General features: G+C 42.1%; 93 protein-coding genes, 1 tRNA gene and 1 pseudogene (1 of these 95 running past the window's edge). 58 read left to right on the top strand and 37 right to left on the bottom strand.

Features of this window, described 5'->3' with window-relative positions:
- Nucleotides 1–2,142, bottom strand: the 5' portion of a protein-coding gene (rapA, locus tag AC2SLT_RS01410; protein WP_486545558.1) for an RNA polymerase-associated protein RapA. Its footprint begins 741 nt before the window's first position; the window shows 2,142 of its 2,883 coding nt (coding positions 1–2,142); it begins with the start codon at nt 2,140–2,142; its stop codon lies beyond the left edge, outside the window.
- Between the two features lie 610 nt (nt 2,143–2,752).
- On the opposite strand from rapA, the gene AC2SLT_RS01405 reads away from it, so the two are divergent.
- The 4 genes from AC2SLT_RS01405 (at nt 2,753) to AC2SLT_RS01390 (ending at nt 7,989) form a co-directional block, all read left to right on the top strand.
- Nucleotides 2,753–3,724, top strand: a complete 972-nt coding sequence (locus AC2SLT_RS01405; protein WP_486545556.1) for an NAD(P)-dependent oxidoreductase — start codon at nt 2,753–2,755, stop codon at nt 3,722–3,724.
- 87 nt (nt 3,725–3,811) lie between these two features.
- The gene (locus AC2SLT_RS01400; protein ID WP_486545554.1) at nt 3,812–4,759 is read left to right on the top strand and encodes a D-2-hydroxyacid dehydrogenase; all 948 of its coding nucleotides are present in this window, start codon (nt 3,812–3,814) and stop codon (nt 4,757–4,759) included.
- Nucleotides 4,760–5,260: 501 nt separating this feature from the next.
- The gene (locus AC2SLT_RS01395) at nt 5,261–6,340 is read left to right on the top strand and encodes a DUF4297 domain-containing protein (protein WP_486545552.1); all 1,080 of its coding nucleotides are present in this window, start codon (nt 5,261–5,263) and stop codon (nt 6,338–6,340) included.
- Nucleotides 6,337–7,989, top strand: a complete 1,653-nt coding sequence (locus AC2SLT_RS01390; protein ID WP_486545550.1) for a hypothetical protein — start codon at nt 6,337–6,339, stop codon at nt 7,987–7,989. Before AC2SLT_RS01395 ends, AC2SLT_RS01390 begins: the two co-directional genes overlap by 4 nt.
- Before the next feature lie 752 nt (nt 7,990–8,741).
- On the opposite strand, the gene AC2SLT_RS01385 is transcribed toward AC2SLT_RS01390, so the two are convergent.
- The gene (locus tag AC2SLT_RS01385) at nt 8,742–9,635 is read right to left on the bottom strand and encodes an EamA/RhaT family transporter (protein ID WP_486545549.1); all 894 of its coding nucleotides are present in this window, start codon (nt 9,633–9,635) and stop codon (nt 8,742–8,744) included.
- 248 nt (nt 9,636–9,883) lie between these two features.
- Between AC2SLT_RS01385 and AC2SLT_RS01380 the strand changes: the two genes are divergently transcribed.
- From AC2SLT_RS01380 to AC2SLT_RS01355, 6 genes are all read left to right on the top strand, one after another.
- Nucleotides 9,884–10,975 carry a fructosamine kinase family protein gene (locus tag AC2SLT_RS01380; protein ID WP_486545547.1) on the top strand — a complete coding sequence of 364 codons (1,092 nt, stop codon included), beginning with the start codon at nt 9,884–9,886 and terminating at the stop codon, nt 10,973–10,975.
- Nucleotides 10,976–10,980: 5 nt separating this feature from the next.
- On the top strand, nt 10,981–12,957 hold the full coding sequence (locus AC2SLT_RS01375) for an ABC transporter ATP-binding protein (RefSeq protein WP_486545545.1): 1,977 nt from the start codon (nt 10,981–10,983) through the stop codon (nt 12,955–12,957).
- Nucleotides 12,958–13,233: 276 nt separating this feature from the next.
- On the top strand, nt 13,234–13,602 hold the full coding sequence (locus AC2SLT_RS01370; RefSeq protein WP_486545544.1) for a type II toxin-antitoxin system RelB/DinJ family antitoxin: 369 nt from the start codon (nt 13,234–13,236) through the stop codon (nt 13,600–13,602).
- The gene (locus tag AC2SLT_RS01365; protein ID WP_486545542.1) at nt 13,602–13,874 is read left to right on the top strand and encodes a type II toxin-antitoxin system YafQ family toxin; all 273 of its coding nucleotides are present in this window, start codon (nt 13,602–13,604) and stop codon (nt 13,872–13,874) included. The genes AC2SLT_RS01370 and AC2SLT_RS01365 overlap by 1 nt, the downstream gene beginning before the upstream one ends.
- Nucleotides 13,875–13,958: 84 nt before the next feature.
- Nucleotides 13,959–14,882 (top strand): alpha/beta fold hydrolase, encoded by a 924-nt coding sequence (locus AC2SLT_RS01360; protein WP_486545541.1) that lies wholly within the window; start codon nt 13,959–13,961, stop codon nt 14,880–14,882.
- Nucleotides 14,883–14,924: 42 nt separating this feature from the next.
- Nucleotides 14,925–15,611: an alpha-ketoglutarate-dependent dioxygenase AlkB family protein gene (locus AC2SLT_RS01355; RefSeq protein WP_486545539.1), complete on the top strand. Its 687-nt coding sequence runs from the start codon at nt 14,925–14,927 to the stop codon at nt 15,609–15,611.
- 574 nt (nt 15,612–16,185) lie between these two features.
- Here the strand turns inward: AC2SLT_RS01355 and AC2SLT_RS01350 are convergent.
- The 3 genes from AC2SLT_RS01350 to hisA all read right to left on the bottom strand — a co-directional run bounded on the left by AC2SLT_RS01350 (nt 16,186) and on the right by hisA (nt 20,372).
- Nucleotides 16,186–17,193: an NADP-dependent oxidoreductase gene (locus AC2SLT_RS01350; protein ID WP_486545537.1), complete on the bottom strand. Its 1,008-nt coding sequence runs from the start codon at nt 17,191–17,193 to the stop codon at nt 16,186–16,188.
- Nucleotides 17,194–17,515: 322 nt separating this feature from the next.
- Nucleotides 17,516–19,231 (bottom strand): mechanosensitive ion channel domain-containing protein, encoded by a 1,716-nt coding sequence (locus AC2SLT_RS01345; RefSeq protein WP_486545536.1) that lies wholly within the window; start codon nt 19,229–19,231, stop codon nt 17,516–17,518.
- Nucleotides 19,232–19,571: 340 nt separating this feature from the next.
- The gene (gene hisA, locus AC2SLT_RS01340) at nt 19,572–20,372 is read right to left on the bottom strand and encodes a 1-(5-phosphoribosyl)-5-[(5-phosphoribosylamino)methylideneamino]imidazole-4-carboxamide isomerase (RefSeq protein WP_486545534.1); all 801 of its coding nucleotides are present in this window, start codon (nt 20,370–20,372) and stop codon (nt 19,572–19,574) included.
- A 491-nt stretch (nt 20,373–20,863) separates the two neighbouring features.
- Here hisA and AC2SLT_RS01335 point away from each other — a divergent pair, with 491 nt between their 5' ends.
- From AC2SLT_RS01335 to nhaD, 9 genes are all read left to right on the top strand, one after another.
- The gene (locus AC2SLT_RS01335) at nt 20,864–22,228 is read left to right on the top strand and encodes a Na(+)-translocating NADH-quinone reductase subunit A (protein WP_486545533.1); all 1,365 of its coding nucleotides are present in this window, start codon (nt 20,864–20,866) and stop codon (nt 22,226–22,228) included.
- 5 nt (nt 22,229–22,233) lie between these two features.
- A complete protein-coding gene (locus AC2SLT_RS01330) occupies nt 22,234–23,466 on the top strand; it encodes an NADH:ubiquinone reductase (Na(+)-transporting) subunit B (RefSeq protein ID WP_486545531.1) in 1,233 nt (410 codons plus the stop codon).
- Complete coding sequence (locus AC2SLT_RS01325) at nt 23,450–24,352, top strand: Na(+)-translocating NADH-quinone reductase subunit C (RefSeq protein WP_486545529.1); 903 nt, start codon at nt 23,450–23,452, stop codon at nt 24,350–24,352. The genes AC2SLT_RS01330 and AC2SLT_RS01325 overlap by 17 nt, the downstream gene beginning before the upstream one ends.
- Nucleotide 24,353: 1 nt before the next feature.
- Complete coding sequence (locus tag AC2SLT_RS01320; RefSeq protein ID WP_486545527.1) at nt 24,354–25,028, top strand: NADH:ubiquinone reductase (Na(+)-transporting) subunit D; 675 nt, start codon at nt 24,354–24,356, stop codon at nt 25,026–25,028.
- On the top strand, nt 25,028–25,636 hold the full coding sequence (gene nqrE, locus AC2SLT_RS01315; protein ID WP_486545526.1) for an NADH:ubiquinone reductase (Na(+)-transporting) subunit E: 609 nt from the start codon (nt 25,028–25,030) through the stop codon (nt 25,634–25,636). The genes AC2SLT_RS01320 and nqrE overlap by 1 nt, the downstream gene beginning before the upstream one ends.
- A 107-nt stretch (nt 25,637–25,743) precedes the next feature.
- Nucleotides 25,744–26,991, top strand: a complete 1,248-nt coding sequence (gene nqrF, locus AC2SLT_RS01310) for an NADH:ubiquinone reductase (Na(+)-transporting) subunit F (RefSeq protein WP_486545524.1) — start codon at nt 25,744–25,746, stop codon at nt 26,989–26,991.
- Between the two features lie 272 nt (nt 26,992–27,263).
- Entirely contained in the window at nt 27,264–28,070 is an 807-nt protein-coding gene (locus AC2SLT_RS01305) for an SDR family NAD(P)-dependent oxidoreductase (RefSeq protein ID WP_486545523.1), read from the top strand.
- A gap of 122 nt (nt 28,071–28,192) precedes the next feature.
- Entirely contained in the window at nt 28,193–29,446 is a 1,254-nt protein-coding gene (locus tag AC2SLT_RS01300; RefSeq protein ID WP_486545521.1) for an FAD:protein FMN transferase, read from the top strand.
- Nucleotides 29,447–29,566: 120 nt separating this feature from the next.
- The gene (gene nhaD, locus AC2SLT_RS01295) at nt 29,567–31,096 is read left to right on the top strand and encodes a sodium:proton antiporter NhaD (RefSeq protein WP_486545519.1); all 1,530 of its coding nucleotides are present in this window, start codon (nt 29,567–29,569) and stop codon (nt 31,094–31,096) included.
- Between the two features lie 113 nt (nt 31,097–31,209).
- Here nhaD and AC2SLT_RS01290 read toward each other — a convergent pair whose 3' ends face one another.
- Genes AC2SLT_RS01290 through AC2SLT_RS01280 form a run of 3 tightly spaced genes read right to left on the bottom strand, consistent with a single transcriptional unit; the run spans nt 31,210 to nt 32,845 of the window.
- Nucleotides 31,210–31,593 carry an EamA family transporter gene (locus tag AC2SLT_RS01290; protein WP_486545518.1) on the bottom strand — a complete coding sequence of 128 codons (384 nt, stop codon included), beginning with the start codon at nt 31,591–31,593 and terminating at the stop codon, nt 31,210–31,212.
- 8 nt (nt 31,594–31,601) lie between these two features.
- Nucleotides 31,602–32,225, bottom strand: a complete 624-nt coding sequence (thrH, locus tag AC2SLT_RS01285; RefSeq protein WP_486545516.1) for a bifunctional phosphoserine phosphatase/homoserine phosphotransferase ThrH — start codon at nt 32,223–32,225, stop codon at nt 31,602–31,604.
- A gap of 11 nt (nt 32,226–32,236) precedes the next feature.
- The gene (locus AC2SLT_RS01280) at nt 32,237–32,845 is read right to left on the bottom strand and encodes a LysE family translocator (protein WP_486545515.1); all 609 of its coding nucleotides are present in this window, start codon (nt 32,843–32,845) and stop codon (nt 32,237–32,239) included.
- A gap of 130 nt (nt 32,846–32,975) precedes the next feature.
- Here AC2SLT_RS01280 and AC2SLT_RS01275 point away from each other — a divergent pair, with 130 nt between their 5' ends.
- The 5 genes from AC2SLT_RS01275 (at nt 32,976) to AC2SLT_RS01255 (ending at nt 38,351) form a co-directional block, all read left to right on the top strand.
- On the top strand, nt 32,976–33,860 hold the full coding sequence (locus tag AC2SLT_RS01275; RefSeq protein ID WP_486545514.1) for a LysR family transcriptional regulator: 885 nt from the start codon (nt 32,976–32,978) through the stop codon (nt 33,858–33,860).
- Between the two features lie 223 nt (nt 33,861–34,083).
- Complete coding sequence (nqrM, locus tag AC2SLT_RS01270; protein ID WP_486545513.1) at nt 34,084–34,332, top strand: (Na+)-NQR maturation NqrM; 249 nt, start codon at nt 34,084–34,086, stop codon at nt 34,330–34,332.
- A 782-nt stretch (nt 34,333–35,114) separates the two neighbouring features.
- Nucleotides 35,115–36,401 (top strand): MFS transporter, encoded by a 1,287-nt coding sequence (locus AC2SLT_RS01265; RefSeq protein WP_486545512.1) that lies wholly within the window; start codon nt 35,115–35,117, stop codon nt 36,399–36,401.
- A gap of 92 nt (nt 36,402–36,493) precedes the next feature.
- Nucleotides 36,494–37,804 carry a valine--pyruvate transaminase gene (locus AC2SLT_RS01260; protein ID WP_486545511.1) on the top strand — a complete coding sequence of 437 codons (1,311 nt, stop codon included), beginning with the start codon at nt 36,494–36,496 and terminating at the stop codon, nt 37,802–37,804.
- Nucleotides 37,785–38,351: a GNAT family N-acetyltransferase gene (locus tag AC2SLT_RS01255; RefSeq protein WP_486545510.1), complete on the top strand. Its 567-nt coding sequence runs from the start codon at nt 37,785–37,787 to the stop codon at nt 38,349–38,351. The genes AC2SLT_RS01260 and AC2SLT_RS01255 overlap by 20 nt, the downstream gene beginning before the upstream one ends.
- Here AC2SLT_RS01255 and AC2SLT_RS01250 read toward each other — a convergent pair.
- Together AC2SLT_RS01250 and AC2SLT_RS01245 are read right to left on the bottom strand one after the other, a co-directional pair.
- The gene (locus AC2SLT_RS01250) at nt 38,348–39,676 is read right to left on the bottom strand and encodes a type VI immunity family protein (protein WP_486545509.1); all 1,329 of its coding nucleotides are present in this window, start codon (nt 39,674–39,676) and stop codon (nt 38,348–38,350) included. The two genes, AC2SLT_RS01255 and AC2SLT_RS01250, sit on opposite strands and share 4 nt — an antisense overlap.
- A gap of 262 nt (nt 39,677–39,938) precedes the next feature.
- The gene (locus AC2SLT_RS01245) at nt 39,939–41,189 is read right to left on the bottom strand and encodes a hypothetical protein (RefSeq protein WP_486545507.1); all 1,251 of its coding nucleotides are present in this window, start codon (nt 41,187–41,189) and stop codon (nt 39,939–39,941) included.
- A 187-nt stretch (nt 41,190–41,376) separates the two neighbouring features.
- Here AC2SLT_RS01245 and AC2SLT_RS01240 point away from each other — a divergent pair, with 187 nt between their 5' ends.
- The 3 genes from AC2SLT_RS01240 to AC2SLT_RS01230 all read left to right on the top strand — a co-directional run bounded on the left by AC2SLT_RS01240 (nt 41,377) and on the right by AC2SLT_RS01230 (nt 43,566).
- A complete protein-coding gene (locus AC2SLT_RS01240) occupies nt 41,377–42,216 on the top strand; it encodes an arylesterase (RefSeq protein ID WP_486545505.1) in 840 nt (279 codons plus the stop codon).
- Entirely contained in the window at nt 42,213–42,929 is a 717-nt protein-coding gene (locus tag AC2SLT_RS01235) for an ABC transporter ATP-binding protein (RefSeq protein ID WP_486545504.1), read from the top strand. The genes AC2SLT_RS01240 and AC2SLT_RS01235 overlap by 4 nt, the downstream gene beginning before the upstream one ends.
- A gap of 268 nt (nt 42,930–43,197) precedes the next feature.
- Nucleotides 43,198–43,566, top strand: a complete 369-nt coding sequence (locus tag AC2SLT_RS01230) for an endonuclease domain-containing protein (protein WP_486545503.1) — start codon at nt 43,198–43,200, stop codon at nt 43,564–43,566.
- 219 nt (nt 43,567–43,785) lie between these two features.
- Here the strand turns inward: AC2SLT_RS01230 and AC2SLT_RS01225 are convergent, their stop codons facing one another.
- Nucleotides 43,786–44,223, bottom strand: coding sequence for a hypothetical protein (locus AC2SLT_RS01225; protein WP_486545502.1), 438 nt, complete (start codon nt 44,221–44,223; stop codon nt 43,786–43,788).
- 437 nt (nt 44,224–44,660) lie between these two features.
- Here AC2SLT_RS01225 and AC2SLT_RS01220 point away from each other — a divergent pair, with 437 nt between their 5' ends.
- Nucleotides 44,661–47,360 (top strand): ABC transporter permease, encoded by a 2,700-nt coding sequence (locus AC2SLT_RS01220; RefSeq protein ID WP_486545500.1) that lies wholly within the window; start codon nt 44,661–44,663, stop codon nt 47,358–47,360.
- Nucleotides 47,361–47,635: 275 nt separating this feature from the next.
- On the opposite strand, the gene AC2SLT_RS01215 is transcribed toward AC2SLT_RS01220, so the two are convergent.
- The 5 genes and pseudogenes from AC2SLT_RS01215 to AC2SLT_RS01195 form a co-directional block, all read right to left on the bottom strand.
- Nucleotides 47,636–48,583 carry a hypothetical protein gene (locus AC2SLT_RS01215; protein WP_486545499.1) on the bottom strand — a complete coding sequence of 316 codons (948 nt, stop codon included), beginning with the start codon at nt 48,581–48,583 and terminating at the stop codon, nt 47,636–47,638.
- A 23-nt stretch (nt 48,584–48,606) separates the two neighbouring features.
- Nucleotides 48,607–50,037: a P-loop ATPase, Sll1717 family gene (locus tag AC2SLT_RS01210; RefSeq protein WP_486545498.1), complete on the bottom strand. Its 1,431-nt coding sequence runs from the start codon at nt 50,035–50,037 to the stop codon at nt 48,607–48,609.
- Between the two features lie 380 nt (nt 50,038–50,417).
- On the bottom strand, nt 50,418–51,032 hold the full coding sequence (locus tag AC2SLT_RS01205; RefSeq protein ID WP_486545497.1) for a glutathione S-transferase family protein: 615 nt from the start codon (nt 51,030–51,032) through the stop codon (nt 50,418–50,420).
- Nucleotides 51,033–51,269: 237 nt separating this feature from the next.
- Complete coding sequence (locus AC2SLT_RS01200) at nt 51,270–52,403, bottom strand: hypothetical protein (protein ID WP_486545495.1); 1,134 nt, start codon at nt 52,401–52,403, stop codon at nt 51,270–51,272.
- Nucleotides 52,404–52,747: 344 nt separating this feature from the next.
- Nucleotides 52,748–53,407: pseudogene (locus AC2SLT_RS01195) on the bottom strand (lysozyme inhibitor LprI family protein); the annotation flags it as partial.
- Between the two features lie 406 nt (nt 53,408–53,813).
- Between AC2SLT_RS01195 and AC2SLT_RS01190 the strand changes: the two are divergent.
- Nucleotides 53,814–55,133 (top strand): hypothetical protein, encoded by a 1,320-nt coding sequence (locus tag AC2SLT_RS01190; RefSeq protein WP_486545493.1) that lies wholly within the window; start codon nt 53,814–53,816, stop codon nt 55,131–55,133.
- Nucleotides 55,134–55,810: 677 nt separating this feature from the next.
- On the opposite strand, the gene AC2SLT_RS01185 is transcribed toward AC2SLT_RS01190, so the two are convergent.
- The gene (locus AC2SLT_RS01185) at nt 55,811–56,584 is read right to left on the bottom strand and encodes a lysozyme inhibitor LprI family protein (RefSeq protein WP_486545492.1); all 774 of its coding nucleotides are present in this window, start codon (nt 56,582–56,584) and stop codon (nt 55,811–55,813) included.
- A gap of 274 nt (nt 56,585–56,858) precedes the next feature.
- On the opposite strand from AC2SLT_RS01185, the gene AC2SLT_RS01180 reads away from it, so the two are divergent.
- Nucleotides 56,859–57,059, top strand: a complete 201-nt coding sequence (locus AC2SLT_RS01180; RefSeq protein ID WP_486545490.1) for a hypothetical protein — start codon at nt 56,859–56,861, stop codon at nt 57,057–57,059.
- Nucleotides 57,060–57,328: 269 nt separating this feature from the next.
- On the opposite strand, the gene AC2SLT_RS01175 is transcribed toward AC2SLT_RS01180, so the two are convergent.
- From AC2SLT_RS01175 to AC2SLT_RS01165, 3 genes are all read right to left on the bottom strand, one after another.
- Complete coding sequence (locus tag AC2SLT_RS01175; protein WP_486545488.1) at nt 57,329–58,384, bottom strand: TRAP transporter substrate-binding protein; 1,056 nt, start codon at nt 58,382–58,384, stop codon at nt 57,329–57,331.
- A gap of 244 nt (nt 58,385–58,628) precedes the next feature.
- Nucleotides 58,629–60,392 (bottom strand): arylsulfatase, encoded by a 1,764-nt coding sequence (locus AC2SLT_RS01170; RefSeq protein ID WP_486545487.1) that lies wholly within the window; start codon nt 60,390–60,392, stop codon nt 58,629–58,631.
- Between the two features lie 111 nt (nt 60,393–60,503).
- The gene (locus AC2SLT_RS01165; protein WP_486545485.1) at nt 60,504–61,763 is read right to left on the bottom strand and encodes an MFS transporter; all 1,260 of its coding nucleotides are present in this window, start codon (nt 61,761–61,763) and stop codon (nt 60,504–60,506) included.
- 301 nt (nt 61,764–62,064) lie between these two features.
- Here AC2SLT_RS01165 and AC2SLT_RS01160 point away from each other — a divergent pair, with 301 nt between their 5' ends.
- The 8 genes from AC2SLT_RS01160 (at nt 62,065) to AC2SLT_RS01125 (ending at nt 69,637) form a co-directional block, all read left to right on the top strand.
- Entirely contained in the window at nt 62,065–62,586 is a 522-nt protein-coding gene (locus tag AC2SLT_RS01160; protein WP_486545483.1) for a cupin domain-containing protein, read from the top strand.
- Nucleotides 62,587–62,736: 150 nt separating this feature from the next.
- Entirely contained in the window at nt 62,737–63,732 is a 996-nt protein-coding gene (locus AC2SLT_RS01155; protein ID WP_486545481.1) for a hydroxyquinol 1,2-dioxygenase, read from the top strand.
- 246 nt (nt 63,733–63,978) lie between these two features.
- A complete protein-coding gene (locus tag AC2SLT_RS01150; RefSeq protein ID WP_486545479.1) occupies nt 63,979–65,445 on the top strand; it encodes an aldehyde dehydrogenase family protein in 1,467 nt (488 codons plus the stop codon).
- Nucleotides 65,446–65,486: 41 nt separating this feature from the next.
- The gene (locus AC2SLT_RS01145) at nt 65,487–66,554 is read left to right on the top strand and encodes a maleylacetate reductase (RefSeq protein WP_486545478.1); all 1,068 of its coding nucleotides are present in this window, start codon (nt 65,487–65,489) and stop codon (nt 66,552–66,554) included.
- A 225-nt stretch (nt 66,555–66,779) separates the two neighbouring features.
- The gene (locus AC2SLT_RS01140) at nt 66,780–67,748 is read left to right on the top strand and encodes a dioxygenase family protein (RefSeq protein WP_486545477.1); all 969 of its coding nucleotides are present in this window, start codon (nt 66,780–66,782) and stop codon (nt 67,746–67,748) included.
- 2 nt (nt 67,749–67,750) lie between these two features.
- Nucleotides 67,751–68,089: a Rieske (2Fe-2S) protein gene (locus AC2SLT_RS01135; protein WP_486545475.1), complete on the top strand. Its 339-nt coding sequence runs from the start codon at nt 67,751–67,753 to the stop codon at nt 68,087–68,089.
- 148 nt (nt 68,090–68,237) lie between these two features.
- On the top strand, nt 68,238–68,897 hold the full coding sequence (locus AC2SLT_RS01130) for a 3-oxoacid CoA-transferase subunit A (protein WP_486545474.1): 660 nt from the start codon (nt 68,238–68,240) through the stop codon (nt 68,895–68,897).
- 56 nt (nt 68,898–68,953) lie between these two features.
- On the top strand, nt 68,954–69,637 hold the full coding sequence (locus AC2SLT_RS01125) for a 3-oxoacid CoA-transferase subunit B (protein WP_486545472.1): 684 nt from the start codon (nt 68,954–68,956) through the stop codon (nt 69,635–69,637).
- 136 nt (nt 69,638–69,773) lie between these two features.
- On the opposite strand, the gene AC2SLT_RS01120 is transcribed toward AC2SLT_RS01125, so the two are convergent.
- From AC2SLT_RS01120 to AC2SLT_RS01110, 3 genes are all read right to left on the bottom strand, one after another.
- Nucleotides 69,774–70,724, bottom strand: coding sequence for a LysR family transcriptional regulator (locus AC2SLT_RS01120; protein ID WP_486545470.1), 951 nt, complete (start codon nt 70,722–70,724; stop codon nt 69,774–69,776).
- Nucleotides 70,725–71,044: 320 nt separating this feature from the next.
- The gene (locus AC2SLT_RS01115) at nt 71,045–71,425 is read right to left on the bottom strand and encodes a hypothetical protein (RefSeq protein WP_486545468.1); all 381 of its coding nucleotides are present in this window, start codon (nt 71,423–71,425) and stop codon (nt 71,045–71,047) included.
- Between the two features lie 217 nt (nt 71,426–71,642).
- Complete coding sequence (locus tag AC2SLT_RS01110; RefSeq protein WP_486545467.1) at nt 71,643–73,304, bottom strand: GMC oxidoreductase; 1,662 nt, start codon at nt 73,302–73,304, stop codon at nt 71,643–71,645.
- A gap of 459 nt (nt 73,305–73,763) precedes the next feature.
- On the opposite strand from AC2SLT_RS01110, the gene AC2SLT_RS01105 reads away from it, so the two are divergent.
- Together AC2SLT_RS01105 and AC2SLT_RS01100 are read left to right on the top strand one after the other, a co-directional pair.
- Nucleotides 73,764–74,702 (top strand): alpha/beta fold hydrolase, encoded by a 939-nt coding sequence (locus AC2SLT_RS01105; protein WP_486545466.1) that lies wholly within the window; start codon nt 73,764–73,766, stop codon nt 74,700–74,702.
- Nucleotides 74,703–75,220: 518 nt separating this feature from the next.
- Nucleotides 75,221–76,291 (top strand): Cj0069 family protein, encoded by a 1,071-nt coding sequence (locus tag AC2SLT_RS01100; RefSeq protein WP_486545464.1) that lies wholly within the window; start codon nt 75,221–75,223, stop codon nt 76,289–76,291.
- Nucleotides 76,292–76,419: 128 nt separating this feature from the next.
- Here AC2SLT_RS01100 and AC2SLT_RS01095 read toward each other — a convergent pair whose 3' ends face one another.
- Nucleotides 76,420–77,517: a DNA polymerase beta superfamily protein gene (locus AC2SLT_RS01095; protein ID WP_486545462.1), complete on the bottom strand. Its 1,098-nt coding sequence runs from the start codon at nt 77,515–77,517 to the stop codon at nt 76,420–76,422.
- 112 nt (nt 77,518–77,629) lie between these two features.
- Entirely contained in the window at nt 77,630–78,415 is a 786-nt protein-coding gene (locus AC2SLT_RS01090; RefSeq protein ID WP_486545461.1) for a nucleotidyltransferase domain-containing protein, read from the bottom strand.
- 776 nt (nt 78,416–79,191) lie between these two features.
- Here AC2SLT_RS01090 and AC2SLT_RS01085 point away from each other — a divergent pair.
- From AC2SLT_RS01085 to acnA, 3 genes are all read left to right on the top strand, one after another.
- Complete coding sequence (locus AC2SLT_RS01085; protein ID WP_486545459.1) at nt 79,192–81,066, top strand: amidohydrolase; 1,875 nt, start codon at nt 79,192–79,194, stop codon at nt 81,064–81,066.
- Between the two features lie 180 nt (nt 81,067–81,246).
- Nucleotides 81,247–81,639, top strand: a complete 393-nt coding sequence (locus AC2SLT_RS01080; RefSeq protein ID WP_486545458.1) for a DUF1622 domain-containing protein — start codon at nt 81,247–81,249, stop codon at nt 81,637–81,639.
- Between the two features lie 399 nt (nt 81,640–82,038).
- Nucleotides 82,039–84,879: an aconitate hydratase AcnA gene (gene acnA / locus AC2SLT_RS01075; RefSeq protein ID WP_486545456.1), complete on the top strand. Its 2,841-nt coding sequence runs from the start codon at nt 82,039–82,041 to the stop codon at nt 84,877–84,879.
- 280 nt (nt 84,880–85,159) lie between these two features.
- On the opposite strand, the gene AC2SLT_RS01070 is transcribed toward acnA, so the two are convergent.
- The 4 genes from AC2SLT_RS01070 to hisB form a co-directional block, all read right to left on the bottom strand.
- Nucleotides 85,160–85,573 (bottom strand): PACE efflux transporter, encoded by a 414-nt coding sequence (locus tag AC2SLT_RS01070; protein WP_486545454.1) that lies wholly within the window; start codon nt 85,571–85,573, stop codon nt 85,160–85,162.
- Nucleotides 85,574–85,735: 162 nt separating this feature from the next.
- Complete coding sequence (locus AC2SLT_RS01065) at nt 85,736–86,077, bottom strand: hypothetical protein (protein WP_486545453.1); 342 nt, start codon at nt 86,075–86,077, stop codon at nt 85,736–85,738.
- A 1,064-nt stretch (nt 86,078–87,141) separates the two neighbouring features.
- On the bottom strand, nt 87,142–87,777 hold the full coding sequence (gene hisH / locus AC2SLT_RS01060; protein ID WP_486545451.1) for an imidazole glycerol phosphate synthase subunit HisH: 636 nt from the start codon (nt 87,775–87,777) through the stop codon (nt 87,142–87,144).
- 1 nt (nt 87,778) lies between these two features.
- Nucleotides 87,779–88,405 carry an imidazoleglycerol-phosphate dehydratase HisB gene (gene hisB / locus AC2SLT_RS01055; protein ID WP_486545450.1) on the bottom strand — a complete coding sequence of 209 codons (627 nt, stop codon included), beginning with the start codon at nt 88,403–88,405 and terminating at the stop codon, nt 87,779–87,781.
- A gap of 309 nt (nt 88,406–88,714) precedes the next feature.
- On the opposite strand from hisB, the gene AC2SLT_RS01050 reads away from it, so the two are divergent.
- Together AC2SLT_RS01050 and AC2SLT_RS01045 are read left to right on the top strand one after the other, a co-directional pair.
- Nucleotides 88,715–89,149 (top strand): hypothetical protein, encoded by a 435-nt coding sequence (locus tag AC2SLT_RS01050; RefSeq protein ID WP_486545449.1) that lies wholly within the window; start codon nt 88,715–88,717, stop codon nt 89,147–89,149.
- A 186-nt stretch (nt 89,150–89,335) separates the two neighbouring features.
- Nucleotides 89,336–89,411 (top strand) — tRNA-Phe (locus AC2SLT_RS01045).
- Nucleotides 89,412–89,501: 90 nt separating this feature from the next.
- On the opposite strand, the gene AC2SLT_RS01040 is transcribed toward AC2SLT_RS01045, so the two are convergent.
- On the bottom strand, nt 89,502–90,356 hold the full coding sequence (locus tag AC2SLT_RS01040; RefSeq protein ID WP_486545448.1) for a KilA-N domain-containing protein: 855 nt from the start codon (nt 90,354–90,356) through the stop codon (nt 89,502–89,504).
- Nucleotides 90,357–90,664: 308 nt separating this feature from the next.
- Here AC2SLT_RS01040 and AC2SLT_RS01035 point away from each other — a divergent pair, with 308 nt between their 5' ends.
- The 3 genes from AC2SLT_RS01035 to AC2SLT_RS01025 all read left to right on the top strand — a co-directional run bounded on the left by AC2SLT_RS01035 (nt 90,665) and on the right by AC2SLT_RS01025 (nt 92,663).
- A complete protein-coding gene (locus tag AC2SLT_RS01035; protein ID WP_486545446.1) occupies nt 90,665–91,165 on the top strand; it encodes a DUF4385 domain-containing protein in 501 nt (166 codons plus the stop codon).
- Between the two features lie 138 nt (nt 91,166–91,303).
- A complete protein-coding gene (locus AC2SLT_RS01030; RefSeq protein ID WP_486545445.1) occupies nt 91,304–91,996 on the top strand; it encodes a phosphoglycolate phosphatase in 693 nt (230 codons plus the stop codon).
- Nucleotides 91,997–92,054: 58 nt separating this feature from the next.
- Entirely contained in the window at nt 92,055–92,663 is a 609-nt protein-coding gene (locus AC2SLT_RS01025) for a class I SAM-dependent methyltransferase (RefSeq protein WP_486545444.1), read from the top strand.
- A 242-nt stretch (nt 92,664–92,905) separates the two neighbouring features.
- Here the strand turns inward: AC2SLT_RS01025 and AC2SLT_RS01020 are convergent, their stop codons facing one another.
- Together AC2SLT_RS01020 and AC2SLT_RS01015 are read right to left on the bottom strand one after the other, a co-directional pair.
- The gene (locus AC2SLT_RS01020; protein WP_486545657.1) at nt 92,906–94,117 is read right to left on the bottom strand and encodes an LptF/LptG family permease; all 1,212 of its coding nucleotides are present in this window, start codon (nt 94,115–94,117) and stop codon (nt 92,906–92,908) included.
- 92 nt (nt 94,118–94,209) lie between these two features.
- Nucleotides 94,210–95,742 (bottom strand): LptF/LptG family permease, encoded by a 1,533-nt coding sequence (locus tag AC2SLT_RS01015; protein ID WP_486545442.1) that lies wholly within the window; start codon nt 95,740–95,742, stop codon nt 94,210–94,212.
- Nucleotides 95,743–96,383: 641 nt separating this feature from the next.
- Here AC2SLT_RS01015 and AC2SLT_RS01010 point away from each other — a divergent pair.
- The 3 genes from AC2SLT_RS01010 (at nt 96,384) to sstT (ending at nt 100,506) form a co-directional block, all read left to right on the top strand.
- The gene (locus tag AC2SLT_RS01010) at nt 96,384–98,051 is read left to right on the top strand and encodes a leucyl aminopeptidase (protein WP_486545441.1); all 1,668 of its coding nucleotides are present in this window, start codon (nt 96,384–96,386) and stop codon (nt 98,049–98,051) included.
- Nucleotides 98,052–98,063: 12 nt separating this feature from the next.
- Nucleotides 98,064–98,663, top strand: a complete 600-nt coding sequence (locus AC2SLT_RS01005; protein WP_486545440.1) for a DNA polymerase III subunit chi — start codon at nt 98,064–98,066, stop codon at nt 98,661–98,663.
- A gap of 622 nt (nt 98,664–99,285) precedes the next feature.
- Complete coding sequence (gene sstT / locus AC2SLT_RS01000) at nt 99,286–100,506, top strand: serine/threonine transporter SstT (protein WP_486545438.1); 1,221 nt, start codon at nt 99,286–99,288, stop codon at nt 100,504–100,506.
- A gap of 118 nt (nt 100,507–100,624) precedes the next feature.
- Here the strand turns inward: sstT and AC2SLT_RS00995 are convergent, their stop codons facing one another.
- The 3 genes from AC2SLT_RS00995 to AC2SLT_RS00985 form a co-directional block, all read right to left on the bottom strand.
- Complete coding sequence (locus AC2SLT_RS00995) at nt 100,625–100,954, bottom strand: chaperone modulator CbpM (protein ID WP_486545436.1); 330 nt, start codon at nt 100,952–100,954, stop codon at nt 100,625–100,627.
- A 155-nt stretch (nt 100,955–101,109) separates the two neighbouring features.
- Entirely contained in the window at nt 101,110–102,114 is a 1,005-nt protein-coding gene (locus AC2SLT_RS00990; protein WP_486545435.1) for a DnaJ C-terminal domain-containing protein, read from the bottom strand.
- A 281-nt stretch (nt 102,115–102,395) separates the two neighbouring features.
- Entirely contained in the window at nt 102,396–104,390 is a 1,995-nt protein-coding gene (locus AC2SLT_RS00985) for an ABC-F family ATP-binding cassette domain-containing protein (RefSeq protein ID WP_486545433.1), read from the bottom strand.
- 475 nt (nt 104,391–104,865) lie between these two features.
- Between AC2SLT_RS00985 and erpA the strand changes: the two genes are divergently transcribed.
- The 6 genes from erpA (at nt 104,866) to def (ending at nt 111,287) form a co-directional block, all read left to right on the top strand.
- Nucleotides 104,866–105,195 carry an iron-sulfur cluster insertion protein ErpA gene (erpA, locus tag AC2SLT_RS00980; RefSeq protein ID WP_486545431.1) on the top strand — a complete coding sequence of 110 codons (330 nt, stop codon included), beginning with the start codon at nt 104,866–104,868 and terminating at the stop codon, nt 105,193–105,195.
- A 267-nt stretch (nt 105,196–105,462) separates the two neighbouring features.
- The gene (gshA, locus tag AC2SLT_RS00975) at nt 105,463–107,040 is read left to right on the top strand and encodes a glutamate--cysteine ligase (protein WP_486545429.1); all 1,578 of its coding nucleotides are present in this window, start codon (nt 105,463–105,465) and stop codon (nt 107,038–107,040) included.
- An 84-nt stretch (nt 107,041–107,124) separates the two neighbouring features.
- On the top strand, nt 107,125–107,655 hold the full coding sequence (locus AC2SLT_RS00970) for a disulfide bond formation protein B (protein ID WP_486545428.1): 531 nt from the start codon (nt 107,125–107,127) through the stop codon (nt 107,653–107,655).
- A gap of 76 nt (nt 107,656–107,731) precedes the next feature.
- Entirely contained in the window at nt 107,732–109,225 is a 1,494-nt protein-coding gene (mpl, locus tag AC2SLT_RS00965) for a UDP-N-acetylmuramate:L-alanyl-gamma-D-glutamyl-meso-diaminopimelate ligase (RefSeq protein ID WP_486545427.1), read from the top strand.
- A gap of 822 nt (nt 109,226–110,047) precedes the next feature.
- A complete protein-coding gene (locus AC2SLT_RS00960; protein WP_486545425.1) occupies nt 110,048–110,299 on the top strand; it encodes a GlsB/YeaQ/YmgE family stress response membrane protein in 252 nt (83 codons plus the stop codon).
- 457 nt (nt 110,300–110,756) lie between these two features.
- A complete protein-coding gene (def, locus tag AC2SLT_RS00955; protein WP_486545424.1) occupies nt 110,757–111,287 on the top strand; it encodes a peptide deformylase in 531 nt (176 codons plus the stop codon).
- Nucleotides 111,288–111,332: 45 nt separating this feature from the next.
- Here def and dapB read toward each other — a convergent pair whose 3' ends face one another.
- Nucleotides 111,333–112,163 (bottom strand): 4-hydroxy-tetrahydrodipicolinate reductase, encoded by an 831-nt coding sequence (gene dapB / locus AC2SLT_RS00950; protein WP_486545422.1) that lies wholly within the window; start codon nt 112,161–112,163, stop codon nt 111,333–111,335.
- Between the two features lie 342 nt (nt 112,164–112,505).
- On the bottom strand, nt 112,506–113,636 hold the full coding sequence (gene dnaJ, locus AC2SLT_RS00945) for a molecular chaperone DnaJ (protein WP_486545421.1): 1,131 nt from the start codon (nt 113,634–113,636) through the stop codon (nt 112,506–112,508).
- 379 nt (nt 113,637–114,015) lie between these two features.
- On the opposite strand from dnaJ, the gene AC2SLT_RS00940 reads away from it, so the two are divergent.
- Entirely contained in the window at nt 114,016–114,675 is a 660-nt protein-coding gene (locus AC2SLT_RS00940) for a DUF2939 domain-containing protein (protein ID WP_486545420.1), read from the top strand.
- The last annotated feature ends 668 nt before the right edge of the window (nt 114,676–115,343 follow it).

Below are 115,343 nucleotides of genomic sequence, written 5' to 3'. Positions count from 1 at the left end.
CACCGATGCGAAGAAACGATCTAGGAACGATGGCAATAGATTGTTGGCGTCAAAGTCGCTCATCGCATCGGCAATACGCGCAGCAACACGGGGACGACAGGAGTTGTATTCAAGTAGACGATCTCGACCAGACTGTAGCTCTGCTTCTAACTGCTGACGCAACGTACGGGCATCATCAATCAGTTCTGCCAAGGCTTGACGGTTTTTATCATTACTCTCACCCTCAAGCAGCGGCTTTAAGTCGATAATGAACTGTTCTTGGACGACTTGAGCGGTTGGCGAGATATGATTAAAGATATCGAGCGCCCCGTCATACCACTGGTACATACGCTCTTGGGCGGTACCTTGAACATAGGGTACATGTAGGGTTATCTTTTGGTTTTGACCGATACGATCAAGGCGCCCAATACGCTGCTCTAAAGTGTCTGGATTAGCCGGTAAATCCCACAATACGAGATGACTGGCGAACTGGAAGTTGCGACCTTCGGAGCCAATCTCAGAACACAGCAATATCTGTGCGCCAAGCTCATCGGCAAAAAAGGCAGCCGCTTGGTCACGCTCAAGCAAGGTCATTTGTTCGGTAAAGATGGCGGTTTTGATACCGGCATGCAGACGCAGCACCGCATCTAAGCTTTCAACGGTTGCGCCACTACGGGCAATGAGTAGCACCTTTTCGTGCTTAAGATCCTCTTTTAGTAACTCAACCAACCAAGGGACGCGGGGATCATCTTCTAGCCAGCCACCATCGGGTTGGTTTTCCTCTCCCCACAGCTGCTCACGCAACTTGCCACAGGTTTGATAGTTGCCTATCCAAGCGTCAGGGCAAGGCAGAGGGTGCGGGCGACTGGCTCGACCATGAAACCCCTGAACACTGTCACGCGTATTGCGGAACAGCACCCGACCTGTACCATGACGGTCTAATAATTGATTGAGTGCGTAAGTGCGAAGCTTATCGTCTTCATTGATATTGGCAAGCTCATCCGCATCTTGCAAACCAAGCAGATGAGTCAGCGCACTGATTTGGCTCTCGGTCAGCGGCTTTTCATCCATCAGTATCTCTGCAACGGCGGCCGTATCTGAAAACGCCTCTTGACCTGCTATAAAGTCCTCTAAGTCATCGAAGCGGTCTGAATCAAGCAAACGCAGTCTTGCAAAGTGACTCTCGACACCAAGCTGCTCTGGTGTCGCAGTGAGCAATAACACCCCAGGCGTTTGATGCGCAAAGTCGGCAACCAGCTCATATTTGTCATTACCGCCCTGCTCTGGATCCCAGTGCAAATGATGTGCCTCATCGACCACCAACAAATCAAATCCTGCCTCCATCGCTTGATCGTACAAATCGTGATGGTCGAGCAATAGATCTAAACTAGCAATGATGCACTGCTCTGTGGTGAAGACATTTTGATCAGGATTGTGCTCTTTAATCGCTGCGGTACGTACTAGGTCAAACAGGGCAAAATTTAGGTTAAAGCGGCGGCGCATCTCAATCATCCACTGATACTGCAAGCTATCAGGCACCAATATCAGCACACGCTGTGCCTTACCCGTAAGCAACTGCTGATGGATAATCAGACCTGCTTCAATGGTCTTACCCAGACCGACCTCATCGGCAAGCAAAACTCTCGGTGCGATACGCTTACCCACTTCATGAGCGATATATAGCTGATGCGGAATAATATCGACACGGGCGCCCATGAGCCCCTTCAGAGGATGTGCGGCGAGTGCCGACTGCATACGCAATATGTCTTGGCGTAGCTCGTACCAGTCGCCGCGCTCTACTCGCCCTGCCAGCAACCGCTCAAGTGGCTTAGCCAAGGTAATGTTAGCCGCTAAACGCGTTTCCATAATACCGCGCGGATGCCCTTCAACATGATACTTGAGTACGCCCATTACCTCGTCAATACCTTGCACGATATGGGTATTGCCATCCTGATCAGTGATTTCATCCCCTACTTTGAACGCGACCCGAGAGAGCGGGGCTGAGTTTTTGGCGTAGACCCGCGTCTCCTCGCTCTGGGCAAATAAAATATGCACACAGCGGTCATCAACATCAATAACAACGCCTAAGCCTAGTTCGGCTTCGGTGTCAGAAAGATAACGTTGACCTACGGCGAATTCGGGAATTAAAGCAGCTATTGTCATAAATCAGTCAGTTCTATTAGTAAAATATGGATTGTGTCACGTTTTTGCTAAGCATTAAATTAATCGTCAGTCAGTCATCTAATTGACATTCTCTACTCATTCTCTATTCATTTTCATTTGCCTTTTTTAATAGGCTTTATCTGACGAGTCCATTCATTTGAGACTAAGCTATTTAAGACGTGATGATATCAGATGCCTATTATAGAGGATTATAGTGACTATCTGCCTAGCTTTATGAGGTCAAAGTTATTAATTTCTATAGTTAAAGTCAGCAAAATTGCGCTATTTATTAGTTATGCTGATTTGAATCCTATAGTAAACCCTATAACTCTATGATTTTTAGGCTTTTAAATTTTAACCCCATCTCGCCTAATATCAAGAGTTAATGCGTTAATTACCCCATTAATTTGTAGCGATAGCTTTCAAATTCTTATTGTTTCAACCTCTTTTTTGTTGTTTGCCCCATTAATCAAAAACAATACAAAAGTTATAAGCGTTATGTCATCACCCTTATTAGCTTTTAGTTACAATCTATACTATTAGGATTTAGCGAAAATAATATCACGATAAATAAAATCACGATAAATAAAACAATAATAAGGAGCAGGTTATGACATCAAATACAACAAAAGACAAAACCGTCCTATTGGATGAAAAAAGATTTTCAAAAGGCTTAGAACTCACGCCACCAGAGAAAGTAGGCGAGTACATTACCTATTACGAGACGCCGCAAGATAATCAGGTTATTATCGAGCGCTGTCAGGATGCCGAGATTGTCATTGTTGGAACATTAAGAATAGAGCGTGAAGTGATTGAAGCGCTGCCTAACTTAAAGCTATTGCAAGTCACCTCTGTCGGTACCAATCAAATCGATATGAAAGCGTGTAAAGACAATGGCGTCGAAGTGTACAATGCGCCAGGTTTTGCGACTCAAAGTGTGGCAGAGCATGGGTTTATGCTTATGCTAAATGCCATGCGAGCAGGTATCCATTATCATAATGCAGTGCTCGATGGCACATGGCAAAAGTCGCGTCAAGTGTCTTATCTCGATGAAGAGCTGATTGATATCCATAACTTAACCATCGGCATCATCGGCGTCGGCTCAATTGGCAAACGTATGGGCGAGCTTGCCAATTCGTTTGGCATGACGGTGCTGTGGGCAGAGCACAAAGGCAAAGCGCCTCGCGATGACTCTTATACTGACTTTGACTCTGTGCTTGCCGCCTCTGATGTGCTCAGCCTACATGCGCCGCTCACAGAGGACACCAAACACCTTATTAATGCTGAAGCCATTGCAAAAATGGATAAAAAGCCTCTCATCGTCAATGTTGCCCGTGGTCAAATTGTCGACAGCACCGCCTTAGCTGAGGCCATTAAGAACGATAAAATCTTAGGCTATGCCACCGATGTATTTGAAAAAGAGCCTGCGAAAGCAGACGACCCCATCGTACAACTGGCAAAAGACAATCACCCCCGTGTTATTCTCAGTCCTCACCACGGTGCCGGTAGTAAAGCGGCGCAAAGAAAGCTGTGGAACATCGTGTGTGAGCAAATAAACGAGTTTATTAAAGAGCAGTCCTAAAACCTGTATTCATCGTTAAAGTTCATGACAACTCAAGGTCCGTCGAACCCTCTATATCATAAGTTATAAATTATAAAAGGTTATATTATGAAAGCCGTATTTTTAGATAAAGGTACTTTTTTAGATTCAGTCGACTTATCAGCACCTGATGGCGTTACCGATTATGTCACTTTTGACGACACTGAGCAGGACGATGACTTGATCATTGAGCGCTGTCAAGATGCCGACATTATCCTTGCAAACAAGGTTAAGATTGGTCGTGAGGTTATCGCTGCCCTCCCCAATCTTAAGCTCATTCAACTGACTGCGACTGGCATGAATAATGTCGATAAAGACGCATGCGAAGAGCATAATATCGAGCTTTACAACGTCGCTGGCTATGCGGTCAAAAGTGTGCCCGAACATACCTTTATGCTGATGCTTGGGGCACTGCGGGCGGTGGTTCATTATCATCAAAAGGTCATCGACGGCAGCTGGGAGGAATCGGGTAGCTTTAGCTTAATGGATGTGCCGCTGATTGACTTAGAGGACAAAACGTTAGGCATTATCGGTGTCGGTACTATCGGCGAGCGAGTGAGTCATATTGCCAAAGCCTTTGGTATGAAAGTTCTTTGGGCGGAGCATCAAGGCAAAGCGCCACGTAATGATGACTATACTGACTTTGACACGGTACTCAAAACCTCCGATGTCATTAGTCTGCATTGCCCATTAACTGAGGAAACCAAACATCTCATCAATAGCGACACCTTAGCGAAAATGGATAAGCACCCGTTAATCGTGAACGTCGCTCGTGGTGGTGTGGTCGACTCGCAAGCCATGTTTGATGCTGTACAAAACGAGCAGGTCATCGGCTATGCCACAGATGTATTCGAGCAAGAGCCTACCACTAAGGACGACCCTCTTCTCAAGCTTGCCAAGGATAAACATCCTCGAGTGATATTCAGTCCGCACAATGCTTGGGGCAGCACTGCTGCTCAAGAGAAGCTGTGGGAGATATTAAGTGAGCAGGTCAGTGAGTTTATTGAGAAGCAGTAAGTGTTCAGCTTTTTTACGGTTCTTTAAATCCTCTTTTTGAAGAGGATTTTTTTGTTTGAGGGGTTATGCGGGGTGACGGTAGTCAATTTTTAATAGGTTAGTTCGGTGTTAGTCCCTCGGCTTAGGGCGGTATCTTGCTTTACCAATTATATAATGACAAACACGTCACCGCAAAATACATCAACATTCTAATTTTTAAATTTAAGCTAAATAAACTAATTAAAATAATGATATTATACTGATTAACCTACAACGCTTCTATCAAAGAGATTGGCAAAATAAAATTAAAATAAGCCTAAGTGATTACGCAGAGTTGGAGGATTATTTTTTAGCTGACAAAGCTGAAGTGCCACATTAATTCTGCTAATTAAATGCACTGATAGTGAGATTTATCAAATGGTATAAGTTATATGTAACAGATGATGATTAGATTGTGATAATAAATTAAAATATTTACTTGTAATTAATCAAACTCTCAGTACCCTAAGAATAATGGAATATATGAATTTAGCCGAAGCTTTAACAAGTATTCAACAAGTAGAAAGCGGTGGAGAGATTGCACAGCGTGGTTTTAACTATCAAACTTGCTGGGCATTATCGGAGATGCTTGAGTATGAAATGAAGGGTGAAGAATATGTATTCATTTTTGAGTATCACGACGATGTGCTTATATTAGATGATGAAAACAATCCTCAAAAAATTACTTTTGCTCAAATAAAAACTAAAGAGACACACTGGACACCTAGCGAAATATACAAAAGCACTTCTAAGAAACCCATCTCAATAATCGGAAAGTTGTATTTACATTATAAAAACTTTCATAATTATTCTCCTAAACTTCTATTTGTTACTAATGCTTCATTTAGCTTTTATCCTAGAGGAGGAGCTAAAACTTATTTTAATGCTTCAGCTATAGATCCAAAACATCAGAACAAGTTTAGTAGTAAGATATCGAGTCAAATTCAATTAAATAATGTAGATTTATCTGTTCTAGACTTTGTTCAATCCTCTTTGAGTTTAGAAGACCATATGACGCATTTGAAGGGTAAGTTATCTGATTTTCTGACTAAAAGATATGGGGAAGATTTCAATTCTACTACTCATAATTTATCAATACTACTTGAGTCAGAATGTCGAAAAAAATCCAGTTATAACTCTGGTAGTATAAAAGATTTTAAAGACTTGGTAGGACGCAAAGGACTATCTTCTAGAGAGTTTAAGAAAATCCTTGACTCTATAAATTCTAAAGCGCTAAAACCTACCTGGAATGAAGCGAAAAGTCTATTTGATAGATTAAATAAGTCTACAATAGAGCTCATACGACTAAAGGCAATATTTTTACAAATTAGCATTGAATTAACGAAGAAGAATAAAAAAGTTTTTAGTATGTATTATGAACAAGCTAAATCATTTTATATAAAGTCTGAAGTTGAAAAGGACTTGCTTTCGTTTACATTTAAATTGATTCAAATGATTGATAAAGAATATCCTGACTGTGCAGTTGCTCTTACTATAGAAAAGAAAGAGTGTATTATAGTTTATTCCATAATTGAAAAGCTAATAGAAGAAGGTTCAGTGTGAAAAAAATTTATTTTAAAAGCGCACACCTATTGTCATTACGTGATAAAAGAGCATTTTTCCATGAGTTTTCGCCTAATGTAAATATAATTTCAGGTGCTAATGATACGGGCAAATCTAGTTTAATTAAAATACTGTATTATACGCTTGGTGCTGATATAACTTTAGATAAAAAATGGAAGGATGATGACTTTATATCTAAGGTAGTCATTCATGTGAACTCTCGTGACTATGCGTTTATAAGGCATGAAAAGCGAATTTCTATCTTTGATTTGAATGATGGACAAAAACTATTAGTTACATCTGAATCTCGTTCAGATATTTCTAGAGTAGTTAGAGATATTTTTGAATTTAATCTTAAATTAGTTTTAAAAAGTACAGGACAGATGTCTCAAGCTCTACCAGTTGCTTTATATTTACCTTTCTACATTGACCAAGATAGCGGATGGAGTAATGTATTAGGCTCTTTCAATAGTTTAGGTATGTATGATAAATGGCAGAATAATATTCTGTATTTTCATACTGGGGTTAAACCTAAAGAATATTACGAAATCCAGAGCAATATTAAGGTTTTGCAGATTAAAATAGAGAAGCTTAAAGCAACCTTAACAGCCGTAGAATCGGCGAAAAAGAAGTTTAATGATTCATTTGGTAGGGTCTTATTCGACGTTGATATTGAATACTATGAAAGTATGCTGAATAGTTTTTTGAAAAAGTGTCAGAAGTTACATCTAAAAGAAACAAAATTCAGGCTTGAACTGATTGAATTACTATCTAAACGAGATAAAATTATAGCAGAAATTAATGAAGCTTTGAGTCAAATGGAAGATAATGATGATGAATCATTGCCGGAAATAGCTGATTATATAGATAGATATGAAATAATAGAACATAGGGAGGAATTACTTAAGTTAATACCTAGTTTATATGAAACTAAGAATTCTTACGATTTAAAAATAGATAATATAAAAAAAGAGCTTAAAGGTGCTCAAGCATTGAGTTTAGAACTTGAAAATATGCTACGGGAAGTTAAAGCTGAATTAACTTTACAAGATGTTATCAGGTCGCAAGCTAGTAAAGAGGTTGAATCTACTTTTGAATTACAAATAAAGGAATTAAAAACAGAAATTGGTACGCTAGTTTTGGAAATAGAAGAGCTAGAAAAGAAAGCACTAGAATTAACTAATAAAAAGCGTACGAAAGAAATTAATGATATATTTAAACAGCATTTAAAGTACTCGTGCAGTGAACTTGATATATTTAACCCTAAGATTGATAGTATTACACGATATAGTGCTATCACTAATAGCGAAACAGGTAGTCGTAAACCTAGAGCGGTATTAGCCTATCACTATGCACTTTTGAAAACTATTGAAATGAAATCTACCATACCTATGCTTCCAGTAGTAATCGACTCACCGAAACAACAGGATGTAGATACAGACATATCCAAGAAAATTTTTGATTTATGCTTGAATGGCTTGTCTGACCAAAACCAATTGATAATTGGTTCTGTTACAATAGATAGTGATAGTAAAAATTTCAGAAATATTAATTTAAAAACTAAAAATAGTTTGTTATGTCAAGACTTCTATGAAATAGTTTATCAGCAGATAATGCCTTTATATAAAAATGCAAGTATTAATGCATAGTGCCTATAGAGACTTACCTTAAGCATAGGCTACATTTTAAAAAGCAAGTTCTTTCTAAACATTAGGCACATAATCTGTCAAGTCTGGCTGGTTATGTAAACTTAATAAATTATAGACTTAATCACCTATTCCCAGTATTTCTTCAGCTTTTTTTATTCTTATGAACATCTTCTGCGAAATTAAAAATTAAGACTTACATAAAGTCTCTGCAGGAAAGGCTTATATCAGTTTTTTTCGAAAGTCTTTATGCGTAACGACTTACAGATTACATTTATTATCAATATCGTTAATTTTATCTAAGATAGGAATAAGATTGGTACAAACAACACTACTAACAGATATGATGGATTTAACATTGACATACAAACAATAGCCATCCCGCTAAAACCTAACATATTTATTTTATTAAGAGCTTTTTTAAAAAGGATGTTGTAAAGGTTTTCTTAGTTTTTATTAGCAGTAGCGACATGATTTATAGAAGTGGCAAGATGATTAGTCAGCCCGATGTTTCAAGCCTTATTGCTCAATTCTCTCTGCCCTAACAAGGCTCCTTAGCCCCGATAGCAGCGGATATACTGCTTGGGTTAGCACGTTGTGGGCGCTTGGCATTGGGTGGCTCGCGAAGCAAGAGACACTCAATGGCTTAGCGCACCGCCTTGCTAAGACGAGCAGATAGTAGCGGATAGCGGGATTGGCTATTGATTATTTACTGGGTTTATGGTGAGAAGAGCTAGATGGCTACAAACCTCCCCCTACCCCCAAAACAACACCAGCACACAGACCATCGCCAACACAATACCTAGCATATTGAGCTTACTCAACGTCTCTTTAAACGCAACCACCCCGACTAAAGTTGCCACCGCAATCACTCCGACATTCATACCGGTAAATACCACACTTGGCGAATCAGCTAACATTTGATGGGCTTTGATATAGGCGTAAATATTGCCCATATTGAGCGCCCCTAATAGCAAACCTGAGGCCAATGCCTTGCCACTCCATTGGGTTTTATTAACCAGCAAATAGATAAATAGCAACCCGCCTGCCATGCCAAATGCCAAAAATAAGGTCAAGGGAAAAGCGGCGCCTTGTTTTGCCACTTGCTTAAACAGGATGTCAATTACCCCATAGCCAAGCCACACACTAATTAACCAGATGCCTACTGGTAACGGGGAAGGTTTGGTTTTGGTGTGTTTGGCAATGACGTTTGGCGCGACAATCTTGTTAGTTTCAGGCGTTGGTTGGCGATAGACCAAGGCAATTAAAGCCAGAAAGCCGATAGCAATCCCTATGGTGCGCTGTGTGGTCAGTACCTCGTTAAATAACACAAACGCCGCCACGATCGGGATAATTAGCGACAGACGTTGGGCGGCATCGGTGGCAATAATGCCAACACTTTCAATCGCTCGACCTAAAATAACAAACACTAACGGCAATAAGACGCCCAACAGTAGTATGATAAGCCAAGCACTGCCTAAGTCTGAAATTGTGCTGACGTCTGGCTTTAATAACACCCACGTCAGCAAAAAGGCGACGGGGTAGCCTGCAACAATAGTCTGGCGGATATCAATGTGGTTCTGACGTAAGACTTTGAGTAGCACCGATACGGCGACGCTACACAGTACTGCGATAATAAGATAGCTCATAGAGTATCGTCCGTTTGTTAGGAACTGCGGTTTTAGACAGCGGTTATAGATAGTACCGCAAAATATGCAACCGCATATTAGGGGCTGTATGTTATAGGATATCCGGTGGTTTCCAAAATGAATTAGGCATTTTTTAGAGCACACGTTTTAGAGCATACGTTATAAGCGCCTGTATATGGTGGCTTTTGTATGACCTTTTACGCCCTAACCACCTTAGCCCAAATCTTAACCCTATCATTAGCTAAATTATGACGTTTCATTCTTTTGACTACCCAAATTCCATTCCCGATTATCTGGCGACGACGCCACGCTTTGATGGTTTGCTTAAAGCGATCAATGCAATAAGCGGTCTATCTATTGGCTCGCTTGATGACTTAATAAGCCAGCCTGTTTCAGGGGGTGATATCAATCAGACAAGTTTACTAGCCCTCAATGACACCAAACAAGGTCAAGTGCAACTGTTTTTAAAACAAAACAGCCTTGATAAATATCCCCTGCTACTGTCTGAGAGCATAGGGCTGGCCGCACTACAACAGGCGGGAGTAAGGACTTGTGAGCCGCTTGCTGTGGGACGCGATACCGATATCGGCTGTGGATTTTTGCTACTATCGGTGATTCACTCCACTCATGGCTCAAAGTCTGCAACAGGCTATGAGGACTTGGCAGAGCAACTGGCGACGTTACATCAGGCGCTACCACCCCAACCTAATATAACAAGTAACATAGAAGACGTATCCGTCCCTGAGAAGTTTTTGACGCATAAAAACCAGACTCAGTGGGTTGCTGGCTGGTTTGAAGACAACTATATTGGCAGTAGCCCGCAAAGCAACACCTGGACAGCCGACTGGCATGAGTTCTTTGCCTCTCAAAGGTTGGGACCCCAAACCAAAATGGCTTATGATCAGGGGTATTTAAACCGCCAAACGCTACAACGAATTGAACGCCTTCAGCACAAGCTTGATCACTATCTCCCGAGTTATTCGCAATTGGATAGTCAGGGTAATCCAAGACCCAGTTTGTTACACGGCGACTTATGGTCGGGCAATGCTATGATCGGCAATACCTCTATTACCCCTAAGGGCAGCCATGAAACGCTGGGCTATTTGATTGATCCCGCAGTCTATGTCGGTCACCCTGAGACGGATCTGGCGATGACCCATTTATTTGGTGGCTTTACCCCTGAGTTTTATGAGGTCTATTTGTCACACTGCCCGGTTACAGATGGGTTTACAGAGCGCATGGATGTGTATAATCTTTATCACTATTTGAATCATTTAAATTTATTTGGCACCGGCTATTTGACTCCGGTGCAGCGTATTGCACAGCGCTTTGGTGGATAACCGTTATGAATAAGCTTTTCAATTTCTTTGAAACTCGACTTACCGCCTTTCCTGAGAATAAAATCCCCCTACCCAAAGAAGGCTTGGTAAAGTTTTTGTGGGCGTGTACTTATGGCCTGCGCAAGTGGCTAGTGCTATTTATGATATTCACTGCTGGTATCGGGGTGTATGAGGCATTGCTATATGCGTGGATTGGCGATCTTGTCGATTGGATGGGGATTTACACACCCTCAACGCTGTGGGCTGAGAAAAGCGGCACGTTGAAAATTATGTTTGCGGTGCTGATACTCAGTCCTTTCTGGGTAGCATTGGCCTCATTGGTACACTTTCAGGTCATCCAAGGGGTATTCCCGATGCAGATGCGCTGGCGGTTTCATAAGCGTATGCTGGGTCAGTCGATGGAATTTTATCAAAATGAATTCTCAGGCCGCGTATCTGCCAAGGTAATGCAAACGGCGCTTGCGGTTCGGGATACGGTGATTACCGTTGTCGATATGATGACCTATGTGCTGGTATTCTTTGTGACCAGTGGCATTATTTTATTCAAGCTCGACAGTTTATTATTGATACCCTTTGCCATTTGGCTGGTGATGTTTGGCCTGACACTGTGGTACTTTTTACCGAAGCTTAGACAGACGGCCAGCACTCAGGCCAATGCGCGTGCCTTAATGACAGGGCGTATTACTGACGCGTATGCCAATATCATGACGGTGAAGCTATTTAGCCATTCACGGCGCGAATTGAGCTATGCCAAGACTGCGATGAAGCAGTTTTTACAAACGGTTCATGGTCAGATGCGCTGGGTAACTGGACTTGAATTTGTCAACCATCTAGTGAGTGTCTCCTTAATTGGTAGTACGGCTGCGATTGGGCTGTATTTATGGCAACGTGGTGATGTTGGGGTCGGCGCGCTTGCGATGGCGACAGCAATGGCGCTGCGCCTGAACAGTATGACCCACTGGATTATGTGGCAGATGGCGAGTCTATTTGAGAGTATCGGTACCGTGCAAGATGGTATCCGCACCTTATCGGCACCACAAAAAGTGGTGGATGCCCCGAATGCCAAGCAAATGGTCGTCACCCACGGTCATATTGCGTTTAAAAATGTTGACTTCGGTTATGAGGGCAAGGGTAAAGCAGTAACCGGTCTAAAAGTTGCTACTGCCGACGATGCACCTGAGGAAGCGCCAGAGGATGCGCTAAACACAGACACCTCAAACAATACCTCGCTCAATCCCTCATCCAATCCGTCATCCAACCCTAATTATGTCAAACTGTTAGATAACTTTAATTTAGACATCAAACCGGGTGAGAAGATTGGGCTGGTTGGACGCTCAGGCGCTGGTAAATCGACCTTGGTCAATCTGCTGTTGCGATTTTACGATGTCGACTCCGGTAAGATCACGATTGACGGTCAAGCCATCGATGAAGTGACTCAAGAGAGCCTACGTCAGCAAATTGGCATGGTGACGCAAGACACCTCATTGTTACATCGCACCGTACGCGAAAACATCGCTTATGGTCGACCCACCGCCACCGATGAAGAGATTATCGCGGCTTGTAAAGAGGCGCAAGCGTGGGACTTTATTCAAGAGCTACATGATGCGAAGGGTAACAAAGGGCTTGATACTCAAGTTGGGGAACGTGGGGTTAAGCTCTCTGGCGGTCAGCGCCAGCGTATTGCCATTGCTCGGGTGATGCTAAAAAACGCGCCGATTCTGTTACTTGATGAGGCCACCAGTGCGCTCGACTCTGAGGTGGAACACGCCATTACTGAGAGCTTAAATAGCATGATGACTGGCAAGACCGTTATCGCTATTGCGCATCGTCTCTCAACGATTGCCGCACTTGATCGATTAGTGGTGATGGATAAAGGGCGTATTATTGAGCAAGGCTCGCATGATGAACTGATAGAAAAACAAGGCGTGTATGCAGGACTGTGGCAACGTCAAAGTGGCGGCTTCTTGGGCGATGATGAATAAGAAGAGCAACCGCAAAAAGCATGGCCTCAGTATCGGTGCCCATTAAACACTCACAAATCAGCGAGTCAAAGGCTTATGCTTTTTAAACACTCAGCTCGGTGCTCGTCCCTCGCACAACAACAGTTCACGTCTCGTTTTTCAATAAAGCTGTCTGTGATTTAGTCTATGTTGGGGACTATATTATTTAGGTCACTCTCACATTTATTTAAACCTATTAATGTAGTACAATGTACTACTATGTATAACATAAGAATACTCTTATAAGAGGCTGACACCATGAAATCGATGACGATAAGCACTCGTATTGACGAACCCACCAAAATTGCCTTTTCTCAAGTTTGTGAAGAAGTTGGGTTAAGCCCTTCTCAAGCAATACAACTATTCGCTAAAGCTGTGGTAAATTATGGCGGTATCCCTTTTGAGATAAAAGCACCAAAACCTAATGCCACCAGCATCAAGGCTATGCAGGCTTTTGATAACTCTGTTGTTGATGACTCAGATGCCAATCAAGCTTTAGAATCCGCTGAAGACTTCCCTCAGTTTCTAAAAAATCTAGAGATAGATCTTCAAACTCTTGAGACACAAGACAGTAAATCATTTGATAATCCCACTAAAGCCGAAGTTACCAAAAAAAGCAATGCTTAATGTATCCTATTGTTTATGAGAACCAATTTAAAAAAGACTTCAGAAAGCTTGTTAAACGCAACTTATTAGATGTTATTGAAACAGGCAATGTAATCGGCCAACTTCAACGCGCAGAAGTATTAGCGCCAAAATATGTTGATCATGCTTTAGTTGGAAACTTCAAGGGCTTTAGAGACTGTCATATTCGTCCAGACTTAGTTCTAATTTATCGCATTCACAATCAACAGTTGCAATTAGCTCGAATTGGTAGTCATGCGGAGTTGTTTATCTAATAACCTGTATTCACAACCTTTAATTAGCTCTTTTAGCATAACCTTAGCTTGTGAATACAGATGCGAAACTATAGAGAAAATCATATGCAAATCCCTGAATTCGCCATAACTCTATCTGGTAAACAAGCCCGTTATTATGACCTTTCAGACCTTAATGGTTTTAACGACCTTAATGACCTCAATAAGGCGCAAACTAACAAGACAAAGACCAAACCTGTTATCCACTTTTATGGCGGCAATGGCTTTCCCGTTGGCGTTTATGAACCATTGCTCACTGAGCTTAGTCAGCCATTTGATGTAATCAGCTTAGCGATGCGAGGCTATTGGTTTGACTTACCAGCAGATAAGATACTAACCCGTGAGCAGGATGCAGATCACCTCATTGAGTTTTTAGAAAAAACACAAGATAAACCGGTGATCGGTATCGGTCACTCACAAGGCGCCACAGCGACCGCGATGGCAGCAGCCAAACGTCCTGATTTATTCTCTGCGCTGTATTTGATTGATCCAGTGACGTTTACCAAAGCTCAATATCTGATTTACAGCCGCCTTCCGCGCAAGATATTATTAACTCAAGAACCCTTTAAGAGTACTCAGGTTAAACAGGCAGATTGGGAAAGTATAGACCACTACTATCAATATTTACGTCAGCATCGTGCGTTTAAGCGCATCAGTGATGAGCATCTGATGATATTTACCCAAAACAGTTTGGTTGCAAAAGAACAAGATGGTTTTACCTTACTGTTTCAACCCAAGTACGAACTCGCCAGCTACTTTGGCACGCCTTATATCACCCCTGCTCTCAAACAATTGAATAAGCAAAACACCCCTTATCACCTCATACTGGCAAAGCCCTCGGTATTTAATAGTGATAAAGTACGTCAAAGCTGGAAACATATCGTACCTGATGACCACATCACTATTTTGCCAGAGTATGGCCATTTACTGCCGATGGAAGCACCTGAAACCTGCACAAAGATTATTGTTGACCTGCAAACGACCCGCTAAACATCACGTTAACCCACTGAACAACACATGAAATAGGTAAATATGCCTGATTTATTTGCTCCCGCTCCGATCGATAACCTATTGCCATACGACGGTATCGTCAATGATCTCGGTTTCGTGATTGAAAACCCTACTGAGTTATATCAGCAGCTGCTTGATGAATTGCCGTGGCAGTCTGATAAGGTAACCTTATTTGGTAAAACCCATATCACCACCCGCAAGATTGTGTGGATGGGCGGCAACCACTCATCAAACAGTGCTGAAACAAATGTCGATTCAAATAAAGAGACAAATGACGCGTTGGCGTATGCTTACTCCGGTCATACTCGAGCGATTCATCCTTGGCATGATAGGGTGTTCCACGTGAAACAATTGGTTGAACACAAGCTTGCAGACATAGGAGTCGATGTCAGCTTTAATACTTGTCTATTGAATTACTACCCGACGGGTATGGATGGTATGGGCTATCATGCGGATGATGAGTCTGTGCTTGGACCACAACCGATTATCGCATCCTTATCTCTTGGTGCAACGCGTAAATTTGTACTCAAACATCAAGTCAAGAAGACGAACGTTGAGATGAACCTTGAATCTGGACAACTCATCGTCATGCGCGGTGTCACCCAGCAGTTCTGGAAGCATACTGTTACTAAAACTAAAGCGGTGCATGAAGGGCGAATTAGTTTAACCTTTCGACAGATGCTAACGGCAAACAACAATGTCGGTTAAAGCATTACCTTATCAAACGTCTTAACTGAATTTGAGCTGAATATTATAGTTATAGTATGCGAAATGCGTAGCGTGTGGTGTCGCGCAGCAAAACCCACGATTAGGTCTTTATTTCAATTGAGGTTGGACTCTATAATAGCTAAAAGTTAAATTAATAACGCCAATCTCAACTTAAAATATAAGCTGTATCTTTTGCAAGATTTAGCTCCCTTCCTTTTTTAAAGGAAGGGTTGGGGATGGATTTTCGGGAAAATCCCCCTAAATCCCCCTTTGAAAAAGGGGGACTTTGACCACTACACTTTCCACGCTTTTCAGTATCTTTCAAAAGGTAAACTAAAAGTACTATGGATAATTCAGTTATTAATATTGCAAGCTATTAGGGTATTAATACGACTGTTGTCCTATAGTCAAGGCTGGAACCGTGAGCGCGGTTTAGCCCTGACAGTAGCGGGTATCCTTGTTAAAGCACAGGGTTGCAGGCGCTTGGTTAGAGGCAGTCTCGTGATGCAGGAATGACGCTAGCCTTAGTGCCTGCCCCAGTGCAAGCCAAGATATGAGCGGATGGCAGGATAAGCTACACCTCAAGCACTATCTTGCCAAAGCTATCCCCTTTCTCAATCTCGCGGTGTGCTTGCTCAGCTTGCGCTAACGGATACGTGTTTTGAAAGTGCAGCTTAATTTCGCCAGAGGCAATCAGAGCCAGCACGTCGCTTAAGTCCTCGCCATTGGGATTGGCTTTGAATCCTTTGACCTCGATGTTTTTATCTGAGCCCGCTTGTTGTAATTTATCGACCCAGATTGAGGGCAATACTACCACCCGTCCTTGCTCTTTTAGCACCGACAATGCGCGCACGCCTGCCTCATTGCCCACTAAGTCCATTAGCAAATCAGCCTGTAACGATGGGAAGTCGTCCTCTTTGGTATAGTCAATCCAGCCAGCCAGTTTATTCGTGTCGATAAGGCTTTCCAGCTTTTTGTACTTCTCAGGGGAGCAAATAACCGTCAGCTTGATACCTTGTTCGTCAACTTTTTGCATCAGCATTTGCACCATGAGATGCCCAACACCGCCGGCGGGCGCATTCATGACCACATGATCGCCAGACTTAATGTCGGCCGTGTCAAAGGCAAACTTGATAGACTGATAAGCGGTCAACCCTACGCAAGGCAACGCACCCGCCGTTTTTAAGTCTACACTGTCAGGCACCTTAGCCAATAAATCGGCATCGATCGCATTGTACTGGGCATAACATCCCCCGCTAAAGCTGAGCGAGGCGACCTTGTCCCCTGCTTGAAAGCCATCGACGTTGCTCGCCACGACTTCTCCTGCCATATCAAAGCCTAAAATAGCGGGCTTGCCGTTGGCAAATTCGTTATTCTTGATATTATCCGCACCCCAGCCGAGTCCTTGACGGGTTTTGTAATCGACTGGATTGACACTGGCATAGGCGATTTTCACTAGCACTTGCTTATCGCCCAGCTTAGGAACGTCGACGTCGGTTTGATAGTGTAATACCTCAGGCTCACCAAATTCTGTCAGGGTTACGGCAGATTGACTCTCTGGCAGTTGATTATCTTGTGACATAACGCTCTCCCTATTGGCGGTTTATTTATCGTTGTCGCTTGGTTTAATAGACCTCTTTCGAAACTAAATTGAAAGCCCTATATTTAGAACTGATGCATATTTAGGACTAATGCATAAATGATTTTTAGCGACTGGTAATTATTTATATACGCTGGCTGTACAGTAGTTCCAGAGGCGCAATAAATAACTCCCAGTCGCTTGTCACTTGCTAAATATCGTGTTTTAAGTAAGTCCTAATACTGTTGTCGCTTACATTAAAATAGGGGTTTCGAAAGATGTCTCATATTTATAAGATTTAAGCCTCTTTAAAATTTGAGGATATTTATTCTTGAGGGCTGCTGTTGCTTAACAAGTCCTTGTCACCCGACGCGTTGTTAATTTCTTCTTCCACTTTTTGCATCAACTTAGGATCGGGACGGGCATCAAGTACATCCACCGCATCCCGATCGCCGAGCACATGCTTGGCACGCTGCTTGGCGCGTTGCTTCTCCGCACTGTCAGGCTTATTAGAGGTTTTGTCAGTTAAGATGTCCGTGTCAGCTGTGTCTCTTGGAGCAACATTGACCCCAACCGTGGACTGTGATGAGCCGGTGTCTACCAGCTGAGCGTTCGCCTTTTTTATAGCATTCTCAACGCCACCATCAAATCGTAACTTGTAGATAGGTTCGGGCAGGCTAAATCCGGTGTCCTCTAAGGCGTGCTTGGCTTCACGAATGGCAATACTACGCGCCTTAAATAAATCGGTGTCGGATTGATTGACCCACACCTGAAACTCTAACACGATATTTGAGTCGCCCACTTCATCGATAATCGCCACCGCTTTGGGGTCTTTGAGAATGAAATCCAGTTTATTGATGGCGTCCAATCCAACCTTGATGGCGGCAATGGGATCGTCATTGGCATCAACGCCAAGCTTAAAGTCAAAGCGGCGCTCTGGGTTTTTGGTGTAGTTTAAAATAGTCGCTTTGAAAACTTCAGAGTTTGGGATGCGTAACTGGTTACCGTCTTGGGTCATTAAGATAGTTGCACGACTGGTAAGTCTGACCACAATACCGCTTTTATCGTTTATCTGCACCACGTCACGGGCTTGAAAGGGCTGGCGTACACTAAGCATCAATGAAGCAATATAGTTCTCAATCGTATCTTTTACTGCAAAACCGACGGCAATACCGACCACACCCGCACCGCCGAGTAAGGTACCAATAATGGCCTCCGCTCCCAAAAGACTTAGCGCCACAATTAAGCCAAGGATAATAAACACCACCTTGACTGATTGAGACATCAGCTCCGCAACAAAAGGGTTTGGGGTGATGCGTAACCATAGCTTATCCCGTCTTGACAGCCAAGATCCGAACCAGACCACGGCGGCAAACACCACTATCGCTACCAACAATAAGGGCAAGGCTTGAATAAAGGCCTGTGTTTGCTGCTTAAGACTGGTAATCAAGGGAGTAACATTGTCTTGTACATCCAAAGTTCGACTGATTCGGTCTTCAACCGCAACCACATCGCTCACTCGGTTGGCAAGATTAATAGCTTGCTGTGCTTTTTTTTCGTTCGGCGCCTCGCCTGTCAAGCTGACCACGCCTTGATTAACACTGACAATAATAGACTTTAAACCCTCAATCTCTGAGTAAATTCCACTGATGCGCTTTTTGATATCCGCATCGTTGACCTGATTGGCACTGGTCTCAATAACGGTGTCTTTTTCGGTAATATTGCCTGCTGCCGGGGCATTGTTTGTTGCTTGATTGGTTGCCGCTTGATTAGGCTGAGAATCTGCTGGCGTGCTTTTAGTAGTGCCTTCTGCTTCTGCGGAGGGGTTCGTTGGATCAGAGTCTTTGGGCGCCGTATTGACCGATTCATCAGTGCCGGCCGTTTGACCATTATTGATGATCGCCTTGCCAGCCGCCACCATATCTTCCGTCAGTGCTTGAGCGGGCAGACTAATTCCAAACATCACGCACCACGCCAATAAGACTTGCTTAAGCCAAGCGCTTTTGCGGCGATGTTGCTGATGGTTCACTGAGTCTGCCATGATCAATCCTATTGGTTTGTTTGTCTTAATTGGTTAGCCTACGCCAATCTCAACTTAAAATATAAGCTGTACCTTTTGCAAGGTTTAGCACCCTTCCTTTTTCAAAGGAAGGGTTGGGGATGGATTTCGGGAAAAATCCCCCTAAATCCCCCTTTGAGAAAGAGGGACTTGGCACCCTTTTAAATATTTTTCAATAGTGGAGCTAAAAGTACTGTTGATAATATTGCAAGCTATTAAGTTGAGAATGAGGTGTTAGCCTCTAGATTATTCAATATCTAATACGCTTACTCAAAGTATGCGATGATTCATTAGCCGATGACTTATTGGGTTATTAAAACGATTACTTATCAAGATAAGCCTGCGCTTCTCTTAAATCAAGAGTCCCCTCGTAGATAGCACGACCAGTAATGATACCTTCGAGGCAGTCGCCATAAGGCTTTAATAGCTCAATGTCTTTCATATTCGTCACGCCACCTGAAGCAATCACAGGAATACCACCTTCACGAGCCAGCGTCACCGTCTGCTCAACATTGACGCCCTGCATCATACCGTCTCGGGCAATATCGGTATAAACGATTGAAGACACCCCTGCATCGGCAAAGCGCTTAGCAAGATCTACCGCTTTCACATCGGTCACATTAGCCCAGCCGTGCGTCGCGACCATACCGTCTTTGGCATCAATACCGACGATAATATGACCAGCAAACTCGCGGCAGGCCTCTTCGACAAACTCAGGGTTTTCAACCGCCTTAGTGCCGATAATAATATAAGTCAGTCCTGCCGTCAGATAATGCTCGATGGTCTGTAAGCTACGCACCCCGCCGCCAAGCTGGACAGGTAATGTAGGATGAGCCGTCGCAATTTGGGTCACGACCTGTTTATGAACAGGCTCACCATCAAATGCACCGTTTAAATCGACTAAATGCAGACGGCGAGCGCCCTCTTCCACCCAGCGTGTGGCTACTGCCACTGGATCATCAGAAAACACTGTGTCATCTTCCATACGACCTTGTTTTAATCGCACACATTTACCATCCTTTAAATCAATCGCTGGGATAAGCAATGGCGCAGCATGTACGCTTTGTGGGTCGCTTTGAGGGTTTGATGGGTTCGCTGAGTTGGGTGAAGATGGTGTCGTCATTGGTAAAGCCCTGATAATATAATGGTTGTCAAAAACGCGATGAGGGTAGCAAGAAGTGTCGTTAATTTAATAGATGTCATTTTTCATTTGCTGGTCTTTTTTTATTTGCTGTTATGGTGCTAGCAGTATAATAAGGATAAACCGAGTTATTATCCACAATTATGCAATCAAAACCCTAAAGTTATGAAACATACTGGCAATTTTAGGGTAAATTAACGTATAATCCTAGGATATATTGTATATGTATTTTGGTAGCCAGTCGCCACTGTCTTCTATGTTAAGAGATTAGCACAGGCCTATAGGCGCGCAAGTTATTGTCTTTATTTTGCCTATATTTTGCGTGTTATTAGCTCTGTTGTGCGTTTTCTGTCGTACTGCTGCTACACTCTCTTTTATTCAGCACGTTCATATCACGGCCTCTTCGCCGTTCCTGATTTGAGCAAACCCGACGGGACGTCTGGCCTTTCTTCGCTTATGGAATAAGTTCGCTTATGATAACCATTAAAAAGGGGCTTGATTTGCCTATTGCTGGTGAACCCAGCAGTGAAATCACCCAGCATTCGCCAAAGCATGTTGCGCTTATCGGTTATGACTATGTCGGTATGAAACCTACGATGAACGTTAAGGTAGGAGATACTGTTGTTAAGGGTCAACCCGTTTTTGAAGATAAAAAAAGAGTTGGCGTTATTTACACGGCTCCTGCATCTGGCAAGGTCGTGGCCGTAAATCGTGGCGAGCGTCGTGTCTTTGAGAGCTTGGTCGTTGAAGTAGATCCTACTGTTGGCCCAGAAGCTAACGAGGTCACTTTTAATAAGTACAGCTCAAACGAACTGGTAGGTCTTGATTCAGAAGCAGTTGAAGCTCAGCTCGTCAAATCGGGTGAATGGACTGCTTTTCGTACGCGTCCCTATAGTCGTACACCAGAGATTGGATCGCGTCCGCAAGCCATATTCGTCACTGCCATGGATACTAATCCACTTGCCTATGACCCTATGGTAATCATTCAGCAAGAGGAGCAAGCCTTTAATGATGGTTTAGCGGTATTATCGACACTGTCGCCGAAGACATACGTCTGCCACCATGGCGATGCAAATATTCCTAAATCCACTAATACTGCCGCTGGCAATGTTACTGAATATCATGCTTTTACAGGCAAACATCCCGCAGGCTTAGCAGGGACTCATATTCACTTTTTGCATCCTGTTAGCCGTGAAGTAACGGTGTGGACTATTGGCTTTCAAGATGTGATCGCCATTGGTAAGTTATTTACATCCGGTCATATTTATACCCGTCGTCTTATTAGCTTAGCAGGTCCTGCGGCGAAAAATCCGCGTCTTATATTGACCGATCGGGGTGCTGACTTGACTGAGCTTACCAATGGTGAGCTCAACGGTAACGATGTGCGGGTCATTACAGGCTCTGTATTCTCGGGTCGTAAAACCATTGCTACAACAGCCTACCTTGGTCGCTTCCACAATCAAGTGAGCGTCTTAGCTGAGGGGCATGAGCGTCCAGCGTTCCACTTCTTAAGTTTGGGTTTTAACCGCTTCTCAAAGCTGCCTATCTATATATCGCAGTTCTTTAAAACTAAAAAATACAATTTCACTACCACATCTAACGGCTCACCTCGTGCCATGGTGCCTATTGGTGTCTTTGAAGAGGTCATGCCACAAGACTATCTACCGACTCAGTTATTGCGTGCCCTTATTGTTGAAGATATTATTTCAGCAGTCGATCTTGGTGCCTTAGAGCTTGATGAAGAAGATTTGGCATTGTGTACCTTTGTGTCCCCCGGTAAATACGAGTTTGGTGACATCTTGCGTGATAACTTAACGCGCATCGAGCAGGAGGGCTAACGCTGATGAAATTTTTACATAATATGTTTGACCGCTTAGAGCCTAGCTTTACCAAAGGCGGTAAATTTGAAAAATACTATGCTGTCTTTGAGATGTTCGATACGTTCCTACGTCAGCCAGACAGTACCACACATTCAGCAGCGCACGTGCGTGATGGTATCGACTTAAAGCGCATCATGATTTTGGTTTGGCTTTGTACCTTTCCTGCGATGTTTTGGGGTATGTACAACGTCGGTCATCAAGCACTGATGGCCATTCAACAATTGGGCCTTCAGCCTGAAGGCTGGCGCACTGCCATTACCGCTATGGCAGGCTATGACCCAAATAGTATTTGGGCAGCCTTTGTCTATGGAGCCATGCAGTTCTTACCTATTTATATTGTGACTTTCGCGGTGGGTATTGCGTGGGAAATCCTATTTGCTGTCGTGCGCGGACATGAAGTTAACGAAGGATTTTTCGTTACTTCTGTGCTTTTTGCCTTATGTTTGCCACCTGATATTCCGTTATGGCAAGTGGCGCTCGGTATCAGCTTCGGTGTGGTAGTCGCCAAAGAAGTATTCGGTGGTACGGGTAAAAACTTCCTGAACCCTGCCTTATCTGGTCGTGCCTTTTTATACTTTGCCTACCCCGCTTATATGTCAGGCGACACCGTTTGGACAGCAGTGGATGGCTTCTCAGGTGCAACACCACTTGGTTTAGCGGCTATTGGCGTCACCCCAGAAAAGTTTACCGATGTGTATGGCAACGCCATTACGTGGATGGATGCCTTCTTAGGTAACATGCAAGGCAGTATCGGTGAAGTCTCTACTTTGGCTATCTTAATCGGTATGGTGATCTTAATTTGGACACGCATTGCCTCTTGGCGCATCATCGCAGGCTGTGTGATCGGTTTGATTTTCACCACATTGGTGTTTAATGCGATTGGATCAGATGATAATCTGATGATGAACCTACCTTGGTATTGGCATCTAGTATTGGGTGGCTTTGCCTTTGGTGCGGTGTTTATGGCGACCGACCCTGTCTCAGCGGCGCATACTAATAAAGGACGCTGGGCTTACGGTCTGTTAATTGGTTTTATGACGGTTGTGATCCGTGTGATCAATCCTGCATTCCCAGAAGGTATTATGCTCGCCATCTTATTTGCTAACTTGTTTGCTCCCTTATTTGACTATTTTGTCACTCAAGCAAACATCAAACGTCAAACGGCTCGGAGGTTGCGTCATGTCCCAGCAGACTAAAAAAAGCTCAAACTCTAACATGACCACCATTATGGTGGCGTTGGTCTTGTGTTTGGTATGCTCGGTATTAGTATCCGCAGTTGCCGTGGGCTTAAAGTCAGCTCAAGTTGACAACCAATTACTCGATCGTAATAAAAACATCTTAGTGGCCGCCGGTCTATTTGACCCAGAAACTGAAACCAATGAAGATGTTGAGCAAAAGTTCAAAGATTTCGAGGTCAAGCTGGTTGATTTGAAAACGGGCGAATACGCGACTGACGATCAGCTATCAGAAGCGGGCATCTCAGATATCAATGACTATGATGCCAATCAAGCTGCTAAGAACAAAGCCTTAAGTCAAGATTTAGGCAATGAAGACCCAGCGGGCATCGGCAGTGTGCCAAACTTTGCGAAAGTTTATGTCAAAAATGACGCCAATGGCAATCCTGAGCTCGTTGTATTACCCGTACATGGCTATGGTCTATGGGGCACAATCTACGGTTTCTTAACCTTAGAGAGTGACCTAAATACTGTAAAAGGTATCAGTTGGTATGATCACAAAGAAACACCGGGCCTAGGCGCACGCATTGAAGAGAAAAAATGGCGTGACCAATGGGAAGGTGTCAATGCTTATGACGATCAAGGTAACGTCTCAATCGGTGTGGGTAAAGGCAAACCCATTGATGGTATCAGTGGCGCAACCCTGACCAGTCGCGGCGTAAATAATCTTGTTCAGTTTTGGCTAAGCGATCGTGGATACAAACCCTATTTAGATCATTTACGTAGTGGCAAAGCAGACAGCCAAACGCAAGCTAGCAAAGCGAGTGGTGCTAAGGGGCAAAAGTCCTTAACCGCTCAAACAACTCATTTGGCTAACAGTAAAGCCACTGCGGGCGAGGAGGCATAACATGGCTACAGATACCAAAAAAATCTTAACCACGCCGATCTTTGATAATAACCCAATTGCCCTGCAAATCTTGGGTATCTGTTCGGCATTAGCGGTCACTACGAGCGTTAAAAATGCATTGGTTATGTGTATTGCATTAACGTTAGTGACTGCATTTTCAAGCTTTTTTATCTCAACAATTCGGGATCGTATTCCGTCAAGCATTCGTATTATCGTACAGATGACGATCATCGCCTCTTTGGTTATTATCGTTGACCAAATTCTAAAAGCGGTGGCTTACGACGTGAGTAAGTCCCTATCCGTATTCGTTGGTCTGATTATTACCAACTGTATCGTGATGGGACGTGCCGAGGCGTTTGCTATGAGTAACCCGCCTATTCCAAGCTTCTTAGATGGTATTGGTAATGGTCTTGGTTACTCAGCGGTATTGCTATTCGTCGCTTGTATTCGTGAGCTGCTTGGTAGTGGTAGTATCTTAGGCATCACCCTATTGAGTCCTGTCACTGATGGTGGCTGGTATGTGCCAAATGGTCTATTGTTGCTGCCTCCTTCTGCGTTCTTTATTATCGGTTTGTTTATTGCGATTATCCGCACTTGGAAACCAGAACAAGTTGAAGAGCCAGAGTTTGTGATGAAGCCTCAATCTAAAGGTATGGTTCATGGAGGAGGACACTAATGGGACATTATCTTAGTCTATTTATAACGTCAGTATTTATTGAAAATATGGCGCTTGCCTATTTCTTGGGCATGTGTACCTTCTTGGCCGTCTCTAAAAAGGTCTCTACCGCTATAGGTCTTGGCATTGCCGTTATTGCGGTGATGACCATAACAGTACCTTTGAATAACTTGTTATATCAGTTTATTTTAAAAAATGGCGCTCTTGCGTGGGCTGGCTTCCCTGATATGGACCTAAGCTTTTTAGGGCTATTAAGTTATATTGCCCTTATTGCGGCAACCGTCCAGATTCTTGAAATGTTTTTGGATAAGTTTGTGCCATCGCTATACAATGCGCTGGGCGTGTTCTTACCCCTTATTACGGTGAACTGCGCTATTCTAGGTGGCGTCTTATTTATGGTAGAGCGTGACTATAATTTCACTGAGTCATTAACGTATGGTGTGGGTGCCGGTTTTGGTTGGGCTCTTGCCATTGCGCTTTTGGCAGGTATTCGTGAGAAGCTTAAGTATTCAGATGTCCCTGCCCCACTACGTGGTCTTGGTATCACCTTTATTACTGTCGGATTGATGTCGCTTGGGTTTATGTCATTCGGTGGTATGTCAATATAGCCGACCTACCCTATTTAGTTGACTTATATTGACGACTAAACAAGATTGTAAACATAGATAATAAAGAGACAACAAGCGATTTTAATATTTAAATAAGGACAAGTATCATGGGTTTGTTTGATACATTTGGTACCGCCATTGGCGGCGTCGCCATGTTTACCGTGATTATCATGAGCTTGGTCGCCATTATTTTGGTTGCCCGCTCACGATTGGTCAGTTCAGGGGATGTCACTATCCATATTAATGACAATCCTGACAACGACATTGTCACCCCGGCTGGTGGTAAATTACTACAGACGCTTGCAAGCGAGGGGATCTTCTTATCTTCAGCGTGTGGCGGTGGTGGTACATGTGGTCAGTGCCGTTGTAAAGTCATTGAAGGTGGTGGCTCTATTCTACCTACTGAAGAAGGTCACTTCACCCAAGGTGAAATTCGCGATAATATGCGTCTTGCCTGTCAGGTTGCTGTCAAGCAAGACATGGAGATCGAAGTTGATCCTGAGTTCTTTGATGTACAGAAGTGGGAATGTGAGGTGGTGTCAAACCATAACGTTGCGACTTTCATTAAAGAGCTGGTGTTAAAAATACCGGAAGGCGAAGACGTTAAATTCCGTGCCGGTGGTTATGTCCAGTTAGAGGCACCACCGCACGAAGTCCACTACAAAGACTTTGATATTGATGACGAATACAAAGAGGACTGGGAAAAATTCGACATGTACAGATATGTGTCGAAGGTCGATGAAGAAGTCATTCGTGCCTATTCTATGGCTAACTACCCTGATGAAAAAGGTATTATTAAATTTAATATCCGTATCGCCAGTCCACCACCTCGTGGTCCTGAAGGTATACCGCCAGGCAAAATGTCTTCTTGGGTATTTAGCTTAAAACCCGGTGATAAAGTGACTGTGTCTGGTCCTTATGGTGAATTCTTTGCCAAAGATACTAAAGCGGAAATGGTATTTGTGGGTGGCGGTGCCGGTATGGCTCCGATGCGCTCACACATCTTTGATCAGCTTAAGCGCTTACACTCAGACCGCAAGATTAGCTTTTGGTATGGCGCGCGCTCTGTTCGTGAAATGTTCTATGTTGAAGATTATGATATGCTGCAAGAGCAATTTGATAACTTTGAATGGCATGTGGCGTTGTCTGATCCGCTTCCTGATGACAACTGGGATGGCTATACTGGCTTCATTCACAATGTATTATACGAAGAGTATCTGAAAGACCATCCAAATCCAGAAGATTGCGAATACTATATGTGTGGGCCACCGGTCATGAATGCCGCCGTTATCAATATGCTTCATGAGCTCGGTGTTGAAGATGAAAACATCCTACTTGATGACTTTGGTGGTTAAAAGCAGGGTGGCTAAAAGCAGGGTGGTTAATTGAGTTGGGTTTAATTGCTCTCATTTAATAAGTTAATTTATGCTAAATTAAGAGTCTCAGACGAGGCTCTTTTTTTTGGCTAATCATTTTAGTCCCCCTTCCCTACCCTCATTTATAGTCAGCGAGATACTAAACGGTTACGGTGTTAACCTCGCTAAGCCTACACTTATTGTACTTGCGCTCGGTTGCCTTGTCACCAGTTTAGACTTCTCTGACTTAAGATAAATAAGAAAGGATGCTTATGAAAACTAAAATCAATATTAAAGATATCACGGTATGGATTACCGGTGCTTCAAGCGGCCTTGGTGAATCGTTAAGTATAGAGTTTGCTCGTCGCGGGGCGACAGTGATTTTAAGTGGCCGCAATACCGAAAAGCTTGAGCTTGTTAAAAGCCGTTGCAAAAAGCCCAACAAACACTTTATCATTCCTTTCGATGTAACAGATGCTGAGCAAAGCAAAGAGGCGTATGCTTCAGTAATAGACAAAGCCGGTCATATTGATTGGCTCATTAACAATGCAGGCGTCAGCCAACGCTCTTTAATCATGGAGACCGTAGAGGAGGTTGAGCGACAACTGATGGAAATTAACTACTTTGCTCAGACTCGCCTGACTCGGTTGGTATTGCCGGACATGATCCAGCAAGGTGGTGGTAAAATAGTCATGGTCTCAAGCGTGGCAGGCTTATTGGGTACGCAGTATCGCGGTGCTTATGGCGCGGCCAAAGCAGCTATTCATATGTGGGCAAACAGTTTACGGGCTGAACTAACGACCCACAATATTAAAGTTGCTACCGTCTTTCCAGGCTTTATACAAACCAATGTCTCGATCAATGCCTTAACCGGTGATGGCAGTACGCAAGGCACGATGGATGAGGCGACTGGCAAAGGGCTCACTGCGGCCACATTTGCCACACGAGTGGTCAACGCTTTACAGAAGGATGAGACTTACATTATTGCGGCTGGTCAAAAAGAAAAAATAGCGACACTACTTAATCGCCTCTCACCGCCGAAACTGTATCAAATCATACGCCAAGTAAAGGTTAAGTAAAGTAAATAAAAGTCTCTGTTTAAACGTATGACGCTTTATGCTTATCCATTGTCAGTCATGATCAAATTTTGATCTAAATTCCATTCATTTTTTTAATCTTCTTTAATCTTGAAGTTGTGCTTATGGCTATCCCTACTCCCTCATCCTTATCTATCCGTTATAAATCCATTTGCGATAAATCCATCCGAGATAAACCTAACTTTTATAAAAAGCCAGTGCCTAATACATCCGTTTGTGGTTTACAATCACCCTTGTTGACTGGATTTTCTGGCCTCTCAGGACTGCTAATACTCACCTCTGCTATAACACTGACTGCTTGTCAGCAGTCACCTTCTTATGACTATATCGAAGGTGAGACCATGGGCACCAGCTATCATATTAGCTACCAGTTGCCTAAAGGTGTGGATAAAGCGCAGGTGAAACAAGCTATCGATGCTGAATTAAAAAGCATTAATGACAGCATGTCGACTTACCAACCAGACTCAACCATTTCTAAATTCAATAAATTAGGGGCAAGTCAATCGATACAAGTTGACCCTCATTTTATTAAAGTATTGCAAGACTCAAAACAGGTGTATGCGCAGTCTGGCGGTGCTTTTGATCCTACGGTTATGCCTTTAGTCACCTTATGGGGCTTTGGAAATGTGATGACCATAGACAGATTGCAAAATCCACCAGATGACACTCATATTCAGGCAGCAAAGGCGCTCATTGACTTCGATAGTATTCAGCTATCAGGTAACTCGTTAAGCAAAACCAAAGAAGGGGTCGAACTGGACTTTTCAGCGGTTGCTAAAGGCTATGGGGTCGATGCCATTACCCATGTGCTGCATGATAATTATAAAATCAACAATTATATGGTTGAGATTGGCGGTGAAGTGGCAACTTCTGGTGTCAATCAAAACGCTCAGCCGTGGCAGATTGCCATTGATGCCCCCATCCTCGATAGCAGTGTTAGCAATAGACTGACGCTTGCCGTTATCCGTCAGCCCAAATCTTCAAATAGGCTTAATCTGGCGACTTCTGGCAACTATCGTAACTCAGTTGTATTTGATAATAAACGCTATAGTCATACTATTGACCCCACCACAGGACAGCCCATCGCAGGCGGTGCGCCTTCTGTCTCTGTGGCTGCAGACTCGGTGTCGATTGCTGACGCTTGGGCTACTGCTTTGACAGCCATGACTTATGAAAAGGCCTTAGATACGGCGATCAAAAACAACATAGCTGCGCTATTTATCATTCCTAAAGATGGCAAAATTCATGATGAAGTGCCCTCTACAGAGGAGCTCGCCCGCAGTAAAGCCGATCCTTTAGTCTATTGGCAAATGGTTGAAACGCCTGCCATGCATATGTTACGCTCAGAGTCTAAATGATATAACAACTTGAACTCTATATAAATTTTAAACAGTTCTCTTACCTACTGTTTAAAATATAAAGATTGCTATAGAATGGGGTATTTTTCGTAACAGTGTGTATCCACACTAAGGGAAGTAATGGTTTACTCATTAATGGCAATCATCTTTGTATTAGGTTATATCGCAATTGCCCTAGAGCATAATCTTCATATTGATAAAGCAGCGTCAGCCTTACTGACGGCAATTATAATTTGGACCCTACTGGTGTTTGGTGCCGATACATTACTGGCAGAGCACTTACTCTCAGGTCAGTTGGCACCGTCTCACAGTGTAGGAGTGACGCAGCTTATTAATACTGAGCTACGACATCACCTTGCTGAAATTGCGGAGATATTATTCTTCTTGATGGGCGCCATGGTGATCGTGGAGCTCATTGATGCACATGATGGATTTTATGCCATTACCAGCCGCATTAAAACCACCAGTGCGGTCAAGCTATTATGGACCATTGGTATCCTTACTTTCTTTTTCTCAGCACTGTTAGACAACCTGACCACCACCATTGTCATGGTCTCGTTACTGCGTAAACTCGTCGCTGATAAAGAAACGCGATGGTGGTATGTGGGTATGGTTGTCCTCTGTGCTAATGCCGGCGGCGCTTGGTCTCCTATTGGCGATGTCACTACCACTATGCTGTGGATTGGCAACCAAGTAACCGCTAATAAAATTATAGTCGACTTGATCCTACCGAGTTTGATAGCCGCTATTATTCCGATGATCATATTGAGCGTCATTTTTAAAGGCAAGCAGATAGCTCGTCCCAAACCTGCGAAACCTATTGTTCAAGCTTCTAGCAGCAACTACCTTGGTGACGAGGTAGCTACAGCAAATACTCATGCAGCGCCTGCTGTCATAATGGAAGCCCCATCCTTAAAGGATTCGGAAACTATAACCGCACAGCCTACTGACCTAACTGCCATTGCACAACAAGCCATCACGAGTAAGATGCGTATCAGTGTTCTTGCATTGGGTTTGTCCGCACTTGCCTTTGTGCCTATTTTTAAAACCGTCACCCATTTGCCGCCGTATATGGGTATTTTATTTGGCGTGGGCGTGCTTTGGATCTTTACCGAAGTAATGCACCGTCATCACGATTGGTACGTTAAGCAACATATGACAGTGGTTGGCGTACTGAGACGAGTTGATATGCCAAGTATTTTGTTCTTCTTAGGTATCCTATTGGCGGTAGCAGGGCTGGCGACAGCTGGACACTTAACGGATGTGGCACTGTGGCTCGATAATACTTTTGGTAACTTATATGTCATTAACGTATTTATTGGATTGTTGTCATCGCTAGTAGATAACGTACCATTAGTGGCAGGTGCAATGAAAATGTATCCCTTGTTAACCGAAGCCTCTTTAGCAAGTATGAGTGGTGATGAATTGGCTCGGCAAAGCTTGTTCCTACAAGATGGGGCGTTTTGGCATTTCTTAGCCTACTGCGCAGGCACTGGGGGTAGCTGTTTAATTATTGGTTCAGCTGCGGGTGTGGCGGCGATGGGTATGGAAAAAGTTCCTTTTATGTGGTACTTAAAACGTATCAGCGGCTTAGCGGTGGTGGGGTACTTAGCAGGTGCAGCGGCTTATATCGCTATTCACGCTATCTAGCACAAGCTCGTTATTAACATAAGTAGGTGTGGGCATGAGCGACTCAACAATTGGCTTTAATCAATTTTGTTAACCTTATATCTAGCGACCATAAATTGAGCAAGTAGTATGCCTCAAATCATTATTGTAGCGCCTATTACTTGAACAAAAGATAGACTCTCACTTAATAATAATGCTGCGAAAGCAGCCGTAAAGATAACCTCTAACGTTGCAATTTGACTGACGGCAGCGGATGCTAGATAGCGCTGCGCATTAATACCTGCTAAATAGGCGAACACTGTAGATACTACCGACAGCCAAATGAATAGCACCCATAAAGGTATAAAAGTGTTACCAATCATAGCAACATCATGCATCACGGCTTGCCAAGGAAAACTGGCCAAAGGGCTGACAATATTAAGGGCAACGGCACCAATAGATGACCCTAGGGCTATCAATACAAGAGCGTTATGGTTTATTAGGCCACGTTCTGACTTTAATACTCTTAAGTCAGGCACTTGACTGGTCATTCCTTAAATAGTTTTGTGTGGAGTGACTCAAGAACTTCTTGATAGCTGTTTACGATAATAAATGGAGGTAGAGCCTTGTTTAAAACCTCTTTAGAAGGTGAAAATAAGTAACCGTGTGAGACTGCTTTTAACATAGTAAAATCATTAAACGCATCACCCAAAGCCATACTATTCTCCAAGGACAAAGGATAGTTTTCTATAACCTCATGCTTACCATTTTTACGACTATATATTACTTTCTTAATATAACCTTCATCATCAACCTGTAAACGATGACAATGCACGGTGTTCATTGGTACTTCTAGCTGCTGCAAGAGCCCTTGTATTAGTTCATGAAAGCAATCTGACACGATCTGAACGTCAAAGCCTTGCACTCTTAACGCTTTTAGAAATTCTGCTGCGCCTTCAATGGGATGAATTTGCCCAATAATACTTTGTAAGTTTGATAGAGTGATCTGATACTTTTCCAGAATATCTATGCGATAGTGCATCAGCTTTTCATAATCCTCAACGTCTCTTGTGGTTATATTAAACTCAGATATATTCAAGCGCTTAGCCAAAAACGGCCATATTTCTGGGACTAAAACGCCTTCCATATCGATAAAAGCGACTTTGTTCATTTTGACTCTCTTTAATTTAAGTTTGCACAAAGTAATAAGGTACCTAATAGACCTAATATAAAACCAATCACCCGATTAATTGTGATTTGTCGCTTTAACATATTTTCTCTTAACGTACGCTGAGAGAACAATAACGCCACTAATCCAAACCATATAAAGTGAGCCAGTGACATAAACAAACCGTAACCTATTAAAATGAACGGTGGTGTATTAGCGCTGACAATTTGCGTATAGGTGCTGATCACAAATAGTGTAGTCTTAGGATTTAAAGCATTCGTAAAAAAGCCATGTCGAAATGACTGCATGGAAGTAATTCGAGCATTAGAATTTACCTCCTCTAATGGCTTCTGTGTAAATGTTTTATACCCAATATAAATGAGATAAAACGCACCAAGATATTTGATAATGGTTAAGAAATTAGGCGCAAGCTTCATGACAACCGCAACCGCTATCAAGGTATAGGCAACGTGTACTAACACGCCTAATGCTATGCCTATAGAGGTTAATACTCCAATGGAGCGCCCATATAAGTAGCTATTTTTGGTAACAATAGCGAAATCAGCACCAGGGCTGATAACAGCAAGAATGGTAATCGTAATAACTGCTAGAAATTCTGTCATTTATTTAGCCATGTAAAGAAAAAACCAACTCAATTTTTTGGTTTCAATAATATTAATTTAAGTGCATTCTCCTATATTCGTTGGTAAACTAAAATTGAGTTATTACCATGGTTATCTATGAGTATTTGGCATGATAGAAAAAATATCGTTGAATTCCTTAAAGTTTTTTTATTATGTCGCTGAACATGGGAGCGTGACCTTAGCCTCTGAAAAATTGTTTGTGACACAAAGCGCGGTAAGCAAACAGATTAAAAATTTAGAGGACTCTTTAGGGCTTGTCTTATTCGATCGGGTGAACAAAAAGCTTATACTTACATCAGATGGCAGCTCACTTTTTGCCTGTTGCCAGCAAGTGTTTGCAAAACTAGACGATTGCCTCGTTGATTTAAAGACACAGCAGTATAAGAAAAAACAATTGGTACTCTCCTGTGAACCAACCATCTCAATGAAATGGTTGATACCTCGGTTAGCTGAATTTAATTCATTAAACTATGGCTTTGAAATTGTATTGCTTACAGGAGGCGGGGCAGTAGACTTTAAAGAGAAGTCCATCGATATCGCTTTAAGAAGAAATGATTTTGAATGGGATAATGGTATTTTCAGTGAAAAGATTATTGAAGAATACATAGTCGCTGTTCGCAATACTAGAACTGAACAGACAAATAAACTTTTACTGACATCTTCTCGACCAAAGTTATGGCAGCACATCAATAAATCTAAATTGCTAAGTAGCAAAATCTTATCATATGAACATATGGTGTTAGAACATTTCTACCTATGTATTGAAGGATGTTTAGCGGGTTTAGGAACCGCTATCGTTTCAATATTTATGGTAGAAAAAGAGATATCAAGTCAATCTTTAGAATTAGTCCATCCCCCCGTAGCAGATAGCTCTTCCTATCATCTATTATCCTACGATCCCTTCTATGAAGACGAAAGAAAGGTGATATTCAAAAATTGGTTGAAGGCCGCGATGTTGCGCAGCAAGCAACAGTTTATGGAAAAATTAACATAAGCTTAGGCGCTGTTATATGTTCTTTATTCTTAAAGTTATGAAGTGTTTCAGATAAGTTTTCGTCTATTTGAGTATGGTAGAATAGTTCTTAAAGCTAAAGGGTCACTTAATAACTGGCCTATATGCTCAATTTATGGGTATCTCTTATTGGCTTGGTCGACTGTGCTGATTATTAAACAGCTACCCCTTTATGAGCGACCCGTCGCAACCGTGTGAGGTTCATATGTTGTCTCAATTACTTCCTATGCTTGGCATTACCTTTGCCGTATTCGTGCTGTTCTTTTTGATGATGGGCATTGGTTATATGGTAAAAAAAGAACCTCTGCGAGGGTCTTGTGGCCGAGTGGCCAATCTAATGGGGGATGAAACGTGCCAATTTTGTGGTGATGATCCCAATAAATGTGAACAGATTAACGATGAAAAAGCTTTTGATAGCAAAAAAGCCAGTCAACTGGGTAAGTCGATTACCTAAGACGCTCAATATAGTTTAATAAGCTTAATTAAACAGTCCACTTAGTATATCCCACAGCAGACAACGCAACCCTATTGAATTAAATCTGCTTGTGCTAAATTCGGCAATATCTGTAGTCGTTGTGAGCTTAATGTTGTCACAGTTTAACAATGAATGGTTTGACCATATTATTCATATTATCCTATAGTCGAAACCAACTAGAAGAGGTACAAGGCAACCGATTGCAAGTAGTTCTCTAGTAGTCTTAGCGAGCTTAACACCGTAACTCTTTAATCTGACTATATCGTGTCAGATTAGGTGATTTACTATGTCCTTGATTCCCTCTAATCATTCTAAAATCAGGTTAGCTCAAGCATTGATGCGACACCAGCAGCATTATCAATCAATAGGAAGCTAAACTATAAGACGTTAATCAATAAGACATCAAGCAATCGAGCAATTAGACGCCAACATCACATACTATATTTTGGTGGTGCTCATTGCCATCGTTTTGCTTTCTGCAAATATGCGATCGCCACTGGTAGCACTAGGGTCGATTGCGCCCGTGATACAAGAGTCTTTAAATATTAGTGAGTGGCATATTGGTTGGCTTGTTAGCACAAGCGGATAGTCATGATTTGGTGCATAGGATTTAAACCCTTATCTGTCCGTTATTGCGTCATTAACTGATGAAGTTGGCTAAAAGATAAAGGTTGGCTCATTATAGATGAACAGCTGTAGTACACTGTAAAGAGCGCGATTCTCAACGCGAAGCCGTTAATTAGTGTGTTAAGTGAGTCATTATGTCTGAAACACCCACTCATACCGCCGCAAATATTGGCGCTTCCAAACAAAGCAGCGCTCATCAAGATAGCTCGGATAAAGTAAGTAGCTCGCGATCTGTCTTTTGGCTGGTTCTTATAGCCATTATGCTCATGGCCAGTAACATGCGATCCCCTATCGTTGCCTTAGGATCTATTGCCCCCGTAGTAAAAGACGCTTTAGACCTCAATGCCACCCATATAGGATGGCTTGGCGCTATACCGATGCTCATGTTTGCACTCGGTGCTTTAATAGCGCCTAATATTGGCAAACGACTTGGCATTGAAAATACGCTTATTGGGGTGGTTTTTTTTATTACCCTAGGTATTATCATGCGCTCTTGGTGGGTGAGCTGGACTGGCTTTTTCACAGGCACCCTTATTCTTACATTAGCGATCGGCTTTGCTAACACCCTAGTCGCGCCTGTCATTAAACAGCGAACTCCTAGCAATATAGCTTTGGTGACTAGCATATTTAGTTTGACGATGTCGGTGATGGCTGGTGTGGTATCAGGCTTGGTGTATCCCTTGACCGAAAAAGTCGGTTGGCAATGGGCGCTCGGCGGCTGGTCTGCGCTGGGTATGGCGGCGCTTGTGGCATGGATAGTTTTGCGACTCAAGCTTGGCTCCTCACACAAGATACCCGTTGCCACTTTAACCACTGATGAGGCCACCCAAGAAGCGGTCTCAATATGGAAAGCGCCGCTTGCTTGGCAATTGGCTCTGTTTATGGGGCTACAGTCGCTACTATTTTATACCGTCGCTGCCTTTTTGCCTTCTATTTGGATGAGTAAAGGCCTTACTGAGGTTGAAGGTGGCAACATGGGCTCAATTTTTCAGTTTATGGCGCCTATCGCAATTATGGTGATGACATGGCTTATTCGCCGCGGCATTCAGATACAAACAGTGGCCCTGACTGCCTCTTCATTAAATGTCATTGGCTTAGTGGGTATTTGTTATTTATCTTCTTCATTCTCTTGGCTATGGTCGTCGATTATGGGACTAGGCTGTGCTAGTATCTTCACGTTATGTATTATGCTATTTTCACTGCGTACCTATAGTCCAAATCAAGCCAGTAAACTATCAGGCATGGTACAGACGGTTGCTTATCTAGTGGCTTTCGCAGGGCCGTTTGGCGCAGGTTGGCTACTTGAACAGACACGAAGCTGGGAAGTTCCCTTGTTATTTATATTAATTCTGACTGTATTAAATGTCATCATGTCTTGGCTCGCCAGTCGTCCTATAATGATTGACGGTAGGCCAGCTTAGGCATTACGCTAGTTTAATAATCCCTTGCTTAATATAATAAATTTTAAACTAAATCTAGAAATTTATATTTTCACAACTTAAACGGTACTAATATGAAGTTTTCAAAATACGGACAGCAATTTACCAAACACAGCCCTATCTTACAGCTTATGGATGATTTGGGCGACGCTCTACGCAGTGAAACGCCTGTTAATTTACTAGGCGGTGGTAATCCTGCCCGTATCGATAAAATTAATGAGGCGTATTTGCAGTCTTATCAATCATTGGAAGACGGTGGTATTGAAGGGAGCGCCATAAACTCGGTGGGCAATTACTCGAACCCACAAGGTGATGCGACATTCATTGACACCCTTGTTGAATTTTTTAATCGTCATTATGATTGGCAATTAACCGCTGACAATATCGTTATTACCAATGGTTCGCAAAATGCTTTTTTCTTTTTGTTTAACCTGTTTTCAGGAAAATTTGAAGATGATAACGGCTCAACCTTCACTAAGTCTATCTTATTGCCCTTAGCCCCTGAATATATGGGCTATAGCGATGTGCAAATTGATGGTCATCACTTTATCTCTATCAAACCTGATATCGAAGAGGTGACTCATAACGATGCAGCCGGATTTTTTAAATACACCATAGATTTTGAGGCATTAGAGAACTTACCTGCCCTAAAAAATGGAGAGGTCGGGGCAATTTGTTGCTCTCGTCCTACCAATCCAACAGGCAATGTGCTCACCGACGACGAAATGGCGCACCTTTCCCGTATTGCCAAACAGTATGACATTCCTTTAATCATTGATAATGCGTATGGCGAACCCTTTCCGAATATCATCCATCCGGAGGTGACTTTAAATTGGGATGCCAATACCATCTTATGTTTTAGCCTCTCGAAAATCGGCCTTCCCGGTGTGCGTACCGGCATTGTTATTGCCAATCCAGACGTTATCAGTGCTATGACCACCATGAATGCGGTGATCAACCTTGCCCCTTCCCGCTTTGGCCCCGCTATAGCCACCCCATTAGTAAAAGACGATACCTTAAAGCAGCTTTGCGATGATACGATTAAGCCTTTTTATGCGGCCAAGGCCGAGCTCGCCATCCGTTTGATAAAAAAAGAGCTTGGCGACTATCCTGTGCTGATTCACAAGCCTGAGGGGGCAATATTTTTATGGGTTTGGTTTAAAGACCTACCCATCACTACCCTTGAGCTTTATGATCATCTAAAAGCAAAAGCGACCTTGATCGTACCCAGCGAACACTTTTATCCCGGTTTAGATACTAGCACTTATCCCCATGCTCATGAGTGTGTGCGTATGAGTATTGCGGCCAGTGACGCAACCTTGGAGGCAGGGATTAAAGTCATTGGTGAGGTGGTGCGAGAGCTTTATGATAATGCCACAAGCTAATAAGCATTTAGCCTTTAGGACTTCTCGATCAGACGTCTACTTTCTTGATCATAATTTGGCTGAGCCTTATCAAGATTATTTAATTAAAAATAAAGACAGATTGATACCTTTTGAACCTCTACGCAGCTCTGAATATTATGACTTAAGTAACATCAAACAGCGTATTGAAGCCATGAATGACGATCTTACGCTAAAACGTGGCGTATATTTTGTTTTCTCACCCAAAGATTCAGATCAGATTATAGGCAATATAAATTTTACTGGATTTATGTATGGGGTCTTTCAAGCCGGATATGTGGGTTTTTCGATTGATGGAGACTTTGAGGGTCAAGGCTTTATGGCTGAGGTACTGCAAGCTTCGCTTGACTATGTGAGACAACATTACGGCCTACATCGTATTATGGCAAATCATTTACCACACAATGAGCGTAGTGCAAAATTACTGCGTAAGATTGGCTTTGAGAAAGAAGGCTATGCCAAATCCTATTTAAAAATTAATGGGATATGGCAGGATCATGTTTTAAATTCGTTGGTGTTTGATAATTAGGTTTCTACAGTATCATCTAGCTCCACAAACTCACTCACCAGCGTCCATTCTATGGCTTTTACTTGTCGCACGCCGCCTGTGGCAGCGATGTCTAAATAAAAGGGCACAACATCCCCTTTGTTTAATACCACAAACTGCCTAAAGTCACCAACTTCAAAGCCTACCTGATAATCCGTTGGGTTGTCGTATTCATGATAAAGTGGCTTGCCATCACTGTCAGTATCTTCGTTATAACGATAACGTCCACTGTATTGACATACTTGACCTGAGGCGATGCGGTGGCGCTTTGTCGTCTCGACTTCAATAGGGCTTTTGTCGGTTATGGGAAAGGTATGTGGAGCATCAAAGCGCCGTATCCATGCATCACTGCTGATTAAGTCAAATCTGGGCGGCTCATTTTCCCATCCGCCGATACTTAATGACCCGTAAGCACCGTTACGCAGTGGGCGTAATAAGTCGTTTATCTTTATATAGCTTTCAGGGATAGGCTCTATCACAGGCAGTACTTGCGGCAGCTCGCTGGCCTTAATCAGATAGCCGTTATCCAGTGGGGTTAAGTCTATTTCTTGCCGTTTAGCCTGCTGATAAAACTGCTCAGCTCTGCCATAGCCTTGTGCCAATTCATGACTGATATAGGTGAGCCAGTCAAGACTCTTTAAACCGTTTTGCATCTCACTACTATCGCTAAAAACAATCCCCTGCACAATACCCAAATAGCGTTGTGCTTGTAGATACATATCGGGTGCCACACTGTTTTGACTGTACGGCGTAGCGGCTTGTAGACCACTAATAGCATAATAAGGAGACAATAGCTTAAGACACTGCTGGATTAACCCATCAATCAGGGGGCGGTAGCTGTCATCTAGCACATACTGATACGGCACTCTTATCCGCAGATAAGAGCCTTCTCTTTTCTGCCAGACTCGCCTTGTCATACAAGAGACCACAAAGGGCGAGGCATAATCTTCCCATTTAGGGTCACCGCTATACAGATGATACTCAATGACATCATCGTCATCGGGATTATCCTGTAGCACTTGCTCAAAGCTTTTTGTATTGTCTCGCCATACGGGCCTAACCTTACCATTAGGCTGGGTCTTAAAGCCCCATGTTAGCTGGTCGTCAAATAGCTTAATGTATTGCTCAATACACTCTGCCAATGCCTGCCGCTTGGCCTTGGTATGCCCATCCCAAAAGTAAAAGCAGCTTTGCCAATGGGCGGATAATACCGTCATACCTTCGGGCTCTAGGTCTGTCGGCCATGCTGGGTCTATAAAGCTTGATTCTTCTACCCAGTGCGCTAGTGTACTGTTGTCTGTAATCATAGTGCATCCTTACTGTTACTAGGGGTGTATCCTTATTTTTAAAAAATGATAACTTATGGACTAGTATCATTAACATTCATTATCGATTGGCATAGCCATACATCATCATTGCTCCTGAAGCTGCTGCAAACTCTGGTGCAGCAACCAATACCAAACAGCCGGCAACTGCTAGGGTGGTAGCGACTAGCATAAATTCACCTATAGGTACTGGTGATAAAGGCGCATGACCAGACTCTTTCTTACCAAGCTTTCAAATACCTATTTATAAATCTACTTTAAGACGGGCGTATTGGAAGGTGTCGTTATAGTTACCATCTTCACCCCAAGCTTCAATAACATGGTTAGCAGGAAAATACAGATAACCGTCTTTTGACCAAAAAATATTTTTATAATCAAATGTTGGCATCCAATAATTGAAGCCTGCGGACAGGACAGGATGAATACCTGAGTCATTAACGCTGTATAACTCTAAATCAGTTACCATTTCATAAGGATTTGCATAGAGAGCAATAATGAATTTTTGATCAGGTGATATAAATGGATAATCTACAAAAGACTGCGTTCTTTTACCCGAAGTCATATCATAAAATGTATAGTCATAACTCTCCCAATAGTTACCCATTACTAGATGCTGATTAAGCTCATCAATATGCCCAAGGTAGCTAAACTCTTGTGTTCCATCATTATCAACTACGTTGTCTTTTAGAACTACTTTTTCAGGAGATTCTGGCAGGTTAATAGTTAACTCCCCTTTTTTCTTTACAACTTGATTCGAGGTTTTACTTAGAAAATTAACGGCTGAATGACGTTTGCTGTCATATAGTGATTTTGAGATAGACTCAATAGTAAGATAACCGTCTTCAAGCATTGTCATATCATCATAGTGATGATATTTATCTCCCCTATCAAAGTACACGATACTGTTTAACTTTTGGGAATTCAGTTCCAGCTCTTCTATGGCGCCTGTATCTTCCTTATTAATATATACAGTCATCCAACCATCTTCATCAATTGCATATTTTTGATTTTCTACATATTGTCTGTTATAAGCGTGTTTGCTGGCTTGGTCTTTGATGACGTACCAATCATCAATCTCATCTAACCCACCAATAACTTTCAAGCGCGTACCATGTCGATAGTCAGCAATCGTATCTGAATCAATTGATGGAAAGAGCTTGCCCCAGGCGCCTTCATTTTTGATATAGACTTCCTTTAAGGTAGGAGCATCCCCAAGATTACCTTGATAGTTGACAAGAGCGACTGCAGCTGCTTTATCAGTGTCGTTTACTATCGGTTTAGTACTAGATGTCACCTCATCAGTATCGTCTTTATATGATTTATTTTCTTGTGGAGACACGTTATTATCAAAATTGGGTTCAGGTTTCTGTTTCAGTGACGTTAACTGTTCACCCAATGTTCGTAAGGAAAAGCTGCCTGACACAGCAATAAAACCGATAGCAATAAAGAGACTGCTTAGAGTGACACCTATCATGAAAGATTTTATATTAGACATTTTATTTGGTTCTCTTTAAACAGTAGAGTTTGCAAGGCTTCTTTGAATGTACGCTTATATTTATGATGACAATATATTTATAAACATACTATAACCAATATAGACAGTATATAGGCTTAAAATTCGCTACTATAGGTATAATAAACAGCCAATTAACTTTACTGAATAAATGATTAAGAGACAATTAATGATGCAGACCAACTCGAAAGTAATTATTAATCAACCTAAAAGGAAGTTTTGTCTACTAACAGCATTGGCGACAATCACTTTAGCAAGCTCACTATTGATAGCCTGCCAGCCCAGCCCGAATGATGCTGACTCTGCTGCTACAGATACAAATGAAGCAGTTGCCGTCGCTCCAGTATCAGAGACCGTTACCAATACAACAGCGCCACAACCGATTACCTCACCTACCCAAACTATCGAACAACCCATCACTATCTTAGCACTCGGCGACTCTCTCACTGAAGGTCTCGGTGTCCCAGAAAATCAGGCATACCCTGCCCAATTAGAACAAGCCCTTAAGAGTGCAGGCTACGTGAATGCCAAAGTAGTGAACGCTGGCCTAAGCGGTGAGACCAGTAGTGGACTGGTCAATCGCCTTGACTGGGCGCTTAAAACCAAACCTGATATTACTATTTTAACCATAGGCGCTAATGATGCGATGCGCGGTATCGATGTGGCCACTATTGAGAAGAATATCCGTACCGCCATCGAGCGCTTGCAAAGTGATGGTAGCATTGTGGTACTGGGCGGCATGCAAATCTATGACAACTTAGGGGATGAGTATGTCAAAGAGTTTTCAGCGATTTACCCCAAACTTGCTGAAGAATATAACATTGCTTTTATTCCGTTCTTTTTAGAAGGTGTGGGTGGTGATCCTAAGTTAAACCAATCAGATGCTATTCATCCCACCGCTGAGGGGTATACCAAGATAGTTCATAACAATATATTACCCGTACTTAAGCCAACGCTTGAGAAATTTGTGGATAGTAAAGAGGCTGAGCCTAATGAGACCGTCCAATGAGTAAGTCGATGCGTAAAACAGTAAGTGACACCTATTCGAATAAAACCAGCAAACCCCTATTGTACGCCAGCAATTTAAGCAAGAGCGTGATGATTGGCGAGACTAAGACGGATATTATCAAAGACGTCAATGTGAGTATCGGTGCTGGTGAGTTTGCAGTAATCATGGGTAAATCAGGTTCGGGCAAGTCTACTTTGCTTGGACTTCTTGCAGGACTGGACTACCCTGATAGCGGTGAGGTTTGGCTAAATGGTCAGAATTTAACGGACTTGAGCGAGGATGAACTGGCACAAAAACGACAACAAGATATGGGCTTTGTGTTTCAGTCGTTTCATTTATTGCCGACGTTAACAGTAGCAGAAAACATTGCATTTCCGCTCGATATCGCCCGTCAGCCAGACGCCAATCGTGTGGAAGAACTGCTGGTTGCAGTAGGCCTAACCCATCGCCGTGACAGCTTACCACATCAACTTTCAGGCGGTGAACAACAACGCACCGCATTGGCTCGGGCGCTAGTGGCTCGTCCAAAAATCATTTTTGCCGATGAGCCAACAGGTAATTTGGATGAGCAAAACGCCCAGCAGGTAATGAATTTATTGCTAGAGCTACAACAACAGTCCGGCACCGCTTTGGTGGTGGTGACACATGACCCTGCATTGACTGAAAATGCAGATCAGGTGATTACTATTCATGATGGGCGGGTTTTGGGATGATAATCGTCGTCACTTTAAAACTGGTTATTGTGTGACTGGCGTTATTCTTATAGCTGAGACTAGAAAATCCATCCCCAGCCCTTCCTTTGGAAAAGGAAGGGAGCAATCTTTTGACATTCAGCTTAATATAAACGCTCTAGGCAAACTTTTTAAAATTTAAAGACGACAATCCTTACGTGAACTTCTAAGGTTTTAGCCCCCCTTTCTCAAAGGGGGGTTGGGGGGATTATACGAGTCTGACTTTACGCTCAAATAAATAAGGACTTAGATGCTACCTGCAAACCCGAATCTAAAAGAGCCCGCCCGTCATCTACGCAGCAATCAAACCGAAGCAGAACTATTGTTATGGTCTAAAATACGTAGAAAGCAGATTGCAGACGTACAGTTTTACCGTCAACGTCCATTACTCAACTATATCGTTGATTTTTATTGTCCAAAAGCGAAGCTGGTTATTGAATGCGATGGTCGTCAGCATCATACATCACAAGGGCTTGAAAAAGATAACATTCGTGATAATTGCTTAGCTGAATTAGGGATACTGGTTTTACGATATGATAATAGACAGATATTGACGCAAATAGATACTGTTGTTCAGCAGGTTGGTGAGGTTGTGAAGGCTCGGTTGTTAGATTTTTGATGTGGTCTAATAACTCCATTCTCTGCCCTTAGAAGCGTTAATAAAAGCTCTGGGAGACATTTTTAGCTTCGCAAGAGTCAAGCTTGTTTGACCGATTGGAAAAGGAAGGGAGCAATCTTTTGACATTCAGCTTCCCGTGGCAATAGCGTGAATCTGATAATAAATCTGATGCTAGAGATTAGTGTTTGATTAGTATGAATAGTGGATTATTCTTGTTCTTTAAGGTGGCTCATTAATACAATCATATAGTAGCTTAGAGGTTGAATAATCCACAGCGCCATTATTGTTAAAGAAGCTTTCTACTATAAAGCCGTATTTCATAGTTGTGACAATTAAGTGTTCATTTTGATTATTAATACTATCTCTTGTGAGATAAAGCATCCCTGATGCAGGTGACTCGTGCACGGTGTAAATTTGGTCATTCATAAACAGACTTATAGAATGAGGATTCGTTAATTCGGTATATGAATAACCCAGCTTTACCGACTTGCCGCTAGCATTTCTACACTCAACTTCACCTCTCTCATCATTTGCCGCTGCTAACTCTATCTTAGACTCTATACTGGATGAGGCTGGCTCTGAACAGGCCACTAAGGTCATACCTATAAAACCCAAACTCAACCCTTGGATTAGTTTATCTTTAACTTTTTTGTCCATGACAAACTTCGCCTGTATGTTGAATTAAACTCATGTCAAATGTTTATCAATCTCCTAGTTTGACTTTGACTATAGCATTGTATGCGCTAAAACTTAAGTAGCTATTCCTGAGCTATTCCTGCCGTCCGCTATTATCTGCCTTGCAATGCCATGCAGACTATCGTGACCAGAGGCGTTCCAACATTCGAGCGACCTCCTCTAGCCACAGTCTGCAATGGCATTGACTTCGGCAGGATAACCGCTCCAGTCAGGGCTAGCGGTCACATCGTATCCTTGCCAGTATTTATCGTGTTATGTAATTTTCTATTTTAAACCCCATTCCCCAGATTATTAACGCTATCTAAAGTTGACCACTACCAAACGAAACATAACCCACTACAGAATGCAAAACAGGTAAAATAAAAACATCTATTATTTAACCTACTAAATATACGCCTATGATACCAAACACGATCACACACAAGCCTTCACCTACTTCAACTGCATCCTACCACAACCTAGGCAGTAAATCGCTCAACCGAAGCTGGTGGCGGCACTGGGTGTATCCGTTGTTGTTTTTGTTGGCAATGGTGCTATCGTTATCGACTTATTTGACACTGGATTCGATTCAACAGTCGGTGCGCGATTATGTGACTGATAATCAAAGGGCGCTGGTTGGTGGTGATTTGATTTTAAGCAGCAAGCAAGCGTGGACGCCCGATGTGCTAGAGGCGGTACAAGCGTTTGAGTCGGTAACGGATTCAAAATCCGCTGGCTCTGCTAATAAGAACGTTGAATCAGGCGTGGTCTATGATTATCAATTTAATGCGATGGTGTCTAACGTCAATGCTGATACAAACGCTAACGATGATTCAGACGTGCATACCCTGCTCGCCCGTGTAAAAGCGGTATCGAACCAATACCCTCTATATGGCGAGGTGGTGTTAGCGTCAGGCAAACCGCTTTGGCAGCAGTTGCAGCCCAATACGGTGGTGGTGGAAACACAAGTGTTGACAGGGCTGAATCTTAAAGTCGGCAATAAGGTCAAAATTGGTGATGCGGTGTTTACTATAGCCGATGAGCTGGTCACTGAGCCTGATCGTCCGTTGACTGCCTTCGGGTTTGGCGCACGGGTGCTTATGAGCGTAGATGACTTAGAAGCGACCAATTTAATGGGGCAACGTAGCCGAGTTAATTACCGTATTGAGTTGGCGGCTAGTCCTGACGCCATTGCTAATGAAAAAACCAAGCTTGAACAAATTATTAACACTCTGCCCGCCTCGCAAGATGTGGAGATGACGACGGCGGATGAGTCAGATACGTCGGTGACTGAGGTATCGGATAATGTACTGATGTTCTTAAAACTGCTGGTGATTGCGGTGTTGTTTTTATCAGCGGTGGCACTCTTGAGTGTGGTAAAGGCGTTTGTTAGCTTGCAGCAAAACTCAAATGCCATTCGTCGTGCACTCGGAGAGTCGGTACGTTCGATTAAACGCAGTTATTATTTGCTATTTTTGGGGATGGCGGTGCTGGCATGTATTGCCTCTGGATTGTTAAGTCTGGGAATGCTCAATATAGGTGCTCAGTATTTAACCGCTATTTTGCCGCCTGATATTCAGCTATCTATAAAGCTAGTTAGTTTGGTCAAAATCAGTATCGTGGCGTTGGTAATTACGGCATTGGTAGTGCAAAAAAGCTTGTATGCGGTCACTCATACCAAGCCATCAGCGGTGCTCAAACAGTCTACTAGCAATACCCGCCAACATCCGCCTGTTTATTGGTATGGTTTGGTGTTATTAGCAAGTTATGGGCTACTCGCCTATGAGTTTGGCTCACTGTTGACAGGCTTACAGGTATTGGGCGGAATGCTAGTGCTGGCGGGCAGTTTTTGGTTACTTGGTAAGGGGTGGTTGTGGCTACTGGCAAAACTTATAGAGCGTGGCTTGTTTGGTAAGAGGCTTGTGAGTAAACAGTCCGGATGGATGGCACGTATCGCGGTACATAACTTATCCCGTAAGGGCAATCAGTCGGGGCTATTCTTTGTCACCCTTGCCTTATCGGTGGCAGTATTGACCATGATTACGCTGTTAAACCATAGCCTCAATAAACAATTTGTACAGGCGTACCCTGAAGATGCACCAAATCTGTTTTTGCTCGATGTACAAAGCGACCAACATGATAAATTGAACATGATGATTGACTCGCCGATTACTTATTATCCAGTCGTACGTGCGAGAGTGACTGAGGCTGGCGGTGTGCCTGCAGACAAGATTGAGGTGCCACAAAGTGAGGGCGATGACCCGACTCGGGTATTTAACTTGAGCTATGCCGATAGCGTGATGGATACTGAATTTATTAAAGAATCGGTAGCGCCCAACCAGCTTTATGCACCGATTACGGCTGACTCTCAGGCTAATAATGAAGGTGACAGCAAAGATGAGATCGTGCCGTTATCTATCTTAGATTCTGCTGCTGAACTACTTAATGTGGGTATGGGCGATCAAGTACGCTTTAATATTCAAGGTATTGAAATCGTCGGGCAAATTACCAGTATTCGGGAGCGCTATGAGCGTGGCCCTAGTCCGTTTTTCTACTTTTTGTTTGAGCCTGACGTTTTGGCAGATGCACCACAAATTCAGTTTGCCACGACCAAAGTAGATGCCGCTCAAATTCCACAATTACAAACTGACCTTGTGCGGGCGTTTCCTGCGATAACCACGATTGATGGTGGGGCGATTGCCAAGCAAGTTCAGGGCTTTGTGAGTCAGATGAGCCGCTTGGTGCAGGTGTTTACCCTGCTAGCGATGATAACGGGGATTATGGTGCTAATTACCTCGTTGCTATCTACCTCGCAAGACCGCTTACGGGATAGTGCCTCGTTTCGATTGCTCGGTATGCAAAAGCGGGATTTGTATAAAATCAATATGCTTGAGATTGGCTTACTTGGCGTCAGTGCGGGTGCGTTTGCGGTAGTGCTGGCGAGTAGTACGGCTTATGTGCTTATTACACAGTGGTTTAATCTGCGCTTTAGTATCCCTTGGGGTAGCTTTGCACTTGGTGCGGTGTTACTCGTTGCGGTGTTGTTGATTATTGCAATTGGCTATGTGCGCTTGGTGATTGGGCGTGGGATTATGGCGAGGGTTCGTGGGATGGTTTGAGGGCTTTGCTATTAATAGGTTTCCGCAGAATTTGATAAAAGTCAAATATAGGAATGGATAAAGGTTTGCGGGTGGATTGACTGTAGCTAATCCTGCTTTTTGCTACTATCTTGGCTTGCACGGCGGTAGGCACTAAAGCTAGGGTCTTTCCTGAATCAGCGATAACACCCCTAAAAAAGTGCCTTCGACACCGTGTTGTTTCAAGTATATATATCAATCAGGGCTAAACCCGCTCATTTGAACCAGACTTACAATTACATAAAAAGACTCCTTAGCTAATCAGCTACGAATTTTTTTCTTGTCAAAAAACCTCTATCAAAATCATACAAGACAGATGGCTTACCAATTGTTATGTTACCTTTTAGGTTCTCTGTATCAATCGTTTCATTCAAGAAGTCAAATGCAAGCTCATTTGCTTTCAAAACCACTTTTACTTCAGTAGTTGAATTTTCCGTATTTTCAAAAGCTTCATTAAAATAGCTATCAATTTCAGTACTCTTACTGACTACATCCAAAGCACTACTTTTAAATCTTTTATCCCCAATTAAGGCTATATCATCTTTACTTACCTGACTTTTTCTAACTATTACATCAAGCTCATCATCTTTTATTATTTCAAAAGTGTACAATAGGTGTTCTCGTCTCTGATAACAATATATACCTAATATGAATTCCGCTCTATAGGATTCGAAGTCGATCATAACATTGTTGTATGTTTTTACTTTTCTTAATACAGCATCAATAGAATGCTCAACTACTTGTGAATAATACTCTCCGTTTGCTAGAGAGTTCATCTGCTCGTCTGTGAACATCGGAGCACCCTCATATCCATCAATATCATACGTACTATTGGCAGATTTAGACTCTAAACCTGCCTCACAGCTCATTACTAACTTATATTCACCATTAACGTAAAAAGGACGTAAATTTGACAAATGATTAGTGATAGAGTTCATTAAATGTTGAGCAACTAGAGTACTACCTGAAAACGCAACTACACACCTGGATTCAGATATATAGCCTTTGTAGTCCTTAAAATATCCATTAATGAAAATAGGTCTCATAATTCTGATTGGTACTTCTACAACCTTTTTAAAGCCTTTAATAAGTATCATCTCATTACCAAAATAAGGTTTTGTAATATTGCCATCAGCAGCAAAATATAGGCTTCCTTTATTAAAACCATCTTTATTGAATCCAGCTATTACTAAAGTCACATTCATAACCTCTAAATTTAAATAAGTAACTAGATTAATTGTAAAGACTTATAAAGCCCTCTGTGGATTGTGATTGGTAATTCAAAATTTAAATTAGCTTCAGGATTTATAAATCTAAATATTTTATGATCATTACTTTTTTTTATATTACCAATAATACTAAAATTGAAAAGAACTTCCAAAACAAAAGTATAATTATTATTATATTTAAGTTTACCCTCTTCTAAATAAACCTGATACTCTTCCCTAAACTCTTCAACACTTAAATTAGCTTTACCAATTTTAGAAATAATTTCAAATATAATTTTAATATCAGGTAATATACTATGCACCTCATCTGTTAATTCACTCCTGAAATATCTAGAATAAATAATATCTTGTGTCGTTACGGTATTAGGGTGAATCTTATATTGGTTTGATTCGTAGGCTTGTTTAGCACAAATTTGTATATATTTTATAAAATCTCTAGGTCTTAACAGGCTTTCACGTGCTATCCAATCATATATCTCTATACTCTTATTTTTATTTTTTCCATATGCTATTTGATTTCTAGAAAAAAATTGTCTCCAAACTCTACTGAAATTATCACTATTTTCATTTAGCGCTTTCGATAGCCTGTATACTATTAATGACTGCATAGTAAATTTAGTCCAACTCAAATTTACTATTAAATCACTCCATTTATTTTTATCATGATCTTCAATCAAGTCGTATATATCATCTCGCAAAAAAATCACTGGATTCACTTTTAAACTTGCTTCGAAAGATATGGCTTTTATATCCTGTATTGCTTTAAATAGACCAGAGATTAAGTTTAGGTAATTTCCTTTCTCATCTGTAATGGATTGGTACTTATAATCTTCATCTAATTCATCAAATAATATAAAGTAATTAGACCCATCAATATTCTCAACTATTAAATCCTCAAGAAAATCAACTTTATCTATCCAACTCATTTTTACTTCACTATGAGAATAACCTCTTGAGTAAGAGAATATTTTAGCATCTAGGCTGAGCTCATCAGACGTAATTTTCCTTATTTTCCTTGATAAGCCTTGGTTAGGTTTCTTAGGCAATATGTGCTCTATAGAATTTCTAAATCTACTATCTATTGCCTGATTCTTATACATCAGAGATATTATTTCCATATAAATAATGAATTTCCAAATAGTTATATACTCGTTTGGATTGGTAAACCTATCATCCTTTAAAGAATACAATTCATTAAAGGGAAAATTCTTAAGGGAAATATTTATAGCAAAAAAATTGTAAGATATTTGTGAGTTTAAGAATCGGGCGATCGCTGTCTTTCCAGTACCCTTTCTACCTATAACGTATGATTTACTCCCGTTTAAGAGCATATCTACATCAAGTGTTTTGTAAAAATATTTATTAGTATCTTCTAGCTTAGCATCTATTTTCCATCTAGCTACTTCAGCAAACGCTTCTCTTCTGCTCATAACACTTCCAACTAAGTAAGGACTTTAGATTTTATATACCTAAATTGTACCAAAAAAAGCAGTATTGGTTAAAATTCATCATTCTATTCTATTTAAAAATAGAATAGAATGATGACGCCAAGCCAAACCTACGTAAACTTAGATGGGTAATATTATTACGTAAGCTAGTAATTTCTCTGAATCTAGCTTGATAAAAAAGCTTTGCCTAATATCGTAAACGTTGCCTTGGGGAGCGGTTTAGCCCCGATTGAAGCGAATATACTTGGTAAAGCACTGTGTTGCGGACGCTTAGCCAGCGGCTTATCAAGGCAACAGGAACGATAATGGCTTTTAGCGCCCACCACCGTGCTAGCCAAGATAGCAGCGAATGGCGCGATCAGCTACATTCTCACAAACCCATCCAATTTCTCAATCCGTCCAAACCAAGCGTGCAAATCGTCATACGTCGATAAGTCTAACCCACCCACGCTAGCAAGATGCGTATACACATACACGCTAATATCCGCCAAACTTACTGCATTGCCCAATAAAAACGACTGGTCTGCAAGATGATGATTCAAATAACTTAAAATATCTTGTGATCTAGCAAATTTCTGTTCATATTCAGCCAGTCTGCTCGGTATCATATTTTGAAAACGTTTGATAAAGCGTACTGAGGCGATATTGGTTTTGATTTCGGCTTGTTCATAGAATAGCCATTGCAACATTTTGGCGTATTCAATTGGGTCAGTTGGTATCAGATGAGAGTCTTTGGCGAGATAACATATGATGGCACTGGACTCTAATAGTATGCTAGGTTCGCAGTGGTCGCTATCAGAGCTGATCACTAAGGCAGGCACTTGTCCAAGTGGATTAATCTGTAGAAAGTCAGGATTTTTGTGCTCGCCAGCCAACAGATCAATCTCAATCCAGTTATAGTCTAGGTTTAATAGTTCACAGGTGAGTTTAGTTTTATAGCTATTGCCCGATATTGAGCTTCCGTATAGCGTGAGCATGAAGTGTCCTCAGTTATGGTGATTTTAAGTGTATTTTAATAAGCCTATCATTAGTTGTCTTGAGATGCGGTTTAGCCCTGATTGAAGCGGATATACTGCCAGTCTGAACAGGATTCAGTGGTCAGATTTGGGGCGGCGCGCGAAGCAAGCGACGCCACAATCTGATACCACTGCCCTGTTCAGACTGGCAGATAGTAGCGGAAAGCAGGAAATAGCTACAAAATCAGCTACATAATTCTAACGACAGAATATACCTGTAAAGCAATCTGTTGAGCTTCCTGCTTGCCAAGGATTAGGGATTTGCAATACTTCATCAACCCGCTGTCTGGCAATATAAATATCTTGATAGTCATCACCATTGGGTTCAATTTCACCACGGCGCTCAGCGTCTGAGGTTTGCATAAACTTTAAGAATTTCTCAGCGTCTTTTGCCAACTGACTGTTGGGCTGATGCGACAACTCAATCATTGCCAAATTATCTTCTGGTTCATAGAAGTAGTGCATGGCATCGTCTGTCCAATCTGTGTTATCAGAACCATAGATTACAGAGAACCGGTAGATGTTATACAGTTGCTGGGCTTCTTGCTTATGGCGTCCATTTGGATAACGCTTTAAATAATCTTCCCAAAACAAAGCGCGCTCTATAAGGTTTTCTAAAGAGACAGTAATGGCCGCATCATTCCAAAAAATATCCTGATTGTCCTTTGCCATACGCTCAAAGAAGGCACGGTCTTGTTTGGTTAAATAAGGGGCAAACCGAGACACCATTGCTGATAAATCATGACTAAAAGTATAGTATCCCTCGCCTATGTGCTTAAGATAAACGTCTTCATCGCTCTGTGATAATGTGAGTAAGTATCTAAGATGTGGATTTAGAGTTGCCTGTTCAGTCTTTGAGAGGGTTTCGCCAGAGTCTACCTTGTATGCTAGATTACTAAAAACTCCGATGTCTTCCCCACCCCGTAAGCCGTCGTCTAAAAAGCGGTTATACATCTTATCGTATTCTGTGAGTAGCTTGAGCGCAGTTTTACTGTCCGTTTGTTTTAGACAAGCAGGAAGCACTTCATTAACTTGTTTAATAGCCTCTATCTTACTGGTATTGCTGACTTGTGACATCATGGTACTCACGGCATCGCAGTTCGCCTTAGTTGTATCGACGTTTATCGCTGTTACCGTGCCTTTTTCTACCATGTCTTCTTTTTTAATACTTTCTGCATCATCAGCAGTTTCTATAGGCTTTGACTCAGCTTGGCTAGCTTTCGTAGGCGTTGGTTTAGCTTGAGTTAGTTCGTCGGACTGTGTATCACAGGCGCTCATACTGATCAATAATAACGAGGTGATGAGGTATCGGTTTTTTAGAAGGGTCTTCATTAAATGTATCCAATCTGATTGATGGCTATGGGTAGAGAATAGTTTTAAGTAAGTAGCGTGGGTATAACGAAGTGGAACCCACGAAGGTTAAATTCACACAGGTTATCACTCACACTCCCAACTTCTATGAGTATGTTATTTGTGTAGAGCCTTGCTTACTACTACGAACGTCAACTGGAGGAGCGGTTTAGCCGTGACAGTAGCGGATATACTTGGTTGACCGCTGGGTTGCGGTGACTTAGCTAGGAGCGGTATCGAAACAACAGGAACGCAACTGGCTATTAGTCACCGCCCCAGTGGGTAACCAAGATAGTAGCGAATGGCGCGATTAGCTACTTCTATTTTTACTGTTTTTTCTCTAACATCATCCCATTAAAATAACCTCGCATACCGCAGTTCAGCTTTCGATACTGGTCTCCCATATCTCTGACAAGTATCTGCGGCTTACCTTTGTAGGTAGCAGGATACAATCTCAGTTCAGCAGGATCGTCTAATTCATAACTGGTTAGTGTCCAGTGGTTCTCAGACCATTGAGCTAATTGATCCGAGATTGAGCAAATATGCGCATTACTAAATATCATAGTACTGTCGATAACGGCGAGATAAGGCTTTTTGGTAACGCTTAAAATATCAATGCTATTGGTTTCGTTGAATACATCGTACTCATTTTTAGCGTCAGGATTATAGACAGATATCTGTGTTGTCGTACTAAATCGACCAAAAGCATTAGACTTGGGTAGATTCGCTGGCGCAATGTCTTCAAGGTAGTCCATCGCCACACCTAATTTAGGCGTGCCACCTAGGCGCTCTCGATATTCACGAATTAGACAGGCTGTATCTTTACAAGTATTGCGCTGGAAGATAAGCCACTGAATTTGTTCAGCACGTGTTTGCTCTATATAGTCGTACTCATTGTCTTTAGCATCCTCCATCTCGGCTGAGTATTGCACTGCTAACTCATCATCAAGTTTTGATAATCCGGGATTGGCACAGATTAATTTTTCGACTGTGCTACTGGCTTAATTGCAGTCGAAACTGGCGGAATACGCTGATGCAGAATAAAAACTGATGCTTAGAAGCGTGAGTGATGCTAACCATAATCTTTTCATGACTGACCTTATTGTTATACTTTAATTAAATTATTATTTAGTAAGTATTTATATAATACACCATCTCTACTTAGGGTACTAGATTTGAGACCATTGGCTATTAGCTTTTAAAAACCGCAAGATTTGGAACGATTTATAAGGGTAGAGCTAATAAAAATACAACTTACAAAAGTCTCTTCATACACACTATTAATTCATAGTTTACAGTCGTATACTTAAAGAGTAACCCTCAGCGTCTTTCATATGTTGTTTAGTTGCATCCATAAATATGACGGACTCTAATGCAACCAAGGAGAACACTATGAAGGAGCGTACGCAAAAAAATTCAATCAAAAGTGTCAGTAAAGACTGGACCGATGGTAATCAAGACAAAGATACTGGCAAACAGAGCAATGTTGCTCGCATCGATGAGACCTGTCAGCGTCTGCTACAAAATGTCAATGAGGCAATGTACAAGCTCAATGAGGACAAGCTGAATGCATTAACTCATTGTGAAGACAGCTTGGCAGGCTGTGGATGCGGCTCGTCATCTTCTGGCACGCCTAAAGTCGATTTGGTCATACTCATCGATGCCAGTGGCTCAATGTCATCGGCAGCTACTGCAGTTGCCGAAGCGGCTGATGAGGCGTTGCGCAAGGCCGCTGATGAATGTCCATCAGACTTGCGCGTTACATGGCTGGCTGTCGATGGTTCAAAATCTGGTGCCAATCCATCGGGGGATTTGGGAGATATTACCTCAACCCTTGCCGGCACCAATTTTACCCAAACTCATCAACAATACCTTGAGGGTATTGGCAGTTTAGGCCCTTTTAAACAAGATGAACCGCAGCCTGCAGGAGACTCTACCTACCCTGGCGAGGAGGGCGCCGATTCGATTGCTGATATTAGTAATTTTTATGATTGGCGAGACGGGGCGTGTAAAGCTATCTTCTATATCAGTGATACTGCCCTTGATGGTTATTCAGCATTCTACGATGCCTCTGCAACCAATGCGACTGCTGCTGCTTTAGCTAATGGGGTGGTGGTATTTGCTCATAAAATAACGCCCGGCAGTAATAATAGCCCTGCTGTTGTCGCCTCTTATGACCACATGACTGATCCAACTGGAGGCAGCACTTATCATGGCCCAGTCAGTGAGGAGCAATACGTCACCTTATTAATCAATGCTATTTGTAATGCTTGCGGCTCTGAGTGCAACGAGATAGACCTACCGACTATTGAGCCTTGTGTCTCTATCAAGTGGGGGGACAGTGACTGCGACTGCTTTGAGACAGATGATGTGGAAATTGCACTTATTTCGGTGTGTAATTGCTACTCGAACCTTACCTTAAGTAATGTCCACATCGCACAACTGCAAGTGACGATGGAGGATGGCTCAGCGGTCCCTACCCTGCCTGATGGTACGCCTTCTGTTGAAGTGATTCCCAGCGGTGGGATATGCTTTGGTGATATCGGACCCTGTGAGGAAGAAGGGGTTAATTGTGTGTCACGTGAGATAGTCATTCGAACTCGCGGCGCAAAAAGCGGTAAGTATCAGGTGCACGTTGTTGGGCTCTGTTATGACGTTATCTTGACTCAATATTATAAGACTTGCTTTACTTTAGAATTATGTAAGGACTAAAGTTATATAAGGATTAGGAGTGGCTACCGGTTCTGATAGCCAGTGAATACGAAGCTGGTTAATACGAAACTGGTTAATAAAAAGCTGGGTAGTTCCCCGATTCTTATTAACCAGTAAGCGTAGCGTGGGTGCAACGAAGTGGAACCCACGAAGTTTAATATTAACGTAGGTTATCAACTACACTTTCATTTTATATAAGGGTGTTTTCGCGAAGAGGCTTGCTTACCACTACGAACGTCAACTGGATGAGCGGTTTAGCCGTGACATGAGAACCGTTAAAAATTGCACTGCAATTTTAGGTTCGCAAGAGAAAATGCTTTAACGGGCATTTTCTGAGCGGATATACTTGGTGAAGCATAGAGCTGCAGGCGCTTGGCAAGGGTCGTTATCGCTGAGTCAGGAACGACGCTTGCCAGTAGCGCCTTTAGAAAATCATAGGTTTTCTCATGCGTCGGGGTAAAGCAGTGCTTTACTTAATCCCTCCTCATAGGCAAGCCAAGATAGTAGCAAATGGCGCGATTAGCTACTCAAACGGCAATAGTCTCCATCACTAATACAAAATGACGCACCAAAAACCCACAGCTTTTAATAGTTAAAGGTAATGCCGTGGGTTTCGCTTCACTACACCGCACGCTATCCTTTCTGCCTACTAAGATATACCTTCGACTATATAACCCCTACTGCCTCTTGAAAATCTGACCATCAAAATAGCCACGCATTCCGCAGTTCACTTTTGCATATTGGTTGTTAAGGTCTCTGACTAGTATTTGGGTTTTACCCTCTTGAGTGACCGGATAAAAGCGCAATTCGGTCGTTACGCCGTTGTAAGCGTCCCTGATTTCCCAATGGTTCTGCGCCCAGCGTGCTAAAGTTTCATCGACGCTACAGGTATGTCCATTGGCAAAATCAAGCCACATATCAATGACGGCAAGATAAGGCCTCTCATTGACTTTCATGATATGCAGTCTGTTATTTTTGATGGTAGCCTCGTTGTTATTAACCTTATCATTAACATTGAGATTAACCTTGTCATCAACAACAGAAACTTTTGACGAGCCAACAAAGTGTCCAAAGGCCTCATCGTCAACGAGGTCGCCACGACCACGGTCATTACCACAATCAACCTGACACCCCAATCGTTCTTCATATTCACGCATAAGGCATGATTCATCTTGGCAAGTATTGCGCTGAAAGGTGAGCCATTTGAGTTGCTCAGAGCGAACACGATTGACAGCGTCGCTACCGTTTCGCTTTGCTTTTGCAAGCTCATCATTGTACTGCTTTGCCATCTTTTCATCTTGCTTAGACAATATTGGACTCGTACAAATTGAATTTTCGACTGTGCTACTGGCTTTGTTACAGTCAAAACTAGCTGAGTGTGCAGGTAGAGAATATAGGCTCGCGCTTAGAAAGGTAGAAAAGGCAATTGAAGTTAATGTCCAATTTTTCATAGCGTTTCTCCTAATGACGAAAGATAAGAAAGATAAGACGGATAAGACGTGTGTTTAAGATTATTCCACATCCTTTATGAACATTTGTGATGATAGTTATTATATTTACTTTAAATAAACATGAAAATTATAGTTTACAGGCGTATACTAAAAGTGTGGCACTTATTTATTCTGATATCATTTTATGTGTCACGGCAACAATACTAATGGCTAGTACAATAGGAATAGCTAGTACGATAAGAATGGCTAGCAGAGCACAAACAAGGAGAATACTGTGATGGAACATAGCAATAAAAATACGGCAAAGCGTGTCAGTAAAGATTGGACCGACGGCAATCAAGATAAAGATACCGGAAAGTATAGCGATAATAATAGAGCATACGACTCGTGTGATCGTGTTATTCAAGACATGAATGAGGCAGTGGATCAGCAACGTGAGTCGACGGATTGTGAAGAGGGTGAGGAAGGATGCTGATAATGAGCTTGATCCAGCTATGACTAACATTGCTCACTTATTAACAAAGGCTAAGTACTAGACTGCCTATAAAGCTAAATGGCATCTTTTTGACATGGGTAAGCTTAAGTAAGTATGCGACCACAGATAGTGATAATTATTTAACCTCTAAGCTGTTTCAGCTTTATACATTAAATAATCTAACTTATCACTTAGCGTTTATCTAATAGTCGCTCAAAGAGGAGAAGACAGTGGCTAAATTCACCCTTAGCCACTGAGCTGTTGAACCTTTAAGTCTGGCACGTTTTGCTTGCTGCTTGTGCCTTTTGATATACACTATCTGCATCCACGCCTTGGGCTTTTAATTCGTTGAGATACTTTTCAGTTTCAGATTTTAGCAAATCCTTCCATCTAGGATCATTTAATGGATCTGGTATTTCGACAATAGTATCCCCTTTTGCAATCGCTTCCTCTTTGTACTTAGCATCTTCACTATCAAAGACTTCACCTGCACGGCGAGACATTGCGGCTCCAGAATTATCGTCAATTACCTTTTTTAGATCATCTGGTAAACTCTCATATTTCTCTTTATTCATCGTAGCAAAGATAGCAGGACTATACAGCGGGATATCGGTATGCGTATTGAGAAGTTCATTTAATCGAAATGCGCCGACGCCATCCCAAGTGAAACTGACTCCATCAATCACACCGCGTTGCAACGCATTATATTGATCAGGTGCCGGTAGACCTACTGGCGTACCGCCTGCTGCTTCAATGATATTGATGGATATGATAGAAGGGCCTCTCATACGTAAACCTACCATATCTTCGGGCTTCTCAATCACCTTATCTACAGAGTGCAAAATGCCTGGACCGGATGCCATCATAAATAATGGATGAGTATCGTCATATTCACTTGATATCACCTTGTCATCATACAGCGTTTGTAAAATACAATTTAATTGACTTGAGGAAGTAGATAGTCCTGGAAGCTGGGTTATTTCTGTTAGTGGAAAGCGGCCGTTAACATAACCGGGAATTTGGACACCTATATCAACCACACCTTTCACAGTGGCATCATAGGTATTGTCAGGCTTACTTAAAGAGCTGGAAGGATATATCTCAACTTTTAGTCTGCCATCCGAATCTTCCTCGATTTGCTTAGCCCAAGGTTCGAACAGCTCTTTGTGGATGACGCCAGTGGCGGGCCATAAATGCGAAAAGCGTAATGTGGTTTGTTCTGTTGCTTTATCACCCGTGGTATTGGTGGCATTATCCGTATTATTGCATGCACTTAAAGTGAGTATTGCAGCGAGAGCGATACTTGAATAGCTTAATTTTTTCATCAGAAACTCCTTTTAAAAATAAACATCGATATTAAATACGCTTTAATATCTTATGTTTTAATGAATACATCCTTGATTCATTTATACTCAAATGTAAATTATAGTATGCAGTATGGGTAGCGTGCGGTGTAGCGAAGCGAAACCCACGACTTAAGCTTCTAATAAGAGTTGTATATATCACTTCAGCACAGATACCCTACTACATTAGAGTATCTGGCTAGATTCAGTAGAGACTTAATCATATTTAAATAGCGTCTTCTCCCATATGTACATAAAATTCCTCAGGATTACTATAAGTCTTCATCTGTAGTTGACCATTAGATTTAATATATCCTACTTGTTTGGCATAACGCTCCCACTCAAGCACAAGCTCCCGCGTCTTTTCAGGGTAGACGTTTGCTAAATCTATTAACTCAAGCTCATCCTCTTTTAAGTTATAAAGATGCCAATGCTTGCCGTCACCATAAGGGGGTGGCTGGAATAACACTTTCCAGTCTCCTTTGGTTAAGGACTTATTTTCCATAATTTCAAAGCCAATGACATCATTATCACCCCGATGCTTAGCTGTGCTTGCCCCTGTGAGTATTTTGGCATACGATTTGCCATATAAAGGGGCTAAGGGCTGTCCGTTAATGCTAGTCGGGCGGGTACTGTGGGTCAATTCAAGTATGGTAGGAAACAAGTCGGTGACATGAATACGATTTTGCGTATCGATACCCTTTGCTTTAATGCCATGTCCGGAAACGACAAGCGGTGTTTTGGTACCGCCCTCATATGACGTTAGTTTGAAATAGGACAGTGGCGTATTGGCTACTTGCGCCCATCCTTCCCCAATGGATATAAACGAGTTGGGACGTCCTATATTGTCGTAACTATTATCAAATTCTTTTTCGATTTGCTCTTTGGTATTAGGCGCATAAAACCAAGGCTGTTTTGGGTTGGCCCCGTTATCCGACATAAAAAATACAATAGTGTTATCCCATTGATTCATGTCTTTAATTTTATTGATGACACGGCCCATTTGCGCATCCATACATTCAAGCATCGCGCTATAAACTTCCATGGCTCGGGCTTCCATACGTTGTTGTTCTTTGGGTAAGCTGTCCCAATTAGGTATATTACTATCGCCGGGGTTTAACGGTGTATTTGGTGCTAATAAACCCAACTCTTTCATTTTCTTTAATCGGCGTGACTTGGTGACTTCATAGCCAACATCATACATACCTTTATAATTATTGATCCATTTATCAGGTACCTGAATTGGGTCATGCGGTGCAGTAAAGGCTAGATAAGCAAAAAAAGGATTGTCATCTGTTTGCTCCCCCAAGTACTGAACCATTTTATCGGCAAAGTTAATCGATGAGTAAAAATCCTCTGGTAAACGATCCAAGCGAGTATCATTTTCCACATAAAAATTGGTACCCATCTCCGTACGTGACAAAGGACGCATATCCGCCCAATGACTGGAACCACCCCCCATAAAAGCAAAAGATTTATCAAAACCTTGCTGGCTTGGGTATTTATCCTGACGGAAGCCTAGATGCCACTTACCTGACATATAGGTATGATAGCCATTAGACTGCAATACCTCTGCAATGGTAGTCACACGGTCATTCAGCCAACCCTCATAACCAGGTCGATTAAATTGATTGGTAGTGTGAAAAGGCGGCATATTGCCAAGACCACATAAGTGATTGTCAACGCCTGTTAATAACATTGCCCGAGTTGGCGCACATAGTGATGACATATAGGAGTGACGAAATCTTACACCCGTATTACACAGTTGGGAAAGATAGGGCATTTTAGCTTCGCCACCATAGGGGGTAGCATCACTAAAGCCCATATCATCAACCAAGACCACTAATATATTAGGCCTTTTTGGTTTTGAGTTATTCTGTAGTGCCTTATCGCCCTTTAAGACCGTAGACGCACTAAAACCTGTATTAGTCATTGCCATAGAACTAAATCCAATCATTGTTTTAAGAGTATCTCTTCGACTGATAACCATCTTACCCCCTTCCTTGGGTTCATTTAATCCAATTGAAATATGGTTCGCAGCATTTTACTCTGATAAATTTGACGAGAAGGAAGTATGTTGCTGCACCTTATAGAATTAACCTTAAGGTCTTACTGCTACTATTGATTCCGCGACTTTGCGAGGTGCTGTCTCTTTAATAAAGAAACTGGCTATCATACCGATGATGACGCCCACCAAACTTAGGTAAAATATATTCTCAATCCCATAATTCTCAGCGATAACGCCTGACAATACGGGTGCGATACCGCCACCAAATATCTCGCCAGCCCCAACCACTAACCCGATCGATGAAGCAACCAGTCCTGCTGGTGCAGACTCAGCGGCTAACGGTCCTGATAATAGCGCAATTAAGCCTAAACTAAAAAAAGATAGTACAAACAGCACACCGAATAACTGGGGCACGGAAGCGGAAGTGTTGGCTAAAATATAGATGAATATGGCAGAGCCTAGAAAGCTTAAAATAGAGGCCATACGGCGGCCAATCCAATCGGATATAGCAGGTACTAAGAACTGACCTACAAACCCACCAAAGCCAATAGCAGAGACGATGATACCCATGTCTTGTGGGGTTAATTTTAGAAAATTCTCAAGATATAATGGCAACATAGCACTGATAACAAAAACACAGGACATGGTGCAACATAGACCAACCATGCTTAACAAGATATTGCGGTTCTTAAGTAACTCAAACCAGCTTATCTTCTCCTGTGATACCAGTGCTTTTTTCTCAGCAATGAGTATCTGACCGCCTTGAGTTTGGTCAGGTTCGCGTAAGACGAAAAACAGTAATATGGCTAGGATAAAGCCGGGAATCGCTACCACCCAAAATACTTCGCGCCATGAGGGCACAACCAACATCAATTGTGTCGCAATAATAGGCCCTAACCCCAGACCAAATAAGGCAAAGCCACTTTGTTGTAAGCCTTGTAATGCGCCTCGGCGTGATGGTTTGGCCGCCACAGCCGTCGCCGCAAAACTGGTAGGACAAAACGCCCCTTCAGAGACACCCATCAAAGAGCGGATGAGTATTAAGCTGGTCAACCCCATAGCCGCACCAGAAAGTCCTGACGCTAATGAGAACATTACCAGTGAGGCAATCAAAATTTTTCGATGTCCAATTTTATCCGACAATCTACCCGAGAAAATCGCAAATATCCCCCATGCAATCCCCAGCGCACCAAATATTAAGCCGACATCTTGATAGTTTAGAGATAAGTCACGCATGATTGAGGGCAGCAATGGGGCAATAATCCAACGATCTAAGCCAACCAATCCGAAAGCCAACGTCAGTAACACCACTACCTTCCATTCGTAGGCGGTATCCCATTTTAAAGTTTTCATCTCAACATCCTTTTAAGTGAATTTAGAAAAAGAAAATGAATCAATGTGTTCCACACTTTGTTCAACACTTAGACAGCGCTTGGATATCACTGATTTGGTTAGTGTTCTTTTTCACAGTATTCAAGAACCTCCTTGTTCCGATACTTCTGATTATAGACGTATTCATTGTTTAGAAGTTGCGAACAGTCATGTTGTTATTTTCGCATTGTTAGTGGTTGTTTAATAACGTATGTTGTAAAGGTCAGGGGAGTTTTTAAAGGTTGTCCCTCAAGGAAGAAACCCACCGCGTTGACCTACGCAGATGTCAGATGTAAAGGAGACGGATATGGATGTCTATACCACTAAGCTAGGTAGTTTAGATCACTATGAAAAAGGATCTATTCAGATCATTAAAGGCGCAAAAACCGATTACGCCTTCTCAAATATTTTTGAAGTTGCCGCAAATGCCAAACCTTACGAAAAAACCATTGTTGGTAAGAACCTAAAGTTCGTTATTGAAAGTGTACGTGCTGAAGGTCAATCACCTTGGTACACCGCGTCACATGATGAATTCGTCATCGCTATGGATGGTGAAGTGAGAGTAGACTTCCTAAAACTAAATGAGTCCTCTGTGATCTCAGAAGATCAAGAAGGCACGCATTTAGCAGGTGAGCAGCCGGATGGCGATGTGATGGGTTACGTATTATTAAAGCAAGGTCATCAAGCCCTTCTCCCTAAAGGCTCTGCCTACCGATTTGAGTCCTCAAAACCTTCTGTTATATTGATTCAGACCATTCAAGGTCCACTATCTGTCGAAAAATGGCATGATATTTGTTTTACATGATATTTGTTTTAAATAGTCTATTAAGACTAAATCACTCATTTAGTTTTAATATTTTTAAGGCCTCAAAACAAGGCTTTCAAACAAGGCATTAAAGCAAGAAAGAATTAATATCCTAACAAGGGAATTACACACTATTCAAGGAGAGAAAAAATGACTGTTACTTTTGAAGATACAGGTGTCAACGTCATCGCTCGTGATGACATAACCGGCTACGCAACGTTTCAACTGGGTAAATTTGTATTCAGTAGAGACGAGTATTTTGCCAAAATTACTTGGGAAGCCAAAAACGAGGAATACTCTCATTTAATGTCGGTTGATGCTTTCTTGAGAGCCTTGATGCGCGATGTCGCATGGGGTTTCTTTTATGGCTGGGTCAACTTTGACCATGTCATTGGCACTCAGAATCATTACGGCAGTGTCGATCTCTATGCGGGTACCTATAATGGGGTGTTTAGAGAAGCCGGTGTCGATTATATCGAAAACTTCGAAACCCCAGTTATTATGCAGACCTTTAAAGCCATATTACATGACTGGGTCAATGAAGGGTTTGATCCTTTTGCGGCGCCTGAAGAGACGGGCAGTGCCTTTGGTCGCAACAACGGTAATAACAGCGAGGCTATTGATCGTTATCGTATTGCAACTAAACGTATGCCAGGATTAGAAGGTGACTCTCCTTTACGTGATGACTTACCTGTTAACCGCCAATTCCTAGATGTTCCGCAAGATGAGCCGGTTGTCTACTGCGAGCCGGGCTTTGAAGGTGAGCTGAGTGGTTTTAACCTCTTTAAATATCTGTCTCGCTCGGATGTCACGTGGAATCCATCGGTGACCTCTGTCTGTAAAGAGAGTCTATTTTGCCCAACGACCGAAGAGTATATCTTACCTGTGTTCCATGGTAACGACCGCGTCGAATGGTTTTTACAACTTTCAGATGAAATCACGTGGGATATCGGCGACAAAGTGGATGGCAGTCCCATTGCACGCGTCATCATGAAAGCCGGTGACATCGCCGCCATGCCAGCCAATATACGTCATCAGGGCTCATCAACCAAACGCTCTATGTTACTTGTCTGGGAGAACGCCACGCCAGATATTCCAGACAGATATGCTTCAGGAGAGTTGCCACCTTATCCTGTGCAGTTTTAAGACAAGGACAGACGCAAAAGCTAGTTCTTACGCAAAAGTTAGGTACGCAAAATCAATGGTTGATATATTGAAGGCGGCTGGAAATTAGGTAGGACGAATCTGCAACGACCAGTCAAACCATCAGATAATGGATACCAGTCGCTATATGTCTTCATTCAGCGTAAGTAGCAATTGCCGCATCCCTCATAACTATTTTTAAAGGGCATTTTGTCCTTTACCCCTCTCATTCATTTAGTAGGTTACACTATGAATACTCAATTATTTATTGACGGTCAGTTCGTTTCGGCGAAAAATGGTGGCACGATCGACGTTTTTAATCCCTATAATGGCGAGCTCATTACCAAAATCGCGGCGGCTGAAGCCGAAGATGTGGATTTGGCGGTTGCGGCAGCAAAGCGCGCTTTCCCTGCTTGGTCTGCCATGGGCGCAGCTGAGCGTGGCAGATTGCTATTGAAATTAGCAGACCTAATTGAAGAGAACTTAGAAGAATTGGCTCAGCTTGAGTCTTTAGATACCGGTCACCCCATTCGTGACTCGCGCCGTCTTGATGTGCCACGTACGGCGGGATGCTTCCGTTACTTCGGTGGTATTGCCGATAAGATCGAAGGCTCGGTCATACCGGTCGAACCTGGTTTTTTAAACTATGTCTTGCGTGAACCCATTGGGGTTGTCGGTCAAATAGTACCGTGGAACTTTCCTCTGATGTTTACCAGTTGGAAGTTAGGTCCTGCTCTAGCAGCAGGTAACACCGTGGTATTAAAGCCCTCTGAGCTGACCCCTTTATCGACCATCAAAATAGCCGAGCTTATCAAAGAAGCGGGCTTCCCTGATGGCGTGGTTAATGTGGTCGCAGGCTACGGTAAAACAGCAGGACAACGCCTTGCCGATCATGAAGATGTCGGCAAAATTGCCTTTACCGGTTCCACAGCGACAGGGCGTAGCATTGTCCACTCTTCCGCAGGCAACTTAAAGCGCGTCCAGCTTGAGCTTGGCGGTAAAGGGGCCAATATTGTCTTTGAAGATGCCAACATCGATGCGGCAGTGAATGGGTCTGCATGGGCGATCTTCCATAACCAAGGACAAGCCTGTATTGCAGGGTCACGTTTGCTATTACATGACTCAATTGCTGATGAGTTTTTAGATAAATTTATCAAGCTTGCAGAGTCTATAAAGCTAGGTGACCCGTTGGATCCAGAAACAGAGATGGGGCCGCTTACCTCTGAAGCCCACCGTGATAAAGTGCTCTCTTATGTAAAAATCGCTGAAGAAGAAGGGGGTAAAATTCTCTCTGGGGGTAAATCTCCTGAGGACGAAGCGCTTAAGAAAGGGTTCTATCTACTACCTACTATTGTCGATGCCAATCCAAAAGACCGTGTCGCTCAAGAAGAGGTATTTGGTCCGTTTATCACCGTCTTACGCTTTAAGACTGATGAAGAAGCACTAGAGATTGCCAACTGTACCGAATATGGCCTTGGCAGTGGTTTGTGGACCAAAGACATTCAACGCGCGCATCAATTTGCGAAAAAGATTCGGGCGGGTATGTGCTGGATTAATTGCTACAAGCGTGTCAATCCAGGCAGCCCATTTGGAGGCGTTGGTAAATCAGGTTATGGGCGTGAGATGGGCTTCGAGGCCATTCATGACTATACCGAAGCTAAGTCAGTCTGGGTCAATGTGGACGCCAAGATTCCGCCACATTTTGATAGAAGCTAACGCTAAATTAGTGGGACGACACATAATTGGAGACGACAGTCATGGATGATTTTCACTATAAAGCCTTACCGCTAGATGTGCATTTTGGTACAGGTAAATCCTTACAAGCTAAGCAAATACTAGTCGATAATGGCTATAAGAATGTATTAGTGCTTACCACACCTGACCAAGAAGCATCTGGTGAAAAACTTGCCAAACAATTGCAAGGTATTTGTGCTGGCGTCTACCCGCATGCAGTGATGCATGTCCCGATAGATGTCGCCGATAACGCTATCGAGTTTGCAAAAGCCAATCAAATCGACTGCTGTGTTGCATTAGGTGGTGGCTCTACCATTGGTCTCGCCAAGATGATAGCGTTAAAAACAGATATCCCCATCGTTGCCATACCGACAACCTATGCCGGTAGTGAGATGACATCGGTGTATGGGTATACCGAAGATAACTTAAAAACAACGGGCAAGGACATCCGTGTTCTGCCTAAAATTACTATTTACGACCCTGAGCTCACCTTGACCTTACCCGCTCAGGTTTCCGCTTGCTCAGGTATGAATGCTATGGCCCATGCCGTTGAAGCATTATATGCTCAAGATAAAAATCCTATTATCAGTCTATTAGCCATTGAATCCATCAAATCGCTGGCAACGGCTTTACCTGCGATTGTAAAAGATTTAACTGATATGACGGCCCGCCAGCAAGCGACGTATGGTGCTTGGCTGGCTGGGGTGTGTCTGGGTTCGGTTGGCATGGCTATTCATCATAAAATATGTCATACCTTAGGGGGTACTTACAACTTACCCCATGCTCAGGCCCATGCTATTACCCTTGCCTACTCCGTACACTACAATCGCAATGCGGATATCGAGGCAATGGACAAGCTGGCAGAGGCCTTAGGGATTAGCAGCCGTGACAATCTGGGTGCCGCCATTTATCGCTTAAACGAATCTTTAAATATTCCTCTGGCGTTAAAGGATATAGGCTTGCCTGAGGATGGCCCTGCGACAGTGGCTCAGATTGTCTGTGACAGTCCCTATTATAACCCTCGTGACTATGAGTTCGATGAGTTAAAGGACTTGTTAACCAAGGCTTACCAAGGTTTACCCCCTGCCTAGTTTTGATTGTTACCGAGATTATAGTCACTGTAGATTAGACTCACTGTATAAGTACGCTTGTTTATAACTTTAATGCCTGCTAACTCTAAGCCCTAGTACTTATAAGCCCTAGTACTTATAAGCCCTAGTAATTATAAGCCGTGCTAATGTTAACCCCTGCTTAGGATAAGCAGGTTGCCTACCACCTCTTAATGAGACAGTTGGCGATGACAAATGGAATTGATCATGAAACCAACCTCTATAAACAATGACGCCAAAGACTCCGTTGCCAATGCAACTAACAGTATTACTAACAATGATACTAAAAATGTCACTAACAATGCTGCTAAAGTCGCAATCCCTGCAAAAGTGACTGATCAAGCGGTTAAAAGCTTTGAGCATATTGAAAACCCTCGACACAGACGCCTTATCATGACGTTGGTACAAAATCTGCACAACTACGTTCAAGAGGTGCAGTTAACGGAAGAGGAGTGGCTGTATGCGATTAACTTCCTCACCGAAACAGGGCAAATGTGTCATGGTCAACGGCAGGAGTATATCTTGTTATCTGATGTACTGGGGGTGTCTATGCTGGTCGATGAAATTAACAATCAAAAGGACGACAGCCAAACCCCTTCTACCGTATTTGGACCATTTTTCGTCGACAAGATGCCGATACGCAAGTTTGCAGATAGTATCGTGGTAGAGGGCGAGCAGCCTGCTATTCCTTTGCTGGTGAAAGGTCAGATTCGCAATGCTAACGGCGATCCCATTAGTGAAGCCTATATCGATGTCTGGCAAACTGCGGATAATGGGATGTATTCTGGACAAGATCCTGAACAACAAATCGACAATTTACGCGGCTTATTCATTAGTGAGTCTGATGGTCGTTATGCCTTTAAGTCAATCTTACCTGTCAGTTATCAAATTCCGTCAGACGGCACAGTAGGACGGCTGCTCAATTATGCCAAACGCACGTTTTGGCGACCTGCTCATATCCATTTCAAAATAGTAGCTCAGGGCTATCAATCATTAGTCACCCATTTGTTTATAGAAAATGATGACTATCTGCAAAATGACGCCGTTTTTGGCGTGAAAGACCGTTTAATCGTGCAGCCAACGCTACAGCATGCTGATGAATATAGTAAAACCATATACGGGCTGAATAAGGACTATTACCAAATCGAATATGATTTTGTACTGTCAGGGGGCTAATAATGACCCAGTTAATCAAACTATGTGAGCAGGCTGATTTTGCAGAGGAAAGCTGTCTGCGAATTACCCATCCGCATGATAGTAAAAAAAGCATCCTAATTATTCAAAAAGACAACCGTTTATACGCTTATGAAAATGTATGTCCCCACTTCTCGATACCCCTTGATTATAAAAAAGGGAAGTTTCATACCTATCGAGATCAAGTAATGTGTGCCCATCACTCCGCCATGTTCATTATTACGACGGGAGAATGTGTAGACGGGCCTTGTCGAGGTCACTCTCTGACACCAGTGTCCATCGATGTTCAAGATGGTGTGGTATTTTTGCAGAATTTCTCATAAGGTTACACCACCTTGCATCATATCGTTAAAACAGTGTATTCAACAGACCCGACTTATAAAAGGCAAAAGAAGAAAAAGATACTACCAGTAACAAGACCACAAACAACAGCAAGACAGGGAAAGACTCGGTTTAATGCCAGGAGGCACTATGATAGATAAAAGCCAAAAATCCATAACAGAAGCACTCTCCCACATTAAAGATGGCTCAACCATCATGATTGGTGGTTTTGGTACAGCAGGACAGCCTGCTGAACTTATCGATGAACTAATCCAATTAGGGGTTAAAGACTTGGTGATTGTCAGCAATAACGCCGGCAATGGAGATTACGGGTTAGCCAAGCTACTCAAAGCGGGTTCCGTTCGCAAAATAGTCTGCTCCTTCCCTCGCCAATCCGATTCTTGGGTATTCGATGAGCTTTATCGGGCTGGCAAGATAGAGTTAGAGCTAGTGCCACAAGGTAACTTAGCCTGCCGCATTCAAGCTGCCGGTATGGGCTTGGGACCTATCTATACCCCCACAGGGTTTGGAACGTCACTGGCTGAGGGTAAACCAACGCTTAATTACGAAGGTAAAGATTATGTCTTAGAAAATCCCATTAAAGCGGACTTCGCTTTAATAAAAGCCTATAAAGGGGATCGCTGGGGTAATTTAATCTATAACAAGTCTGCTCGTAATTTCGGCCCCATCATGGCGATGGCAGCGGATATGACCATCGCTCAAGTCAGTGAGATTGTGGAGTTGGGCGCTTTAGATCCTGAGCATATCATCACCCCTGGCATCTTTGTCCAGCACCTTGTGGCGGTTTAGCGGTTTAAGCAATATCCAAGCAGCACCCAAGCATCGACATATAATTGGAGAATACAATGACTTATACCAAACGGACTCGAGACCAAATCGCTGAACGCATTGCTCAGGATATTCCAGATGGTGCCTATGTTAATTTAGGCATTGGACTACCTACGATGATTGCCAACTTTTTACCGGATGACAAAGAGGTGTTTTTACACTCAGAAAATGGCTTATTGGCATTTGGCCCGCCTCCGCCAAAAGGAGAAGAAGACCCTGAGTTGATCAATGCCGGTAAAGAATACGTCACCATGCTAACTGGCGGTGCCTTTTTCCACCATGGCGACTCTTTTACAATGATGCGAGGCGGACACATAGATATCTGTGTGATGGGCGCATTTCAAGTCGCTGAAAATGGAGATTTGGCCAACTGGCACACTGGTGCCGAAGATGCCATTCCTGCTGTAGGTGGTGCTATGGACTTAGCGGTCGGAGCTAAAAAGGTCTATGTGGCTACTAGCCATGTGACCAAAACAGGAGATCCTAAAATTGTGGACTCATTGACCTACCCCGCCACTGGTCTTAAGTGTGTTGACCGTATTTATACCGATTTGTGTGTTATTAAGGTGACCCCACAAGGCTTGCAAGTTATTGAAAAAATCGAGAGCATTACTTTTGATGAGCTGCAATCTTTAACGGGTGCATCACTAATCGACGCAACAATTGACACAACAATCGCCACAACATCGACACCCAATTAATTGACGCAACAGCGACACCCAGTTAACTAACGCAACAGCGCTACCCGGTTAATTGACCTAACAGCAGCGCCCAGTTAACGGACGATGGTTTTTTCCAAAACCCTTTAGCCAATCAGGGTCTAATGCCTGTATAGAATTACAAAAAAGACTTAATTAAAGGCGATAAATAACCCCGTTCAATAAGTGCCTCATCCCACTCTGGTAAAGGTGAGACCCTTTCGATTAAAAAATCCAAAACACTACGAATTTTAATTAAATTTCGTGAGTTAGATGGAAATATAGCGCGCAAGCTATATCTGGGCATAGGGTAGTCGACTAATATCGGAATCAGCTTTTGGTTTAATAAACTTTGATGGGCAACAATGGTCGGCAGACAAACAATCGCCCCATCTGTTAAAGCAAAGTCATGCAGCAGATGAATAGAGCTTGAGGAGACTCTTGGATTGATAGAGAACTCTTTAAACTCTTTATTCACCAAGAATTTGAGTTTATTGCGTTCAGGATAGTTAGAATAGTATCCTAACTCATACTGATGTAGCTCACTTGGATGGTTAGGCTGTCCATATTTTTCCAAGAATCTTGGTGAGGCACACATCACTCGATTTATTTGAAATATCTTTCGTTCAATAAGGCTGACGCCATTGGGCGGAAAAATTTGAAAGACGATATCAAAACCTGTCGCAATAGGATCAACAATTCTGTCATTCACCACTATCTCTAACTGAATATCTTTAAATTGGCGAGTAAAATCTGCAAGCACCTCATTAAAAAAGCTCAGGGCAAAGCCGGGGGCCATATAGACTCTCAAGCTTCCATGCATATCGCTTTTAGCAAGTGACATATCGATAATTAACTGATCAAAGCGGTCAATTAACGCCACACACTCTAAATAATACTTTTCACCAATTTCTGAGAGGCGAACTGAACGGGTACTACGGTGAAAAAGGGGTGCATTAACAAACTCTTCAAGCTGTTGGATACGGGTGCTGACCACCGAACGGGTGACCCCTAATTGCTCAGCTGCTTTTATGAAACTACCACTTTGAGCAACTCTCACAAATGCTTCCATGCATTTTAATTTGTCCATAATTTATATGCCCTATTTACACCCCATAAATCGCTTCGCTTTGCTTGCAACTTACGCTTATCAGAGCGTTGCAAAGGTCAGCTTATACAGGGAAATAAGTATCAAAAAAACCAATAAAGCTATATAAATATAACACTTTAATAAACTTAAACTAGATGAAGTTCAAATAAGAGCGCCAAAAAATACAACTTTTAAATTCTAACCAATAAAAAACTGGACATATAGCCCAGTTTTTATTATAGATTAAAGTTCAGCTTGTCATTTTATATAGCTACTTTATATTGTTACCTTATATTATTACCTTATATCATAATTTCCAATTAAAGATGATCGGTATCAACATAAGGTTGTTCACTTAAAGAGGGTGTCGATGGCAACACTCTTTCTTGTTTAAAGAATTTAGAGTGCCCTTCTAATATTTTGTTCACATCATTAATTAAGTCTTCGATCACATCATCATATATACCAAGATGTAACTCTCTATCAAAGCCTGTATAAGCATGCTTACGAGCAGCTGAGCGGACATCAGTAATACCATGCTTTTGGAAAAATATATCCACACGCCCATCACTATTTAAGACACAGCTTAAGATACCATCATCAATTTCTAAGTCATATCGCTCAGGGATAAAAATGTAATCATCCACGTCCATCAATTCTTTTTCAACAGATCTTGTTAGTAAAGATTTTATATCAAACACAAAAATACTCCTTTTAAAAAATAAATGTCATTAACCACATAAAATGTAGTGTTCTTTATAACTTATACTACAAGAACTTATCTGAATTTAAAGTTATCAAGTGTAAAACTACGTTTAGGGTCTGTTGAATATTCAGATGTGTAACTGGCGTACACCCTAACGATGATTAGCCGTTGTCAAACCTTTTCTACAAAATAATCTATGATAAATAATTCAGTTACGCAAAATCTTGCTGCAAAATATAACTCATATTGCGCTCAGCCAATCCGGTAATAAACACGTAGGGATTGACGCCCGCACTACCTGGAATTAGCGCCCCATCTTGTACATAGATATTTTCATGACCTCTGACTCGTCCCACCTGATCCGTTGCTAGACCCAATACGCAGCCCCCTAAAGGATGGTAGCAAAAGTCATCGCCGAAACCTTTAGTGAATAACAAGCTTGATGTGGCGCCCCCATTGGTTTCGGCAAGTTTTTCAATCAAGTCTTTGGCCGCATTGACCGAATATTCGTTTTGCGAGCGCTTCCAGTTGAGCTTGACCGTTTGCGACGCTTTATCATAATAATAATTACCGCGCTCAGGGTTGTCAGTAATGGCAAGATATAAGGTCGTCCATGTCTCAAGACCAAGGGGTAACGGCGCAATTTCAGCGAATATTTTATAAGGCGATCCGCCTCTATCGCCGTCCCACATATTTATGCCTTTGACAGGTATGGTGGACTGAATTTTGCCAGCCGCATGCACAAAGTTACGCCCTGTCATGATATTGCCATTGGGTCCCCAGTGCTGACCAACATGCTCATTTAGGTGGTTTAACTTACCTTGAGCTTGGCTTTTTAGTAGTAGCTCTGAGGTGCCAGTGCTGCCTGCATTTAAAAACAGCTTATCGCAGGTGTAGTGCTCAATGGCGTCAATACCGCCATTTTCATTGATCACATGAACTTCCAATCTAAGCCGTCTTTGTGCATTCTCATTATTTGAAGGGCTATCTAAAGTGTTATCAATATCAACACTACTGTCTGGCTGCTCAATAGAATTGACTTTTCGTAGTGTTTTGACGCTGACATTACCTGTGGCTTCCGCTTTTTTTAGATACGTTAGATCAAGCGAAAACTTACCCGCATTATTGCCATAAATAACCTCGCCACCTAAGGCGGAAGGGTAGACCTCACCCTTGGCTTCTCGCTGCATATAATCAAAATCATAGCTGTTAGCAAAAAACTCAGTTTTAAGTCCTGATTTCTCAGCTTGACGTTCTGCTGCTCGAGTGAACTCATAATGCTCGGACTGATTAAAAAAGTCTTCTGGTATTTGACTCACCTTAAGCTCACGCATGGCCCGCGGAAAGAAGGTGTCATACATCTCATCACTGTCTAACCAAGGGAAGGTCTGCTCAAAGTGCGCCCGCTTCGGCTTGATCGCGATGGCGCCGTTGACGATAGATCCCCCTCCATAAGCACGCCCTGCATAGACTTTCATCTCATCATATTCGATTAAATCGAGAACACCCGGATATTTCCTGATGGGTATAGGAATCGGAATAGGCGCATTGGGCCAGTTGCTAAACCAACTTGAGCGCTTGTCGGCATGAATCATTTTGCAAAAAGTATTATGCTCGGGTGTTCTGTCCCAGCGCTTGCCCATCTCCAAAATCAACACCTGATGACCTTTCTCGCTTAATCTAAGCGCACATACGGCGCCGCCATAACCACTTCCCACAATAATATTGCTAACATGTCCTGCCTGTCTAACAGGGGTGTTCGTAGTGCCAGCAGTGCTACTTTTTGCAAAGGTTTGACAGCCGGTAACGCTTGCCGACGCACCGACAGCGCCTAGTCCTAAGCCCATAGATTTAATAAATTTGCGTCGCTTCATAAGAGTCCTAATGTTGAATCAGATACTACCAAAGGTTGGTATTATTTAACCCTAGTCTAACAATATCGACCTACTGTATCCTAAAGCTTACGTAAATTATTAGATAAATAAACCATCATCTCTTATACTAGCGTTATAACTGTCTGTGAAAACAGGGGTTTAGCGCACTTTTATTACGCTAAACTGCTACCCAATCTAAAAAACCAACTTATCTAGGAATACTTGTCGAAACGCTATACATCAAATAAGACAAATAGTAGGTTCACTAATTCTCATTTAGATAATTGAAATAGATAAGTTATTATTAAATTATTTATAAACAAACCCTTATTGTGGTGTGCAAAATGTGTAGCGTGTGGTGTAGCTCAGCGAAACTCACGTTTTAATCTTTAGACGTATTAATGTGCATATTTTAATGTAGGGTTGACTATATTATATTGATCTCAATAAGGCCTATCCATGACCGCTCCTACCCCAAACTTTAAGACAGACGATTTTTTTAATCTTAAGGATAACTGGATTGAGACTGCGCCTCACGAGATGACTCATTATTATGATCAGGGTCATGGCGTCCCGATGTTGATGTTACATGGGTCAGGTTTGGGCGCCTCTGCTGCCTTAAACTGGTGGTTGAATATACCTGAGCTGAGTCAAGTTGCGCGTACGTTGGCTTTTGACTTGATTGGCTATGGCGAGACGATATGTGCACCTGATACAACCTATGGCATTAAACAATGGGGCGCCCAAACCATACGCTTAATGGATGCGCTACATCTCGATAAAGCGTGGCTGGTCGGGAGCTCTCTGGGTGGCTGGATTGCATTGCAGTTAGCGTTAGATTATCCTGAGCGTATTCTTGGTGTGGTATCTATCGGTACCGGCGGCGCGAAAAGTAACGATACCTTATCCAATACTAATGATCAGATGCCACCTCCCCTATCTTCTCAAACAGGTAGTGACGATACTCAGCCAACAGACACTAAACCTATCGCCACCAAACACAAGTCGCCTTTATCTGCTGCTGTTATCCGCAAAGACTTTCAAAAGAACATAAGAAATGAGGCGGTTATTAACGACAACTTGGTCAATATAAGGCTCAAGGCGGCGTTAAAGGAACAAGAGATCGGGTTAAGATCACTATTACTGGCGGCGCGAGATCGAGACCGCGAAGATTTGCCGTTAGACGTAACGGCTTTAGGCCAGCTGTCTCTACCCGTCCTTTTAGTTCATGGCATGAATGATAAGGTGGTGCCTTTGTCCCGTACCCTACAGTTATTGAATGCGATGCCGACAGCCGATGCTCATATCTTTAGCGAAAGTGGGCACTGGCCCCATCTGGGCAAGTCAGATGAATTCAATTCGTTAGTGCGCAACTTTGTAAGTTTCCATAGCGATTAAGTCGTGCTTAAAGAGCTCTTCCGGCTCAACCACTCACTCTCTGTTAACCATGCTTATTAGGTCATGATCAATTGACCCTAAAACACTGTTATTAAAGCGTCCCTTCGTTATTCACCTTTTCATCATTTATTCATATAAACTCATTATGATACCGGCGTGTTATTTGACAATCGTATTGACTGGTTTTACTCAATAATGCTACCCTTTCGCCTTTTTAAATTCCCTTAAATCACCTGTAAGATTAACGGGCGCTTACTATCCTTCCTGCCAACTAATGACAAAACATTCTAACCAGATGCAAAACGACCAAACCAGAGCGTATGTCTGCCTTGTAGCTATAAACGGTCAAGATTGTAGAAGTAAGGCTTTAGAAGCTTAGATGTCCACTGACCAACCTTATCCCCATTAGTTTTAACTCCATTACTGTAGATTGTCATACTCCGCTCACAACTAAAGTGGCGACTATTATTCTTAACGGGTTAATTAACGTTTAACTAAAAATTATAAGAGAGAGTATTATGAAAAAACACGTTGTAATTTTTGAGGCGCGCGGTGGATCTGATAAAAGCAAGTATGGTTGCCGACGTGATACCTACCCCATCATTGAGTCTTTAAAAGCGCGAGGCTGGACCGCTGAGGTTATTTTTTATACCGATGAAAACCGTGGCGAAATTTACCGTTATACCTTAGATAAAGCCGACGCCTATGTCAGCCGTATTAACCCCGGTAATCTAAAAGATGAGACTGGCTATTTTCAGATGCTACGTGAATTAGTACATCAAGGTGTCAAAGGACTGCCTCATCCAGATGTGATGGTAAATTACGGAGCAAAAGATGTGGTTGAGCGCTTAAAGGGAACGACATTAGTTCCCGAAGATGTCTACTGCTACTATGAATACGAAGAACTTAAAACTCAATTTCCAATCACTTTAGCCAAGGGGCAACGGGTGTTAAAGCAAAACCGTGGCTCAACGGGTGAAGGTATCTGGCGTGTTCAATTAAAAGAGCCTGAACGTTATCAAGGTTTTGATGCAATCCCAGAAGATGCGTTACTAAAGCTTACCGAGGCCCGTGACAACCACAGCGAAGAGAAAACACTCGCTGAATTTATTGAGTTTTGTTATCAATACCTCGAAGGCGATAACGGTCTGATACTAGACATGCCTTTTCTACCGCGTATTAAGGAGGGTGAAATTCGGGTATTGATGTTAAGGGATAGCGCCGTATCTGTGGTGCATAAGAAGCCTGCTGACAGTGAAGATGCCTTTTCAGCCACCTTATTTTCAGGGGCAACTTACCGCTATGACAAACCTGAGCAGTGGCAAGACATGGTGGATATGGTAGAAGCCAATGTACCTATGTTGCAGACGCGGTTGGGCGGATATGCCTTGCCTCTACTTTGGACAGCGGACTTCATTCTAGACACCGATGATCAGGGTAATGACACTTATATGCTCGGTGAGATTAATGCCTCATGTGTTGGATTTACCACCCATCTTGAGCTGTCGGAAAATATTGCCGATGAGATCATGAACTTAATTGAGGCCGAAAGCGTCATTAACTCTCGTTTTCCTGCGTTTAGGGTTTAGAGCTTAGAATGTAGAGCAACAATTTACATGCCCTTAAGCCCATGTTTTGATGCTATCGAGAGCTATGAATAATACAGGATGGCCCCCTTAATGATTAAGGGGGCTTTTTGATAGGGTGTTAGAGGACTTTATCCATATAACTGCTCACGGGCCTGCCTAAGTGCGTCAAATATAGGCTCACGCTTAGGAGAATCGGGTAAATTGCTTTCCGCAAAAGCGATATCTATCTGAAAGTTCAACTGTTCAACTTGCTCAACCAGCGTCTCATAATCACTTTCACCCGCTTTTATCGCAAGTAATTCTTCTCTATTCGGACGTTCAATGATAATTTGCCCAGTAGTTGCAAGATCGAGTGCCATTTGAAGCAACCGTATGGTGTGCATCATGTTTTTGGCATCGTATCTTTTCCCATGATTAATCGTACTTTGATAGCGAGCGTCATTACGCTCAGCGACCCACTGCCAATACTCTTGATAGTCTCTACAATAACGGCTAAAGCCTATTTCGTTAAATGATAAATATCCGATTGGGGTTAATCCTTTGGGTATCGAACTCAGCTTAAGCTGGGTGGCAGTCGCTTTTTGAACCAATCCTGAAAATCCAAAACTGCCCTCCATATCTAGGTATATAGCATAGATCTGAGTGGCTTTTGGCATAGCGACTAAGCCAAGTTGTTTCTGGGTGAATGGCTTATCTTCAAGCCATTTAAGTAGGGGAATACTACGGTCATTATTGAATACGCTACAAAACTCTAAAATAGATTTTTTCTCTTTATCTACTGGATTAACGATCTTTTTATTTAGTCCGCGTGCTTTTTTAATTTGACTGTTAGCAAAGCCTGCAAAGGTATTTTTGCAGAGCTTACTAATAAACCATTCTGGTTTAAACGTCTCCATAATGGGGTGACGATAGCGTACTTTGTCTACTGGTGTGGCAAGCAGCTCCATCATATTAGGATTATTCTGCAGCAACAGCTCGATATAACGACCCAGCTCATAATAAACGATATCATTGCTAGCATTACTGACCTGCGGTACGTATTCGGAGTGCAAACTATAGAATCGATCCTTAGGTAAATAGAACACGCCTTTAATGTCAGTATCTGACTGCGGTGTGGCCAAACCATAGGCTCGGCTGCCCGACAAGCATTCAAGCAAAATAAGATTTTCGGACTTTAATGTTTCTACCGTTAATGGTGTATTCATTGCGGATTTCGAGCTTGTCATATCGTATTGTCTTATCGTTTCATCTATCGTTTAAAATTATGTTCTTGCTAGGCTTTGTTCCTACTAAGCTTTAAGGATGTATCGCCTCTTTATTTATCGACAGTTTTTTCGATTATATATCCATTATCAGTTGTTGGTAAAACTCGTTAAGTGGCGTAATGTCTTTTCTTTCTTCATGCCCAAAATCAGGTTGTTGAATAGCTTGCCACAAGCTTTCGATACCTTTTTGCAATGTCGGCGATAGCGTTTGCTGATGACTTTCGCCAACCTGTGCTTTGATATCAATCATCGCCAGTATTTCGGATTGTATTGCCGAATCAAGTAACTGTAGCATTTCGGTCATTATCACTGGCGGTGCGGTTTTAAAGGTTTGTATCCAGTGGCATGCCAATAATGCACGCATCAAATAAAACAGCTTTTTTAATTTAATTGGCTGCTGTAAATCTAAAGATAAACTGGCAGTTTTTGCCATACCTTTGTAGTGATAAAATCCAGCTATGGGATTGAAATAGTTCTTACTGATAGCTTTTAAATGATCCATTGCCTCACTATTTTGCTGATATATAATGGGCGAGTTTAACCATTCGAAAATAACGGCATTAGACTTATAGATAAGTTTCAAAGCCTTTTTAATATCCCAGCCCCCGATATCAAAAGGTACCTCAAGCAAATCATCTTCGATAAACTCAAACGTATCTTTATCTTCAAATAAACGTAAATACCAGTTTGGCTCATGATAGTAAATAAGCCTAACATCATAGTCACTGTCTGGTGAGGCAAATCCCCATGCTCGACTTCCACTCTCAATGGCATGTAAGCAAGTGATTCGCTTACTGACACATACGTTATCTATAGTTAACGTAATAGTAGCTGTATCCGTTTGAAATGCATTTGTCATAAATAATAAATACTCAGAATTTGTAGGGGTGATCCGTAGATCTCGATAGTAAATCGGTAATTCTAGATAGTAAAAGCGACGTCTTATAGTAATCCACTCTATTGTTGAACGCGAAAGTAAAAGTAAAAGTAAAAGTGGTCTTCTATTAAAAGTCACCTTCTATTAAATATCGCTTAGATTTAAAGCTAGATGAATGAGTTATCAACAGTATTGTCATAACAATATTCAAATATAGTATGCGATCTGAATGCAGAAGCAACCTCAAATCAAGTGCACCCATACCCAGTATTTACCACGATAAATACTGGCAAGGGTACAATGTAGCCGCTAGCCATGATTGAAGCGGATATACTTGGCAAAGCACACGGCTTAAAGCGCTTGCATTAGCCAGTTATCGCGAAGCAGGAACTGCCTAATGCCTAGCGATTGTCGTGTGCTTTGCCAAGATAGTAGCGAAAAGCATGAATAGCTACCGGTATTAACGCTACTTATTAAGTCACAAATACTATTGTTTAAGTGTCAAAAGAAACCCTATTTATAAAGCTAAACTTTATTAAGGCCTTCTTTAATAAACTTTAAATTAACAGTGTTTCTTTTTGTTTCAGATGTTTGTAAAAGTTTACATGATGATTTCTATACAGATGTAATATGCTAAATTAACCTTACTAGCGTGTCCGTCGATATGGGCATTAAAAGCTATTTAGCTCTGCGTATTGCGTATTAAGTTATTCGTTGCATTGATTCGTATTCTAAATCCATTACATTGAGAAACTACCATGAAAATTAGCAAACAAAAGAAAAACTTGATATTACTTGTAGGGGCGGCCAGTTTATTGTCGGCATGTGCCACTCAAAGCACCTCACAACAAGGTCCTTATAATACCCTTCCCTCGTCTGATATGGCAGCAGATATGATTGTTACTAATGCCAAAGTAGCAGTAATGGATGACAATCGAACCACTGCCGAAGCCATTGCTATTAAAGACGGCAAGGTGTTGCGTACCGGTAGTGATGAAGATATTTTACGTCTGCGTAATGCAGGTACTAAGGTCATTGACGCCCATGGTCGGACTCTGATTCCAGGTCTGAATGACTCACACCTTCACATCACTCGTGGTGGACGCTTTTATAATACGGAACTACGCTGGGATGGCGTAACCTCGTTAAAAGAGGCCTTGCGTATGCTAAAAGAACAGGCGGATCGCACGCCTGAAGGTCAATGGGTACGTGTTATCGGTGGTTGGTCGCCTTATCAGTTTGAAGAGAAAAGACTGCCCACTATCGAAGAGATTAATGAGGCGACAGGTGACACGCCTGCCTTTGTCCTGTATTTATACAGCCGTGGTTGGCTCAATCAAGCAGGCTTAAAAGCGTTAAATATTGATAGAAATACTCAGCCACCTAATGACGATAGCCGTTATGAAAAAGATGAAAACGGTGACCCAACAGGGGTATTATTGGCGGAACCAAATGCCATGATTTTGTATCAAGTCATTGGGAAATTGCCACCATTATCTGAGCAAGAAATGGTTAACTCTACCAAACAATTCTATCATGAGTTAAATCGCTTTGGCCTAACCAGTGCTATTGACGCCGGCGGCGGCGGACACACTTATCCGCAAGATTATGAAGCTTCTGAAACTCTAGCAACGAGTGGCGATTTATCAATGCGCATCTCCTACTACCTCTTCCCTCAAAAAGCAGGAGAAGAGCGTAAGCAGTTTGAGCAGTGGATGGCCAATAATGAAGCGTCAGTGAACAAAGCGCATGCCCTATCACACGGCTATGAGCTAAAAGGTGGCGGTGAATACATGACTTGGGCAGCTGGCGACTTTGAAAACTTCTTAGCCCCTAAACCTTTTATTAAAAATAATGAAGGCTGGCGTGAGAGTACTAAAGAAGTCATCCAAATGCATGTTAATGAAGGCTGGCCATTTAGACAGCACTCAACTTACGGTGAAAATACAAAGTTGATTGTGGACTTGGTTGATGAGATTGACCGTGAAAATAACGGTAAAATCAAAAATGACATGCGCTGGGCTATTGACCATGCGGAAACCATTGACGATGAGACACTCAGAGAAATTAAACGTCTGAATGGTGGTATCTCAGTACAGGATCGTATGGCATACGCTGGTGAATACTTTGTAGAGCGTTATGGTGCAGAAGCCGCTAGTACTGCCCCACCGTTTAAAAAGATTTATGATATGGGCATCCCTTTAGGATCTGGAACTGACGGTACCCGTGTGGCAAGCTATAACCCATGGATTTCATTGTACTGGATGACTACGGGTAAAACGGTTGGCGGTACTCAGCTGTATGGTAAAGATAATACTTTAGACCGTGATGATGCGCTAGAAGTCTATACCAGTGGTAGTGCATGGTTCTCAAGCGAAGAGGATGTCAAAGGTACGCTTGAGCCAGGTAAATATGCCGACTTTGTGCTGCTATCAGATGACTACTTCACGGTACCAGAAGAGAAAATCAAAACAATTGAATCTGTGTTAACGGTTCTTGATGGTAAGGTGGTCTATGGTGCAGGTGAATACAGCAAGCTTGATCCTAAACTACCAGAAGTCATTCCAAGCTGGTCACCAGTGAAGTATTATGGTGGTTATCATAATCCGACCAAACCAGCTGCTAAGCATTAATTAGCTAAGCACTAATAAGCAATGATGTGTTAAGCATTAAAAAATCGGTCTAATCTTTAGGCCGATTTTTTATTTCCGATTTACAATAATAAGTGGCTATTAATGACGTAATGGCTCAATAAATGACGTAACAGCTAAGTTGTTAGCAAGGATATTAAAGCGCATTTTTGGGGATTTATCATGACAGAATATCTAGTACATACTATCGACATTATCGCTAAAGTAGTGGAGTTTATTGGCGTTATGATTATGTTTTTAGGGCTTGCAGTGGCCTTTTATAAAGCCGCAGTCTCCTCTAATAAATTTAGTCAGCATACCTATCTAGATATTCGACAAGATGTTGGCAAATCTATCTTATTAGGTTTAGAGGTATTGATAGCCGCCGATATTATGGCCACCGTTGTTACCGAGCCGACGCTACGCAGTGTCTTGGTACTCGGTGTGATTGTGCTGATTCGTACATTCTTAAGCTTATCTTTGCAAGTAGAGCTTGAAGGACGCTTTCCTTGGCAAAAGAAACAAGCTACGAATGAAGCGGTAACAACCACGTCTAAAATGAGAGAAAATGAATAATAGCTGTCTTTATAGCTTTCTTTCAAACTGCTGTCTTCTAAATAGCTGGCTTTCAAAGACGGTTCAGTTAACCGGTGGACACCTTTACTTGTTACGATTTACCCACGATGAATCGACAACTTGGTCTTAATAAATGTCCCAATTTTTGGTATGTTATAAGATGAATTATAAAAATAAATAAACTTGCTCGATAAATAGCTATACTGATTAAAAATGCTTGATAACTCTATAATGCTCGATAACTCTATAATGATAACTCTATAATATAGATAAGCTCGATAAATAGCTTCATTAATAGAATATTTGAGTCGTTCTATCAAACTTGTTCCACAACATCTGTTCCATTAAATACAGCCACCTACTTATCAATCTAACTAACAATGAGAGAAGGAAGCCAATATGAGTGATATATTCAATGTAAAAGACAGTTTAACTGTCGCTGGCAAAGCACACGCCTATTATAGTTTGCCAAAGCTTGCCGAAAAATATGACAATATTAATCGTCTGCCTTATAGCATGAAGATTGTGCTAGAAAACTTACTACGCAACGAAGATGGTGGACAATCCGTCGGTGAAAACCACATTGAAGCGGTTGCTAATTGGGATGCCAAAGCGACCCCTTCACAAGAAATTGCCTTTATGCCAGCCCGTGTAGTACTGCAAGATTTTACCGGTGTTCCCTCAGTTGTTGACTTAGCGGCAATGCGGGATGCCATTGTAAAACTGGGCGGCGATGCCGAGCAAATCAATCCGTTTATCCCAAGTGAGCTTGTCGTTGACCACTCTGTACAGGTCGACGTCTATGGTCGTGCAGACGCGCTTGACTTAAACAAAAAGATCGAATTTAAGCGTAACAACGAGCGCTATGAGTTTTTGCATTGGGGCAAGCAAGCCTTTGAAAACTTTGTGGTAGTCCCTCCTGCAACGGGTATTGTGCACCAAGTCAACCTTGAGTATTTAGCCCGTGTTGTGATGGCCAGTGAGCAAAATGGCGAATTAACCGCTTATCCTGATACTGTATTTGGTACCGATAGCCACACGACAATGATTAATGGCGTTGGTGTATTAGGTTGGGGTGTCGGTGGTATCGAAGCAGAAGCGGCGATGCTGGGTCAGCCCTCTTCTATGCTCATTCCAGAAGTGGTTGGCTTTGAGCTAACTGGTAAATTATCAGAAGGCGTGACTGCTACTGACTTAGTGCTACGTGTGGTCGAAATGCTACGCGCTCATGGCGTGGTCGGTAAGTTCGTTGAATTCTATGGTGAAGGTCTACAAAGCTTGCCACTCGCTGATCGTGCAACGATTGCAAACATGGCACCTGAATATGGCGCCACTTGTGGTATTTTCCCAATTGACCAAATCGCTGTTGATTATTTACGTCTGTCTGGCCGCGAAGAGTCACAAATTGAATTGGTTGAACAATACGCCAAAGCGCAAGGGTTATGGCATGATGCCAATACGCCTCATGCGACTTATTCTAGCAATTTAACGCTTGATCTTAGTACTGTTGAGCCATCTCTTGCTGGTCCAAAACTTCCGCATCAACGCATTGCTTTGTCAGACATGTATGACAGCTTCGGTACAACCTTGACCGAGATGACCAAAGATCGCAAAGCTGAAGTCGTTGGTAAAGTGCGCTTCGATCAAGAAGGCGGTGAGCAAGAGCAAGCTGATGAACTAGCTGCTGAGCCTGATATCGATGTATCGACCAGTGATGAGGAATCAACCTCAGACAGACAACCTGCTGCGAATAGCATTTACTCAACGGTTTGTATTGATGATAAAGAGCATCACTTAAGTGATGGTTCTGTCGTTATTGCCGCTATTACCTCGTGTACCAATACCTCAAACCCGGCGGTAATGATCGGCGCTGGTCTGGTTGCTAAAAATGCTGCCGCCAAAGGTCTAAAAGCTAAGCCTTGGGTTAAGACCTCATTAGCACCAGGCTCTAAAGTTGTGACTGACTATCTTGAAAAAACCAACTTGATGGATGAGCTTGAAAAAGTCGGTTTCTACCTAGTGGGGTACGGCTGTACGACCTGTATTGGTAACTCCGGTCCGCTACCAGACGTGATTGAAAAAGGTATCGAAGAAAAAGATCTGGTAGTGGCATCTGTGTTATCGGGTAACCGTAACTTTGAAGGGCGTATCCACTCTCATGTCAAAACCAACTATCTTGCCTCACCACCATTGGTAGTCGCCTATGCACTAGCAGGTACGGTAGATATAGACTTGACCAAACATCCGCTGGGTCAAGATCAAGATGGCAATGATGTATTCTTAAAAGATATCTGGCCGACCACAGCTCAAATTGATGAATTGATCACCCAAAATATCAATGCTGAGATGTTCCTTAAAAACTATGGGGAAGTCTTCGATGGTAGCTCGGAGTGGAATGCCATTAGCTCAGCAGATAGCCAGCTATATCCTTGGAGCGATGAGTCAACTTATATCAAGAACCCGCCTTTCTTCGAGGGTATGACCATGGAAGCTGAAGGGATTAAAGATATCGAAAATGCCCGTATCTTAGGTCTATTCGGCGATTCAATTACCACTGACCATATCTCTCCTGCCGGTAATATCGATGCCAACTCGCCAGCGGGTCAATATTTACAGCAGCGTGGTGTACTAGAAGCGGACTTCAACAGCTATGGCTCACGTCGTGGTAACGATGCGGTAATGACACGCGGTACATTCGCCAACATCCGTATCAAAAACTTGATGATGGGTGGTAAGGAAGGCGGCTATACTTACTACTTCAAAGACGACAAAGCAACCTTACAAGATGGTGAAGAGATGCCTATCTATGATGCGGCAATGAAGTATAAGGAAGATGGTCGTACGCTAGTGGTCCTTGGTGGTGAGCAATATGGTACTGGCTCAAGCCGTGACTGGGCTGCTAAAGGCACTATCTTACTTGGCGTAAAAGCGGTATTAGCAGGTTCGTTTGAGCGTATTCACCGCTCAAACCTAGTCGGTATGGGCGTATTGCCATTGACCTTTAAAGAAGGCGAAAGCATTCAGTCGCATAACCTAGATGGTTCAGAAGTATTGAGCATCACTGGTCTGGACAATGGCGAAAGCAAGACGGCAACCGTTACCGCCACACGTGCCGATGGTAGCACTGAAACCTTCGAGGTGAATGTGATGCTACAAACGCCTAAAGAGCGTGAGTATGTGCGTCATGGCGGTGTTCTACACTATGTACTACGTGAATTGGCGACTGAAAACCAAGCTTAAGTTTAATGGTTAATTTGGTTTAGCTTATTTGGTTAAATCGCCTTAATTCATAAAGTCTTATTCTAAAATGCCCGACCATAATTGGTCGGGCATTTTGGTTGTTTAAGATAATTGTAACAAGGACAATTATAGTCGAAGAACTCTAAAAGAAGGTGAAATCAACCGAGCTCAAGGACTACAAATAGAGGCTTACCGAATTTAACACCATAGCGAGCTGTAGGTTCACCGACTATAGTTAACACAGATAAATCTATAAGAGATTTCACTCCTTCAACATTACTTACTCTGGTACTGGAAACAAGATGTCGTAAGCGATGTTATAAAAAAAGGCATATATTAGATAAAATGCCGCCATGCCAATGTCCATGATAAAGGCTTGCCATAGCGTAATATCTAAATACCAAGCAATGATTGGCATGAACAGCAGTAACAATCCGCCCTCAAAGAGTACAGCATGCAACACTCGTATCGCTACCGTCTTCTGGATGCTATTACGAAGCCTTAGCATCACCTTATCGAATAATACGTTATAGAAATAATTCCAGATTGTGGCGACTATTGAAGCAGCCACTGCAATCACACCCATAGTATGTATCTGATAGCCAAACACCCAGCTTGCCAGTGGGGCAAAAAGTATGAGCCCGATGATCTCAAAAGCGAGGGCATGACGAATTCGGTCTGCTTTACTTCGCATACAGCCCCTTCCCTAATTGCTTTCTTATCTACCCACTTAAATCTTTTTTATAATTTGTTTATTTGAATCTATGACATCGATAATTTTCAAAGCATAATTAAGCGTTAAATAGCACTCAAAACCACCCCATGCTTACTCGAACGCTGACAAGGTGGATGTTCATCAGTCCCTAAACACCTTTGTCCAACGAATGACAATGTACAACACCACCGGCCAAAAGCTGGTATTAATAATATCGTGAATACTGTCTCTTAAGTTATCGCCGGTAATGTGCGGGTAATTGACCCTTAAGTCCAAATACTCGCCTAATAATGCAAAAAGTATTGCCAGCAGTAATGCCATATTTAAGCGACTAATATGACGCTTAATGACGAATCGTGACAATAACAGAGTGAGTAGAAACACCCCAATACCCACGTAAATATGCAAGGCATCTCTTTCAAGACCCGTGATAGTCATGACGTGTAATTTAAACGTTTGAAAATCCAATGTGGTACTTTCCAATGTAGTTCTTTCCAATATGGTTCTGTTCGAAGCAGATAGGTGGTAATTTATCAGTCAATAGCTTACTGAATTTATGTCACGCATTTTTGTAGGATATGTACAGAAAATAATACATCAGGTGTATAAAAAGTGCGATGAAGGTGTGATGAAGTTGTGATGAAAATTATGTGAATTCAAGGAGTTAGTAACTGCGCAAATAACAATGTATGAAAACATTTATAAGCGGCTGGGGATTATTTATTAAACATCTGGCTCTACCTTTCAGATAGTGCAAACAAATAACTACCAGACGCTATACATGTTTATTCTGATTAAGCTCAAAGAATTACCCTTAAGATTCGGCCTGAATGAACAGCTTTATAATGAGAAGGCGAAAGCGATACTCGGGTACTAAGCAGTTATACTTAGCATAGCACTAGGTCTGATGAGCTAATCGATAATTTTACGATTCATGACAGCGTTGTGTTGAGACAGTCGTTCGAACTGCATTTTGAGCATTAGGGTGTTCGACTTTTTTTTTAAACGATTGCTATGATTTGGGATTTGGGCACAACTTAACCCTTTTGATAGAGGGTCGCCTTGAGATGCGGTTTAGCCCCGATTGCAGCGGTTATACTTGGCATTGCACTCAGGCAGAGGCGCTTGCTTTACCTCGGTCTCGCGAAGCAGGAACGAGGTAAAGCTTAGCGCATCACCGAGTGCTCGCCAAGATAATAGCGCAAAGCGGGAAGAGCTTAAAATTATCTCGCGCTTAGTTAAATAGCGACTTATTAAATAGCTGACTATTCAAAGGATCTAAACCTTGGCAATACAAAGACGATTAAAAAACAGGGGATATTGACGTAAATATCATAGGGGGACGGTTCAAACCCTGAAAAAAAAGTATCATACGTCAATAGTGCTAAAAATATAATACGAATGCTCACTGTCGCATATTGCTTGTGTTTGGGCCATACTGGAAAGGACGAAAATATAAAGATAATTTGTAATATTGCCAATGCAATATAAAATACATTACTTTCATAACCGCATCCCCTTAAAAACCTTAATCAAGGTGATGTCAATCATACCCTCCACTCAACGAAGTTTTTGAGCAACTGTAGGCCATCTTTATGGCTTTTTTCGGGATGGAACTGGGTCGCAAATAGATTGTCTTTGATGACGCTGGCACAAAATGGCTGACCATAATCACAGACAGCAGCGGTCACCGATTTATCTTCAGGATCACAGTAATAACTGTGCACAAAGTAGAAATGAGCATGTTCATCAATACCTTGCCACAGCGGATGTGATAAATCCATGCCCGATATGGTATTCCAGCCCATATGCGGGATTTTAATCGTTGCGCCCTGCTCATCTGTCCAGTCGGCATCGAACTTTTTGACTTGCCCTGAGATAATATCAAGACATTGGGTTCGTTCAAACTCTAAAGACTCAGTAAATAAGGCTTGCATACCGACGCAAATCGCCATAACAGGCTTGTTAAATACCGCCTCGCATACCGCCTTATCAATGCCCTCTTCACGCATCTGCGCCATACAGTCGCGCATCGCACCGACACCCGGAAAGACAATTTTGTCAGCGGCACGAATGATTTTGGCATCATTGGTGATGGATACCTCTGCGCCGACAGCTGCTAAGGCTTTACTGGCTGAGTGCAGGTTGCCCATGCCATAGTCGAGTAATGCAATTTTGGTCATATTACAAGGCTTCTTTGGTTGACGGTAATGTATTCAACGCTCGTTCATCGTACTCACAGGCCATGCGTAGTGCACGGGCAAACGCCTTAAAAGTACTTTCGATTTGATGATGACTATTGACCCCTTTTAAGTTGTCCAAATGCACCGTCATCCAAGCGTGATTGACAAAACCAAAGAAAAATTCACTGAATAAATCCACATCAAACTTACCGACATAAGCACGGGTAAAGGGGATATCCATATGTAGACCCGGACGACCTGAGATATCCACCACCGCACGAGATAACGACTCATCTAGAGGCGCATAAAAGTGTCCATAACGGCGAATGCCTTTTTTATCGCCTAACGCTTTGGCAAAAGCTTGACCCAACGTAATTCCCGTATCTTCGACGCTATGATGGTCGTCAATATCGACGTCGCCTTTACAGGTAATATCGAGATCAAATAATCCGTGACGCTTAATTTGGTCAAGCATATGATCTAAAAAGGGCACACCGGTATCAATGTTACCTTGGCCTGTACCATCTAGATTGACAGTCACGCTAATTTGGGTCTCAGCGGTATTGCGACTGACACTGGCGATACGTGCAGGACGCCCGGCAGGATTGGGATTAATAGCTGTAGTCATGGCAAGTTAGCTCACTAATAATTGGCTGTTTTATCGAATTTTATAATAATAAAGGGGCTGTTTTTAACAGCAATGTCATGATAATAGCAAACGTACTGAATTTAAGCCATATTCGCACACTACCGATGAGTAATGTTTGTTAAAATATTGCCATTCATTAAACTTATTGAAGCCTTATTCGCTATCTATTGAGCGGTAGTACAAATGCCTATAAATTAGACCTATAAATTAGGACCTTTAAACTGATACTGAAAAATTGATGCTTATAAACTAGGATCTATAAACTAAGACTTATAAAGAGAGATAAAAATGCCCTTAGAAGCCGTTGCGATTAATTCCTTTGACGCACCAATTATGCGAGAGGTGACTCACAATAACGAACTGCGGGAGCGTATTGCCAAACTATATGAGACTGACAACGCCAATAAGGGCGATTTAGCAGACAGCGAAGCAGTTATGGCACTATTTGAGCGTGCCTTTAAACGTGGCAACCTGATGTATGTGGGTATGTTTAATGACAAGCCTATCGCTGTGGTAGGCTGCTTTGATGATGGGCAAACAGACACCAAACGTTTGCAATATCTTGCCATCCATCCTCAAAATGTAGATCGTGGTATTGATGCTAAATTTATTAAACTGGTGTATGACGCTGAGGTCAAAAAAGGTGTACGTCAATTTATGCCCGTTGATAGTAACATTCATCGTATTATGAGTGATTACGAGCTTATTCGGGTAAAATTTTAACGTGCTGCTAAGTTAACAGGGTAGTCATAAGCCAAAGTTCGAGGATATGACTCAAAAAGGCCCATTGTTGGTCGGATACCGGTTGTTATCCCTTAATAAGGTTTAATTTGGCTTTTTTTGACTTATTTTAGGAAAAAAGGTTGACAGAACATCGAATATTTAGTTTAATAGCGACCTCATAAAGACGGCTCGATAGCTCAGTTGGTAGAGCAAAGGATTGAAAATCCTTGTGTCGGCAGTTCGATTCTGCCTCGAGCCACCATCTTTATTACGAATACTGCTTTACAGCATAATTAACCCTCAAACTACTTTAGTTTGGGGGTTTTTTTATGGTCGATTGTTTATTCAATTACTATTTGTCAAAAGTATCTGATAATAGTTTATTACCCGCTTTCTCTAGTTTTTTCATAGCAGGTGATTTACTCATACTCTCTCTTAACGTTTTTTCAAGAGTAGTTAATTGCTCTATTCTTAATTTCTGTGGCATACCTTGGTTAATTAATATTGAATTATGAAGTTCTAAATTAGCAACAATTGCATTATCTAATACGCTTCCATGATCTCTCTGATTACCATCTAGATTAGGGTTTTCATCTTTCCATTCTTTATGTGTTTTACGAAAAACGACCATGTTAATTAGATCTGCTTCGTCAGCATATATAAATCTATGATTACTTTGTTTAATATCTTGTAGTAAGTTTAGTTGAATTGCATCTGTTTGAATTCTATTATTTACTTTTGCTAATTCTCTTTTAACTTGCCATTCTATGGAATCTCGTTCCGATTCTTGCTCTTTTAAACGTTGACACTCTTTAATTAAATAGAGTTTGAACTCTGGACTTAGCCAAGCACCAAATTCAAACGCAATGTCCTTATGAGCGTAAGTACCACCATAACGTCCTGCTTTGGCTCTTATACCAATCACATTAGCCTGTTCAATAAGCTCTTTGACACTCACTTTAAAACTATTTAAACCTGATTTAGTTTTAATTGTGGCGAATTCGCCATAATTAAAATCAGGATTATTGATTTTCTCCCAAACCCCTATAAACTCTAGCGTATTGCGATTTCTCAACCAATCTGCAATAAAAAAATCACCATCTTTCGCCTTTAACATATCGGTTAGACTGATATAATCCTCGTCTTCAATTTTTGATACAGTGATAACGATATCATTAACAGTAATTTTTCTATTGTTCTTAGCCATTTCATATCCTATGTAGGTAAAATTAACTTTTAAGTGTTATTCGTATCATATCAATTATTAACTCATTAAAGTGAAGATTCAAAACGGCTCATATATCTATTTGTGTACTGATTACTGTAATAACGCCCACGTATTAGCAACTCATATGACCCCTTTCCAGTGAGGTTTTAAACGGTTGCTCAAAAAAAAGTTATTCATAAAGCCTACCGTTATTCAGCATACAACTTAAGCACCTGTTACAGAGACCATATTTATTGTAGAGCGATAACGCTTATACTAAGGACAACTTTTCCATTCTTATAACCACTATGCGTGAATTTGACTACAACTTGGACTATAAAAACTTAAACCTACGGGAGCATCCTGAGCTATATCGTGTTGGGCGCGGTGAGCAGGGTGTGCTATTAGTTGAGCCTTATAAGTCTGAGATTCTGCCACATTGGCGCTTTGCGACCCCTGATATTGCTCAACAAAGCAGTGACACTATCTACCAGATGTTTTTGGATTATTTAGATAATGGCGACTTTGTCGGTGCCGATATGGCGCGCAAGTTTTTGCAAATGGGCTATACTCGAGCACGTCGCTATGCCAATCATAAAGGGGGCAAGAAGTATAAAGGCCCAGTGCCTGATGATAAAAAAGGTCAAAGTGGCGCGCATGGTCGTGATAAGTTACCCCGAGACGAAGAAGATCCTATCAAAGCAGAGTCGGCGCGTATTTTTAAACAAAAATGGGATTTATGCCGAGAAAACAAAACGTATCTTGCCATGAAAAAAGCGCATCGTGACAAATATAAAGACGTCGAGTAATTTTCAAAAACTAATTTCAAAAACTAATTTCAAAAAAAGATACTGTCTATATAAAACCAAAGTACATAAAGCACTTGTATTGAAAAAACTGATTTATATAAAAAAACTACCTATAAATAATAAAACTTTGAGACCCTTATGACGCCTTTGAAAAAACAACTTCTGATCTTTGATTTTGATGGGACTTTAATAGACAGCGTGCCAGACTTGGCCGATGCCGTGAATAATATGCTGGCTACCTTGGGCAAACCGACCTACCCTATTGATACCATCCGTAACTGGGTCGGCAATGGCTCAAGGATGCTGGTAGAGCGTGCGCTGGTTGGCGATGTTAACGTCACTGAAGGGCAATTAAGCCAAAATGAGGCTGACCATGCGGAAACGGTATTCTTTGATGCCTACGCCAAATCCAGTGGCGCTAAGACGGTTGCCTATGATCAGGTTGACACGGGTTTGGAACAGCTTAAATCAGCAGGTTTTACACTGGCATTGGTGACCAACAAACCTATTCGCTTTGTGCCAAAGATTTTGCACTCGTTTGGTTGGCAGGATTTATTTGATGAGGTATTAGGCGGCGATAGTCTACCGACCAAAAAACCAGACCCCGCTCCCCTACTGCACGTTTGTGCGTCGCTAAATATTACTCCAGAGCAATCCGTTATGATTGGCGACTCAAAAAACGATATTTTGGCGGGACAAAATGCCAATATGGATACTTTAGGACTGTCTTACGGGTATAATTATGGCAAAGATATTCGTGACTTTCATCCAACTGCCGCTTTTGATGATTTTCAAAGCATGGTTGACTGGATAATCGCTCACTATTCATAATTTCTATATTTTTACAGTGCGCATATCCTCATATCAAACCAAGACTTTAGGCCAAATTATGACCCATAGACCTCCTGCTGACTTACTTCAAAAAGCCCAACAATGGCGTGAAGACATTACCTTTACTCAAGACGTACTTGGCACACCGATGCACTTCACCACCACTTGGGGCATCTTTTCACCAGAAAAGCTGGATGCGGGTAGCTTAATGCTACTGGATTACATAGACTTTCAGCTTGATGACGATTCGATAGATGTGGGCTGTGGTTATGGCGTACTCGGCATGGCTGCCGCGCGTGAATGTCCACAAGGTCAGCACACGTTGATCGATAAAGATTTTATGGCGGTAGAATATGCCAAACGCAATTGTGAGAAGAATGGGTTAACCAATGTCGATGTGCATCTGTCTAATGGCTTTAATCAAGTAGATCCCAATAAAGACTTTAGCCTGGTTATGACTAACTTGCCTGCTAAAGTGGGTAAGGAACAACATTATCTGTATTTATTGGATGCCTATAGCAAGCTGCGGACTGGCGGGCGTTTTTATGTCGTCACTATTAATGGCTTACGCCAGTTTATGAAACGGGCATGCACCGAAGTGTTTGGTAATGCTGATAAGGTCAAACAGGGTAAAACCTATACCGTCACTTTAGCAATTAAAGAGTAATAGTTTTTCTATAAAACAACCTTTCTGTTCAGGCTTGGTCAGGATCGGTCACGCTAAGTGAACCTACTATCTGTCGCGTTTGATTTTGACGTTTGGACTTGCCTTATTCGATAGGTTACTGTCTAAATTTGGTATCATTATCGGTCATAAATTAGAGTCAATAAGCAAATAATAAAGTCCCGCTCAATGAAGAACGGGACTTTTTTTTATTAATTCTTGTCGCTGGCAATTTTTCTAGCGACCTATCCTTGCCGTTTAATTAAGTAAAATCCAAGAGCTGCGCTGCCTATAATAGGAATTAAGACCATCAATAGGGGCGCTGCGCCGGTTGCCAATGAGACAAAGCTGGTTAAGTCTTGAATATAGCTAAATAACAAGCCGAATATCAGTGCCACGACAATGCGCAAACCAAGACTGTGCGTGCGCAGAGAACCAAATACAAAAGAGCACGCCACGATCACTAACGATAAGATGGCAAAGGGCGAAAGTAGCTTTTGCCAAAACGCAACTTCATGCTCAAGTGAGCGTGTGCCCTGTGACGCATTAAACCGCTTGTGTTCATACAGCTGAGTCAATGATAAATCTTCAGCACTGCGCGTCAACAAATATACTGAGCTTGGCGATATCGGCAAGTTAATAATGTCACTCGATTCGGTTTGTCTTGCAACCAATGGTTCATTATTCAATATCATACTATTTGACTGCTCTGGCTTTGAATCAATAATAGTAGCTTTATCAGCCAGATTTAGGGTCGTCACGTTTTGAAGCTGCCATTGATAGTTGGCCGATCTATTATCAGACTGCTCAATATTTATACTATCTGAGTTGGCCGAGTTTTCGGAACTAGGGTCTTGACTGCCATTCGCTTGAGGTAAGTAAGTACCGCCGGTTGCTTTTGAGACTGCGGTGAGGTTATTGTTCTTATCAAGATGCCAACGTTTCACCTCCCCAACATTACCATTTTCGTCAGCATAATCAATAAACACGATATTATGCTCTGGCGTATTGCCCTCGGCAGCAGAACCCGAACTAGAGTCAGAGCTTGGTACATCTTGCAGGGTCCAGTAGCCATTGACTGATGCCAATAATGGAGTGTCTGGCTTGCGAATTTGACTGGCCTTTAAGTTACTGGCAGGCAAAACGAACTGATTGATTGCCAGCGCCACTATGACAAATATAAAAGCTGGTTGTAACACCCAACCGACAATACGATAGATACTTAAACCAGACGCCCGCATAATAATAAGTTCAGAATTGTTAGCAAGTAATCCTAAACCAATAACAGCACCTAATAACGCCCCTGTCGGTGTGAACTGCTCAAAGAAATAAGGCGAACGATAAGCAATATATTTTAATGCGTCAAAATAGGTATAACTGTCAGAGATACTGTCTAACTCTCCAAGATAAGCAAATACTATCTGTAAGGCCCATAATCCTAAAACAGCAAACAGCATCGCAAACAATGCGTTTTTTTTGACATATCGTGACAGTATTTTGCCAGAGTTTACCTGTCTAAAGGCAGTGGAGTGGCCTGATTGTAACTTTCTCACGACCGACCTCCTTTATTCGGATGGCTATTACTTGAATGGCTGTTTTGCTGCTTTTGTATGGCACGCTGACCCAAACTAAACCGAACCCTGTGATGAATACGGCTTGCCCAGTTCAAATACAGTGCTAAGATCATGAAGCTTACTAACGTTATGGGATAGCTTAGAACCGACAGCGTACCACTGGTCACAGCGTTCTTTAATGAAATAATCACCAACGCACAACTGGTAAAAATTAAAATAGCAGGTAATAGTCTTATCCAGCGCCCTTGTCTAGGACGAACTTGTGCTAAGGGTACGGCTAGCATAGGCGCAATGATAATAAGCCAAGGCAGTGCCAAACGATAGCCAAGTTCAGCTTGAGCAGCAAGCATTTGCTGTTTATTTGGCTTAGATAAAGGCATATTATTAGCGTCACCCTGTGGATTGCTTGAGGGCGCCTCAATAATTGGGGGTAGAGAATGACCGGTAGCTGCGCGCCACAATACGGGCAAGGTTTGAGTTGCCACATTATCATCAGTAATCACATCTGCAGGGGGCTTATTAATACTAATGCGATAACGCTCGAAGCTTACTTGATTGTAGACTAGACTGTCAGCACCCACTTCATAGCGCCGACCTTGATATAAGTCTAGCTGAGTCCGATCCTCCTCCTCACCATCCATCACCTGTTCAGCGCGTTTTGCTAACACAATGACGTCACGTTCACTAGAGCTAGGCTTGCTCAAGGGACTAGGTGACGATGTTACGGCTTTAGAGTCATTCCCATCATTTTGAGCGGCAGTGACAGGATCCGTCAGTGCCGTGATCCGTTTGTCGTCGTCCAATGACGGTTTCTCGACTGAGGTTTGCTGCTCAGAGTAGGGTTGACCTTGTTGTAATACGTCTGAACCAATACTTTCACTGCCACTGCTCTCATTAACAATCCCATCATTAGAAGATGCAGTAGTATCTGAATTGCCTGATGCTGCACCATTCTCTGACTCAAGCTCACTTGTATTGTTAAGACTGCTATCACCCGTTTGAATCAAGATAACATTTTGAAGCTCAGTTCTGTCTTCATTCATGCTGCCCACATACAGATGATAGTCATCACTACTAATAAAAGACTGAGGCCGAATCAGATCAAACGCACTACTAAGCGATTGCTCTTGCCAAATACTTTCTGAGTGTCGCACGCCCCAAGGCTTACCATATAAAGACAGCCCTGCCTCGATAACAAACAGTAATAAAATCAGCGGTATCATAAGGCGTGCCAGCCTTCCTCTTGAGACACCACTGCCGTTCAGCACCGCCATTTCATGATCGACGTATAAGCGCCCAAAAACCAGCATTAAGCCAATAAAGAAAGATAAGGGCAATACCAGCTCTAAGAAATAGGGCAAATTATAGCCAATAATGGCAAATAACAGACCCACATCAAGACGACCTTCTGCAGCAATACCAAAATAGCGGATCAATCGTCCGCCTAACAATAATACCACCAAAAACCCCAATACTAATGCGGTCGTTGAAGCAACTTGACGGGTCATATATCGGCGTAAAATCACAGGCAAACTCAAATTATTGAAGGGTTGATGATGGAATAATTAATTGACATGATTCAATGTAAGGTAAATAAATTTAAGATATCTAAATTTAAGACATATAATATAGAGTGGTTTCGGCATATTAATCAGCACATTAAATAGCGATACTCACAAAGACTATACAGCAAAATGAGAAAGCTTAGCATTTAGAAATAACCAGTACCGCGACGTATTATAATCGTAAGCAGTAGCACGATGATAGTGTTATTAGGTGTAAGATATTAAGCAATATCCTAGCATGTTTTTAAAAACCTGTAATCAAAAGCGACGGCTATGATATTTTTTAGCATAAAATGAGACAATACTAGGTACTATTTATATAAGGTGCTATTGATTTGATGCGCTCGCCCTTACTTTCCTCAATAGGCCTCAATAGGTTAGTTTCTAAATTTGGTATTAATCAGTAATAGCGGATATTATATTGACCCTTTCAATATAAAATAGGCGTTTATAACCATTATGTATCATCTATAAACAATCAAAAAATTAGCTATCCTAGCTGTATAAAAAGCTGTATAAAAATATAGTCAAAAAATCATACACAACATTTAATTCACAAGTAACAAGTAAACATAGGAATAAATATGAGCTTAAGTATCTCTGTTAGCAAAACTCTACCCAAACTGGCAGCCACTAAATTGCTTAAAAAAACACCAACGACTGCCCTTCAGTCCCAGAGTCTAGCAGTATTGGTCGATAATAATAAAACTGTATTAGCCGGCGGCAACAAAGGTTTGGAGGCATACCAACAGCGTATCGAAGATTTAATGTCTGCCTCTGACTTCTCTGGCAAGCAAGGCGAAACCGTTGCAGATTACGCCTTAGCCCCCGCTGCTAAGAAGGCGCCTTTACCGTTGATATTAGTGGGTGTGGGACAGGTTGATAAATTAAGCGCTAGCAAAATTCAAAAAATTGCCAATGCCCTGTACAAAAACAGCCACAAGCGTGTGAGCGACTTGTCCGTTGTCATCCCCCAAGAACTATCTGAAAATCAAGTACATCAGTTGGTGTTAGAGCTGCAAAATGCCAGCTACCGCTTTGACAAATATAAATCAGAGCGTACAGAGTCTCGCCTTACCAACATCACCTTGGTTACAAACCAAGTCGATCAAGCGGCGGTCGATTATGCCACTGCAATACATAACGGTCAGTCATTGGCGCGCGATGTGGCGAATGAGCCTGGTAATGTTTGCTTCCCTGAATACATGTCCGATCAAGCAAGGGCTTTAGAAAAACAATATCCAGACCTTTTAAAAGTGACGGTATTGGGCGAAAACGAGATGGAAGAGCTTGGTATGAACTGCTTTTTAGCGGTATCCCGTGGTTCTGCGCGCGAAGGTCAATTGGTCATTCTTGAGTATCAAGGTAAAGACCAAGTTTCTACCACTTCTCGTAGCGGCGCAGGCTTAGCAGACAACCTTACTAATAACCTTGCCAACAACCTAGCTGCTAACTTAAAGGTTGTGACCGATAAATTGCCTAAAAAATCTAACAAAGCTAAAACAGCAAAATCTGCCCTAGAAAATACCTCAGATGCACCGATCGTATTAGTTGGTAAAGGCGTTACCTTTGATTCAGGCGGTATTTCTATTAAGCCGGGCGCTGCAATGGACGAAATGAAGTTTGATATGGGCGGCTCTGCTTCTGTATTAGGAACTATCAAGGCGTTATGTGAAGCCCGTTTGCCTATCAATGTCGTGGGCGCTTTAGCCTGCGCTGAAAATATGCCGTCAGGCGACGCCACTCGCCCTGGCGATATCGTCAAAGCTATGAATGGTAAGAGTGTCGAGATCCTAAATACAGATGCGGAAGGTCGTCTGGTATTGGCAGACACACTCTGCTATATCCAGCGCTATAACCCTCGTGCCATCATCGATGTGGCTACCTTGACTGGCGCCTGTGTTATTGCGTTAGGTCATGTACGCTCTGCGGTATTTAGTAACGATGAAGATGTATTATTTGAGCTTGAAAACGCCAGCGAACAGTCAGGCGATCTTATCTGGCATATGCCACTTGATGATGACTACCAAAGCCAGTTAGATTCGCCCGCCGCTGATATTCAAAACATAGGTGGTCGTGCCGCTGGTGCGATAACGGCTGCTTACTTCTTGTCACGCTTTGTCGAAGAGGGTCAAGCATGGGCTCATTTAGACGTTGCTGGTACAGCGTGGGTATCGGGTAAAGAAAAAGGTGCCACTGGTCGACCTGTTCCTTTATTTATGCAATACTTAAAAAACATGTCCAATCAATAAAACTGACGCTTTATGCAAATTAGCTTTTACGTCCTCGGTGAGCGTTATATGAGTTATGACGCCACCGCTGAAAACACCGCCCCCGCTGTGAATGCTGAGGCGGTGCTTAATTTTGTGTGTCGATTGACCGAAACCGTGCTCAAAAAAAGTGACAATAGCTTAGTGATTGTTGATGATAAATTAGATCGGTTGCAGCGACTTGACGCTCAGCTGTGGACCTTTAACTCGACCAGCTTTATTCCACATAACCTGATTTTGGATAAGTCTTTATTATCAGATAACTTAGTCTCAGAAGAGAGTTTAGTTTCAGAAGAGAGCTTAGATTTAGACGAGCGCGCAAATTCAGCGAATAGCTCTGATTTAGCAAAAAGCACAGATTCTGAGACCCTATTATCTGCCCCTGTGACGCTATTGCCTGTGCAACCCAAAGGGTTTGATGGTGTGGTGCTCAATCTTGCAAAAGACCCTCTCCCCTTATCAAATGATGGGGTACTTCCTGAACGCGTGCTTGAGATTATTACCCCAGACGAAATCAGTAAAGAGCAAGGACGTACTAAATATCGTGCCTATCGTGATCTCGGGTTTGAACTTGTCTATTTTCCTATAGATTAAACCTATCTGAATGTTCACATCCATTAAGCCTTATTATTTAACCTCTACACTAAATTCTATTATCGAGATTCTATTACCGAAATGCTATTCGTTAACCTCTCCTTGTTAACGCCTATCACGCACATCCAGATAACACACATCTAGTAAAAAATCTCTCAAACAAAGCGAGTGCAAACGCGACCAATAGTAGGTTTAATGAGCCTAACCGAGTCTAAAAAATAGACAAGTCACGTTATAGAAAAGGTTGAATATCTCTATCTCTATCCGTTACCTCGTTTTAAGACCCACTTTATTCTTAAAAACATCGTGTCAGTAAAGTTTCTACATGAAGTGGCAATAGTTATTGGTTGCAGTTGACGGTCAGTTTTGTATAATCACGGGATAATTTTTTTATGTAGACCAAATCTGGAAAAGATATCATATTTTTATATCATTGCTTCCAAAGTAAGGTAAGGGCTTTCTCTAAATTACTGGAGTTTTTACCCTGTTTTGTTTTAACTTATTTTTGTACTCAATTAACGTGATGCCTCTTTTGCAGTTTGAAATAACAACCAAATATCGGTTGGTCAACAGACTATCAATGAGATGACACCGCTGAGTATGACACGTGCATGGAGTGCTTATGAGAGCCATTATTGACATGTATCAACGTATCGGTTTGGTACCCCTAATTATCCTCGGACTAGTACTGGGCACTCTAATAGGATGGCTAGTACCTTCAGTGGGTATCGCCCTAGGTTTGTTAGGCACTTTATTTGTCGGTGCCCTTAAAGCAGTGGCTCCTATTTTAGTGTTTGTATTGGTAATGGCAGCGGTCAGTCAGCACCAAAGCGTAGAAAAAGTTCATGTTAAGCCGGTGCTTATTATGTACATTTTTGGTACTTTTTTGGCCGCTTTGACCGCTGTTTCTGCCAGTTACTTGTTCCCAACCTATTTAAAAAATCTAGATTCAATTCAGGCAGCGGCCGATCATACCCCGCCCTCCGGCCTTAAAGAAGTATTGACAACACAGCTAATGAACTTGGTTGCTAATCCAGTGAGTGCCATCGCTGACGCAAACTATATGGGGATATTGGCTTGGGCTCTTATTATTGGATTTGCGCTACGAAAAGCGTCACAATCTACTCGCACTATGGTGGCAGATTTGTCTGATGCTATCTCAAACGTGGTCCGGTTTGTCATTGCTTTTGCACCACTCGGTATATTAGGTTTAGTCGCTAATACGGTGGCAGAAACAGGTTTTGAGGCCTTACAAGACTATTTCCGTCTGCTTGGTATCTTAGTGGGCTGTATGTTGTTTATTGCATTGGTGGTTAACCCTATTATTGTCGCTTTTAATATCCGTAGAAACCCTTATCCTCTGGTATTCACCTGCCTGCGCGAATCAGGAATTACTGCTTTTTTCACCCGCTCATCGGCGGCAAATATTCCAGTGAATATGAACTTAGCCGCCAAACTTGGCCTGCATGAAGATACCTACTCTGTGACGCTACCTTTGGGGGCGACGATCAATATGGCAGGCGCTGCGATTACTATTAATGTATTGACCTTAGCCGCGGCGCATACCTTAGGGATAAACGTTGACTTTGGCTCAGCGTTATTACTTAGTGTCGTCGCCACAGTTAGTGCTTGCGGGGCATCTGGCGTGCCTGGGGGGTCACTGTTGCTGATTCCGCTAGCTTGTAGCTTATTTAATATCTCCAGTGATGTGGCAATGCAAGTCGTGGCTATTGGTCTCATTATCAGTGTCATCCAAGATTCGGCAGAAACGGCACTCAACTCATCAACAGACGTATTGTTTACTGCTGCCGCAGATCCTATTATGAAAAAAAAGCCTGTTTAACTGTTTAAGTCTTTATATTTAATTCGCTTTATATAATGCTCTACATCAAAAAACACCACATTCTAAGAATGCGGTGTTTTTTTAGTTCTTACTGCGAGTAAGCGTGTTAATAGAGAACCTAGTCTTTTTGAATATCTACTTCAATCGTCTGAATAGTCTGCATAATCGATTCTTGTTGACGCTTAAACTGACGCAATTGTTCTACCTCTTCTAATAGCTCTAAGATCAATCCAATAGCTGGGATACTGGCATCAAAGTCACGGCTTAAACGCGACGCTCGGCGCACTGTCGCCAGTTGATAGCCAGTAAACTGCTGTGTGTCAGGAATGTCATAGGTGATCACATTTTCTTCGATTAAATCAATGACCCAATCACGCTCTACACCACAAACCGTAATAAGCTCATCTAAGGTCAAGATTATATCGTTAAATTCATCAGAATGTTTCATGATATCTATCCTATTATTCTTATATTTTTATTGGCTGTTATTAAAAATAACTGAAATTTAACCTGAGTGTTAGTCTATCCATAGTTTTAGTCAATCCTTAGTCATGTAAGGAGCATATAAGGACTAGAAGCGAACCATTTCAAGACTTTCAACCATTAACGTTTAATATCAGCACTTGAAAAGCTTTCTTTTAAAGCAGTAAACGCTTCTCGCTGAGCTTCGGTCGTAACATCCGGATTAACGATATTTAAGGTTAGGTACAAGTCCCCGGGCTGCTTTGCAGGAATACCTCTGCCTTTAACTCGTAAATGACTGCCAGACTTACTATTTTTGGGTATCGTGACCCCTAAGGTGCCCGCTGGTGTATCCACATTTACCTTTTCGCCCAATGCCGCTTCCCAAGGGGTGATATTTACGGTTTGATAGACATCAGCGCCTTCTAGTCGAATATTGTCATCATGACTGATCAGCACTTTTAAGAATAAATCGCCATTTTTCCCACCACCCATGCTGGCAGCACCCTGACCACTTAAGCGAATTTGTTTGCCTTCGGTTATGCCTTTTGGGATTTTAATTTTTAATGTTTTTTGTTCATGGGTGACACTGCCATTCGACTGACGAACGGGCACATTCAATTTAATACTATAGTCATCACCGTTATACACCGAATCTAAAGTAACATTAATCTCAGCGTGCTGATCCTGACCTGGCGCAGGACCTGGATCTTTAAAAGCACCTCCAAAATGGTCATAGCCTGACTGACCTGATTGGCGATTTGTCTGACCACCGCCAAAAGCTGAGAAGATATCGTCAAAGCGGAAGCTACCACTACCAAAGGGCGCTCCTTCACCAAATTGATCTTTGACATCTTCCCATCTAAATCCGCCTTGACCGCCTGCACCACTGAAGCTAGAAGCGCCTTCAAAGCCGCCACCTCCTGTAAAGGGATTAGCAGTCATGGCATCATACTTCGCACGCTTTTCAGGATCTCGTAAGGTCTCGTAAGCATTGTTGATCTCCGCAATCTTTTCGTCAGCATTAGGGGCATCGCTGACATCAGGGTGATACTTACGCACAAGCTTTCGGTATGCCTTTTTGATATCTTTGTCTGTGGCGTCTTTACTGACACCTAAAGTATCGTAGAAACTCTTTTCTGCCATTATTATTATCCTTTTATGGGTCTAAATACTCATCTCATATCTTACTATATAAGGGCTATTACCCTGAATTTCACTACCTAAACGTTCCCTTTTCAATGTCATACTCTAAGCTTATCGTCATAGATTAAGCTAAAGTATGTTCTACAGTTTAAAAAAAAGAGCAAAACCTAGTATGCTCTTTTAATGTTAAAAAGTTTGATTTATAAAGGGTTTAATTTAAAAGAGATAACTCGCCTTAAGTCTCTAGGGGCTGTATAAAATAACCTACACTTGCTATAACTTTAATTTTCATAACCTTCAAGCTCTGTCATCGCCGTGATTAATGTCTCTTCTAATTCATTTTGCTGCTGCTGTAGCTGGGCCTGTGTTTCAAGCAGCGTTAACAACTCATCCTTACGAGCGTCCTCATACAAAGAGGTATCGGCAAGCCGTTGTTCAAGATCTGCTAAGTCAGTGGCCACTTTATCCAGCTTCTTTTCAGCTTGCTCAATACGCTTTCGGATGGGCGCGGTTAATTTGCGCTGCTCTGCTGCGAGCTTACGACGCTCTTCTTTGGTTAATTGCGAATCATCCTCCTTTGCTTTTGCTTCAGCCGCTTTCTTGGCTTCTTCGGCTTGCTTGGCAGCGCTTAGGGCAACAGCTTTGGCATCACGTGTCTCTTTTGCCGCCTCTTTGGCGTCGGACTTGCGCTGTTCTGATAGCCATTTGCCATAGTCTGACACATCGCCATCAAATTCCTGTAGCTTGCCATCATGTACCAGATATAGCTCATCACAAACGTTGGCAATGAGTTCGCGATCATGCGACACCAGTACCACTGCCCCAGCAAACCCTTGTAACGCCATGGTCAACGCCTGACGCATTTGCAAATCTAAGTGGTTCGTAGGCTCATCGAGTACCAACACATTTGGTTTTTGCCAGACAATGAGTGCCAGTGTCAGGCGTGCGCGCTCTCCCCCTGAAAATAGCTTACTAGGCGTATCGATACGATCGCCACGGAAGTCAAAGCTACCCAAAAATGAGCGCAGCTCTGCATCAGAGGTCTTGCCTGCCAAACGACGCATCATGATCATCGGAGTGGCCTCAGCATCTAAACTGTCCATCTGATGCTGATTGAAATAACCAATATGAAGCGTATCAGACACCTTATACGTACCCGTTAAAGGCGTCAGCTCACCAACTAAGCATTTAATTAATGTCGATTTACCAGCGCCATTCATACCCAACAGACCAATGCGGGTATCTGGTGTTACTTGTAGACTGACATTGGTCAATATTGGCGTATCCCCATAACCGATATCTGCTGATTTGAGCGAAATGAGCGGTGAGCTCATGTGACTGGGCTCATAAAACTGAAAGGTAAAGGGGTTGTCTGCCATCACAGGTGATAAGTCTGCCATCCGTTCAAGCTGTTTTAAGCGGCTTTGGGCTTGCTTCGCTTTTGAGGCCTTTGCACGAAAACGACGCACAAAGTCTTCTAAATGCGCTTTGGTGGTTTGCTGCTTTTCAAACGCTTGCTGTTGTTGAGCTAAGCGCTCGCTACGAGTACGCACAAACTGTGAATAGTTACCCGTATATAGGGTCATACTCTGGTTTTCGACGTGTAAGATATAACCAATAGTGGCATCTAAGAAGGTTTGATCATGCGAGATTAGCAGGACAGTGCCATCAAACTTCGCAATCCACTCTTCTAACCATAATATTGCATCCAAGTCTAAGTGGTTGGTAGGCTCATCAAGCAATAGTAAATCGGCACGGCTCATCAATGTCTTCGCCAGATTCAAGCGCATACGCCAACCACCCGAAAAGTCATTTACTGGAAGTTCGTGCTGATTGGCTTTAAAGCCGAGACCTGCCATAATTTGCGCTGCAGTAGTGGGCGTCCGATAGCCATCGATGTCATCAAATCGTTGATATAACTGAGCGATCTGATTATCGCTGAGCGTATCAGGATTCATCATCTTTTGGTTAATCTCATACCATTCTTTATCACCGCTTAAGACATAGTCGATGGCAGGCTGACTGGTCCCTTCGACTTCTTGTGCCATATGCGCCACATCCCATCCGCTAGGAATACTGACACTACCAGCATCGACCGTTAATTCATCTGTGCTACGTTCACCCATATGCGTTAATAACACACCAAATAAAGTTGATTTACCGGTACCATTGTTCCCGGTTAACCCCACTTTTTGTCCTGGATGTATCTGGAAGGTCGCATCTGAAAAGAGTACTCTACCATCACGGCGGACACTAACTTTGTTAAATTCAATCATGGATACTAATCACTTTTGGTTATGTCTGAGCAGGTTATAAAATTAATGCGTGTCAGAAATTAAAAAACTATGACAAAGAAACAAGGCTTGGCACAATTACAACATTGAAAATCAAGCATTATGCCTCATTATGCTATAATGAATGGCTAAAATTTTAAATAATTCATTCAGGAGCTGTATAGAATTATTTATTGAATTGATAAATGTATTCTACATAGCCACTAATAAGGATGTCATTGTACTGGCATCCCCTTTCCAAATATCAATTGTTTTTAAAAATAATAGTTTTTAAAATTGTTTTAATAATTAATGTAAATTTTGCTTTGTCTATTTTTATGGCCCATTTTATAGCCCATTTTTCATAGCACTTAATGATAGTGACAATAATTTAAATGACATTAAACTCATATTATTTCAACAACGTTCTTTACATTGATTTTGCGTTCAGTGAAGTTATACACTTTACGAGGATATTATGACAACCATTACCTTAACTGACAGTGCCGCTAATAAAGTTCGCAGATTGCGCGAAGAAGAAGGCGACAACTCTTTAATGCTACGTGTCTACGTCACTGGTGGAGGCTGCTCCGGCTTCTCTTATGGCTTTAACTTTGCTGATGAAATTGGCGAAGATGATGCCAACTTTGAAAACGATGACGTCACCTTATTGGTAGACTCCTTAAGCTATCAATACTTACAAGGATCAACGGTTGACTATACCGAAGGGTTAGAAGGGGCACGTTTCGTCGTGACCAATCCAAATGCCACTACCACGTGTGGTTGCGGGTCTTCATTCTCGATTTAGTGGCTTTAATTTTACCTGTTTTTTAAAGGGTCATTTTTAATGCGGATGTGACGCTAGGATCATTTGTAAACGCACATGATTTTTTTATAGGTTTAGGCTACACTACTTTGATATTTAAGCAATATGCATTCTTGCTAAGTTGTTGATAATACTTCCTACGCTTCACTTTATACGTTGACAGATATATGGATAAACGGTCTTAATTGACGGTTTTGACAGATAGTCTTGTCAGCGAGTGATGCCTCTAATTGATTTTGAGATTATAGTATGACTGACGTTACCCCTCATTCCCCTCGTTCTCATATACCCTCTTGGTTAACCAGCCAGCTCTTATCTGGTATGTTACGTGGTATTGAAAAAGAGGGGTTAAGAATGCAGTCTGATGGCTTCCTTGCCCAAACCCCGCATCCAAAATCTTTAGGGTCAAAGCTGACCCACCCTTACATCACTACTGACTACTCTGAGAGCTTACTTGAGCTTATCACCTCTCCGAAGTCTACGGTGGCAGAGACGTTAAGTATGCTGCGTGAATTGCATATTTTGGTTTACAACTCATTAGAGGAAGGAGAGCTGATTTGGCCCTTATCGATGCCTTGTATGCTGTCCTCCGATGACAATGATATCCCGTTGGCCGACTATGGCAGCTCCAATGTCGGACGTCTTAAAACCTTATATCGCAGTGGTTTAGGGGTTCGTTATGGCCGGCGTATGCAGACCATCGCTGGGCTTCATTACAATTTATCTTTTGGTGATGATTTATTCCGTGTTTGGCGCGATAACTCTCCAAAACAAGACCAAGCCAACTCACTTACCGAATTTAAAAATGCGAAGTATCTTGGGCTTATCCGCAACTTTAAGCGGATGAGTAGTCTGGTGCTGTATCTCACAGGTGCTAGTCCTACGGTTTGTCCCTGTTTCTTAATCGGTCGTGAGCATAGCTTAGAGCAGTTGAATAAGACGACTTACTATAAGCCAAATGCCACAAGCTTACGCATGAGCAAGCTAGGGTATACCAATAGTGTGCAAGATCAGCTTGATATTCGCTATAACACCCTGCCTGAATATGTGGACGGTCTGCGCCGTGCCATTAATACCCCATTTTCAGGGTTTAGTAAGTTAGGACTTGACGATGACAAGGGTGAACCGATACAGATTAATGATCATATTCTGCAAATTGAAAATGAGTACTACAGCCCTATCCGTCCGAAGCAAATCGCGGAGTCAGAAGAGACACCGAGTCACGCTTTAGAGGCTCGTGGCATTGCTTATGTAGAGTTTAGAGCGGTAGATTTAGATCCTTATAGTGATATTGGCATTCGTCTCTCCACCGCTTGCTTCTTAGAAGTATTAGCGTTGTATTGCTTACTGACTGACTCTCCTGATTTGTTGCCAGAGGAGGATGACCTATTGGCTGAAAACCTTGAGCGGGTTGTCAATAATGGCCGTGAGCCGAACTTAAGCATTAAAACATGCGACGGTGAAGTCAAATTAAGTCAGTGGATGCAACAGCATTTAGAAGCCATGTTACCCATCGCTACTTTATTAGATGATCAATATGGGGGTAATAACTACCGAGTCGCTGTGACTTTAATGCTTGGCAAGGCCGTCTATCCCGATGCAACATTGTCTGCTCAAGTGCTTTCTGATACGGAAAAATTTGGCAGCACTTGGAAGCTTGGCTATGCTCTAGCGCAGCAGCACCGTGACGCTATCATGCGTAATACCCTAAGTCCCAATACTCAGGCAAAATATGAGGTATTGGCAGAAAAATCATGGATACAACAACAAGATCTTGAGAGCAACCAGACTCAAAGTTTTTATGATTATATACAACAATATCGTTAGGCTTATTTAACGTGACTTTTTAGGGTGCTGTTAGTGATAAGCATATCGGTTTAATATGGATTTTAGTTGCCAAGGAGCAACCCCATGCAGCGTTTACTTTCCTATCGTACGCTTAATATCATATTAGTATTTTTTGCTGTGGTTGGCATGGCTTTTGCTATTTTATTTTTACAAAACGCCAAAGGTTTGGAGCCATGCCCTCTTTGTATTTTTCAGCGCATTGGGCTTATTGTCATGGGTATCTTTTCCCTTATTGCAGCCCTTGGTAATCCCAAAAATACCGCTATTCGACTGTTGTTATGGTTGGGCTCAATGTTAGGACTCTTATGGTCAGCTGGTGTGGCGGCGCGCCATGTCTGGATTCAACATCTACCCCCAGACCAAGTGCCGAGTTGTGGTCCGGGTTTGGATTATTGGCTCGAAGCGCTTCCAATGAGACAGGTTATCAACCAAGTACTATCAGGCTCTGGCGAATGCGCTGAGATTAGCTGGCGCTTTTTAGGACTTAGTATTCCCGAGCAAGCCCTTATCTTGTTTACCTTTCTAATTTTGGTTAACTTAATGATATTATGGCGTATTATTAAATCGCGTCCTGTTAAAGCTCGAGCCTTTTAATGTTTAGAGTCTTTAAGTCCTAAGCGCTATTTAATCGTTACACTTTTTCTTTATTTAGATAAAAACCAGAGGTTGCATGCACGTTCATATTTTAGGTATCTGTGGCACATTTATGGGGTCACTTGCATTATTAGCTCGAGATCTTGGTCATACTGTTACTGGCTCAGATACCGGCATCTATCCACCGATGTCAACTCAATTAGAACGTGCGGGTGTCGAAATTTTAGAAGGCTATCACGCCAGTCACTTGCAGCCTTCCCCTGACCTAGTGATCGTGGGCAATGCCATGAAAAGGGGTATTGAGGCAGTTGAATATATGCTCGATGAAGGTATTCCCTATACCTCAGGTCCTCAGTTTTTATCGGAGCAGGTGTTGCAACATCGTCATGTATTAGCGGTTGCCGGTACTCATGGTAAGACCACAACGACGACCATGCTGGCATGGATACTACATTATTGCGGCATTGATACTGGGTTTTTGATCGGCGGTGTGCCTTTGGTAGACAGTGATAATGATGCTTTAAACAGAGCCTTTGCCCACAGTAGCTATTTAGGCTCTGATACTAGCAAAGACGGCAAACAAGGCTATTTCGTTATTGAAGCAGATGAATATGACTCCGCATTTTTTGATAAACGATCTAAGTTCGTCCATTACCGTCCTCGCACTGCTATATTAAATAACCTTGAGTTTGATCACGCTGATATTTTTAAAGATTTAGACGCCATTCAAACTCAGTTCCACCACATGATCCGAATGATTCCAAGTCATGGTCAGATCATTATGCCGGCACAGACACCAAGTTTAGAGGCGACGATAGATAAAGGATGTTGGACGCCGATATGGCGTACTGAAATTATAGAGCCTAGCAGCTTACAAGGTACGGTAGAGTGCGTGTGGAAAGCAGAATTAATTGAAGAGGACGGCAGCCGATTTTTGGTACATTATCACGATGACGAGCATACCCAGATGGTAACCGGAGAAGTTGATTGGGGTATGAGTGGTCGTCATAATGTAGAAAATGCGATGGTAGCGGTTGCTGCTGCTTATGATATCGGCATTGGTGTTGAACAAGCTTGCGCAGCCTTGTCTAACTTCTCAGGTATTAAGCGTCGCATGGAACTGATCGCTGATGTGGAATACAAATCGGGCGACTCAAATAATAAAGTACAAGTGTACGATGACTTTGCCCATCATCCCACCGCGATTACCACCACCCTAGATGGGGCAAAAAAGAAGCTAAAAAATCACAAAATCTGGGCAATTATTGAGCCGCGCAGTAACACAATGAAACTTGGGGTTCATAAAGACAGTTTAGCAGCTTCTGCGCAACTGGCTGACGAAGTCATTTGGTATGAGCCCGCAGGTTTAGAGTGGGGGCTGAATGAGGCTATTACCGCGCAGTCCAACACTGTTCGCAATTCTCAATATGTAATGACGGATACTCAAAGTATCATTGATCATCTTGTCTCTAAAATAGGCGATACCGACAAAGATGATGCCATCATCATTATGTCTAATGGCGGCTTTGAAAACATTCATCAGCGCCTAATTAAGGCTTTAAACCCATAAAGGATGTCGTCTTTTTTTAATTTCATTCAGTCTTACTTCAAAAGCTTTATCCTAATGGATAAGGCTTTAAATTTAGGCCCTTCAGACTATACCCCTTTATCAACTGTCAATATCTCTTTATCAACTGCCACTAAATGCTCTATATCCTCTCTTTTGATTTTAATTAACAGACCATTACCTACTTAACCTTGAAACAGTGATGCAAATGCAACAAAAGTTAAAATAAACGATACAATTAGTTAACTTATTATTATCAATCTCTATTAATACTCCAAATATGGTCACATAGCCTGTACAAGGTTAACAATTCAATCTTACTACTAGTCTTTTTTAGCCGTTAAAATTCAATTTGGACGAGTATTGAAGTCTCTTCTTTTATCATTAGGTTAGAATAAATTTATTTCGTTTACTCTCTACTGTGGTTTAACGCTCTTTATGGTTTATTGCTCATCGCTTATCATTCTCTAATCATAAGTTTGACTTTAAACCTATTAGACTTATCCCTACTAGAGGATGTATGACCAAGTCATTTGAAGCGAAATTATTTAAGATGTTACTTTATAACAAGTTATTTAAAATAACTTAAACTTCTCAATTTAATCTACCTCTATAAATACATGCATAAAGGATAAGGCGCTTCAATAACGATACTTTATTAATCATATAAATATATAAACTTAGCTAAAGTTATAGCGACTGCCAAATTTAAAATTAGCTTATTGAACAAGACGCGTATTAATAAGCAGTAGACAGTGCGAGTCTAATAAAGATAAGTTTTTTTTATAAACGGTACAATAATTAATTGATAGGGAGAGAAATAATATGAGCATTATTTGGACAATTGCTGTAGGTTTTATTGCAGGGTTATTAGCACGTGCTATTAAACCGGGTAACGATGCCATGGGCTGGATTATGACCATCATACTGGGTATCGCAGGCTCTTTTTTGGGTGGTTTTATTGCCAGTTTAATAGGCTTAGCAGATAGCGGTAGATTTATTAGCCTAGCATTCTCAGTCATTGGTGCCATTATTTTACTGTTTATTTATGAACTAATTGCTAATAAACGTACTTAACCCTTTATAATGCTTTTCTTAAGACCTTTATAATGCTTTTCTTAAGATACGTATATTAATAGCAATATCATCGAAAATATGTAACTAATTTAGCGACGAAACGGACTTTTATAGTCCGTTTTTTTATGTTGCTAACTCAAAGACTCGTAACAGTACCAAATATATAAGCTAACCTATGTATGAAGGACATCCAAGAAGACGAATGTAAACGCGACAAATGCTTAGCTCAGTAAATCTGACCGAATATGACAAGGACAGGTAATTTTATAGAAAAGGCACGACACGATGTATCGGATGACTGCCTAAATTAGCTTGAAATTAAGGCTAATGCCCCTCATTCAGTGATATATAATATATTATTAACTTTTATTTTTTAAAGTTTATGGATTGCATAAACTCAGATATAGTAGACATGAGTTAGCCCATAAACTTTAACTAACATACTATGTGATCTCTTATGGCAAAATTACAAATACTTAATTATCCTGACCCTCGTTTACGTACCATTGCAGAGCCCGTGAAAACGGTAGATGATGACATCAGACAACTAATAGATGATATGCTTGAAACCATGTACGATGCCAAAGGCATTGGACTGGCAGCTACCCAAGTAGATCGTCATATTCAGCTAATCGTCATGGACTTATCTGAAAATAATGATCAGCCTCGTGTGTTCATTAATCCGAAGATTACGCCACTTGTAGAAGATAAAAAGCCTTATGAAGAAGGCTGTCTGTCAGTACCTGATGTATTTGACTCTGTTGAGCGTCCGACAAAAGTGAAGATCGAAGCGCTAGATCGAGACGGCAATGCTTTTGAAGAGATTGCTGAAGGTCTACTTGCGGTCTGTATTCAGCACGAGATGGATCATTTAAATGGGGTGCTATTCGTTGATTATTTATCGCGTTTAAAACAGACCCGTGCGCGTGATAAGGTACGTAAAGTCGTTAAACTGCGTGAAAAACAGCTTGATAACGCCAGAGCTTAACCTAACCAGTCCCCTATTTCGCTTTTAAAAGTCGATAGGGGGCGATTAAACGCCCGTCAAACCTAATACATCTTGCATATCATAACGACCAGCTGACTGTGTAACCACCCATACGGCCGCTCGTACTGCGCCTGCTGCAAAGGTCATACGCTCACGGGCATGGTGTTTGATTTCGACCATTTCACCATCAGCGATAAACATCACACTGTGATCACCAATGATTTCACCGCCGCGAATGGCATGAATGCCGATGCTACCCTCTTGACGCTCACCCGTTTTTCCTTCACGTCCGTATAGCGCCACTTGTTTTAAATCTTGACCACGTGCTGTTGCTGCTGCATCCGCCATCATAAAGGCGGTACCAGAAGGCGCATCTACTTTGTGCTTATGATGTGCTTCAATGACCTCAATATCTGCCGTTTGCCCAAATGCTTTAGCAGCCATTTCAATTAGCTTCAAAGACACATTAACGCCAGTAGAATAGTTGCCAGCATAGACGATTGGTATTTGCTGACTGGCTTCATTTAATTGTTGTTCTTGAGCGTCACTCAATCCTGTAGTGCCTATGACCATAGCGACGTTATGTTTGGCACACAGTTGTACATTATTTTCAGTAGAGTCTGGTAAGCTAAAGTCGATCAGTACATCGATGCCGTCTAGCTCTGCTTCAAGATTGTCCGTTAAAGCCACCCCATTTTTACCCAGTGCGACCAGCTCACCCGCATCCACGCCTAACAAACTTGAACCACTGCGCTCTATCGCTGCTGCTAGCTGCGTTTGGTCATTGTTATTAACTGCTTCTATTAACATTCGACCCATTCGGCCACCGGCACCAATAATGCCTACTTTAATTATTTCAGAATGCACTTGCGTCATGATTGTTTCCTTAAATTAGCTGAATACGCATAATATTCGTTTAAGAATAGGGCTTTTTTCTATCTACTATGCAATTGTGAATAATGATAGCATGATTTATTTGATTTCTCTTTTGAAGAGAGTGAAGTTAGCGCATTCCCTCTTTCATTTGTCTAAAACGAGACAATCCTTAATTACATAAGAAAAGCCCATACGTTTCACGTGAAACTTATGGGCTTTCAATATAACGATTTTTATTATATTCGACTCATAACACTGATTTAACCCAGCTGATTTTATTAGACTACTTTATTTAAATCAATGTGAACAAACCTCGTTAACTGAATGCTTTAGTCAAACGCTTTAGTCGAATAGGTCACCAAGTTTTTCAAAGAAAGACTTTTTCTTAGGAGACTGATGATGCTTGCTATCGCCATCTAAAGTATCTTGGAACTGACGTAACAGCTCTTTTTGCTCACGGGTTAAATTGACGGGCGTCTCAACCATAATACGGCATATTAAGTCACCTTTCATCGTGGTACGCACGGGAGTCACCCCTTTTCCACGGACGCGCAGTAGCTTACCACTTTGAGTGCCTTCGGCAACCTTAATCTTCACTTTACCATCTAAAGTTGGAATCTCAACTTCTTTACCCAGCGCGGCATCAGTGATGCTCACGGGCACATCCATATATAAGTCAGCGCCTTGACGTTTAAATACCGGGTGTTCTTTAACGCGGACTTCTACGTACAAGTCGCCATTTTGTACGCCTGCACCACCTGCTTCACCTTCACCGGCTAAACGTACTCTATCCCCATCATCTACCCCTGCTGGGATTGAGACTTCAAGAGTGCGAGATTTATCTTTGACACCGCTACCATGACAATCTGAGCAAGGATTTTTAATTTCTTTACCAGAGCCGCCACAATTAGGACAGGTTTGTTGTACGGCAAAGAATCCTTGCTGCATACGAACTTGACCATGACCGCCACAGGTCTGACAGGTCACAATATCAGACGCATCTTTAGCGCCTTTACCATCACAGGTCTCACAAGGGGCAGGCGCGGTAAAACTAATCTCTTTTTTACAGCCGCGTACAGCCTCTTCTAAAGTGAGCTCAATCACATATCGCAAATCTGAACCACGGCGCTGACGACCACCGCCACGAGACTGACCAAAGATGTCGCCAAAGTTGCCAAAAATGTCGCCAAAAATGTCCTGGAAGTTACCAGCACCAGCGCCACCAAAGCCGCCACCGCCCATACCATTTTCAAAGGCAGCATGTCCCATACGGTCGTAGGCAGAACGTTTTTCTTTATCGCTCAATACCTCATAAGCCATTGAGGCTTCTTTGAACTTCTCTTCAGCATCGGGGTCATCTGAGTTACGATCAGGATGGTATTTCATGGCCAATTTACGGTAGGCCTTTTTAATCTCACGCTCATCGGCGTTTTTATCAACGCCTAGAACGTCGTAAAAATCTCGCTTACTCATGGAGGCTCCTATCAACATGCCATTATTATTTCTAATGTTTCATGTGAAACATTATGAACGATGGCATTCAAATTTAATCAAAATAATCACAGTGACTATTGTCTGTAAAATTGTCTATAAATAGCCATATATAAATGACTGGCATAAAATACTGCAAAATTAATCAATACTTTTCCTGTTTAATGGTGACAATCACCTCGATTATCAAGCAATTATGCTAAAATCTATTTATTATTATGCTTATGTTTTAATAACCTTCTTATTTATTGGTCTTCTGAACCCTGTTTCTACAAACTGTCTAACGTTACCTATGATATGCAAATCTTAAAGTAACACTGATCTTATCTAACCCTTATAGACTCACAGGCCCTTACCTTTTATGAAATTCTTAAAGTTTTTAGTCATCACACTTATCATTGTGGCTATTGCTGTCTTTGCAGGCTCTCCCTACTATACGGCTTATCAAATAAAAGAGGCTTATGATGCACACGACGGCGAGTCTCTCGTCAGCTATATTGACATCAATCAACTGCAACCAAATATCGAGTCACAGTTAATGGCTAAGTTTTCTAATACGTTATTACAGTACCCATTGGTCGCAAAACTTGGTGGTGATCCTCTAAACCAAGCCGCTAATGACTTTATTTCAAGCTCAGTATCTAACGCCATTACTGCCGACAATATTAGTAGCCTAGTTAAGACTCAAGGCCAAGCCAATCAAGCGACTAAGGAGCTCGCAGCCGCATGGGCCATTGCTAGTAATAAAGTCAATCTGCGCAAATTAATTCAGGACATTATCGTTCAGCGTGGAGATATTAATACGGTGATCAAAACCCAAGTGCAGCAGGTGATGGACAGTCAAGCCTCGGATCTTGAAGCCCATGCTGAAGCAGGAGAGGATAGCGAAAAATTTAAGTTAAACTACTGTGGTATCAATTGCTTCACAGTATCTGGGGATATTAAAGGATATCCAGTCAAAGTTGAGATGACACGGGAAGGGTTTGTTGATTGGAAAATAGTTAACGTGGTATTGCCATAACCGTCTGTGTTAATCAATTAAGCCCTCTCTATTTTCAGTGAGTTAAGCCGTATCTCGTATTGTCTCAAGTATTCAGCTACGGCATCTCACTCGCCTGTCTCCAAGCTTATCTCTAAACCTATCGCTAAACTTTCTAAGGTTGCACTTGCGCATGTCAGCCTTATCCCTCTGTTAGTTGCCTAAGACTATTCAAAGTTAAAATACGCTCTTCTTATCTTTCTTAAGCTATTCAGCTTTTTAACCTACTCAACGTTATCCATTCTTCATTAACTCAATTTGCTCACCTTTTTAACCTACTCAACTTACTCAATGAGCATCTAGGCTAATCCCTTTAGCCCAAACACGTTTATGCCAGTTTAGTAAAAGCTGGGCTATCCCTATAGCCTTGTATCAAGATTTAAAACTAGGATTTTAATGAAAATTTTTCATTAATCATGAAAATAATTATCATTAATACAAGTTGACCCCTGTTAAGCATTTGTTTACTATGTTTTAAATTTTAATCATTATGTAATAGATATAACAAAGACATTTACGGGGTTAACCATATCCCTATTGATAAAGACTTTTGAGGTCCTTTTAAGGTAAGGGTATCTGATAACAGCATTTAGGGTAATAACGCTCTGGTAGCAGAATTTGACGACCTTGATAGATTGTCATCTCTAGAT

Source organism: Psychrobacter sp. CX18, assembly GCF_057396215.1.
Note: the sequence above shows the minus strand (reverse complement) of the source record. Positions and strands in the feature narration are given on the sequence as shown.

Excerpts from the sequence above, each read along its gene's own strand:
- dnaJ (WP_486545421.1), bottom strand. The coding sequence starts at position 113,636 with ATGAGTAAGCGAGATTTTTACGACGTTCTAGGCGTTGATAAAAACGCC.
- AC2SLT_RS01305 (WP_486545523.1), top strand. The coding sequence starts at position 27,264 with ATGAAAACTAAAATCAATATTAAAGATATCACGGTATGGATTACCGGT.
- AC2SLT_RS01095 (WP_486545462.1), bottom strand. The coding sequence starts at position 77,517 with ATGACAAGCTCGAAATCCGCAATGAATACACCATTAACGGTAGAAACA.
- AC2SLT_RS01150 (WP_486545479.1), top strand. The coding sequence starts at position 63,979 with ATGAATACTCAATTATTTATTGACGGTCAGTTCGTTTCGGCGAAAAAT.
- AC2SLT_RS01085 (WP_486545459.1), top strand. The coding sequence starts at position 79,192 with ATGAAAATTAGCAAACAAAAGAAAAACTTGATATTACTTGTAGGGGCG.
- AC2SLT_RS01345 (WP_486545536.1), bottom strand. The coding sequence starts at position 19,231 with ATGGCAGACTCAGTGAACCATCAGCAACATCGCCGCAAAAGCGCTTGG.
- AC2SLT_RS01190 (WP_486545493.1), top strand. The coding sequence starts at position 53,814 with ATGAAGGAGCGTACGCAAAAAAATTCAATCAAAAGTGTCAGTAAAGAC.
- AC2SLT_RS01160 (WP_486545483.1), top strand. The coding sequence starts at position 62,065 with ATGTCAGATGTAAAGGAGACGGATATGGATGTCTATACCACTAAGCTA.
- AC2SLT_RS00970 (WP_486545428.1), top strand. The coding sequence starts at position 107,125 with ATGCAGCGTTTACTTTCCTATCGTACGCTTAATATCATATTAGTATTT.
- AC2SLT_RS01375 (WP_486545545.1), top strand. The coding sequence starts at position 10,981 with ATGAATAAGCTTTTCAATTTCTTTGAAACTCGACTTACCGCCTTTCCT.
- AC2SLT_RS01365 (WP_486545542.1), top strand. The coding sequence starts at position 13,602 with ATGTATCCTATTGTTTATGAGAACCAATTTAAAAAAGACTTCAGAAAG.
- AC2SLT_RS01405 (WP_486545556.1), top strand. The coding sequence starts at position 2,753 with ATGACATCAAATACAACAAAAGACAAAACCGTCCTATTGGATGAAAAA.
- AC2SLT_RS01370 (WP_486545544.1), top strand. The coding sequence starts at position 13,234 with ATGAAATCGATGACGATAAGCACTCGTATTGACGAACCCACCAAAATT.
- AC2SLT_RS01260 (WP_486545511.1), top strand. The coding sequence starts at position 36,494 with ATGAAGTTTTCAAAATACGGACAGCAATTTACCAAACACAGCCCTATC.
- AC2SLT_RS01350 (WP_486545537.1), bottom strand. The coding sequence starts at position 17,193 with ATGTCACAAGATAATCAACTGCCAGAGAGTCAATCTGCCGTAACCCTG.
- AC2SLT_RS01225 (WP_486545502.1), bottom strand. The coding sequence starts at position 44,223 with ATGGACAAAAAAGTTAAAGATAAACTAATCCAAGGGTTGAGTTTGGGT.
- AC2SLT_RS01265 (WP_486545512.1), top strand. The coding sequence starts at position 35,115 with ATGTCTGAAACACCCACTCATACCGCCGCAAATATTGGCGCTTCCAAA.
- gshA (WP_486545429.1), top strand. The coding sequence starts at position 105,463 with ATGACTGACGTTACCCCTCATTCCCCTCGTTCTCATATACCCTCTTGG.
- nqrE (WP_486545526.1), top strand. The coding sequence starts at position 25,028 with ATGGGACATTATCTTAGTCTATTTATAACGTCAGTATTTATTGAAAAT.
- AC2SLT_RS00940 (WP_486545420.1), top strand. The coding sequence starts at position 114,016 with ATGAAATTCTTAAAGTTTTTAGTCATCACACTTATCATTGTGGCTATT.
- AC2SLT_RS01320 (WP_486545527.1), top strand. The coding sequence starts at position 24,354 with ATGGCTACAGATACCAAAAAAATCTTAACCACGCCGATCTTTGATAAT.
- AC2SLT_RS01175 (WP_486545488.1), bottom strand. The coding sequence starts at position 58,384 with ATGAAAAAATTAAGCTATTCAAGTATCGCTCTCGCTGCAATACTCACT.
- AC2SLT_RS01235 (WP_486545504.1), top strand. The coding sequence starts at position 42,213 with ATGAGTAAGTCGATGCGTAAAACAGTAAGTGACACCTATTCGAATAAA.
- AC2SLT_RS01330 (WP_486545531.1), top strand. The coding sequence starts at position 22,234 with ATGAAATTTTTACATAATATGTTTGACCGCTTAGAGCCTAGCTTTACC.
- AC2SLT_RS01135 (WP_486545475.1), top strand. The coding sequence starts at position 67,751 with ATGACCCAGTTAATCAAACTATGTGAGCAGGCTGATTTTGCAGAGGAA.
- AC2SLT_RS01125 (WP_486545472.1), top strand. The coding sequence starts at position 68,954 with ATGACTTATACCAAACGGACTCGAGACCAAATCGCTGAACGCATTGCT.
- thrH (WP_486545516.1), bottom strand. The coding sequence starts at position 32,225 with ATGAACAAAGTCGCTTTTATCGATATGGAAGGCGTTTTAGTCCCAGAA.
- AC2SLT_RS01120 (WP_486545470.1), bottom strand. The coding sequence starts at position 70,724 with ATGGACAAATTAAAATGCATGGAAGCATTTGTGAGAGTTGCTCAAAGT.
- AC2SLT_RS01360 (WP_486545541.1), top strand. The coding sequence starts at position 13,959 with ATGCAAATCCCTGAATTCGCCATAACTCTATCTGGTAAACAAGCCCGT.
- AC2SLT_RS01050 (WP_486545449.1), top strand. The coding sequence starts at position 88,715 with ATGCCCTTAGAAGCCGTTGCGATTAATTCCTTTGACGCACCAATTATG.
- AC2SLT_RS01255 (WP_486545510.1), top strand. The coding sequence starts at position 37,785 with ATGATAATGCCACAAGCTAATAAGCATTTAGCCTTTAGGACTTCTCGA.
- nhaD (WP_486545519.1), top strand. The coding sequence starts at position 29,567 with ATGGTTTACTCATTAATGGCAATCATCTTTGTATTAGGTTATATCGCA.
- AC2SLT_RS01035 (WP_486545446.1), top strand. The coding sequence starts at position 90,665 with ATGCGTGAATTTGACTACAACTTGGACTATAAAAACTTAAACCTACGG.
- AC2SLT_RS01110 (WP_486545467.1), bottom strand. The coding sequence starts at position 73,304 with ATGAAGCGACGCAAATTTATTAAATCTATGGGCTTAGGACTAGGCGCT.
- AC2SLT_RS01325 (WP_486545529.1), top strand. The coding sequence starts at position 23,450 with ATGTCCCAGCAGACTAAAAAAAGCTCAAACTCTAACATGACCACCATT.
- AC2SLT_RS01020 (WP_486545657.1), bottom strand. The coding sequence starts at position 94,117 with ATGCTGTTTGCTGTTTTAGGATTATGGGCCTTACAGATAGTATTTGCT.
- AC2SLT_RS01220 (WP_486545500.1), top strand. The coding sequence starts at position 44,661 with ATGATACCAAACACGATCACACACAAGCCTTCACCTACTTCAACTGCA.
- AC2SLT_RS01245 (WP_486545507.1), bottom strand. The coding sequence starts at position 41,189 with ATGTCTAATATAAAATCTTTCATGATAGGTGTCACTCTAAGCAGTCTC.
- AC2SLT_RS01040 (WP_486545448.1), bottom strand. The coding sequence starts at position 90,356 with ATGGCTAAGAACAATAGAAAAATTACTGTTAATGATATCGTTATCACT.
- AC2SLT_RS01335 (WP_486545533.1), top strand. The coding sequence starts at position 20,864 with ATGATAACCATTAAAAAGGGGCTTGATTTGCCTATTGCTGGTGAACCC.
- AC2SLT_RS01215 (WP_486545499.1), bottom strand. The coding sequence starts at position 48,583 with ATGAATGTGACTTTAGTAATAGCTGGATTCAATAAAGATGGTTTTAAT.
- AC2SLT_RS01395 (WP_486545552.1), top strand. The coding sequence starts at position 5,261 with ATGAATTTAGCCGAAGCTTTAACAAGTATTCAACAAGTAGAAAGCGGT.
- AC2SLT_RS01070 (WP_486545454.1), bottom strand. The coding sequence starts at position 85,573 with ATGCGAAGTAAAGCAGACCGAATTCGTCATGCCCTCGCTTTTGAGATC.
- AC2SLT_RS01280 (WP_486545515.1), bottom strand. The coding sequence starts at position 32,845 with ATGACAGAATTTCTAGCAGTTATTACGATTACCATTCTTGCTGTTATC.
- AC2SLT_RS01105 (WP_486545466.1), top strand. The coding sequence starts at position 73,764 with ATGACCGCTCCTACCCCAAACTTTAAGACAGACGATTTTTTTAATCTT.
- AC2SLT_RS01100 (WP_486545464.1), top strand. The coding sequence starts at position 75,221 with ATGAAAAAACACGTTGTAATTTTTGAGGCGCGCGGTGGATCTGATAAA.
- AC2SLT_RS01205 (WP_486545497.1), bottom strand. The coding sequence starts at position 51,032 with ATGCTCACGCTATACGGAAGCTCAATATCGGGCAATAGCTATAAAACT.
- dapB (WP_486545422.1), bottom strand. The coding sequence starts at position 112,163 with ATGACGCAAGTGCATTCTGAAATAATTAAAGTAGGCATTATTGGTGCC.
- AC2SLT_RS01080 (WP_486545458.1), top strand. The coding sequence starts at position 81,247 with ATGACAGAATATCTAGTACATACTATCGACATTATCGCTAAAGTAGTG.
- sstT (WP_486545438.1), top strand. The coding sequence starts at position 99,286 with ATGAGAGCCATTATTGACATGTATCAACGTATCGGTTTGGTACCCCTA.
- AC2SLT_RS00995 (WP_486545436.1), bottom strand. The coding sequence starts at position 100,954 with ATGAAACATTCTGATGAATTTAACGATATAATCTTGACCTTAGATGAG.
- hisA (WP_486545534.1), bottom strand. The coding sequence starts at position 20,372 with ATGACGACACCATCTTCACCCAACTCAGCGAACCCATCAAACCCTCAA.
- AC2SLT_RS01130 (WP_486545474.1), top strand. The coding sequence starts at position 68,238 with ATGATAGATAAAAGCCAAAAATCCATAACAGAAGCACTCTCCCACATT.
- AC2SLT_RS01250 (WP_486545509.1), bottom strand. The coding sequence starts at position 39,676 with ATGATTACAGACAACAGTACACTAGCGCACTGGGTAGAAGAATCAAGC.
- hisB (WP_486545450.1), bottom strand. The coding sequence starts at position 88,405 with ATGACTACAGCTATTAATCCCAATCCTGCCGGGCGTCCTGCACGTATC.
- AC2SLT_RS01380 (WP_486545547.1), top strand. The coding sequence starts at position 9,884 with ATGACGTTTCATTCTTTTGACTACCCAAATTCCATTCCCGATTATCTG.
- AC2SLT_RS01090 (WP_486545461.1), bottom strand. The coding sequence starts at position 78,415 with ATGACAAATGCATTTCAAACGGATACAGCTACTATTACGTTAACTATA.
- AC2SLT_RS01230 (WP_486545503.1), top strand. The coding sequence starts at position 43,198 with ATGCTACCTGCAAACCCGAATCTAAAAGAGCCCGCCCGTCATCTACGC.
- AC2SLT_RS01210 (WP_486545498.1), bottom strand. The coding sequence starts at position 50,037 with ATGAGCAGAAGAGAAGCGTTTGCTGAAGTAGCTAGATGGAAAATAGAT.
- AC2SLT_RS01200 (WP_486545495.1), bottom strand. The coding sequence starts at position 52,403 with ATGAAGACCCTTCTAAAAAACCGATACCTCATCACCTCGTTATTATTG.
- erpA (WP_486545431.1), top strand. The coding sequence starts at position 104,866 with ATGACAACCATTACCTTAACTGACAGTGCCGCTAATAAAGTTCGCAGA.
- AC2SLT_RS01385 (WP_486545549.1), bottom strand. The coding sequence starts at position 9,635 with ATGAGCTATCTTATTATCGCAGTACTGTGTAGCGTCGCCGTATCGGTG.
- AC2SLT_RS01170 (WP_486545487.1), bottom strand. The coding sequence starts at position 60,392 with ATGGTTATCAGTCGAAGAGATACTCTTAAAACAATGATTGGATTTAGT.
- nqrF (WP_486545524.1), top strand. The coding sequence starts at position 25,744 with ATGGGTTTGTTTGATACATTTGGTACCGCCATTGGCGGCGTCGCCATG.
- AC2SLT_RS01165 (WP_486545485.1), bottom strand. The coding sequence starts at position 61,763 with ATGAAAACTTTAAAATGGGATACCGCCTACGAATGGAAGGTAGTGGTG.
- AC2SLT_RS01400 (WP_486545554.1), top strand. The coding sequence starts at position 3,812 with ATGAAAGCCGTATTTTTAGATAAAGGTACTTTTTTAGATTCAGTCGAC.
- AC2SLT_RS01355 (WP_486545539.1), top strand. The coding sequence starts at position 14,925 with ATGCCTGATTTATTTGCTCCCGCTCCGATCGATAACCTATTGCCATAC.
- hisH (WP_486545451.1), bottom strand. The coding sequence starts at position 87,777 with ATGACCAAAATTGCATTACTCGACTATGGCATGGGCAACCTGCACTCA.
- AC2SLT_RS01140 (WP_486545477.1), top strand. The coding sequence starts at position 66,780 with ATGAAACCAACCTCTATAAACAATGACGCCAAAGACTCCGTTGCCAAT.
- AC2SLT_RS01275 (WP_486545514.1), top strand. The coding sequence starts at position 32,976 with ATGATAGAAAAAATATCGTTGAATTCCTTAAAGTTTTTTTATTATGTC.
- AC2SLT_RS01145 (WP_486545478.1), top strand. The coding sequence starts at position 65,487 with ATGGATGATTTTCACTATAAAGCCTTACCGCTAGATGTGCATTTTGGT.
- mpl (WP_486545427.1), top strand. The coding sequence starts at position 107,732 with ATGCACGTTCATATTTTAGGTATCTGTGGCACATTTATGGGGTCACTT.
- def (WP_486545424.1), top strand. The coding sequence starts at position 110,757 with ATGGCAAAATTACAAATACTTAATTATCCTGACCCTCGTTTACGTACC.
- AC2SLT_RS01300 (WP_486545521.1), top strand. The coding sequence starts at position 28,193 with ATGGCTATCCCTACTCCCTCATCCTTATCTATCCGTTATAAATCCATT.
- AC2SLT_RS00990 (WP_486545435.1), bottom strand. The coding sequence starts at position 102,114 with ATGGCAGAAAAGAGTTTCTACGATACTTTAGGTGTCAGTAAAGACGCC.
- AC2SLT_RS01025 (WP_486545444.1), top strand. The coding sequence starts at position 92,055 with ATGACCCATAGACCTCCTGCTGACTTACTTCAAAAAGCCCAACAATGG.
- nqrM (WP_486545513.1), top strand. The coding sequence starts at position 34,084 with ATGTTGTCTCAATTACTTCCTATGCTTGGCATTACCTTTGCCGTATTC.
- AC2SLT_RS01005 (WP_486545440.1), top strand. The coding sequence starts at position 98,064 with ATGCAAATTAGCTTTTACGTCCTCGGTGAGCGTTATATGAGTTATGAC.
- AC2SLT_RS01015 (WP_486545442.1), bottom strand. The coding sequence starts at position 95,742 with ATGACCCGTCAAGTTGCTTCAACGACCGCATTAGTATTGGGGTTTTTG.
- AC2SLT_RS00960 (WP_486545425.1), top strand. The coding sequence starts at position 110,048 with ATGAGCATTATTTGGACAATTGCTGTAGGTTTTATTGCAGGGTTATTA.
- AC2SLT_RS01030 (WP_486545445.1), top strand. The coding sequence starts at position 91,304 with ATGACGCCTTTGAAAAAACAACTTCTGATCTTTGATTTTGATGGGACT.
- AC2SLT_RS01010 (WP_486545441.1), top strand. The coding sequence starts at position 96,384 with ATGAGCTTAAGTATCTCTGTTAGCAAAACTCTACCCAAACTGGCAGCC.
- AC2SLT_RS01155 (WP_486545481.1), top strand. The coding sequence starts at position 62,737 with ATGACTGTTACTTTTGAAGATACAGGTGTCAACGTCATCGCTCGTGAT.
- AC2SLT_RS01185 (WP_486545492.1), bottom strand. The coding sequence starts at position 56,584 with ATGAAAAATTGGACATTAACTTCAATTGCCTTTTCTACCTTTCTAAGC.
- acnA (WP_486545456.1), top strand. The coding sequence starts at position 82,039 with ATGAGTGATATATTCAATGTAAAAGACAGTTTAACTGTCGCTGGCAAA.
- AC2SLT_RS00985 (WP_486545433.1), bottom strand. The coding sequence starts at position 104,390 with ATGATTGAATTTAACAAAGTTAGTGTCCGCCGTGATGGTAGAGTACTC.
- AC2SLT_RS01240 (WP_486545505.1), top strand. The coding sequence starts at position 41,377 with ATGATGCAGACCAACTCGAAAGTAATTATTAATCAACCTAAAAGGAAG.